The organism is Escherichia sp. WS547 (genome assembly GCF_046486065.1).
Lineage (GTDB): Bacteria > Pseudomonadota > Gammaproteobacteria > Enterobacterales > Enterobacteriaceae > Escherichia > Escherichia coli.
Map to the genome: position 1 here is coordinate 1 of NZ_JBJQMA010000022.1, position 89,477 is coordinate 89,477.

Sequence of the window (89,477 nt, forward strand, 5' to 3'; positions counted from 1 at the left end):
CGAAGTTGGATGCAAATGTCAGATCGTGTGCGCCTGTTAGGGCGCGGCTGGTAAGAGAGCCTTATAGGCGCATTTGAAAAACCTCCGGCTATGCCGGAGGATATTTATTTTCTCTAATCTGGAACTGGAAGCTGCCTCGCAGAGTTTTGAACAGTTTTCACCCTCTCGTTAAATTCTTCTGAACGTGCCTCGGGGAACGCAAAACTCCCACCAGACAACCGCTCAACAAAGTTGCACACTTTCCATAAATACGGAGGGGTGCATGAAAATAACGACAGTCGGCGTATGCATAATTTGCGGAATTTTTCCGTTGCTGGTTTTGCCCCAATTGCCTGGGACATTAACCCTTGCGTTTCTGACTGTCTTCGCCTGCGTACTGGCATTTATTCCTGTTAAAGCCGTCCGTTATATCGCGCTGACGTTGCTGTTTTTTCTTTGGGGCATATCAGCGGCAAAGCAAATTTTGTGGGCAGGAGAAACCTTAACTGGCGCGACGCAGGATGCAATAGTTGAGATCACTGCTACTGACGGCATGACCACTCATTACGGTCAAGTCACTCATCTACAAGGTCGACGTATATTCCCTGCGCCAGGCCTCGTGCTGTATGGCGAATATCTCCCGCAAGCGGTTTGTGCCGGACAACTATGGTCAATGAAACTCAAAGTTCGTGCAGTTCATGGCCAACTTAATGATGGCAGCTTTGATAGCCAGCGTTATGCCATTGCCCAGCATCAGCCGCTGACCGGCCGCTTTCTGCAGGCAAGTGTCATTGAACCGGATTGTAGCTTGCGTGCACAGTATCTGGCGTCATTACAAACAACGCTGCAACCCTATCCGTGGAATGCAGTTATTCTTGGTTTAGGTATGGGGGAACGGTTATCCGTTCCCAAAGAAATCAAAAATATCATGCGCGATACTGGAACGGCGCATTTAATGGCGATATCGGGATTGCATATCGCTTTTGCGGCGTTGCTGGCTGCCGGACTCATTCGCGGTGGGCAAGTTTTTCTGCCTGGGCGCTGGATCCACTGGCAAATGCCATTAATTGGCGGAATCTGCTGTGCTGCTTTTTATGCCTGGCTGACTGGGATGCAACCTCCTGCATTGCGTACCGTGGTGGCGCTTGCCATGTGGGGAATGCTTAAGTTAAGTGGGCGACAATGGAGTGGCTGGGATGTATGGATATGTTGTCTGGCGGCAATTTTGCTGATGGATCCTGTTGCCATTCTCTCGCAAAGTTTATGGCTCTCTGTCGCTGCTGTCGCGGCACTGATTTTTTGGTATCAGTGGTTTCCCTGTCCGGAGTGGCAACTGCCGCCGGTATTGCGCGCGGTTGTTTCCCTCATCCATCTGCAGCTGGGAATCACCCTCCTGCTTATGCCCGTGCAAATCGTCATATTTCATGGCATTAGTCTGACCTCGTTTATTGCAAATCTATTTGCAATTCCCCTGGTGACATTTATCACGGTTCCATTGATCCTCGCCGCGATGGTTGTGCATTTAAGCGGGCCGTTAATCCTGGAACAGGGGTTATGGTTTCTTGCCGACCGGTCTTTGGCTTTACTTTTCTGGGGGTTAAAGAGTTTGCCGGAAGGGTAGATCAACATTGCTGAACGTTGGCAATGGCTAACATTTTCCCCATGGTTCTTACTGGTGGTATGGCGATTAAACGCCTGGCGAACGTTGCCAGCAATGTGTGTGGCTGGAGGCTTGCTGATGTGCTGGCCGCTGTGGCAAAAACCTCGACCTGACGAGTGGCAAGTGTACATGCTTGATGTCGGGCAAGGGCTGGCAATGGTCATTGCGCGAAACGGCAAAGCGATTCTCTATGACACGGGACTGGCCTGGCCCGAAGGGGATAGTGGGCAACAACTGATTATCCCCTGGCTCCACTGGCATAATCTTGAACCGGAAGGCGTTATTCTGAGTCATGAACATCTGGATCACCGGGGAGGGCTGGACTCAATATTGCACACATGGCCGATGTTATGGATCAGAAGTCCGTTAAACTGGGAACATCATCAGCCCTGTGTGCGTGGCGAAGCGTGGCAATGGCAAGGATTGCGTTTCAGCGCGCACTGGCCTTTACAAGCTAGCAACGATAAAGGAAATAACCATTCCTGTGTGGTTAAGGTTGATGACGGGACGAATAGCATTCTTCTAACCGGTGATATTGAAGCCCCCGCTGAACAAAAGATGCTAAGCCGTTACTGGCAGCAAGTGCAGGCAACATTGCTTCAGGTACCTCACCATGGCAGTAATACCTCATCATCGTTGCCATTAATTCAGCGAGTGAATGGAAAAGTGGCACTCGCATCGGCATCGCGCTATAACGCATGGCGATTGCCCTCCAACAAAGTTAAGCATCGCTATCAACAACAAGGTTATAAGTGGCTTGATACTCCACATCAGGGTCAAGTGACGGTCAATTTTTCAGCGCAAGGCTGGCGGATTAGCAGCCTCAGAGAGCAAATTTTACCTCGTTGGTATCATCAGTGGTTTGGCGTGCCAGTGGATAACGGGTAGAATATGCGGCTATTTCAACAAATGCTGGTTTTTTGAATGCATAACGACAAAGATCTCTCTACGTGGCAGACATTCCGCCGACTGTGGCCAACCATTGCGCCTTTTAAAGCGGGTCTGATCGTGGCGGGCGTAGCGTTAATCCTCAACGCAGCCAGCGATACCTTCATGTTATCGCTCCTTAAGCCACTTCTTGATGATGGCTTTGGTAAAACAGATCGCTCCGTGCTGGTGTGGATGCCGCTGGTGGTGATCGGGCTGATGATTTTGCGTGGTATCACCAGCTATGTCTCCAGCTACTGTATCTCCTGGGTATCAGGAAAGGTGGTAATGACCATGCGTCGCCGCCTGTTTGGTCACATGATGGGAATGCCGGTTTCATTCTTTGACAAACAGTCAACGGGTACGCTGTTGTCACGTATCACCTACGATTCCGAACAGGTTGCTTCTTCCTCTTCCGGCGCACTGATTACTGTTGTGCGTGAAGGTGCGTCGATCATCGGCCTGTTCATCATGATGTTCTATTACAGTTGGCAACTGTCGATCATTTTGATTGTGCTGGCACCGATTGTTTCGATTGCGATTCGCGTTGTATCGAAGCGTTTTCGCAACATCAGTAAAAACATGCAGAACACCATGGGACAGGTGACCACCAGCGCTGAACAAATGCTGAAGGGCCACAAAGAAGTATTGATTTTCGGTGGTCAGGAAGTGGAAACGAAACGCTTCGATAAAGTCAGTAACCGAATGCGTCTTCAGGGGATGAAAATGGTTTCAGCCTCTTCCATCTCTGATCCGATCATTCAGCTGATCGCCTCTTTGGCGCTGGCGTTTGTTCTGTATGCGGCGAGCTTCCCAAGTGTCATGGATAGCCTGACTGCCGGTACGATTACCGTTGTTTTCTCTTCAATGATTGCACTGATGCGTCCGCTGAAATCGCTGACCAACGTTAACGCCCAGTTCCAGCGCGGTATGGCGGCTTGTCAGACGCTGTTTACCATTCTGGACAGTGAGCAGGAGAAAGACGAAGGTAAGCGCGTGATCGAGCGTGCGACTGGCGACGTGGAATTCCGCAATGTCACCTTTACTTATCCAGGACGTGACGTGCCCGCATTGCGTAACATCAACCTGAAAATTCCGGCAGGGAAGACGGTTGCTCTGGTTGGACGCTCTGGTTCAGGTAAATCAACCATCGCCAGCCTAATCACACGTTTTTACGATATTGATGAAGGCGAAATCCTGATGGATGGTCACGATCTGCGCGAGTATACCCTGGCGTCGTTACGTAACCAGGTTGCTCTGGTGTCGCAGAATGTCCATTTGTTTAACGATACTGTTGCTAACAACATTGCTTACGCACGGACTGAACAGTACAGCCGTGAGCAAATTGAAGAAGCGGCGCGTATGGCCTACGCCATGGACTTCATCAATAAGATGGATAACGGTCTCGATACAGTGATTGGTGAAAACGGCGTGCTGCTCTCTGGCGGTCAGCGTCAGCGTATTGCCATCGCTCGAGCCTTGTTGCGTGATAGCCCGATTCTGATTCTGGACGAAGCTACCTCGGCGTTGGATACCGAATCCGAACGTGCGATTCAGGCGGCACTGGATGAGTTGCAGAAAAACCGTACCTCTCTGGTGATTGCCCACCGCTTGTCTACCATTGAAAAGGCAGACGAAATCGTGGTCGTCGAGGATGGTGTCATTGTGGAACGCGGTACGCATAACGATTTGCTTGAGCACCGTGGCGTTTACGCGCAACTTCACAAAATGCAGTTTGGTCAATGATCGAAAAAATCTGGTCTGGTGAATCCCCTTTGTGGCGGCTATTGCTGCCACTCTCCTGGTTGTATGGCCTGGTGAGTGGCGCGATCCGTCTTTGCTATAAACTAAAACTGAAGCGCGCCTGGCGTGCCCCCGTACCGGTTGTCGTGGTTGGTAATCTCACCGCAGGCGGCAACGGAAAAACCCCGGTCGTTGTCTGGCTGGTGGAACAGTTGCAACAGCGCGGTATTCGCGTGGGGGTCGTATCGCGGGGATATGGTGGTAAGGCTGAATCTTATCCGCTGTTATTGTCGGCAGATACCACCACAGCACAGGCGGGTGATGAACCTGTGTTGATTTATCAACGCACTGATGCGCCTGTTGCGGTTTCTCCCGTGCGTTCTGATGCGATAAAAGCCATTCTGGCGCAACACCCTGATGTGCAGATCATCGTAACCGACGACGGTTTACAGCATTACCGTCTGGCGCGTGATGTGGAAATTGTCGTTATTGATGGTGTGCGTCGCTTTGGCAATGGCTGGTGGTTGCCGGCGGGGCCAATGCGTGAGCGAGCGGGGCGCTTAAAGTCGGTTGATGCGGTAATCGTCAACGGTGGTGTCCCCCGCAGCGGTGAAATCCCCATGCATCTGCTGCCGGGTCAGGCGGTGAATTTACGTACCGGTACGCGTTGTGACGTTGCTCAGCTTGAACATGTGGTGGCGATGGCAGGGATTGGTCATCCGCCGCGCTTTTTTGCCACGCTGAAGATGTGTGGCGTACAACCGGAAAAATGTGTACCGCTGGCCGATCATCAGTCTTTGAATCATGCGGATGTCAGCGTGTTGGTAAGCGCCGGGCAAACGCTGGTAATGACTGAAAAAGATGCGGTGAAATGCCGGGCCTTTGCAGAAGAAAATTGGTGGTATTTGCCTGTAGACGCACAGCTTTCAGGTGATGAACCAGCGAAACTGCTTGCGCAACTAACCTCGCTGGCTTCTGGCAACTAGTTACGCCGCGGCAGCGTTCGATTGATGGAGTCATGAATGTCGCTGCCGCACCTCTCCCTTGCTGATGCGCGTAATCTTCACCTTGCCGCGCAAGGCCTGTTAAACAAACCCCGCCGTCGAGCATCGTTGGAGGATATTCCGGCAACGATCTCCCGCATGTCCTTGCTGCAAATCGATACCATCAATATTGTTGCCCGTAGCCCATATCTGGTGCTTTTCAGTCGTCTGGGAAATTATCCTGCGCAGTGGCTGGATGATTCTCTGGCGCGTGGTGAATTAATGGAATACTGGGCGCATGAAGCCTGCTTTATGCTGCGTAGCGACTTTCGTCTTATTCGCCACCGCATGCTGGCACCTGAAAAAATGGGCTGGAAATACAAAGACGCCTGGATGCAGGAACATGCGGCGGAAATTGCACAGTTAATTCAGCATATTCATGATAAGGGGCCGGTACGTTCAGCCGATTTCGAGCATTCTCGTAAAGGTGCAAGCGGCTGGTGGGAATGGAAGCCGCATAAACGGCATCTGGAAGGTTTATTTACAGCCGGGAAAGTGATGGTGATTGAACGGCGCAACTTCCAGCGCGTTTATGATTTAACCCATCGTGTCATGCCTGACTGGGATGATGAGCGCGATCTCGTTTCGCAAACAGAAGCAGAAATCATCATGCTGGATAACAGTGCGCGTAGCCTTGGCATATTCCGCGAACAGTGGCTGGCAGATTACTATCGGCTGAAACGTCCGGCACTGGCGGTTTGGCGCGAAGCGAGGGCTGAACAGCAGCAAATCATTGCTGTGCATGTTGAAAAATTGGGCAATCTTTGGCTGCATGCTGATTTGCTGCCGCTACTCGAGCGTGCACTGGCCGGAAAGCTCACTGCAACGCACAGCGCGGTACTTTCGCCTTTTGATCCTGTTGTCTGGGATCGCAAACGCGCAGAGCAGCTTTTTGATTTTAGCTACCGGCTGGAGTGCTATACCCCAGCGCCGAAACGCCAGTATGGCTATTTTGTTCTGCCGTTATTACATCGTGGGCAATTAGTTGGGCGAATGGATGCCAAAATGCATCGCCAGACAGGCATCCTTGAAGTTATCTCTCTGTGGTTACAAGAAGGCATTAAACCAACGACAACGCTGCAAAAAGGGTTACGTCAGGCGATTACTGATTTCGCTAACTGGCAGCAGGCAACGCGGGTGACATTAGGACGCTGCCCGCAAGGCCTCTTTACTGATTGCCGCACCGGCTGGGAAATAGACCCCGTCGCATAAATGATTATGATAAGATTTATGCATTCATAACCCGATCCATCTGGAGGAACTATGGATCATCGTCTGCTTGAAATCATTGCCTGCCCGGTTTGCAACGGAAAACTTTGGTATAACCAGGAAAAACAAGAACTTATTTGCAAACTGGACAACCTGGCTTTCCCGCTGCGCGATGGCATTCCAGTGTTGCTGGAAACGGAAGCCCGCGTGCTGACTGCTGATGAGAGTAAATCATGAGTTTTGTGGTCATTATTCCCGCGCGCTACGCGTCCACGCGTCTGCCCGGTAAACCATTGGTTGATATTAACGGCAAACCCATGATTGTTCATGTTCTTGAACGCGCGCGCGAATCAGGTGCCGAGCGCATCATCGTGGCAACCGATCATGAGGATGTTGCCCGCGCTGTTGAAGCCGCTGGCGGTGAAGTATGTATGACGCGCGCCGATCATCAGTCAGGAACAGAACGTCTGGCGGAAGTTGTCGAAAAATGCGCATTCAGCGACGACACGGTGATCGTTAATGTGCAGGGGGATGAACCGATGATCCCTGCGACAATCATTCGTCAGGTTGCTGATAATCTCGCCCAGCGTCAGGTGGGTATGGCGACTCTGGCGGTGCCAATCCACAATGCGGAGGAAGCGTTTAACCCGAATGCGGTGAAAGTGGTCCTCGACGCTGAAGGGTATGCACTGTACTTCTCTCGCGCCACCATTCCTTGGGATCGTGATCGTTTTGCAAAAGGCCTTGAAACCGTTGGCGATAACTTCCTGCGTCATCTTGGTATTTATGGCTACCGTGCAGGCTTTATCCGTCGTTACGTCAACTGGCAGCCAAGTCCGTTAGAACACATCGAAATGTTAGAGCAGCTTCGTGTTCTGTGGTACGGCGAAAAAATCCATGTTGCTGTCGCCCAGGACGTTCCTGGCACAGGTGTGGATACCCCTGAAGATCTCGAGCGCGTTCGCGCTGAAATGCGCTAATTTCACTTCACGACACTCCAGCCAATTTTGGGAGGAGTGTCGTACCGTTACGATTTTCCTCAATTTTTCTTTTCAACAATTGATCTCATTCAGGTGACATCTTTTATATTGGCGCTCATTATGAAAGCAGTAGCTTTTATGAGGGTAATCTGAATGGAACAGCTGCGTGCCGAATTAAGCCATTTACTGGGCGAAAAACTCAGTCGTATTGAGTGCGTCAATGAAAAAGCGGATACGGCGTTGTGGGCTTTGTATGACAGCCAGGGAAACCCAATGCCGTTAATGGCAAGAAGCTTTAGTACGCCCGGAAAAGCCCGACAACTGGCATGGAAAACCACCATGCTGGCAAGAAGTGGGACTGTCCGTATGCCGACTATTTATGGTGTGATGACGCATGAAGAACACCCCGGCCCCGATGTCCTGCTACTGGAGCGGATGCGTGGTGTTTCGGTGGAGGCACCAGCCCGAACACCAGAACGCTGGGAACAACTCAAAGATCAAATCGTTGAAGCCTTACTGGCCTGGCACCGTCAGGACAGTCGCGGTTGCGTCGGCGCGGTCGACAATACTCAGGAAAATTTCTGGCCCTCATGGTACCGGCAACATGTTGAAGTGCTATGGACCACGCTCAATCAGTTCAATAACACCGGTCTAACGATGCAGGATAAGCGGATCCTGTTTCGTACTCGCGAATGTCTCCCGGCATTATTTGAAGGCTTTAACGACAATTGTGTGCTGATTCACGGTAACTTCTGTTTACGCAGCATGCTGAAAGATTCGCGCAGCGATCAGTTACTGGCGATGGTCGGGCCGGGACTAATGCTTTGGGCACCGCGAGAATACGAACTGTTCCGACTAATGGATAATTCTCTGGCGGAAGATTTGCTCTGGAGTTACCTGCAACGCGCGCCAGTGGCGGAGTCATTCATCTGGCGGCGTTGGTTGTATGTGTTATGGGATGAAGTTGCGCAACTGGTTAATACCGGACGATTTAGTCGGCGCAACTTCGATCTGGCATCAAAATCACTCTTGCCGTGGCTCGCCTGACGAACCTTTTAGCCACTGCCAGATGCGGCCAAGCGTTTCATAGCCAACACGATCGCTATGCATCAACCAAACCGGAGAAGGGATTGCCCGTTCCCACGGATTAAGCGGCGAGGCGATGGCCAACTGATTCGCCGGGGCTGGCAGCGGATTTAGCCCTTCCTGCTGAAAAAAGATCATCGCCCGCGGCAGATGTGATGCGGAGGTCACCAGCAGGAAAGGGGCGTCACCAATCGCCTGTTTCACTGCCGCAGCTTCTTCTTCGGTATCTTTTGGCAAATCCAGGGTGATAATTTGCTCGCGCGGCACGCCCAGCGATTGCGCAACTCTGGCACCTACTTCCGCTGTACTCACCGTATTGGTTTTTGCTACGCCTCCCGTGAAGATCAGTTTTGATCCCGGATTTTCGCGCCATAAGCGAATACCTTCATTCAGGCGGGGCAGACTGTTATTGATTAAATTCGAGCTTGGTGCCCACTGCGGGTTCCAGGTATAACCACCTCCGAGCACCACGATATAGTCCACTTTTTGCGAATTATTCCATGTCGGATAGGTGCTTTCGATGGGACGCAGCAGGCGGTCGGCTACCGGTTGCAAACTCAATAACAAGAGCGCCAGCCACCCAATGCTAATAAAAATCTTCCCGGTTTTTTGAAAACGGCTAAACCACAGCAGCGCCAGGCCAGCGCCAATAATCAACAACATCAGCGGAAGTGGCAGCAACATATTGCCAATCACTTTTTTCAGTGTAAAAAGCATCCTTTCTGGTTCCTTTTTTAACCATATAACAAGGGATCGCCAGCGATATTACACCAGACGGGTTCATTCTCGCCGTGGCTGTGACAAAATAGCGTCTTTATCAGAAAACGTCTTAGCCAACCGGTGGAGAAAGCAATGCAGGATCGCAATTTTGATGATATTGCGGAAAAGTTTTCCCGTAACATTTACGGCACCACCAAAGGGCAGCTTCGACAGGCTATTCTGTGGCAGGATCTCGATCGCGTGCTGGCGGAAATGGGCCCGCAAAAACTGCGTGTGCTGGATGCTGGCGGTGGAGAAGGGCAGACCGCAATCAAAATGGCTGAGCGCGGGCATCAGGTCATTTTATGCGATCTTTCTGCGCAGATGATCGACCGCGCAAAACAGGCGGCAGAAGCAAAAGGTGTGAGCGACAACATGCAATTTATACATTGCGCCGCTCAGGATGTTGCTTCGCATTTGGAAACGCCCGTTGATCTGATATTGTTCCATGCGGTGCTCGAGTGGGTGGCCGATCCCCGCAGCGTATTACAGACCCTGTGGTCAGTGTTGCGTCCAGGCGGTGTGTTGTCGTTAATGTTCTACAATGCGCACGGCTTGCTGATGCATAACATGGTCGCCGGGAATTTTGATTACGTGCAGGCGGGAATGCCGAAAAAGAAAAAACGGACGCTTTCGCCAGATTATCCACGCGACCCGGCGCAGGTTTATCTGTGGCTGGAAGAAGCTGGTTGGCAAATTATGGGTAAGACAGGCGTTCGCGTGTTTCATGATTATCTGCGCGAGAAGCACCAGCAGCGCGACTGCTATGAAGCATTACTTGAATTAGAAACGCGTTATTGCCGTCAGGAACCGTATATTACCCTGGGGCGTTATATTCATGTCACCGCGCGCAAACCGCAGAGCAAGGATAAAGTATGAGTGAATTTTCCCAGACAGTCCCCGAACTGGTTGCCTGGGCCAGAAAAAATGACTTCTCCATCTCGCTGCCGGTAGACCGACTCTCTTTTCTGCTGGCGGTTGCCACGCTGAACGGCGAGCGTCTGGATGGTGAGATGAGTGAAGGCGAGCTGGTGGATGCATTCCGCCATGTGAGTGATGCGTTTGAGCAAACCAGCGAAACCATCGGCGTGCGCGCCAACAACGCGATCAACGACATGGTGCGTCAACGTCTGCTGAACCGCTTTACCAGCGAGCAGGCGGAAGCGAACGCAATTTACCGTCTGACGCCGCTCGGCATCGGCATTACTGACTATTACATCCGTCAGCGCGAGTTTTCTACGCTGCGCCTTTCTATGCAGTTGTCGATTGTGGCGGGTGAGCTCAAACGCGCGGCAGATGCCGCCGAAGAGGGCGGTGATGAATTTCACTGGCACCGTAATGTTTATGCGCCACTGAAATATTCGGTAGCAGAAATTTTCGACAGTATCGACCTGACGCAACGTCTGATGGACGAACAGCAGCAGCAGGTGAAGGACGATATCGCCCAGTTGCTGAACAAAGACTGGCGGGCGGCGATCTCCAGCTGTGAATTGTTGCTTTCGGAAACTTCCGGAACGCTGCGTGAATTGCAGGATACGCTGGAAGCGGCAGGCGACAAATTGCAGGCTAATCTGTTGCGCATTCAGGATGCGACGATGACCCATGACGATCTGCATTTTGTCGATCGTCTGGTATTCGATCTGCAGAGCAAACTTGACCGTATTATCAGCTGGGGCCAGCAATCCATCGATTTGTGGATTGGCTACGACCGCCACGTACATAAATTTATCCGTACCGCTATCGATATGGATAAAAACCGTGTCTTTGCTCAGCGGTTACGTCAGTCGGTACAAACCTATTTTGATGAGCCGTGGGCGCTAACTTATGCCAATGCCGATCGTCTGCTGGATATGCGTGACGAAGAGATGGCACTGCGCGATGAAGAAGTGACTGGGGAACTTCCTGAGGATCTGGAATACGAAGAGTTTAACGAGATCCGCGAACAGCTGGCGGCGATCATCGAAGAACAACTCGCCGTGTACAAAACCAGACAAGTGCCGCTGGATCTTGGTCTGGTGGTACGCGAATATCTGTCACAGTATCCGCGTGCACGTCACTTTGACGTTGCGCGCATTGTTATTGATCAGGCGGTACGTCTTGGCGTAGCGCAAGCAGATTTCACCGGACTGCCAGCGAAATGGCAGCCGATTAATGATTACGGAGCCAAGGTACAGGCGCATGTCATCGACAAATATTGAACAAGTGATGCCGGTTAAGCTGGCGCAGGCGCTGGCGAATCCGTTATTTCCGGCGCTGGATAGCGCCTTACGTTCAGGCCGCCATATTGGCCTCGACGAACTGGATAATCATGCATTCCTGATGGATTTTCAGGAATATCTGGAAGAGTTTTACGCGCGTTATAACGTTGAGCTTATTCGTGCACCGGAAGGGTTCTTCTATTTACGCCCACGTTCCACCACGCTGATCCCTCGTTCTGTCTTGTCGGAACTGGATATGATGGTCGGGAAAATCCTCTGTTATCTCTATCTCAGCCCGGAACGGCTGGCGAATGAGGGGATTTTTACTCAACAGGAACTGTACGACGAACTGCTCACCCTGGCCGATGAAGCGAAACTGCTGAAACTGGTGAACAACCGTTCAACCGGTTCAGACGTTGACCGGCAGAAGTTGCAGGAGAAAGTACGTTCTTCGCTCAACCGTCTGCGTCGTTTGGGCATGGTGTGGTTTATGGGCCACGACAGCAGCAAGTTCCGCATTACCGAATCGGTGTTCCGCTTCGGAGCCGATGTGCGTGCTGGCGACGATCCCCGTGAAGCACAGCGTCGCCTGATTCGTGATGGCGAAGCAATGCCGATTGAAAATCATCTGCAACTCAACGATGAAACCGAAGAGAGTCAGCCAGATAGCGGAGAGGAAGAATAATGATTGAACGCGGTAAATTTCGCTCACTGACGCTGATTAACTGGAACGGCTTTTTTGCCCGAACTTTTGACCTCGATGAGCTGGTTACGACGCTCTCCGGCGGTAACGGGGCGGGTAAATCCACCACCATGGCGGCGTTCGTTACGGCGCTGATCCCCGACCTGACCCTGCTGCATTTCCGTAACACCACGGAAGCCGGGGCCACCAGCGGTTCGCGCGATAAAGGTCTGCACGGTAAGCTGAAAGCGGGTGTCTGTTATTCGATGCTCGACACCATTAACTCGCGCCACCAGCGTGTGGTGGTCGGTGTGCGTCTGCAACAGGTTGCCGGACGCGATCGTAAAGTCGATATCAAACCGTTTGCCATTCAGGGCCTGCCGATGTCGGTGCTGCCGACGCAGCTGGTGACCGAAACCCTCAACGAACGCCAGGCGCGTGTACTGCCGCTGAACGAGCTGAAAGACAAGCTCGAGGCGATGGAAGGCGTGCAGTTTAAGCAGTTCAACTCCATTACCGATTACCACTCGCTGATGTTCGATCTGGGCATCATCGCGCGTCGTCTGCGCTCAGCGTCTGACCGTAGCAAATTCTATCGTCTGATCGAAGCTTCGCTGTACGGCGGGATCTCCAGCGCCATTACGCGCTCTCTGCGCGACTACCTGTTGCCGGAAAACAGCGGCGTGCGGAAAGCGTTCCAGGACATGGAAGCGGCGCTGCGCGAAAACCGCATGACGCTGGAAGCGATTCGTGTCACCCAGTCGGACCGTGACCTGTTTAAGCATCTGATCAGCGAAGCCACCAACTACGTGGCGGCGGACTACATGCGTCACGCCAACGAGCGCCGTGTCCATCTCGACAAAGCCCTGGAGTTTCGTCGCGAGCTACACACTTCGCGTCAGCAACTGGCGGCTGAGCAGTACAAACACGTCGATATGGCGCGTGAGCTGGCAGAGCACAACGGTGCCGAAGGCGATCTGGAAGCGGATTATCAGGCGGCCAGCGATCACCTGAACCTGGTGCAAACCGCACTGCGTCAGCAGGAGAAGATCGAACGTTACGAAGCGGATCTCGATGAGCTGCAGATCCGTCTGGAAGAGCAAAACGAAGTGGTGGCAGAAGCCATCGAACGCCAGGAAGAGAACGAGGCTCGTGCGGAAGCTGCCGAACTGGAAGTGGACGAGCTGAAAAGCCAGCTTGCTGACTATCAGCAGGCGCTGGACGTCCAGCAAACGCGCGCGATCCAGTATAACCAGGCGATTGCTGCGCTTAATCGTGCCAAAGAACTGTGCCATCTGCCGGACTTAACCGCCGACAGCGCCGCCGAATGGCTGGAAACCTTCCAGGCGAAAGAGCTGGAAGCGACTGAAAAAATGCTCTCTCTTGAGCAGAAAATGAGCATGGCGCAAACCGCACACAGCCAGTTTGAGCAGGCTTATCAGCTGGTGGTGGCAATTAATGGCCCGCTGGCGCGTAACGAGGCGTGGGATGTCGCTCGCGAACTATTGCGCGAAGGGGTCGATCAGCGTCACCTGGCAGAGCAGGTTCAACCGTTGCGGATGCGCTTAAGCGAACTGGAACAGCGTCTGCGCGAGCAGCAAGAAGCCGAACGCCTGCTGGCAGATTTCTGCAAACGTCAGGGCAAGAATTTTGATATTGATGAACTGGAAGCTCTGCATCAGGAGCTGGAAGCACGCATTGCCTCTCTTTCCGATAGCGTGTCTAACGCCCGTGAAGAGCGCATGGCACTGCGCCAGGAACAGGAACAGCTGCAGTCTCGCATTCAGAGTTTGATGCAGCGTGCACCGGTTTGGCTGGCAGCGCAAAACAGCCTCAACCAGTTGAGCGAACAGTGCGGCGAAGAGTTCTCTTCCAGCCAGGATGTCACCGAATATCTGCAACAGTTGCTGGAGCGTGAGCGCGAAGCGATTGTTGAACGTGACGAAGTTGGCGCACGCAAAAACGCCGTCGATGAAGAGATCGAACGTTTAAGCCAGCCAGGCGGCTCTGAAGATCAGCGTCTGAACGCGCTGGCGGAGCGTTTTGGTGGTGTGCTGCTATCAGAAATTTATGATGACGTTAGCCTGGAAGATGCGCCGTACTTCTCAGCGCTGTATGGCCCGTCACGCCACGCCATCGTGGTGCCAGATCTGTCACAGGTAACCGAGCACCTGGAAGGCTTGACCGATTGCCCGGAAGATCTCTATCTGATCGAAGGGGATCCGCAGTCATTCGATGACAGCGTGTTCAGCGTTGATGAGCTGGAAAAAGCGGTAGTGGTGAAAATCGCCGATCGTCAGTGGCGTTATTCACGTTTCCCGGAAGTGCCGCTGTTTGGTCGTGCTGCGCGTGAAAGCCGTATTGAAAGCCTCCATGCCGAGCGTGAAGTGCTTTCCGAACGCTTCGCCACGCTCTCCTTTGATGTACAGAAAACCCAGCGTCTGCATCAGGCGTTCAGCCGCTTTATCGGTAGTCATCTGGCGGTGGCGTTTGAGTCTGATCCGGAAGCAGAAATCCGTCAACTGAACAGCCGTCGCGTCGAACTGGAGCGGGCGCTGAGTAATCATGAAAATGATAACCAGCAGCAGCGTATTCAATTTGAGCAGGCGAAAGAGGGCGTTACGGCGCTGAACCGCATTCTGCCGCGTCTCAACCTGTTGGCTGATGACAGCCTGGCAGATCGCGTCGATGAAATCCGCGAACGTCTGGATGAAGCCCAGGAAGCCGCGCGTTTTGTTCAGCAGTTCGGTAATCAACTGGCGAAACTGGAACCGATCGTTTCGGTATTGCAGAGTGACCCGGAACAGTTCGAACAGTTAAAAGAAGATTACGCGTACTCTCAGCAGATGCAGCGCGATGCCCGTCAGCAGGCGTTTGCCCTGACGGAAGTGGTGCAGCGTCGTGCGCACTTTAGCTACTCTGACTCGGCAGAAATGCTGAGCGGTAACAGCGATCTCAACGAAAAACTGCGTGAACGTCTGGAACAGGCGGAAGCGGAGCGTACCCGCGCGCGTGAAGCGTTGCGCGGACACGCAGCGCAGTTGAGTCAGTACAACCAGGTGCTGGCTTCGCTGAAAAGTTCTTACGACACCAAAAAAGAGCTACTCAATGATCTGCAACGTGAATTGCAGGATATCGGCGTGCGAGCTGATAGCGGGGCAGAAGAGCGGGCGCGTATTCGCCGTGACGAGCTGCACGTGCAACTGAGCAATAACCGTTCGCGCCGCAATCAACTGGAAAAAGCGCTCACCTTCTGCGAAGCGGAGATGGACAACCTGACCCGCAAACTGCGCAAGCTGGAGCGTGATTACTTTGAGATGCGCGAGCAGGTAGTGACCGCGAAAGCGGGCTGGTGTGCAGTCATGCGCATGGTGAAAGATAACGGCGTTGAACGCCGCTTACACCGTCGTGAGCTGGCTTATCTCTCCGCTGATGATTTGCGTTCCATGTCGGATAAGGCATTGGGTGCGCTGCGTCTGGCGGTGGCGGATAACGAACATCTGCGCGACGTGCTGCGGATGTCGGAAGATCCGAAACGTCCGGAGCGTAAAATTCAGTTCTTCGTGGCGGTTTATCAGCATCTGCGTGAACGTATTCGTCAGGATATTATTCGTACCGATGATCCGGTGGAAGCTATCGAACAGATGGAGATCGAACTTAGCCGTCTGACCGAAGAGTTAACCTCCCGTGAACAGAAACTGGCGATCAGTTCCCGCAGCGTGGCGAACATTATTCGCAAAACCATTCAGCGCGAGCAGAACCGTATCCGTATGCTCAACCAGGGCTTGCAGAGCGTATCGTTTGGCCAGGTGAACAGCGTGCGTCTCAACGTGAACGTGCGTGAAACGCACGCCATGCTGCTGGATGTGCTCTCTGAACAGCATGAGCAACATCAGGATCTGTTTAACAGCAACCGTCTGACCTTCTCAGAAGCGCTGGCGAAACTGTATCAGCGTCTTAATCCGCAGATTGATATGGGGCAGCGCACGCCGCAGACCATTGGCGAAGAACTGCTGGATTACCGCAACTATCTGGAAATGGAAGTTGAGGTTAACCGTGGTTCTGATGGCTGGCTGCGCGCAGAATCTGGCGCTCTGTCGACCGGTGAGGCGATTGGTACCGGTATGTCGATTCTGGTGATGGTGGTACAAAGCTGGGAAGATGAATCTCGCCGCCTGCGCGGTAAAGATATCTCTCCTTGCCGCCTGCTGTTCCTCGATGAAGCAGCGCGACTGGATGCTCGTTCTATCGCCACGCTGTTTGAATTGTGTGAACGTTTGCAAATGCAGCTCATCATCGCAGCGCCGGAAAATATCAGTCCGGAAAAAGGCACCACCTATAAACTGGTGCGTAAAGTCTTCCAGAATACCGAACACGTTCACGTCGTCGGCCTGCGAGGATTTGCGCCGCAACTCCCTGAAACGCTTCCAGGAAGTGACGAAGCGCCTTCCCAGGCGAGTTAAAATGAAGGCGGCAGCAATGCCGCCTTTTCTTTTTCCGAAAACTCCGTTTCTGCACTAAAAAAGTGGCACATTACGGCGCGCTTTTCTTTAAACTTCTTTACATTAGGTTATGTAAAAACGTATCGGCGTTTATATACTGAAGATAAGCCTGATGAGTAACAGGCTTGCTCGTCATACTTTCGTGAGTATTGGCGTTGTACAGGCAAGTCGTAAAATAACAGCCTGGCTATTCAGAGTATGATAAAAACAGGGGGCAAGGGATGTTGCTTAATATGATGTGTGGTCGTCGGCTGTCGGCAATCAGTTTGTGCCTGGCCGTAACATTCGCTCCACTGTTCAATGCGCAGGCCGATGAGCCTGAAGTAATCCCTGGCGACAGCCCGGTGGCTGTCAGTGAACAGGGCGAGGCACTGCCGCAGGCGCAAGCCACGGCAATAATGGCGGGGATCCAGCCATTGCCTGAAGGTGCGGCAGAAAAGGCCCGCACGCAAATCGAATCTCAATTACCCGCAGGTTATAAGCCGGTTTATCTTAACCAGCTTCAACTGTTGTATGCCGCACGCGATATGCAATCCATGTGGGAAAACCGTGATGCTGTTAAAGCCTTCCAGCAACAGCTGGCAGAGGTGGCGATTGCCGGTTTCCAGCCGCAGTTTAATAAATGGGTAGAGTTACTGACCGATCCTGGTGTTAACGGGATGGCACGCGACGTCGTGCTCTCTGATGCGATGATGGGCTATCTCCATTTCATTGCAAATATTCCGGTCAAAGGCACTCGCTGGCTATATAGCAGTAAACCTTATGCGCTTTCAACGCCGCCGCTCTCGGTGATTAACCAATGGCAACTGGCGCTGGATAAAGGTCAATTGCCGACGTTTGTTGCAGGTCTGGCACCGCAGCATCCGCAATATGCAGCGATGCATGAATCGTTACTGGCCTTACTCAGTGACACCAAACCGTGGCCCCAACTGACCGGCAAAGCAACGTTGCGCCCAGGGCAGTGGAGTAACGACGTACCGGCGTTGCGCGAAATATTGCAGCGTACAGGCATGTTGGACGGGGGGCCGAAAATTACTCTACCTGGCGATGACACGCCAACTGACACGGTAGTCAGCCCATCCGCTGTTACTGTTGAAACAGCAGAAACTAAGCCGATGGACAAGCAAACGACGTCTCGTAGTAAACCTGCGCCTGCCGTTCGTGCCGCCTACGATAATGAACTGGTGGAAGCCGTTAAACGTTTTCAGGCATGGCAAGGATTGGGAGCAGATGGCGCTATTGGCCCGGCAACGCGTGACTGGTTAAACGTAACGCCCGCCCAGCGTGCTGGCGTGTTGGCACTCAACATCCAGCGATTGCGCTTGCTGCCAACAGAGCTTTCTACCGGGATTATGGTTAACATTCCAGCCTATTCGCTGGTCTACTATCAGAACGGCAATCAGGTGCTGGATTCGCGAGTCATTGTCGGTCGCCCCGATCGCAAAACGCCGATGATGAGTAGTGCACTTAACAACGTAGTGGTAAACCCGCCGTGGAACGTACCACCAACTCTGGCACGCAAAGATATTCTGCCGAAAGTGCGCAACGATCCGGGATATCTCGAAAGCCATGGCTATACGGTGATGCGCGGCTGGAACAGCAGAGAAGCGATTGACCCATGGCAGGTTGACTGGTCTACAATCACGGCCTCAAATTTACCGTTTCGCTTCCAGCAGGCTCCAGGCCCGCGGAACTCGCTGGGGCGCTATAAATTCAATATGCCGAGTTCAGAGGCCATTTATTTGCATGACACGCCGAACCACAATCTGTTCAAGCGTGATACACGCGCATTGAGCTCAGGCTGTGTACGAGTGAATAAAGCTTCCGATCTGGCGAATATGCTGTTGCAGGATGCAGGCTGGAATGACAAACGTATTTCTGATGCGCTGAAGCAGGGTGATACGCGTTACGTCAATATTCGGCAGTCGATTCCGGTAAATCTCTACTACCTGACGGCATTTGTTGGTGCAGATGGTCGTACCCAGTATCGTACAGATATTTACAATTATGATCTGCCTGCGCGATCCAGCTCGCAAATCGTATCGAAAGCGGAACAATTAATCAGGTAAATGAAGCAGTTCGGGGAAATCAGTTGTCGTAATAATTAGCATGATCGGGGGCGATTCTCTGCAGCCCCCGTCACTGCTGGGGTTGAGTCATCTTGACGTCAGCTTTACTGACGGTTAAGGTGCCTCTTGTGCGCCAGAAGTGCATATAAACGATAACATTGACCTGTAGACTTGATTATCATGGACAAATTCGACGCTAATCGCCGCAAACTGCTGGCGCTTGGTGGCGTTGCACTCGGTGCCGCCATCCTGCCGACCCCTGCGTTTGCAACACTCTCTACCCCACGCCCGCGCATTTTGACACTCAATAATCTTCATACCGGAGAGTCAATCAAAGCGGAGTTTTTCGATGGCAGAGGCTATATTCAGGAAGAATTGGCAAAACTTAACCATTTTTTCCGCGATTATCGCGCGAACAAAATAAAGTCCATCGACCCAGGATTATTCGATCAGTTGTATCGCCTGCAAGGGTTGTTAGGCACCCGCAAACCGGTGCAACTCATTTCCGGTTATCGCTCCATTGATACCAACAATGAACTACGCGCCCGCAGCCGTGGAGTAGCGAAGAAAAGCTATCACACGAAAGGGCAGGCGATGGATTTCCATATTGAAGGTATCGCGTTAAGCAATATTCGCAAAGCCGCGTTATCTATGCGCGCAGGTGGTGTAGGATATTACCCACGTAGTAACTTTGTGCATATTGATACCGGGCCAGCACGGCACTGGTAGTAATTGCTTAACGAAACAGGGGCAGTATGAACTATCGTATTATTCCGGTCACCGCATTCTCCCAGAACTGTTCATTGATCTGGTGTGAACAAACCCGACTGGCCGCACTGGTCGATCCTGGCGGCGATGCGGAAAAAATCAAACAGGAAGTTGACGCCAGCGGCCTGACACTGATGCAGATCCTGCTGACGCATGGTCATCTGGACCACGTTGGTGCAGCGGCGGAACTGGCGCAACATTACGGCGTGCCGGTTTTTGGCCCGGAAAAAGAAGATGAGTTCTGGCTGCAAGGCTTGCCTGCGCAAAGTCGTATGTTTGGTCTGGAAGAGTGCCAGCCGCTGACGCCGGATCGTTGGCTGAACGAAGGCGATACCATCAGCATAGGGAATGTGGCTTTACAGGTGTTACATTGCCCAGGGCATACGCCGGGTCATGTCGTGTTTTTTGATGATCGGGCAAAGCTGCTGATTTCTGGCGACGTTATTTTCAAAGGCGGAGTAGGGCGCAGTGACTTCCCGCGTGGCGATCATAATCAACTGATTTCTTCAATCAAAGATAAGTTGCTGCCACTGGGGGATGACGTGACATTTATTCCGGGTCACGGACCATTATCCACACTTGGTTATGAGCGCCTGCATAATCCCTTCCTGCAAGACGAAATGCCCGTCTGGTAAAGGCGCATAAAAAAGCCCGCTTTTTAAGCGGGCTTCATTGTTTTTAACGCTTACAGCACTGCCACAATCGCTTCGCACAGCGGAGCCATGTTATCTGGTGTCATCCCGGCTACGTTCACACGACCAGAAGCAACAGCATACACGCCAAACTCTTCGCGCAGACGCAGCACTTGTTCTTTTGTCAGACCACTGAAGGAGAACATGCCGTTCTGTTTGATGATAAAGCTGAAGTCGCGGTTTGCGCCTTTTTCCTGCAGCGTATTGACGAACAACTGACGCATACGCTGAATACGCTGGCGCATATCAGTCAGCTCTTGTTCCCAAATCGCACGTAACGCATCGTTGCTCAGGATGGTGGCAACAACAGAAGCGCCGTGTGCTGGTGGGTTAGAGTAGTTAGCGCGAATCGCCGCTTTCATTTGGCTGAATGCGCGATCAACGGTTTCACTGTCAGCAGCAACCAGAGTACAAGCGCCAACACGCTCGTTGTACAGGCCAAAGTTTTTAGAGTAGGAACTGGCAACAATCAGCTCTTTATGCATAGCCGCGAAAGCGCGCAGTCCTTCAGCATCTTCTTCCAGACCACGGGCAAAACCCTGGTAAGCGAAGTCAAACAGCGGTAACCAGCCTTTCTCAACGGAAAGTTGTGCCAGTGTCTGCCACTGTTCCAGCGTAGGGTCGATACCGGTTGGGTTATGGCAGCAGCCATGGAACAGCACTACGTCGCCAGCCTGAGCTTCGTTCAGGCTGTTAATCAGTGCATCGAAGTCAAGGGTGTGATTTTCCGCATCATAATAAGCGTATTCACGAACTTCCAGACCTGCAGAGTTAAAGACGCTCTTATGGTTCGGCCAGCTTGGGTTGCTCACCCACACACGCTTAACGCTGGTATTTTTTGCCAGGAAATCGGCAGCCACGCGTAGTGCGCCAGTGCCACCCGGAGTCTGTGCCGTGCGAGCACGTTTGTCATTGATCAGGGCGCTACCTTTACCAAACAGCAGTTCCTGAGTGCAGCGACCAAATTCAGGGATGCCGTCAATGCCGAGGTAATTTTTGGTGGTTTCATTTTCGAGCAGATACTGTTCAGCCTTTTTCACGCTGGTCAGTACCGGGGTTTTGCCCGTCTCATCTTTATAGACACCAATCCCGAGGTTAATTTTGCCGGGACGTTCATCGGCACGAAACAGATCGGCCAGGCCCAGAATCGGGTCGGCAGGAGCGGCGGTAATGTTCTCAAACATGACGAGGTTCCATTATGGTTACAGAAGGGAAGTCCGCTATCAGGGTAACGGGAGATTTACAAAATTCCAACTATTACTGATGAAAACGCAGGCTGTTTTTGCAAGACGTGAGATTGCTCTGGAAGGTATAAAAAAAACAGGACCAAAGTCCTGTTTTTTCGGCATTTAACAAAGAGGTGTGCTATTAGAACTGGTAAACGATACCCACAGCAACGGTGTCGTCTGAACCTACGCCCAGTTTGTTGTCAGAATCGATCTGGTTGATGATGTAGTCAACATAGGTGGACATGTTTTTGTTGAAGTAGTAGGTTGCGCCCACTTCAAAGTAGTTCACCAGATCAACATCACCGATACCTTCTACGTCTTTCGCTTTAGATTTGGTGTAAGCGATGGACGGACGCAGACCGAAATCGAACTGGTATTGCGCAACTAACAGAACGTCTTGCGTTTTGTTGGCGAAGCCGCCTTCAATTGGCGTAGCGTTACGGGTTTCACCGTAGTTCGCTGCCAGGTAGATGTTGTTCGCGTCATACTTCAGACCAGTTGCCCACTGTTCAGCTTTTTTACCCTGACCGCGGAATTCGGCTTCCTGGGCGTCGGTACGGTCTGCTGCACCGTAAGCACCTACGATACCAAAGCCTTCGAATTCGTAGCTGATAGAGCCACCGACGCCGTCGCCGTTGGAACGCTCAGGAATACCAGCACGTTCGTTTTTGCCCAGGTACTGAACGGCAAAGTTCAGGCCGTCAACCAGACCGAAGAAGTTGGAGTTACGATAGGTAGCAACGCCGCCTACACGACCAACGAAGAAGTCATCGCTGTATGCCGTGTCACCGCCAAACTCAGGCAGCATATCGGTGTAACCCAGTGCGTCGTAAACCACACCGTAGTTACGACCGTAGTCGATAGAACCCGCATCAGCGAATTTCAGACCTGCGAATGCCAGACGAGTTTTGTTACCTTTCTGGGCATCAGCGCCTTCAGAGTTGTTACCCTGGAAGTTATATTCCCACTGACCGTAGCCGGTCAGATCGGAATTGATTTGTGTTTCCCCTTTAAAACCAAGACGGGCATAAGTTTTGTCGCCGTTTCCGCCGTAACTGTTTACACCATTGTCTTTAGAAAAATAATGCAGACCGACAGCTTTACCGTACAGATCTACTTTGTTGCCATCTTTGTTATAGATTTCTGCAGCGTTTGCAGTACCTGCTACTAACAGAGCAGGGACGATCACTGCCAGAATATTGCGCTTCATCATTATTTATTACCCTCATGGTTTTTTTTATGACACCTGCCACTGCCGTCAATAAGTTCTGTCAATAAAAATTTACGGAACTATTGATGAGAGTTTGGTGTCTTTATGTGTCTGCAGGCATCTTTCCATTCAAACTAACGTTTCGCTACCGTGAAAGTGCTACAAAGATAAAGATTTGGTTTCAAAAAGAAAAAATATGTAACAAAAAGTAAAATTTAAGGAACTTTGTGAACACCGTCATATTTCCATAGAAGCGTGATGATATTTACAGCAATATTTATCTATTTATATGATTTCCTTATATTTAAATTAACTAAACGGAAATTTTGTTTCTGATGGAAACTTTATCGACCTGGCACTAAATCCTCGTTCAGACATCCAGAACGCCAAAAAATAGTATGAAAATTGTGCTATCAGCTAAGAAAAAACTAATCCGCAATAAGAATGCGGATTATTTTTTGTGCGCAAATGTTGCAGTGTAATATTCCGTAACAGGATGATCGTTATGGTGGGGTTGCAAATAGATTGCTTGACTTAACAAACAGATAACTTGACAGAAAGGATAAAAAAAGAGCCAGCGGGCGCTGGCTCTTGAAGACGCTAAATTAGAAGCTGGCGTTACGCGGAGTACGTGGGAACGGAATCACATCACGCACGTTTTGCACGCCAGTTACGTAAGCAATCAGGCGTTCAAAACCAAGACCGAAACCGGAATGCGGAACAGTACCGTAGCGACGCAGATCGCGATACCACCAGTAATCTTCTTTGTTCAGGCCCATTTCCAGCATACGCTCGTCCAGCACGTCCAGACGCTCTTCACGCTGGGAGCCACCAATGATCTCACCGATGCCCGGAGCCAGAACGTCCATAGCCGCAACGGTTTTACCGTCTTCGTTAAGGCGCATATAGAACGCTTTAATATCTTTCGGATAGTTTTTAACCACTACCGGTGCTTTAAAGTGTTCTTCCGCCAGATAACGCTCATGCTCAGAAGAGAGATCAACGCCCCAGTAAACCGGGTTTTCAAACTTCCTGCCGCAGTTTTCGAGAATGGTCACTGCGTCGGTGTAATCCACCTGCGCAAAATCGGCTTCAATGAAGCGTTCCAGACGTGAAACGGCATCTTTATCTACGCGTTCAGCGAAGAATTTCATGTCGTCAGCGCGTTCTTCGAGAACCGCTTTGAAGACATATTTCAGCATGGCTTCAGCCAGACCCGCGATATCGTTCAGGTTAGCAAACGCCACTTCCGGCTCCAGCATCCAGAATTCCGCCAGGTGACGGCTGGTGTTGGAGTTTTCAGCACGGAAAGTCGGGCCGAAGGTATAAATTTTGGACAATGCGCAAGCGTAGGTTTCGCCGTTCAACTGGCCAGATACGGTCAGGAAAGACTCTTTACCAAAGAAGTCTTTGTCGAAATCCACTTTGCCCTGATCGTTACGCGGCAGGTTTTCCAGATCCAGCGTAGAAACGCGGAACATTTCGCCAGCCCCTTCGGTATCAGACGCAGTAATCAGTGGCGTTGAAACCCAGAAGAATCCCTGCTCGTTAAAGAAGCGATGCAGCGCCTGCGCCAGCGTATGGCGAACGCGCGCGACGGCACCAATCAGGTTTGTGCGCGGACGCAGGTGAGCGACTTCACGCAGATACTCAATGCTGTGGCGTTTTGCCGCCATCGGGTAAGTGTCTGGATCTTCAACCCAACCAGCAACTTCAACCTTGCTGGCCTGAATTTCAAATTGTTGCCCCTGGCCCGGCGATGCCACGACTTTACCCGTCACAATGACCGAGCAACCGGTGGTCAGACGCAGGACGTCTTCATTGTAATTGGGCAGAGAATTATTGATGACAGCCTGTACAGGATCAAAGCAGGAACCGTCATAAACGGCGAGGAAGGAGATGCCAGCTTTTGAATCTCGGCGGGTACGTACCCATCCGCGCACGGTGACTTCGCTGTCAACGGCTACGCGGCCCTGGAGTACGTCGGCTACAGGCACAACGCTCATAATATTCTCTCTGTTAATAGTCGGAAAAAATAAACACTTGTCCACCCGTAAATGGGGGGATACCTATGTTACCTGGCATCTGCAATCAGACAAGCAGAATTCGCAAATGCAGCGAAAGATTTCGGAATTAAAGGTAAAAAAAGGGAGCCGATTAGCTCCCTGATGATATTAACTGGCTTTTTTAATATGCGGAAGGTCGAACGCTTTGCGCAGCGCCCGAACAAACGCTTTATCGTGGCAGATAGTTTTGCCAGGGCTGTCAGAAAGTTTCGCCACTGGTTTACCGTTACACTCTACCAACTTAATGACAATATTCAGGGGTTTTACCTGGGGGATATCGCAGGTCAGGCGAGTCCCAATACCAAAACTTAATTGCACGCGGGAAGAGAAGTGGCGGTATAGCTCAACCGCTTTGCGTAAATCCAGATTGTCAGAGAAAACCAGCGTTTTACTCTGTGGATCAATTCCCAGCTTCTCATAATGTGCAATGGCTTTTTCACCCCATTCAACCGGGTCGCCGGAGTCATGACGCAGGCCCTGATAGCGACTGGCGAACTCGACACCGAAATCACGCAGGAAAGCATCCATAGTGATGCAGTCGGTTAATGCAATGCCAAGTTGGTCGGGATATTCTTCCAGCCAGGCAGCAAGTGCAGCTCGCTGGCTGTTGGCTAGATCCGGGCTGATTTGCTGATGCGCCTGGAACCATTCGTGTGCCTGTGTTCCCATCGGCGTGAGGGAAAGCCGACGCGCCAGATCGTAGTTGCTGGTGCCCACGAACCAGGATTCCTGTTGCAGACGTTTCACGATGGTTTCTTGTACTTCACGAGAAAAACGTCGGCGGGTGCCAAAATCCATCAGATGGAAGCGCGACATATCAAGACCGGCGGTTAATGCCGAGAAGTCGGCTAATTTGCTTTCCAGCGTGTCGAGGGCTTGCGCAACGTCGGCCTGCGGTGAGCGATAGCGATGTACCATTTCACTGATAACCGCCAGCAAAGGAACTTCCCAGAGGATGACTTCACGCCACGGGCCGCTTAAACGAATATCCAGCTTGCCATTATCGTTGGACACGGTGACTTGTTCCGGGTTAAAGCGGAACTCGCGTAGCCAGTTAAGATAGTCGGCCTTAAAGAAAGGCAGGGCTGAGAGCCATTGATATTCATCATCCTGCAGGCGCAGGTGCTGCATCGCCTGAACCTGTTCACGAATAGCATCGGCATAAATACCCAGCAGATCGTCACCTCGGCAACGAAACTCCGCCGCGACATGCACATCGTAATAGTGATGAAACACGGCTTGCTGCATATGCAACTTATAAGCATCTGTATCCAGCAACGAGTGCAGAACAGGAGAAGCGAATTGTGTCATAGGTGCGCAGTAGCGTCCTCGTACAGGAGCGTTTAGTACAATAAACATCTTCAGGAACTGCTGGAGTATACCTTGTTTCGCAATTTATTGAACCCCGATCACACCATATGCCACCTTTCTGGTCGATGGCATTACGCGGTGCATGTTATAAAAATGTAGCAATAAAGGCGTTTGTACCTGAAAAGATGAAGATTCTGCATAGCGCGATTTACGCAACAGGAATAGACTGAACACCAGACTCTATAAAAGATGCTAAAGGTTATTTATGACTCAACAGCCACAAGCCAAATACCGTCACGATTATCGTGCGCCGGATTACCAGATTACTGATATTGACTTGACCTTTGACCTGGACGCGCAAAAGACGGTCGTTACCGCGGTCAGCCAGGCTGTCCGTCATGGTGCATCAGATGCTCCGCTTCGTCTTGATGGCGAAGATCTTAAACTGGTTTCTGTTCATATTAATGATGAGCCTTGGACCGCCTGGAAAGAAGAAGAGGGCGCACTGGTCATCAGTAATTTGCCGGAGCGTTTTACGCTTAAGATCGTTAATGAAATTAGCCCGGCGACGAATACCGCGCTGGAAGGGCTTTATCAGTCAGGCGATGCGCTTTGCACTCAGTGTGAAGCCGAAGGTTTCCGCCATATTACGTATTATCTTGACCGCCCGGACGTACTGGCGCGTTTTACCACCAAAATTATTGCCGATAAAACCAAATATCCCTTCCTGCTTTCCAACGGTAACCGCGTTGCGCAAGGCGAACTGGAAAACGGACGTCATTGGGTACAGTGGCAGGACCCGTTCCCGAAACCGTGCTACCTGTTTGCGTTGGTGGCAGGCGACTTCGACGTGCTGCGCGACACCTTCACCACGCGTTCTGGTCGCGAAGTTGCGCTGGAGCTGTACGTCGATCGCGGCAACCTTGATCGTGCGCCGTGGGCGATGACCTCGCTGAAAAACTCCATGAAATGGGATGAAGAACGCTTCGGCCTGGAGTATGACCTCGACATCTATATGATCGTCGCGGTGGATTTCTTCAATATGGGCGCAATGGAGAATAAAGGTCTGAATATCTTTAACTCCAAATATGTGCTGGCCCGTACCGACACCGCCACCGATAAAGATTACCTCGATATTGAGCGTGTTATTGGTCACGAATATTTCCACAACTGGACCGGTAACCGTGTGACCTGCCGCGACTGGTTCCAGCTCAGCCTGAAAGAAGGTTTAACCGTGTTCCGCGATCAGGAGTTCAGCTCTGACCTTGGTTCCCGCGCGGTAAACCGTATCAACAACGTGCGCACCATGCGCGGATTGCAGTTTGCGGAAGACGCCAGCCCGATGGCGCACCCGATCCGCCCGGATATGGTCATTGAGATGAACAACTTCTACACCCTGACCGTTTACGAGAAGGGCGCGGAAGTGATTCGCATGATCCACACCCTGCTGGGCGAAGAAAACTTCCAGAAAGGGATGCAGCTTTATTTCGAGCGTCATGATGGTAGTGCAGCGACCTGTGACGACTTTGTGCAGGCGATGGAAGATGCATCGAATGTCGATCTCTCTCATTTCCGCCGTTGGTACAGCCAGTCCGGTACGCCGGTTGTGACCGTCAAAGACGACTACAATCCAGAAACCGAGCAGTACACCCTGACCATCAGCCAGCGCACGCCAGCTACGCCGGATCAGGCAGAAAAACAGCCGCTGCATATTCCGTTTGCCATCGAACTGTATGATAACGAAGGCAAAGTGATCCCGTTGCAGAAAGGCGGTCATCCGGTCAATTCGGTGCTGAACGTCACCCAGGCGGAACAGACCTTTGTCTTTGATAATGTCTACTTCCAGCCGGTGCCTGCGCTGCTGTGCGAATTCTCTGCGCCAGTGAAACTGGAATATAAGTGGAGCGATCAGCAACTGACCTTCCTGATGCGTCATGCGCGTAATGATTTCTCCCGCTGGGATGCGGCGCAAAGCCTGCTGGCAACCTACATCAAGCTGAACGTCGCGCGTCATCAGCAAGGGCAGCCGCTGTCTCTGCCGGTGCATGTGGCTGACGCTTTCCGCGCGGTGCTGCTTGATGAGAAGATTGATCCGGCACTGGCGGCAGAAATCCTGACGCTGCCTTCCGTCAATGAAATGGCAGAACTGTTCGATATCATCGACCCGATTGCTATTGCTGAAGTACGCGAAGCACTCACTCGTACTCTGGCGACTGAACTGGCGGATGAGCTACTGGCTATTTACAACGCGAATTACCAGAGCGAGTACCGTGTTGAGCATGAAGATATTGCAAAACGCACTCTGCGTAATGCCTGCCTGCGCTTCCTTGCTTTTGGTGAAACGCATCTGGCTGACGTGCTGGTGAGCAAGCAATACCATGAAGCAAACAATATGACCGATGCGCTGGCAGCGCTTTCTGCGGCGGTTGCTGCACAGCTGCCTTGCCGTGACGCGCTGATGCAGGAGTACGACGACAAGTGGCATCAGGATGGTCTGGTGATGGATAAATGGTTTATCCTGCAAGCCACCAGCCCGGCGGCGAATGTGCTGGAGACGGTGCGTGGCCTGTTGCAGCATCGCTCATTTACCATGAGCAACCCGAACCGTATTCGTTCGTTGATTGGTGCGTTTGCGGGCAGCAACCCGGCAGCGTTCCATGCCGAAGATGGCAGCGGTTACCAGTTCCTGGTGGAAATGCTAACCGATCTCAACAGCCGTAACCCGCAGGTGGCTTCACGCCTGATTGAGCCGCTGATTCGCCTGAAACGTTACGATGCCAAACGTCAGGAGAAAATGCGCGCGGCGCTGGAGCAGTTGAAAGGGCTGGAAAATCTCTCTGGCGATCTGTACGAGAAGATAACTAAAGCACTGGCTTGATAAATAACCGAATGGCGGCAATAGCGCCGCCATTCGGGAATTTACCCCTGTTTTCTCAGGCGAGTTTCAGATTCACCACGCTGCATCACCCGTTGCAACACTTCCGCTTCCAGCTCCGCTAATCGCACCGACCCTAACCGGCGCGGACGGGGGATATCCACCGTCAAATCCAGACCAATTTTTCCCTCTTCAATTAACAACACCCGGTCAGCCATTGCTACCGCTTCGCTCACATCATGCGTCACCAACAGTACGGTAAAGCCGTGCTCCTGCCAAAGTGACACAATCAAATCCTGCATATCGAGCCGAGTCAGGGCGTCCAGCGCCCCGAGCGGTTCATCAAGCAATAATAAACCCGGTCGATGAATCAACGCTCTTGCCAGCGCCACTCGCTGTTTCTGCCCGCCTGAAAGTGCGGCAGGCCATTCCCCTGCGCGATTCTCCAGTCCTACTGCAGCCAACGCCCGACGCGCGGCATCGCGCCACTGGCCTTTAAGGCCTAACCCAACGTTATCAATCACCGATTTCCACGGCAGCAGACGCGCATCCTGAAACATCATTCGCGTGTCTTCCTGAATCTCAGCCAGCGGTGTGGTGCCCGCTAACACATCGCCAGCGGTTGGCGTTTCCAGACCTGCCAGCAGGCGCAGCAGGGTACTTTTGCCACCACCGCTGCGGCCCACCACCGCCACAAACTGACCAGCCGGAATATGTAAATCCAGTTGGTTCAGGACGATATTTTCCGCGTAATGTTTGCTTACTGCATTGAGCAACAATGGTGTGCCCTGGTTCAGACGAGCAGTATTCATACCGTGGCCTCCTTCAAATGATAAGCCGGGTTCCAGCGCAACCAGAGGCGCTCTAACAGCTGCGCGCTGACGTCAGCCAGTTTGCCGAGCAGGGCGTAAAGAATAATGGCGACTACCACCACGTCCGTTTGCAAAAACTCCCGCGCATTCATCGCCAGATAACCAATGCCGGAATTGGCAGAAATGGTTTCGGCAACAATCAACGTCAGCCACATCAGGCCCAATGCAAAACGCACGCCGACCATAATTGAGGGCAGGGCACCAGGCAGGATCACATGGATAAACAGCGGTATGCCGGATAATCCATAGCTACGCGCCATTTCCACCAACCCGCGATCGATATTACGGATGCCGTGCCAGGTGTTGATATAAATGGGGAATAGCGTGCCGAGCGCCACCAGAAAGATTTTTGCGGATTCATCAATGCCAAACCACAAAATCACCAGCGGGATCAGCGCCAGATGCGGCACGTTGCGCAACATCTGAATGGAGGTATCCAGCAGCCGTTCTCCCCAGCGCGACAGCCCGCTAATCAGTCCCAGAATCAAGCCCAGCGATCCGCCAATTGAAAAGCCAATGAGCGCCCGCCAGGAGCTGATCGCCAGGTGCTGCCACAATTCGCCGCTGGCGGAGAGCGTCCAGAACGCCGTCACCACTCCTTCCGGAGAGGGCAAAATACGCGTCGACAGCCAGCCAACTGAGGAGGCCAGTTGCCACACCGCCACGATGCCCACCGGTAAAAACCAGGGGGCAACGCGCAATAACCACTTTTTCACTGGCGTTGCCATTATCGTGTTCCTTAGCTTTGCGCGACTTTACGGGGGATAAAATCATTTGCCACCGCTTCGCCTTGCGGATTCAGCGGCTGCGGCTGGGGAATTTCCGGGATGGCGACATCCAGATGCGGGAACAGCAATTCGCCAACCCGATACGCTTCTTCCAGATGCGGGTAGCCCGAAAGCACAAAACTGTCGATGCCAAGTGCAGCGTATTCGTTGATTCGCGCGGCGACCGTCGGACCATCGCCCACCAGCGCCGTCCCGGCACCGCCGCGCACTAAGCCAACGCCCGCCCATAAATTGGGGCTGATCTCCAGATTGTCGCGCTTGCCGTTATGTAACGCCGCCATCCGCTGTTGTCCTACGGAATCCGTCCGGGCGAATGCGGCTTGTGCTTTGGCGATAGTCTCATCATCAAGATGCGAGATTAACCGCTCGGCGGCCTGCCACGCTTCGTCGTTGGTTTCACGAACAATCACATGCAGACGAATACCGAAACGAATTTTGCGTCCATGCGCGGCAGCTTTCGCCCGCACTTGTTCGATTTTCTCTTTAACCAGTTCCGGCGGTTCGCCCCAGGTGAGGTAGAGATCAACTTGTTCTGCCGCCAGCTCCTGGGCGACGTCTGACGATCCGCCAAAGTAAAGCGGAGGATACGGCTGTTGAATCGGCGGGAAGAGCAGTTTTGCTCCGCGCACATGAATATGTTTGCCGTTGAAATCGACGGTTTCTCCCAGCAATAAACGCCGCCAAACCTGGGTAAATTCCGCCGAGGCTTCGTAGCGCTCGCTATGATCAAGGAACACGCCGTCGCCTGCCAGTTCTTGTGGATCGCTGCCTGTGACCAGGTTAAACAACGCACGACCATTCGAGAGACGGTCAAGCGTGGCGGCCTGGCGGGCGGCAACGGTAGGTGATGTCACACTGGGGCGCAGGGCGACAAGAAACTTCAGCCGCTGCGTCACTGGGATCATCGACGCCGCCACCAGCCACGCATCTTCGCAGGAGCGCCCCGTTGGGATCAGCACACCGGTATAGCCCAGGCGATCCGCCGCTTGCGCAATTTGTTGCAGATAACCGTGATCAACCTGGCGTGAACCTTCTTCCGTTCCCAGATAATGCCCGTCACCGTGGGTCGGTAAAAACCAGAACATATTCAGACTCATAATTGTTTTCCTTCCAGTTGAGTGGGCTGCCAGATACGCTGGCGAATATCGACTTTTTTCGGCACCAGACGGTTTTCATAAAACAGATCTGCCGTTTGCTGCTGTAAGGCGGCAACTTCGGCGTTAACCGGTTTGATGGTGGTGGGAGGGCGATGATCCAGATACGAGGCAATCACCGGGGCTGGTAAGCCCATCGTTTTTGCCAATAAGGCGATGCTTTGCTCGCGCTGGCTGCGGGTTAACGCATCGGCCTCACTAAAGGTTGCCAGTACACCCTGAATAAATGCGCCGTTTTTTTCTGCATACGGACGGGCAGCCAGATAAAACGATCCGGTCTGATTGAGATCGGTGCCGTCTTTTAGCACCCGCACGCCGCCCTGTAATAATGCAGCGGAGTAGTAGGGATCCCAGATAGCCCATGCGTCGACGTTACCTTGCTGGAACGCGGCGCGGGCATCAGCGGGTGTCAGGTAAGTGGGTTGTATATCGGTAAACTTAAGCCCGGCCTGGCGTAGTGCGCGTAGTAAAAGATTGTGCGAACTGGAACCTTTCTGAAAGGCAACTTTGTGACCTTTAAGATCGGCTACGGTTTTGATCGGGCTGTTTTCTGCCACCAGAATCACTTCGGCTTTGGGCTTCGGCGGCTCGACGCCCACGTATACCAAATCAGCCCCGGCGGCCTGAGCAAAGATTGGCGGAATATCCCCGGTACTGCCGAGATCAATACTGCCAACGTTTAACGCCTCCAGCATCTGTGGGCCAGCCGGGAACTCCACCCAGGAGATTTTTGTTTGCGGATAGCGTTTTTCCAGCATTTGGTAATTTTTCGCCAGCACCGAACTGATGTTGCTTTTCTGATAGCCAATCCGTAACGCCTCTGGCGAAGACTCCGCGGCAACAGCAAGTGTAGAGACGCTAAGTAATCCCGCCAGCGCTAGTTTAATGATCTTACGCATGGGCATTACCTCGCAGAGACAGAAGATCGGGAACCTGAACATCGCGGCGGTGCAACGCCTGCCAGAAAGTTTCCAGCGCGGTATCAAGACGGGTTTGCAGATTTGGCGTGAACTGCGGCTTGTGGTGGTAATCAATCACCTGTGAGTCATCGGCAAACACGCCGTGCAGGATCTCCTGGGCTTTCAGCGCACTTAAAACTGGCTTAAGGGCATAATCGACCGCCAGCAGATGGGCCACCGTACCGCCCGTCGCCAGCGGTAGCACCACTTTGCCTTGCAACGCACGTTCTGGCAGCAGGTCGAGCAGGGTTTTTAGCGCACCGGAATAGGCGGCTTTATACACAGGCGTGGCGACAATCAGCCCGTCAGTCTGTTGCAACTGTTCGGTGAAGGTATTGAGTGCCGGACTATCGAAACGAGCATAAAGCAGATCTTCCGGGGCGAAGTTTTGCAGATTCCAGTGATAAACCTCTACATCCAGGCCATTCAGTTTTTCCCGCGCATATTCCAGCAAGGAGCTGGAGCGAGAAGGAAAGCGAGGACTACCCGCCAGGGTGATGACACGCATACTCTCTCCTTATAACCAATTGTTCTTGTTTTGTTAACATTGATAACAATTCGGTCAGTCTGTCGGAGAGACAAGAAAATGCCAAATATAAATTTTGTGTATCTTTTTCTAAAAATGAACTAAGGATTGAGGGATATGTATCACGTGTATTTATTTATTGGATATTCAATAAATGTTGAATCAATGAATTACTCGTTCAGGTAATAAGTAAATATTCATGAAATCTATAAATTAAAAATTTGTCACTTATTGGATTAAGGATGCTTGATTTAAATGGCGGGCAATTGTTGTTATTATTAAGTCCAATGTCATTTAAAGGCATTATCATATTTACGAAGAGATCAGGATGATGACGATGAAAAAAAGTGTATTGACGGCGTTTATAACTGTGGTATGTGCAACGTCCAGCGTTATGGCTGCTGATGATAATGCTATCACGGATGGCTCAGTAACATTTAATGGTAAAGTTATTGCTCCAGCTTGTACTCTGGTCGCTGCGACGAAAGATTCCGTGGTGACTTTGCCAGATGTTAGTGCCACGAAGTTGCAAACCAATGGTCAGGTTTCTGGCGTGCAAACTGATGTGCCAATTGAATTAAAAGATTGTGATACTACCGTAACAAAAAATGCAACGTTCACCTTTAATGGCACTGCGGATACTACTCAGATTACAGCGTTTGCTAACCAGGCCTCATCTGATGCTGCTACAAACGTGGCCCTGCAAATGTATATGAATGATGGTACAACGGCCATCACGCCAGACACAGAAACCGGGAACATTTTGTTGCAAGATGGAGATCAGACGTTGACTTTTAAAGTTGATTATATCGCTACGGGGAAAGCGACTTCTGGTAATGTGAATGCGGTAACAAATTTCCATATTAACTATTATTAATAGAACTCATTAATTGTTTTATTAATTAGTACCCCTCCAGTGTTCTGGAGGGGATATTCATATTTTTTAAGAGTGACTATTTATGAAAACTTGCATAACAAAGGGAATTGTGACCGTAAGTTTAACGGCAATATTACTCAGCTGCTCATCCGCATGGGCGGCAGGTAAAGGCGGGATTGGACTTGCAGCAACACGTCTTGTTTATTCAGAAGGTGAAGAGCAAATTTCACTGGGTGTACGTAACACCAGTCCGGATGTTCCTTATCTTATTCAGTCATGGGTGATGACCCCAGATAATAAAAAATCAGCAGACTTTATTATTACACCACCGCTATTTGTGCTGAATCCGGCTAATGAGAATCTGTTACGCATTATGTACATTGGTGCGCCGTTGGCGAAAGACAGAGAAACCCTTTTCTTCACTAGCGTACGGGCAGTCCCTTCAACAACGAAGCGGGAAGAGGGAAATACCCTGAAGATTGCCACACAAAGCGTCATCAAACTTTTCTGGCGACCAAAAGGTTTAGCGTATCCCTTAGGCGAGGCTCCGGCGAAACTGCGTTGCACTTCGTCAGCTGACATGGTTACGGTCAGTAACCCAACACCTTATTTCATTACCCTGACAGACCTGAAAATAGGTGGAAAAGTAGTTAAAAATCAAATGATTTCCCCCTTTGATAAATACCAATTTCCTCTGCCAAAGGGTGCTCAAAACAGTAGCGTAACGTACCGAACCATCAATGACTACGGGGCGGAAACGCCGCAACTCAACTGTAAATCGTAAGCCGTCTTCAGTTAAGAGAGCGAGATGCCTAGAACTCACCGACAACACAGCCTGTTAACCTCTGGTGGAGTGCCATCGTTTATTGGTGGGCTGGTGGTGTTTGTGTCGGCGGCGTTCAATGCACAAGCTGAAACCTGGTTCGATCCCGCCTTTTTCAAAGATGATCCCTCAATGGTGGCCGATTTGTCCCGTTTCGAAAGAGGGCAAAAAATAACGCCAGGGGTTTATCGTGTCGATATTGTTCTGAATCAGACAATGGTAGATACGCGCAACGTTAATTTTGTTGAGATAACGCCAGAGAAGGGGATTGCCGCCTGTTTGACGACTGAAAGCCTGGATGCAATGGGCGTGAATACTGATGCATTTCCGGCTTTTAAACAACTGGACAAACAAGCGTGTGCGCCATTGGCAGAGATTATTCCGGATGCCAGCGTAACCTTTGATGTGAATAAACTCCGTCTGGAAATTTCAGTACCGCAAATTGCTATAAAAAGTAACGCCCGTGGCTATGTTCCCCCTGAACGCTGGGATGAAGGGATCAACGCATTATTACTGGGATATTCTTTTAGCGGGGCCAACAGTATTCATAGCAGTTCAGATAGTGATTCCACAGATAGCTATTTTTTGAATTTAAACAGTGGCGTGAATTTAGGTCCGTGGCGATTGCGCAATAATTCCACATGGAGTCGTAGTAGCGGGCAAACCGCAGAATGGAAGAATCTCAGCAGCTATTTGCAGCGGGCGGTTATTCCTCTGAAAGGCGAACTGACCGTTGGTGATGATTATACCGCAGGCGATTTTTTCGACAGCGTCAGCTTTCGTGGCGTACAGCTGGCGTCAGATGACAACATGCTGCCAGACAGCCTGAAAGGGTTTGCGCCTGTGGTGCGTGGTATCGCCAAAAGCAATGCCCAGATAACGATTAAGCAAAACGGCTACACCATTTACCAAACTTATGTCTCGCCAGGTGCTTTTGAGATTAGTGATCTCTACTCCACGTCGTCGAGCGGTGATTTGCTGGTTGAAATAAAAGAAGCTGACGGCAGCATCAATAGTTACAGCGTGCCCTTTTCCAGTGTGCCATTACTCCAGCGTCAGGGGAGAATCAAATACGCGGTGACGCTGGCGAAATACAGAACCAATAGTAATGATCAGCAAGAAAGTAAATTTGCTCAGGCCACGCTGCAATGGGGCGGACCGTGGGGAACGACCTGGTATGGCGGTGGACAATATGCTGAATATTACCGTGCTGCTATGTTGGGGCTGGGTTTTAACCTCGGCGATTTCGGAGCGATTTCGTTCGACGCGACCCAGGCGAAAAGTACACTGGCAGACCAAAGTGAACATAAAGGGCAGTCATATCGTTTTCTGTATGCCAAAACGCTCAACCATTTGGGCACTAACTTTCAATTGATGGGCTATCGCTATTCGACGTCGGGCTTCTACACCCTTTCCGACACCATGTATAAACACATGGATGGCTACGAATTTAATGACGGTGATGATGAAGATACGCCGATGTGGTCGCGTTATTACAATTTGTTTTACACCAAACGTGGCAAACTGCAGGTCAATATCTCCCAGCAATTAGGCGATTACGGTTCGTTTTATTTAAGTGGTAGCCAGCAAACATACTGGCATACCGATCAACAGGATCGGCTATTACAGTTTGGCTACAACACGCAAATTAAAGATCTCTCACTGGGCGTTTCCTGGAACTACAGTAAGTCCCGTGGTCAACCTGATGCTGATCAAGTATTTGCACTTAATTTTTCCCTGCCGCTCAATCTGTTGCTCCCCAGAAGTAATGATAGCTATACCAGGAAAAAAAATTACGCATGGATGACCTCTAATACCAGTATCGATAACGAAGGGCACACTACACAAAATCTTGGTTTAACGGAGACACTGCTCGATGACGGTAACCTGAGCTACAGCGTGCAACAGGGATATAACAGCGAGGGGGAAACGGCGAATGGTAGCGCCAGCATGGACTACAAAGGGGCGTTTGCGGATGCCCGAGTGGGCTACAACTACAGCGATAACGGTAGCCAACAACAACTTAACTACGCCCTTTCAGGCAGTTTAGTTGCTCATTCACGGGGCATTACCCTGGGGCAATCTCTGGGGGAAACCAACGTTCTGATTGCAGCACCAGGCGCGGAAAATACTCGTGTGGCGAATAGCACCGGGCTGAAAACTGACTGGCGCGGATATACCGTTGTTCCCTATGCCACTTCTTATCGTGAAAATCGAATCGTACTTGATGCTGCATCGTTAAAACGTAACGTGGATCTTGAAAATGCAGTAGTAAATGTAGTTCCCACCAAAGGGGCGTTGGTTCTGGCGGAGTTTAATGCCCATGCGGGGGGAAGGGTATTAATGAAAACATCAACGCAGGGTATACCGCTGCGTTTTGGCGCGATAGCGACGCTGGACGGCGTACAGACTAATAGCGGCATAATTGATGATGATGGCTCGCTCTATATGGCGGGTTTACCGGCGAAGGGAACAATAACCGTGCGCTGGGGCGAAGCACCCGATCAAATTTGTCATATCAGTTACCAGCTTACCGAACAACAAATTAACGCTGCGATTACGCGAATGGATGCCATATGCAGATAATCTTTGGAGAAAAATGCGTGTCATTACTACGACTATTTTTTGCCGCCGTCTTAATGCTATGGTGCGCTCAAACCGCTGCTTATAGCGGGCAGTGTCATACCACTCAGGGGAATCCCTATATTGGCGTCAATTTTGGCGTTAAAACCCTGGAGGAAGAAGAAAATACTGCAGGGGTAGTTAAAGACAAATTTTATCAGTGGAACGAATCGAATGATTATTATGTTTCCTGTGATTGCGATAAAGACAATGTCAGAAGTGGCCGATGGGCATTCGCCGCGGATTCACCGTTAGTCTATTTAGGCGACAACTGGTACAAAATTAATGACTATCTTGCCGCCAAAGTTTTATTGCAGGTTAAAGGCAGTTCTCCTACTGCGGTTCCTTTTGAAAACGTGGGCACAGGGGCAGATACCCGGTGGCATATTTGTGACCCCGGCGGTCAACGTTTAGGCGGCCAGGGGGCTAGCGGTAATAGCGGTAGCTTTTCCCTGAAAATATTGCAGCCGTTCGTTGGTTCGGTCGTCATTCCTCCTATGGCGCTGGCGCGATTATTTGAATGCTACAACATACCCGCAGGTGATTCCTGCACGACTACAGGTACACCGGTTTTAGTGTATTACCTGTCTGGTACGATCAATTCACTTGGCTCATGTTCCGTCAATGCCGGAGAGACAATCGAAGTCGATCTGGGCGACGTATTTGCGGCTAACTTTCGTGTTGTAGGGCATAAGCCTCTTGGGGCCAGAACGGCAGAACTTGCAGTCCCAGTCAGGTGTAACACGGGAAACGAAGGGTTAGTTAACGTCAACCTGAGTCTGACGGCAACCTCAGACCCCAGCTATCCCCAGGCGATTAAGACGTCACGTCCTGGCGTGGGCGTTGTGGTGACCGATAGCCAGAACAACATTATTTCCCCGGCGGGTGGAACACTACCGCTCTCTATTCCTGATGATGCAGACAGTATCGCGCGAATGAATGTCTATCCGGTCAGCACGACAGGCGTACCACCAGAAACCGGGCGATTTGAAGCCACGGCAACGGTGAGAATAAATTTTGATTAACGCGTGAACGTATGAAGAAAAAAACAATATTTCAGTACGTTATCTTGTTCTTTAGCTTTCTTAACACCCATGTCGGGATGGCTGGGCCTGAGCAAGTCAGTATGCATATTTATGGTAATGTGGTCGATCAGGGCTGTGATGTTGCCACCAAAAGCGCATTACAAAATATTCATATTGGCGATTTTAATATCAGTGATTTTCAGGCTGCGAATACCGTAAGCACAGCTGCTGATTTGAATATCGATATCACCGGTTGTGCCGCTGGTATTACTGGCGCGGACGTCCTTTTTAGCGGCGAGGCTGACACCCTTGCGCCGACACTACTCAAACTAACTGACACAGGCGGAAGCGGTGGTATGGCAACGGGGATTGCCGTGCAAATTCTTGATGCGCAAAGTCAGCAAGAAATCCCGCTCAATCAGGTCCAGCCTCTTACGCCCTTAAAAGCGGGGGATAACACACTCAAATATCAACTTCGCTATAAGTCCACAAAGGCGGGGGCTACGGGCGGTAATGCGACGGCGGTTCTCTATTTTGATCTGGTTTACCAGTGAAGGAGTGATGTTGAAACGGATAATCTGGATTCTGTGCTTACTGGGTTTAACGGGGAGTTGTGAGCTATTTGCCCATGATGGCACGGTCAACATCAGCGGATCGTTTCGCCGTAATACATGCGTGCTGGCACAGGATAGCAAGCAAATCAATGTGCAGTTAGGCGATGTCTCGCTGACACGTTTTTCTCATGGGAACTATGGCCCGGAGAAATCTTTCATCATTAATTTGCAGGATTGCGGAACAGATGTCAGCACGGTTGACGTTACCTTTTCAGGAACACCCGACGGAATGCAGAGCGAAATGCTGTCCATTGAAAGTGGTACGGATGCAGCCAGCGGGCTGGCAATTGCGATTCTGGATGATGCGAAAATATTGATTCCGCTTAACCAGGCAAGTAAAGACTACAGCTTACATAGCGGTAAGGTGCCATTAACTTTTTATGCGCAATTGCGACCTGTTAATAGCGATGTGCAGTCGGGTAAAGTGAATGCCAGCGCGACATTTGTACTTCATTATGACTAATACGTGGAACAGATTGACGCTCGCGATTTTTGCCGTTTTATCGCTGCTGGTGGCGGGGAAATTGCAGGCAGGAGTGGTGGTTGGCGGAACGCGATTTATCTTCCCGGCAGACAGAGAATCGATATCTATTTCACTGACTAATACCAGTCAGGAATCCTGGCTTATTAACAGTAAAATCAATCGCCCAACGCGTTGGGCCGGGGGGGAAGCGTCGACAGTGCCAGCACCATTACTGGCCGCGCCGCCACTTATTCTCCTTAAGCCCGGTACTACAGGCACATTGCGCTTGCTGAGAACGGAAAGCGACATCTTGCCTGTGGATCGCGAAACGCTATTTGAGTTAAGCATTGCCAGCGTACCATCCGGCAAAGTTGAAAATCAGAGCGTAAAAGTGGCGATGCGCTCGATATTTAAACTGTTCTGGCGACCCGAAGGTTTGCCGGGCGACCCGCTGGAAGCTTATCAACAATTACGCTGGACACGGAATTCGCAGGGTGTACAACTCACTAACCCAACGCCTTACTACATTAACCTGATTCAGGTGAGCGTAAATGGTAAAGCGTTAAGTAATGCGGGAGTTGTGCCACCTAAAAGCCAGCGTCAGACAAGCTGGTGTCAGACAATAGCACCGTGTCATGTCGCCTGGCGGACGATAAATGATTACGGCGGGTTGAGTGCAAAGAAGGAGCAAAATCTGCTCTGAAACAGGCTCGGAAAACGTTTGCGCTTTTTTTGCCACAGGTCAATTCCCTTTTGGTCCGAACTCGCACATAATACGCCCCCGGTTTGCACACCGGGAATCCAGGAGAGTTCATGTACTACCCCTTCGTTCGTAAAGCCCTTTTCCAGCTCGATCCAGAGCGCGCTCATGAGTTTACTTTTCAGCAATTACGCCGCATTACCGGAACGCCGTTTGAAGCACTGGTGCGGCAGAAAGTGCCTGCGAAACCTGTTAACTGCATGGGCCTGACGTTTAAAAATCCGCTTGGTCTGGCAGCCGGTCTTGATAAAGACGGGGAGTGCATTGACGCGTTAGGCGCGATGGGATTTGGATCGATCGAGATCGGTACCGTCACGCCACGTCCACAGCCAGGTAATGACAAGCCGCGTCTCTTTCGTCTGGTAGATGCCGAAGGTTTGATCAACCGTATGGGCTTTAATAATCTTGGCGTTGATAACCTCGTAGAGAACGTAAAAAAAGCCCATTATGATGGCGTCCTGGGTATTAACATCGGCAAAAATAAAGATACGCCGGTGGAGCAGGGTAAAGATGACTATCTGATTTGTATGGAAAAAATCTATGCTTATGCGGGATATATCGCCATCAATATTTCATCGCCGAATACCCCAGGACTACGCACACTGCAATATGGCGAAGCGCTGGATGATCTCTTAACCGCGATTAAAAATAAGCAAAATGATTTGCAAGCGATGCACCATAAATATGTGCCGATCGCAGTGAAGATCGCGCCGGATCTTTCTGAAGAAGAATTGATCCAGGTTGCCGATAGTTTAGTTCGCCATAATATTGATGGCGTTATTGCAACCAATACCACTCTCGATCGTTCTCTGGTTCAGGGAATGAAAAATTGCGATCAAACCGGTGGCTTAAGTGGTCGTCCGCTTCAGTTAAAAAGCACAGAAATTATTCGCCGCTTGTCACAGGAATTAAACGGTCGCTTACCGATCATCGGTGTTGGCGGCATTGACTCGGTTATCGCTGCGCGTGAAAAGATTGCTGCGGGGGCCTCACTGGTGCAAATTTATTCTGGTTTTATTTTTAAAGGTCCGCCGCTGATTAAAGAAATCGTTACCCATATCTAATTATTTCTTCGAATTCCTCTTTATAAGATAATCAGGGCTTTATTTTAAGCCCTGGTTGTTTTATATTCATCGCTGTTGCTTATTTAGACATTTTGTACTTTTATTGTTGAGGTTATTAAGCGAAGCGACAATGGATTGTGTTGCTGCGGTTTTATAGGGTAGGGGAGAGGCAGATGCGAATTAAACCAGACGATAACTGGCGTTGGTATTACGATGAAGAGCACGATCGAATGATGCTCGATTTAGCCAATGGTATGCTATTTCGCTCACGTTTTGAGCGCAAAATGTTGACTCCAGATGCCTTTTCTCCCGCAGGCTTTTGCGTTGACGATGCTGCGCTCTATTTCTCGTTTGAAGAAAAGTGCCGCGATTTTAATTTATCTAAAGAACAAAAAGCCGAACTGGTGCTGAATGCACTGGTAGCAATTCGTTATCTCAAACCGCAAATGCCGAAAAGCTGGCATTTTGTTTCCCATGGAGAAATGTGGGTGCCCATGCCGGGCGATGCGGCCTGCGTTTGGTTGAGCGATACTCACGAGCAAGTCAATTTGCTGGTCGTTGAATCTGGCGAAAATGCCGCGCTATGTCTGCTAGCCCAACCCTGCGTTGTTATTGCGGGTCGCGCGATGCAGTTGGGCGACGCCATTAAAATCATGAACGACAGGCTGAAACCGCAGGTGAATGTTGACAGCTTCAGCCTCGAACAGGCAGTCTAACGCGCCAACTTAAGTGCAGTCTTCGGTACACAGCTACAGCAAAGAATGGTGCCATCATCGCCCATTGCTGATTTTTTCAGCGGCGTGACTTCGCCTTCTAAAAGCTGAACACGGCAACTTCCACAAATGCCCGCGCGGCAAGAATAAGGGATACGAATTCCCTGATTTTCTAATTGCTCCAGCAACACCTGCTGGTTATTTCCACGAAATGCCTGTCCCTGCCAGTCAATATCTACATTTGCGTCCGGTTGTTGCGTGATGTTGACGGTATCATCAGCGGCGGCTGCGCCGTAAATTTTAGCCGGAGCCGTTGCCAGAATTTCCACCTCATCGCCAATGCGAATTACGCCGCTATTACGGGCAATTAAATTCTGGCCAAAATCGACATCGCCGTTATCCTGGGCAGTGCGGAAAGATTGCAATGTTTTTAATGGTTCGCCTGCCGGATGTTTTTGCCCTTTTTCTGGGCTGACGGTGGTGAAAATACAGCGGCTACAAGGTTTAACCACATCAAACACCACATCACCAATACGAATCACTTTCCAGCTATCTTCTTCCCAGGCTGACGCGCCGGAAACCACCAGATTAGGGCGGAATTGCTCCATTTTTACACTGGCCGGACAACGTTGTTGGAGATCACGTAACGAGGCTTCGTTAGCAAGAAGGTAAGGATAGCCATCAGCAAATGACAGGGGTACAGTGTTGTGGCGTTTCACGCGCCGCGTCATTTGTGGCCCCACCCAGCGCAACTGCACTTCGCGGGAGAAAAATCCACTTAGCCATTTGTTGATCGCGTCTGGCGCAATTCGCGCGGTAAAATGTGTGCCCCAAACTTCGGTTGGTGCGTCTTGTGTGGCGAAATCAGCAAAACGAACATATGCGCTACTGCCATCTGGTGCGGTGAGATGCAAGCCATCATGCACAGGTGAAGGAGTAAACCGTACCATTTGCGGAAACTGGCGAGCGGTAATAAACGTACCGTCAGGTTCCGTGATCATAAAGATGCGATCGAAGGCCAGACCACTGACATCTGCCAGAGCATGTGTAAGACCAATGCCGCGCATCGATTTAACAGGATGAATAAAAAGCCGGGTTAATGTCGCCACGGTGCGGTCCTCAAATGAAAATAAGCCCTCAACTTTATGACATGACGCGCTTATTAGCTATAATGCGCAACAATTTTCTTAGCGCCTGTCCCATTAGGCTATTTTATTTGTCAGTTTGGCCCAGGGAAGTGCTCGAAATCCTCACGTACTTGTGTACGCTCCGGTTTCTCCGCGCTGTCCATGTCCAGACTGACTGCAACAATTACGCCTACTGCGGTAGGCTCTTAGAGTAAAAGTGACGATATGAATTCTCTGTTTGCCAGTACGGCCCGTGGGCTGGAAGAGCTGTTAAAAACTGAACTGGAAAACCTGGGGGCCGTTGAATGCCAGGTGGTTCAGGGTGGGGTCCATTTCAAGGGCGACACACGGCTTGTTTACCAGAGCCTGATGTGGAGCCGCCTGGCCTCGCGTATTATGTTGCCGCTGGGCGAGTGTAAGGTTTACAGCGATTTAGACCTCTATCTCGGTGTTCAGGCGATCAACTGGACAGAGATGTTTAATCCTGGCGCGACCTTCGCTGTCCACTTCAGTGGTTTGAATGACACCATCCGCAACAGTCAGTACGGTGCGATGAAAGTGAAAGACGCGATTGTCGATGCTTTCACGCGGAAAAATCTGCCGCGTCCAAATGTTGATCGCGATGCGCCGGATATCCGCGTTAACGTCTGGCTGCATAAAGAAACCGCCAGTATCGCCCTTGATCTCAGTGGTGATGGTTTACATCTGCGTGGCTATCGCGATCGTGCTGGTATTGCGCCGATCAAAGAAACCCTGGCAGCCGCTATTGTGATGCGATCCGGCTGGCAGCCAGGAACACCGCTGCTCGATCCGATGTGTGGTTCCGGTACGTTGCTGATTGAAGCGGCGATGCTGGCGACCGATCGCGCACCAGGCTTGCACCGTGGGCGTTGGGGCTTTAGCGGCTGGGCGCAGCATGATGAAGCTATCTGGCAGGAAGTGAAAGCGGAAGCGCAAACTCGCGCCCGTAAAGGTCTGGCTGAGTACAACTCTCATTTATACGGTTCCGACAGCGACGCACGGGTGATTCAACGTGCGCGCACTAACGCCCGTCTTGCGGGGATTGGTGAACTGATCACCTTTGAGGTGAAAGATGTCGCGCAACTGACCAATCCGCTGCCGAAAGGGCCGTACGGTACAGTGTTGAGCAACCCGCCATACGGTGAACGTCTGGACAGCGAACCGGCGCTGATTGCGCTGCATAGTCTGCTGGGCCGAATCATGAAAAACCAGTTCGGTGGCTGGAATCTCTCTTTGTTTAGTGCCTCGCCGGATCTGTTAAGTTGCCTGCAGTTGCGTGCAGACAAACAGTACAAAGCGAAAAACGGTCCATTAGACTGCGTGCAGAAAAATTACCACGTTGCCGAAAGCACACCAGACAGCAAACCGGCAATGGTGGCAGAAGACTACGCCAACCGTCTGCGTAAGAACCTCAAAAAATTCGAGAAGTGGGCGCGTCAGGAAGGCATTGAATGCTACCGCCTGTACGACGCCGATCTACCGGAATACAACGTTGCAGTTGACCGTTATGCCGACTGGGTGGTGGTGCAGGAGTATGCGCCGCCAAAAACTATTGATGCGCACAAAGCGCGTCAGCGTCTGTTCGATATTATCGCTGCAACCATTTCGGTACTGGGGATTGCGCCAAACAAACTGGTGCTGAAAACCCGTGAACGCCAGAAGGGCAAAAATCAGTACCAGAAACTGGGCGAGAAGGGCGAGTTTCTCGAAGTCACCGAATATAACGCTCACTTGTGGGTGAACCTGACGGATTACCTCGATACCGGTCTGTTCCTCGATCACCGTATCGCCCGTCGTATGCTCGGTCAGATGAGCAAAGGCAAAGATTTCCTCAACCTGTTCTCTTATACCGGCAGCGCCACCGTGCACGCGGGATTAGGCGGTGCACGCAGCACCACCACCGTGGATATGTCGCGTACTTATCTGGAGTGGGCAGAACGCAACCTGCGTCTGAATGGCCTAACCGGGCGTGCGCATCGCCTGATTCAGGCCGATTGCCTGGCGTGGCTGCGTGAGGCAAATGAACAGTTCGATCTGATCTTTATCGATCCACCAACCTTCTCTAACTCAAAACGAATGGAAGATGCGTTTGATGTTCAGCGCGATCATCTGGCGCTGATGAAAGATTTGAAACGTCTGCTGCGTGCTGGTGGGACGATCATGTTCTCGAACAACAAACGTGGCTTCCGTATGGATCTTGACGGACTGGCAAAACTGGGACTGAAAGCACAAGAAATTACGCAAAAAACGCTCTCCCAGGATTTCGCCCGAAACCGCCAGATCCACAACTGCTGGCTGATTACCGCAGCCTGAAAGGAATAGTAATGTCATTAATCAGTATGCATGGCGCATGGCTGTCGTTCAGCGACGCGCCGCTTCTCGATAACGCAGAACTGCATATCGAAGATAACGAACGTGTTTGTCTGGTAGGCCGCAACGGCGCAGGCAAATCGACGTTAATGAAAATCCTCAACCGTGAACAAGGGCTGGATGACGGTCGCATTATTTACGAGCAAGATTTGATTGTAGCTCGTCTGCAACAGGATCCGCCGCGTAACGTTGAGGGGAGTGTTTATGATTTCGTTGCCGAAGGCATTGAAGAACAAGCGGAATACCTGAAACGCTATCACGATATTTCGCGCCTGGTGATGAACGACCCGAGCGAGAAAAATCTCAACGAACTGGCGAAGGTTCAGGAACAGTTGGATCACCACAACCTGTGGCAGCTGGAAAACCGCATTAACGAAGTGCTGGCGCAACTGGGGTTAGATCCTAACGTTGCGCTGTCGTCGCTTTCCGGCGGCTGGTTGCGTAAAGCGGCATTAGGACGCGCGCTGGTGAGCAATCCGCGCGTATTGCTGCTCGACGAACCGACTAACCACCTGGATATCGAAACCATCGACTGGCTGGAAGGATTCCTTAAAACCTTCAATGGGACGATAATTTTCATCTCCCACGACCGTTCGTTTATCCGCAATATGGCGACGCGCATTGTTGATCTCGATCGCGGCAAGCTTGTGACCTATCCTGGGAATTACGACCAGTACCTGCTGGAAAAAGAAGAAGCCCTGCGCGTGGAAGAACTACAAAATGCCGAGTTCGATCGCAAACTGGCGCAGGAAGAGGTGTGGATCCGCCAGGGGATCAAAGCACGCCGTACCCGTAATGAAGGCCGCGTACGCGCCCTGAAAGCAATGCGTCGCGAGCGTGGCGAACGTCGCGAAGTGATGGGTACCGCAAAAATGCAGGTGGAAGAAGCCAGTCGCTCCGGTAAGATCGTTTTCGAAATGGAAGACGTTTGCTACCAGGTTGACGGTAAGCAACTGGTGAAAGATTTTTCGGCCCAGGTTCTACGTGGCGACAAAATTGCCCTGATTGGCCCGAATGGGTGCGGCAAAACCACGCTGCTGAAACTGATGCTCGGTCAGCTTCAGGCGGACAGCGGGCGTATTCACGTTGGCACCAAACTGGAAGTGGCTTATTTCGATCAGCACCGTGCGGAACTGGATCCCGATAAAACGGTGATGGATAACCTTGCTGAAGGTAAGCAAGAGGTGATGGTTAACGGCAAGCCACGCCATGTTTTGGGCTATTTGCAGGACTTCCTGTTCCATCCGAAACGGGCAATGACGCCGGTACGTGCGCTTTCTGGCGGTGAGCGTAACCGCTTGTTGTTGGCGCGTTTGTTCCTCAAACCAAGCAACTTATTGATTCTTGACGAACCGACCAACGATCTTGATGTTGAAACGCTGGAACTGCTGGAAGAACTGATCGACAGCTACCAGGGCACGGTATTGCTGGTGAGCCACGATCGTCAGTTTGTCGATAACACCGTTACAGAATGCTGGATCTTCGAAGGCGGCGGTAAAATTGGTCGTTATGTCGGCGGTTATCATGATGCCCGTGGTCAGCAAGAACAGTATGTGGCGCTCAAACAGCCTGCGGTGAAAAAAATCGAAGAAGCCGCCGCGCCAAAAGCAGAAACTGTAAAACGCAGCAGTAGCAAACTAAGCTATAAATTGCAGCGCGAACTGGAGCAGCTACCGCAATTGCTCGAAGATCTGGAGGCGAAGCTGGAAGCCCTACAGACGCAGGTGGCGGATGCTTCCTTCTTCAGTCAGCCCCATGAGCAGACACAAAAAGTGCTCGCCGATATGGCTGCTGCAGAGCAGGAGCTGGAGCAAGCCTTTGAACGCTGGGAGTATCTTGAAGCGTTAAAAAATGGTGGCTGATCGCAAAATAGTCGATTTAAACAGAGACAGCTGACAACGGTAAAATTGCCTGATGAACTGGGTTTATCAGGCATGAAAACCAACACTTTGTTAGTCATCTGTAAAATAGCGCATCATTAAGGAGTACCAATGTGCGAACATCATCATGCCGCGAAGCACATCCTGTGCTCGCAGTGTGACATGCTGGTGGCGTTACCGCGCCTTGAGCATGGTCAGAAAGCGGCATGTCCCCGGTGTGGCACAACGTTAACCGTGGCGTGGGATGCCCCTCGGCAGCGTCCCACCGCCTATGCGTTGGCTGCACTGTTCATGCTGTTGCTGTCCAACTTGTTTCCTTTTGTGAATATGAACGTTGCAGGAGTTACCAGTGAAATTACATTACTGGAAATTCCCGGCGTGCTTTTTTCTGAGGACTACGCCAGCCTCGGCACCTTTTTCCTGTTGTTTGTGCAACTGGTTCCCGCGTTTTGTCTGATAACCATTCTGTTACTGGTGAATCGCGCGGAATTACCGGTCCGTTTAAAAGAGCAACTGGCACGGGTGCTTTTTCAACTCAAAACCTGGGGAATGGCGGAGATTTTCCTCGCGGGTGTGCTGGTCAGTTTCGTTAAACTGATGGCCTACGGCAGCATTGGTGTCGGCAGCAGCTTTCTCCCCTGGTGTTTATTTTGTGTCCTGCAACTGCGCGCCTTTCAGTGCGTTGATCGTCGCTGGTTATGGGACGATATCGCCCCGATGCCAGAACTGCGCCAGCCGCTAAAACCTGGCGTCACGGGGATACGTCAGGGGCTGCGTTCGTGCTCCTGTTGTACGGCAATCCTTCCTGCTGACGAACCTGTGTGCCCGCGTTGTAGTACCAAAGGGTACGTTCGACGTAGAAACAGCCTGCAATGGACACTCGCGCTGCTTGTTACGTCCATCATGCTGTATCTTCCGGCTAATATTTTGCCCATCATGGTGACGGATTTATTAGGCTCGAAGATGCCATCGACGATTCTCGCTGGGGTCATCCTGTTATGGAGCGAAGGCTCTTACCCCGTCGCTGCGGTTATCTTTCTGGCCAGTATTATGGTGCCAACGTTAAAGATGATCGCCATAGCGTGGTTGTGTTGGGATGCCAAAGGGCATGGCAAGCGCGACAGTGAAAGAATGCATTTGATTTATGAAGTTGTTGAGTTTGTAGGCCGCTGGTCGATGATTGACGTTTTCGTTATCGCGGTGCTCTCGGCGCTGGTGCGTATGGGAGGTTTAATGAGTATTTATCCGGCAATGGGTGCATTAATGTTTGCTTTAGTCGTCATAATGACAATGTTTTCTGCTATGACGTTTGACCCGCGTTTGTCGTGGGATCGTCAACCTGAATCAGAGCATGAGGAGTCCTGACAGTATGGAATCTAATAATGGGGAAGCCAAAATCCAGAAAGTGAAGAACTGGTCTCCCGTGTGGATATTTCCTATCGTCACGGCGCTCATTGGGGCCTGGGTTCTTTTTTATCATTACAGCCATCAGGGGCCGGAAGTGACCCTGATCACCGCGAATGCGGAAGGAATAGAAGGTGGTAAAACCACCATTAAAAGCCGTAGCGTTGACGTCGGCGTGGTTGAAAGCGCCACACTGGCTGATGATTTGACGCACGTTGAAATCAAAGCGCGGCTGAATTCCGGTATGGAAAAATTGCTGCATAAAGATACCGTCTTTTGGGTGGTTAAACCGCAGATTGGTCGAGAAGGGATTAGCGGCCTGGGAACTCTGCTGTCTGGTGTTTATATCGAACTGCAGCCAGGCGCGAAAGGCAGCAAAATGGATAAATACGATTTGCTGGACTCACCACCGTTGGCCCCGCCTGATGCGAAAGGTATCCGTGTGATTCTCGATAGCAAAAAAGCCGGGCAGCTCTCGCCAGGAGATCCCGTGCTGTTCCGTGGCTATCGGGTAGGTTCGGTTGAAACCAGCACCTTCGATACGCAAAAACGCAATATCAGCTATCAACTGTTCATCAATGCACCTTATGACCGACTGGTGACCAGCAATGTTCGCTTCTGGAAAGATAGTGGCATTGCGGTTGATCTGACGTCAGCGGGGATGCGTGTGGAGATGGGCTCATTGACAACGCTGCTTAGTGGCGGTGTTAGCTTTGATGTGCCGGAAGGTCTGGATTTAGGGCAGCCAGTGGCACCGAAAACAGCTTTCGTTTTGTATGATGATCAGAAGAGCATTCAGGATTCGTTGTACACCGATCACATTGATTATCTGATGTTCTTTAAAGATTCGGTACGCGGCCTGCAACCGGGAGCTCCGGTAGAATTCCGGGGTATTCGCCTTGGTACCGTAAGCAAAGTGCCATTCTTTGCACCGAATATGCGTCAGACATTTAACGATGATTACCGTATTCCGGTACTGATTCGTATCGAGCCAGAGCGGCTGAAAATGCAGCTTGGCGAAAATGCGGATGTTGTTGAGCACCTTGGCGAATTGTTGAAACGTGGTTTACGCGGATCGCTGAAAACCGGAAACCTGGTCACTGGCGCACTGTATGTTGATCTCGATTTCTATCCAAATACGCCTGCAATAACCGGTATTCGTGAATTTAATGGCTATCAGATTATCCCGACCGTTAGCGGCGGTCTGGCGCAAATCCAACAACGACTGATGGAAGCGTTGGATAAGATCAACAAACTGCCATTGAATCCGATGATTGAACAGGCAACCAGTACGCTTTCTGAAAGTCAGCGCACAATGAAAAACCTGCAAACGACGCTGGATAGCATGAACAAGATCCTCGCCAGCCAGTCGATGCAGCAGCTGCCGATGGATATGCAGTCAACGTTGCGTGAATTGAATCGCAGCATGCAGGGCTTCCAGCCTGGCTCCGCAGCCTACAACAAGATGGTGGCGGATATGCAGCGCCTTGATCAGGTGTTGCGAGAACTGCAACCGGTGCTGAAAACGCTCAATGAGAAGAGTAACGCGCTGGTATTTGAAGCGAAGGACAAAAAAGATCCAGAGCCGAAGAGGGCGAAACAATGAAAAAGTGGCTAGTGACGATTGCAGCACTGTGGCTGGCCGGATGCAGCTCCGGCGAAATTAATAAAAACTATTACCAGTTACCTGTGGTGCAGAGCGGTACACAAAGTACCGCCAGCCAGGGTAATCGCCTGTTATGGGTAGAGCAGGTCACTGTTCCTGACTATCTGGCGGGGAATGGTGTGGTTTATCAAACCAGTGATGTGAAGTATGTGATTGCCAACAACAACTTGTGGGCCAGCCCGTTGGATCAACAGTTGCGCAACACTCTGGTTGCCAACCTGAGCACGCAACTGCCCGGCTGGGTGGTTGCCTCCCAGCCTCTGGGAAGCGCCCAGGATACGCTCAATGTTACCGTAACGGAGTTTAACGGGCGATATGATGGCAAGGTCATTGTCAGTGGTGAGTGGCTGTTGAACCACCAGGGACAACTGATCAAACGTCCGTTCCGTCTGGAAGGGGTGCAAACTCAGGATGGTTACGATGAAATGGTTAAAGTGCTGGCCAGTGTCTGGAGTCAGGAAGCCGCTTCTATTGCGCAAGAGATAAAGCGTCTACCGTAATCATAAAGATTTGTAAATATAACCGTCTCCGGTATGTTGCCTGAGGCGGTTTTTTTGTTTCTAACTTGCGGAAAAAGTTGTTCCTCTTCACATTTTTTGTACAACTGACATGCCCGTGTAGCTCACAAATATGACAGTGGCGTGAATTTTGCGCATTGACGGCAGTTATGATTCGCGGTATTGCTTAACTGTGATTGCACATTTAGTAATCACTGTTTTCTTTTCCACCAGAAACCAGTATGAGGGAAACGAGGCATGAAGAGACAAAAACGAGATCGCCTGGAACGGGCACATCAACGTGGTTATCAGGCCGGCATCGCCGGACGCTCAAAAGAAATGTGTCCCTATCAGACGCTGAATCAAAGGTCACAATGGCTGGGAGGCTGGCGAGAAGCCATGGCGGACAGGGTAGTAATGGCCTGATTCTGTCTCTTTAAAAAGAAACCTCCGCATTGCGGAGGTTTCGCCTTTTGATACTCTGTCTGATTATAATCAGAAGGCAGACGTATCCTGGAACAGACCGACTTTCAGGTCGCTGGCGGTATAGATCAGACGACCATCAACCAGCACTTCGCCATCCGCCAGGCCCATAATCAGACGACGGTTAACAATGCGTTTAAAGTGAATACGGTAGGTCACTTTTTTCGCTGTCGGCAGTACCTGACCAGTGAATTTCACTTCGCCAACGCCCAGCGCGCGGCCTTTACCTTCGCCGCCCAGCCAGCCGAGGTAGAACCCTACCAGCTGCCACATTGCGTCCAGGCCCAGACATCCTGGCATAACCGGATCACCAATGAAGTGGCATCCGAAGAACCACAGATCCGGATTGATATCCAGTTCTGCTTCAACATACCCTTTGTCGAAGTTACCACCCGTTTCGGTCATTTTGACCACACGGTCCATCATCAGCATGTTCGGTGCTGGCAATTGCGGACCTTTAGCGCCAAACAGTTCACCGCGACCAGAGGCAAGAAGGTCTTCTTTTGTATAGGATTCGCGTTTATCTACCATGTTCTCTGTAAGCCTTATTTTATTGAAGCACGCAGGATAGCTAACACGTGTACGCTGAACAAGTCCGATCAGTTCGGAATAAACCAGTTCAGCCAACGTAATGGCCATGGAAAACGGTGACGTCCTTCCTGTTGCGATGCTTGCGCGATACGTTCCTGGATGGTTTGCATCAGCGTCGTTTGGCCTTCGCCATCCCACACCAGATTTAATAATAACGGCAGTGCGTCAGTTACATCGTCTACTGCCCAGATGGTGAATTTGCCTTCTTCTACCGCTTTCACCAGTTCACTGTGAAGACTTAAATGGCGAATGTTAGCAGTGGGGATAATGACACCTTGTTTCCCGGTTAACTCACGTTGCTGGCAAATAGCAAAGAAGCCTTCGATTTTCTCATTTAAACCACCGACCGGCTGGGCACGACCGAACTGATCGACTGAACCTGTGATAGCGATACTCTGATTCACCGGCACATCGGCGAGGGCGCTTATCAGGGCGCAGAGTTCAGCCATCGAGGCACTATCGCCATCCACTTCACTGTATGACTGCTCAAATGTCAGCGATGCTGAGAAGGGGATCTGTTGCTCAAGCTGTAGTTCCGACATCAGGAACGCCTGCATGATCATCATCCCTTTCGCATGGATATTGCCGCCAAGCTCCGCTTTGCGTTCGATGTCGGTGAATTCACCATCGCCAATATGCACAACGCAGCTAATGCGAGAAGGTTCGCCAAAAGCGCGTGGATGACCCGGAAATTCAATGACCGAAAGGGCGTTAATTTGCCCGATGCGTTCGCCTTCGGTTTCAATCAGGATTTGCTCCTGAAGAATCTCATCCTGCATGCGTTCAGCGAGGAAACCTTCGCGCCATTCACGCTGCTGTAGCATTAAGTTTAGCTGCTCGCCGGAGAAGGTGTCGCCATCGCACAGGGAGGCGACCTCTTTACACTGGCGGAGGATCCACTGCGGGCTAAGCGGAAGTGTTTCTTGTTCACCGGTGTAGCGTGCTGCTTCGCGGATAAGCACCGGCCAGGCATCCGCTCCCGGTGCAGGTAAGTGATTATGTCTGGCGGTCAATGTTACCCAGCGACACCACTGGCTTACTGACTCCGCATCGACAATCTGCAGAGTATCTTCAAATTCGCTATAAATAGCCTGCTCTGAAAGCTCTGGTTCCATCTCCTGGAAATCAGCCAATGATTCGCGTTCGCCTACCAGAATGACTTTCAGCTTCAATGGCATCGAAGGCACAGAGACGGGGAGAGGGCGCGACTCATCAAACGCAACCCAGTCAAAACGCTCGCGGTTAACGATATTTTTCAGCCGCATCCACAGCAGAGGTTGCGCCAGCAGTGTACGCAAAGAGATGATGAGAATACCGCCATTTGCCTGATGCACCAGACCTGGCTGCAGGGTAATGTCGCCATTAAACTGGCGCAGGCAGCCAAAGAGTTGTTCCGCTTCTACCCAGTCGGCAGCGACAACTTGCGTTAAAGTCGCAAAATTATCATCTGCACTCACTGCGTTACGTAAGCGGATGGTGTGCCCGGAAACCTCATAGTGACCGCCCACCAGTTGGCCTGCATCGCTTTGTAGCGCACGCGCGGCATCGGCAATAAGATTCAGATACTCAGACTCTTCCGGGGCCTTCGCCAGCATAAAAGAGGAGGATGCTCGCGTATGCAGCAACTGCTCCAGCGCAAATTGCAGTCGCGGTTGAGTATCACTGAATAAAGGATCGTTTTCGTCAATCAAATGTGGCTGAGCAAATATTTCCTGATAGCTATCGGTATCAGGAACCAGGTCACGCCATGCAAGTTTCGTAATGGTCAAAGTTGATGTTTTTTAGTCTGTTGTCAAAGCCGCGATTATACCGTAACCGGCACTGCAGCACACGTAGAAAGCACCGACAATACTCCTGGCATGGGCGTTAAAGCTCACAGGATGGAGATTCTTTTCTTCACTGGCCCAAAAAGCTGATATTCTGTAAAGAGTTACACGGTAACATTGAGATCGCTATGAAATATCAACAACTTGAAAATCTTGAAAGCGGTTGGAAATGGAAGTATCTGGTGAAGAAGCATCGCGAAGGGGAGTTAATCACCCGTTACATAGAAGCCAGTGCCGCCCAGGAAGCCGTCGATGTGTTGCTCTCGCTGGAAAATGAACCCGTGCTGGTAAATGGCTGGATTGACAAGCATATGAATCCGGAACTGGTCAATCGCATGAAGCAAACCATTCGGGCCAGACGGAAGCGCCATTTTAATGCGGAACACCAGCATACGCGCAAAAAATCGATCGATCTGGAATTTATTGTCTGGCAACGTCTGGCTGGTCTTGCGCAGCGTCGCGGTAAAACGCTTTCTGAAACGATTGTTCAGCTGATTGAAGATGCGGAAAACAAAGAGAAATACGCGAATAAAATGTCTTCTTTGAAGCAGGATCTGCAGGCATTGCTGGGTAAGGAATAACTGACGAAAGTCAGTTCAATTTTCTATAGACGAAAAAAAACCCCGCAGCAGCGGGGTTTTTACCAGACGAGAACTTAAGCCTGCGGCTGAGTTACAACGTCTTTGATGCCTTTAACTTCGATCTCTACGCGACGATCCGGAGCCAGGCAGTCGATCAGTGCAGCACGCTGTTTCACGTTGTCACAGGTGTTGCCAGTAACCGGGTTGGATTCGCCCATACCACGTGCGGAGATTTTGTCTGCCGGGATACCTTTAGAGATCAGGTAATCAACAACAGACTGAGCACGGCGCTCGGACAGACCCTGGTTGTAAGCGTCAGAACCGATGCGGTCGGTGTAACCCAGAACAACTACGGAACCGTCTTTCGGATCCAGGTTGCTCAGCTGGCTGTACAGCTGATCCAGAGCAGCCTGACCTTCCGGTTTCAGGGTTGCTTTGTTGAAGGTGAACAGAACGTCAGACTTCAGAGTGAAGTGCTTGGTCTGTACTTCCGGTGCCGGAGCTGGAGCCGGAGCAACTACTGGAGCTGCTTCGCCCTGACCGAAACGGTAGGAAACACCCAGGCTCAGCATGCCGTTGTCCGGACGAGTACCGATGGTGTGTGCGTCACCGATGTTGTTGGTCCACTGGTATTCCAGACGGGTAGCGATTTCAGGAGTGATCGCATACTCAACACCGCCAGCGAAGACCGGAGAAACGCCGGTATCGTGGTCTTTAAAAGATGCGCCACCAGGTACGTTAGCCTTGGTGTCTGCACGCCATACCATACCACCCAGACGAGTGTAGATGTCCAGATCGTCAGTGATTGGGTAACCCAGTTTAGCGGTCAGCTGAACGCCCTGAGCTTTGTATGCGCCGTTGATGTTGTCGCCTTTGTACGGCATACGACCTAACCAGTCGTAACCCATTTCAAAGCCAACATACGGGTTAACCTGGTAACCACCAAAAGCACCTGCACCCAGTTGGTTTTCGTGGGTCGGACCATTGTTAGGAATAAAACCAGTGTCATGGTACTGGGACCAGCCCAGTTTAGCACCAGTGTACCAGGTGTTATCTTTCGGAGCGGCCTGCGCTACGGTAGCGAAACCAGCCAGTGCCACTGCAATCGCGATAGCTGTCTTTTTCATTTTTTGCGCCTCGTTATCATCCAAAATACGCCATGAATATCTCCAACGAGATAACACGGTTAAATCCTTCACCGGGGGATCTGCTCAATATTAACTCTACCGATATCTTCGGCTTATGCCGAGCACCCCTGGCGATGTAAAGTCTACAACGTAGTTGAAAACTTACAAGTGTGAACTCCGTCAGGCATATGAAAAAAAAGTCTTGTATAAGGTACGTTTAATCTTTTTTGTCAGCGACAATTTACAGAAGAAAATCGCGGAAACCGCTTCAGACAAGCCTCCGCAAGGAAAATTAGTCACGACTGAAAGCATTGGCTGGGCGACAAAAAAAGTTCCAGGATTAATCCTAAATTTACTTAATGATACAAATTAGAGTGAATTTTTAGCCCGGAAAGTTGTCTCGTTGCGTGAGAGGATGCGCTTACCGGACGCATAATAAACCCCATAGCGTTACCTTCATTTGCCGCATCAACAAGTTCAGCATGCTCTTCTTCAGTCAAATCATCTGCCAACCAACCGATCACCACGCTGTAATTGCCCGTGCGTAAAGCGCGAACCATTGACTCCACGGTGTGGCAAGGGGAGAGCTGGCTAATCTGCATTACTTTCGTTAAGGGTAGCCCAGATGCCTGAACCCATTCGCGACTCAGTTTTTGTTGCGGTGTTAACCAAAGTTGCCAGCGCGATTGCTGACCGAGTTGCTGTAACAATGGCAACAGTAGAAGTTGCGTCATCATGGGCTGATCTTCGCGATAGACAACTTCACTGATAAGCCCGGCTGTAGTGTTTTCCGTAGAGACACGCGCAATTTTACTTGCTGCGGATGAGAACGACGAAGAACGATGTGCATAGCCTGAAGTGTACATAATCAATCCAGCCCCTGTGAGTTACTGTATGGATGTACAGTACATCCAGTGACAACAAAGATCAACCCTATTTTCGGAAAGAGCCTCGCAAATTTTGTCGTTGGTGACGGGAAAACATAAATTAATCTTGCCCCTTAAGAATAAGTTGCCTATTTTCGTAGTTAACGGATCCGTTAATGTGAATCATTCTTTTATGTTATGATTTTAAAAGGAATTTTATGAAAAGCCTCTCCTATAAGCGGATCTATAAATCACAAGAATACCTGGCAACGTTGGGCACAATTGAATACCGATCATTGTTTGGTAGTTACAGCCTGACCGTTGACGACACGGTGTTTGCGATGGTTTCTGATGGTGAGTTGTATCTTCGGGCTTGTGAGCAAAGTGCACAGTACTGTGTAAAACATCCGCCTGTCTGGCTGACATATAAAAAGTGTGGCCGATCCGTTACCCTCAATTACTATCGGGTTGATGAAAGTCTATGGCGAAATCAACTGAAGCTGGTGCGTCTGTCGAAATATTCTCTCGATGCAGCGCTGAAAGAGAAAAGCACGCGCAATACCCGGGAAAGACTGAAAGATTTGCCCAATATGTCTTTTCATCTGGAAGCGATTCTCGGGGAGGTGGGGATTAAGGATGTACGGGCGTTACGTATACTTGGGGCAAAAATGTGTTGGTTGCGACTGCGGCAGCAAAACAGTCTGGTGACAGAAAAGATTCTGTTTATGCTTGAAGGGGCCATTATCGGCATTCATGAAGCTGCGCTCCCGGTGGCACGCCGCCAGGAGCTTGCAGAATGGGCTGACTCTCTTACGCCGAAACAGGAGTTTCCTGCGGAACTTGAGTAATCTGGCGTTGCAGACGACCAATCTCTGGCAGTAATGCAATCAATAACCCAACTTGTTGTACGACCAGAGGTTCTTTGCTGTCTGCCCGAGGTTCAAGTTGCTGCATCCGCTGTTTCAGGCCAGCTAATGCCTGATTGACGCGTTCTTCATCAGCAGGTTGATGATGTAGCGCGTCATCAACATAGCAAACGGCGTCATCAAGAAACGCCAGAATTTCAGGATTAGTTAACTGCTCCCGGTGAGCACCGAGGGCTGAGATATAGCTGGTAAACGTATGGTTAAGGCACAGCAACCGAAACGCGGCTTCGCGAATTTGCGGGGTAACGTTCGGTTCGCTGGACATATTTGATACCACCGACGCCAGTTCAGCATCACGGTTGTGTGCATCGCGGCGGGCAATACGATACGCCAGACGGTTATCACGCCCCTGATGGTATTGTTCCAGTATGGCATCGAGATACCGACAGTTGGCCTCTGTGGCGCGTTCGAGCATTCGCGGCAGATTGCGAAACTTCCAGTCAGGCCAGATGTAGCTCACCGCCGCCCACGCAATGGCACAACCAATCAGCGTATCGATTACGCGAGGTAACGCCACTTCAAAACCTTCACCCAGCAAGTTAAAACACAGTAGCACCAAAAGTGTGATGAACATCGTTGCATGGGCGTATTGCACATTACGGAAGGCAAAAAAGAGCACGCCGGTAATAACCAGCAGCACCAGCTGCCCTTCCAGTGATGGCACAAACCACAGCACAGGAATGCCAATTGCGATACCTACCAGCGTACCAATAATCCTTAACTTCAGGCGGTGGCGCGTGGCGTTATAGTTTGGCTGGCAGACAAACAAACTTGTCAGCAAGATCCAATACCCGTGATGCATTCCGGTTATCTGAATGATGGCGTAGCCGAAGCACAACACCAGCGACATTCTTACCGCATGACGGAAGAGGGCGGATTCCGGCGTGAAGTGACGGCTAAGACGCAGCCAGATATCACTCAATCCGTGCGGGCTGTCATCAGCGAGCTCATTTTCGTCATTATTATGGGGCAGTGCCTGGGCCTGTTCTGATTCAATTGTTGCCAGTTGGGCATCAATAGCGCGTAAATTGTTCAGCAAAAATCCCAGTGTTTTGAGTAAATCGGCAGGTGCGCCGTTATCGCGCATCCGCTCCAGCGCAGCATCAATATGCGTAAAAGCGCGCTCGAAATGCGGATCATGTTGATAAGGCTGACGCAACAAAATACAGCGTGACAGTTGCTGGCACGCCTGGCCCTGCATCGACATCAGCCGCTGAAAACGGAACAGCACGTCGCTGTGGCGAAAATGTTCACGCAATGTTTGATACTGAATATGAGAAGAGCTGGCACGCTCGTGAATATCCTGCGCGACGAAGTAATAATGCAGCGTGCGACGCGTTCCCCGTTGACCACGATCGCCACGTAAGCGGGTCAGCAGCGAGAGTTTCGTCTGATTCAATGTCGCCATCAGCTGACCGTTGGCGAGAGCCAAATCGTACAGCGGTGCCTGGCTTTCATCTTCAATATCAGGATCAAACATGCGCGACTTGAGCTCAAGGTAACGCGCCAGTTGTTCATAGCAACGCGCCAGGTTGTCCTGCAGCGGGCGGACCGGGAACAGTAGATGACCAATAAGTGTCAGGACGTTGTACCAGACGGCACCGGCCAGCAGATACATCGGCTGCTGATACCAGTGCTCATACAGTGACGTCCCCAACATAGTGTAAATGGCGATCAGTAACGCACCGAAGGCAATTGTTGCATAGCGTTGACCCAGACCGCCGAGCAAAATGAAGCCGCTGGTTGAGAGCGTTAAGCCAATCGCAAATAGCCAGGGCCAGGGAAACAGCAGTTCTACTGAGGCCGAGGCGATAAAAAAGCAGAACAGCGTAATGATGAGGTTACGCAAACGTCCCGCCAGCCGGTCATCGAGATCGGTCAGCGCCGCTGCCACCATCCCCAGCGTCAGCGGAATCGTCAGTTTTACATCACCCAGCCACCACGGAAACGCTGTGGTTCCACAAAGCGCAATAAAAATACGCGCGTAATACAGCCAGGCGCTGTTCCAGGTATAGCGTTTGAGCAAAGGACTTAGCATAAAGGCCATATTAGTGGATTATTCAAAACGACGACGTGCATTGGCTTCACGCGCAGCTTGCGCTGTTTCTACCGATACCACGCGACGACCGACCGGCCATAGTGCAATAGCGGCAATTTTAAAGTTCGCAATGCCGACAGGAATGCCAATGATGGAAATACATTGTGCGATGCCCGTTGCAATGTGCATCAGGCATAACCACCAGCCAAAGAAAATCAGCCAGAAAATATTCAATACCGTACCGCCAGTATTCAGCAGCACATTTTTGCCAGCCGGGTTCAGTTCATCGACATGAATAGCCTCATTGCCATAAGGCACCAGAGACAGTTTAGTAATCTCCCAGCAGGATCGTGTCAGCGGTAAGGTAAAAATCAGCACAATACTGACCAGAGTCGCCAACAGCCAGCCCAGAGTGGTGGCAAATCCGCCAAGCACAAAGTTCAGAATGTTCAAAACGGTACGCATAAAACCTCGCTTTACTGTGGTTTTCAGTAATGGGCGGCAATTGTAACGTTTTTTTGGGCTGGAGCACGTTTTCTCTGACGGTTACACTGATAAGAAATCATTTCGTGTGGATCTACAGAGTCATGGAACTGAAAGCGACAACGCTTGGAAAACGTCTGGCACAGCACCCTTACGATCGGGCGGTGATCCTCAATGCCGGGATTAAAGTCTCCGGCGATCGCCACGAATACCTTATTCCTTTCAATCAATTACTGGCGATTCACTGTAAGCGCGGTCTGGTATGGGGCGAGCTGGAGTTTGTACTGCCGGACGAAAAAGTGGTGCGTCTGCACGGCACCGAATGGGGCGAGACGCAGCGTTTTTACCATCATCTTGATGCTCACTGGCGGCGGTGGAGTGGCGAGATGAGCGAAATTGCGTCTGGTGTTTTACGCCAGCAACTGGATTTGATTGCCACGCGTACTGGAGAAAATAAATGGCTGACGCGTGAGCAAACCTCTGGCGTGCAGCAACAAATCCGCCAGGCTTTGTCGGCGTTGCCGTTGCCGGTTAACCGACTGGAAGAATTCGATAACTGCCGTGAGGCGTGGCGTAAATGTCAGGCCTGGTTGAAAGATATTGAAAGCGCTCGGTTGCAGCATAATCAGGCGTATACCGAAGCCATGCTTACCGAGTATGCGGATTTTTTCCGCCAGGTCGAGTCTTCACCGCTGAATCCGGCGCAGGCCCGGGCAGTCGTTAATGGCGAGCATTCTTTGTTAGTGCTGGCTGGTGCAGGAAGCGGAAAAACGTCGGTGCTGGTGGCCCGTGCAGGCTGGTTGCTGGCGCGTGGTGAAGCGTCCCCTGCGCAAATTTTATTGCTGGCGTTTGGTCGCAAAGCCGCTGAAGAGATGGACGAGCGTATTCGCGAACGGCTACATACCGAAGACATTACCGCACGCACGTTTCATGCGCTGGCGCTGCATATTATTCAGCAGGGCAGCAAAAAAGTTCCGATAGTCAGCAAACTGGAAAATGATACCGCTGCCCGTCATGAACTCTTTATTGCTGAGTGGCGCAAGCAATGCAGCGAAAAGAAAGCGCAGGCGAAGGGCTGGCGGCAATGGCTGACGGAAGAAATGCAGTGGTCAGTGCCAGAAGGTAACTTCTGGGATGATGAAAAATTACAGCGTCGTCTTGCCTCACGCCTCGATCGTTGGGTAAGTCTGATGCGGATGCACGGTGGTGCACAGGCAGAAATGATTGCCAGTGCACCCGAAGAGATTCGCGATCTGTTCAGTAAACGTATCAAGTTGATGGCCCCGTTATTAAAAGCCTGGAAAGGTGCGCTGAAGGCAGAAAACGCTGTCGATTTTTCGGGCCTTATTCATCAGGCGATTGTGATTCTGGAGAAAGGTCGCTTTATCAGCCCGTGGAAGCATATTCTGGTTGATGAATTTCAGGATATCTCGCCGCAGCGGGCAGCGTTGTTAGCGGCATTACGCAAGCAAAACAGTCAGACGACGTTGTTCGCCGTTGGTGATGACTGGCAGGCGATTTACCGATTCAGCGGTGCGCAAATGTCGCTCACCACCGCTTTCCATGAAAACTTTGGTGAAGGCGATCGCTGTGACTTAGACACGACTTACCGTTTTAACAGTCGTATCGGTGAGGTGGCAAACCGGTTTATTCAGCAGAACCCAGGCCAGCTGAAAAAGCCGCTAAACAGCTTAACCAATGGAGACAAAAAAGCCGTCACGTTATTGGATGAGAGCCATCTTGACGGTTTGCTGGATAAGCTCTCTGGTTATGCCAAACCGGAAGAGCGCATTCTGATCCTGGCGCGTTACCATCACATGAGGCCTGCCAGCCTGGAAAAAGCGGCAACACGCTGGCCGAAGTTGCAAATCGACTTTATGACCATTCATGCCAGCAAAGGGCAACAGGCGGATTATGTCATTATCGTTGGCTTGCAGGAGGGAAGTGATGGTTTTCCGGCTGCGGCGCGGGAGTCGATTATGGAAGAGGCGCTACTGCTACCGGTTGAGGATTTCCCGGACGCTGAAGAACGGCGGTTAATGTACGTGGCGCTAACCCGGGCACGCCATCGGGTATGGGCACTGTTTAACAAAGAGAATCCCTCTCCCTTTGTGGAAATACTGAAAAATCTGGATGTGCCGGTGGCGAGAAAACCGTAAGGAACAGGTGGCGTTTGCCACCTGTGCAATATTACTTCAGACGGTCCGCGAGATAACGCTGATAATCGGGGATCAGAATATCGACCGCGTCGTTGAAATGCGGCGACTGGATAATGAAGTCTGCCGTTGCCACGTTGGTGGCGACCGGAATGTTCCATACCGTCGCCAGACGCAACAGGGCTTTCACGTCAGGATCGTGCGGCACGGCATTTAGTGGGTCCCAGAAGAAAATCAATACATCAATTTTCCCTTCTGAGATCAATGCGCCAACCTGCTGGTCACCCCCCATTGGGCCACTCAACATCGCGTTGACGTTCATGCCGGTTGCACGGGAAATCAAGTTACCGGTAGTGCCTGTTGCATACAGTACGTGTTGTTCCAGTAACGGTTGATGCCGTTCCACCCAGCTCATCAGCATTTGTTTGCAGTGATCGTGTGCCACCAGCGCAATATGTTTCCGCGCAGGTAAAGTGCGAGTCGTCAGTTCCATAATGTACATCCGTAGTTAACTTTCCTACAGATTACTGTAAGCACTTATCGCTGCAAGATAAAGACCGAAAAAGCCTGCGCACAGGCACAAAAATCTCAGGAAGATGGTTGTTTTTCCGCCCATTGCAGGAAAGTATTTCGCGTTTGTGGGTCAGCCAGTTTAAACCAATACTTCAACCGTTGTTCTGTGAGCACCTGAGACTGCGGTGGAATAGCATCCAGCTCGGAAACACCCGAAAGCAGCGTACTGTCATCTGCCATCATCGTGGCAAATTGCGGTAGTGAAGCGCGTTTCGCGGATTTGTTATAGCGTTCAACCTCGACCTCATAATCAATCGTTTTTGCCGTTGAGGTAATGGCGAGAATATCCAGCTTTACCGGAATCGGCGTCGCATCGCCATCCAACAATTCAAGGCGCGGCGCGGCATCAAAATGGTTAGCTTCCCGCTCATTCTCCAGGCGAGGCAGGCGAAAATTGACCTGGTTGATGAGCTGGGTGTTAAAACTGACCACCAGCGGTGGGGAGATATACAGCCGTTCTTCACTATTGGAAAGATGAATCGTCTTCTCAACGCGAAACACTAACTGATGCGGTCCGTTATCCAGTTCAATGCTGTCCGCACCGCGCAGCAGAGAGCTGGAAACCTTCTTGCCGTCGAGTACCAGAAGATCGACATCGGTTGAAAGCCGCAGCGTGGTGGCAAAAACGGATACCGGCAAACATAATGCAATCAAGGTGGTCACGATGCCGGTTTTCATAGGTAGCTCCTGTCAAAAGACCGCCCGAATAATAATGTGTCAAAATTTTTCTTTAATCATACTTACTAACATATAGACATATTTCCCGCTTTTGCTCTCATTCATTCGTATTAGCTGCATGGTTGGCATGTCGGCTTTGTCGTACACTTTGTTAAACAGTCTGGAGGAAATAATGAAAGAAACCGATATTGCAGGCATTTTAACGTCCACTCACACCATTGCGCTGGTGGGGGCAAGCGACAAACCCGATCGTCCCAGCTATCGCGTGATGAAATATCTACTCGACCAGGGGTATCACGTCATTCCGGTTTCGCCAAAAGTTGCCGGCAAAACACTGCTGGGCCAGCAGGGGTATGGCACGCTGGCAGAAGTTCCTGAAAAAGTCGATATGGTCGATGTTTTCCGGAATTCAGAAGCGGCGTGGGGCGTAGCGCAGGAAGCTATTGCCATTGGCGCGAAAACCCTCTGGATGCAACTGGGGGTGATTAATGAGCAAGCGGCAGTACTGGCACGGGATGCCGGGTTAAATGTAGTGATGGATCGCTGCCCGGCTATTGAGATCCCTCGCCTGGGCCTGGCCAAATAAAAAATCCCCGGAAGGCAAAAACCTTCCGGGGATTTGTTCAGGGATTAGTTACGCAGACGCGGGGCCTGGAGTTGTTTGCGGATGGTCTGCGCCAGCTCATCCATGGATGGCTGTTCAGGATGTTCATCCTGCAATTCGCTACTTAGCTGGGCTTCAGCCAGGTAGGTATGAACCGGTAGGCCGTTATCGTCCTCCATCACCACGTGATACCACGGAGCGGCGCGAAGCTCGTCATTCACCGCCAGCTCATCAGGCGACGGTTCAGAGAGCGAATAAACCGGGTCGATATCCACGACCACTCCGAGATAACCTAACAGGGAATGGCGGACCTGCTGGCCGATACCGAATTTGCTGGCAATCATAGTCACCTCCCGGGAAATCTTTACCTTTGATATAAGGGTAAAATTCCACATTTCAAGTTACATGACGCGACAGGCAAACCCTTTCAGATATAGCCCTTCCGGATAGGTAGCGATCACCGGATGATCGGCTGCCTGACGGAACTGCTCTATAAATTGTACATCACGACCGGCATCAATTGCGGCATCCGCGATGATTTTCTGAAATAAATCGCTGGTCATCAGACCGGAACAGGAGAAAGTCAGGAGAATACCGCCTTCATTCAGCAACTGAATCGCCAGCATGTTGATATCTTTATAGCCACGACACGCGCCCATCAACTGGCTTTTATTCTCAACAAATTTCGGCGGGTCCATCACGATAACGTCAAATTTTTCACCGCGATCGCGATAAGTACGCAGCAATTTAAAGACATCATCACGGACAAACTCAGCCTTGCTCAGATCCAGTTTGTTCAGCTCAACGTTCTGCCGTGCAATATCCAGGGCTTCCTGGGAGGTATCAACGCTGACAACCTGGCTGCAACCGCCCATCAGTGCCGATACGGCGAAACCACCGGTATAGGAGAAACAGTTCAGTACGCGTTTATTTTCAACGTAGCGGCGGGTAGCCAGGCGGCTATCACGCTGATCCAGGTAGTAACCCGTTTTGTGTCCGTGCTGAATATCCACCAGCAGCTTCATGCCGTGTTCTTCAATCGGCAGCAGGGCAGGCGGCAACTCGCCGGTGACGGGGCCCTGGGTCAGCTCCATCCCTTCTTTTTTACGTACCGCAACATCGCTGCGATCGTAAATCGCACATTCCGGGTACAGCGTTTGCAGGGCGCTAATTAATGCCGCGCGCTGATATTCTGCGCCAGCACTCAGTAGTTGCAGCACCAGAAAATTACCGAAACGATCGATAGTAATACCCGGCAGGCCATCAGATTCACCGGCGATTAAACGATAGCTGTCGAGGCCATCTTTTTGCGCCAGCCAGTCACGCCATTTTTGTGCTTGTTGCAAACGGCGGGAAAAAAAAGCAATGTCGATAGACTCAGACGGGTCAAACGTCCAGACGCGTGCCCGGATTTGCGAAGCTGGCGAATAAGCGCCGCGTGCTAACCATTTTCCCTGATGATCAACAATATCGATGGTTTCACCGAGGCTGGCTTTACCTTCCATGCGGGCAACGGCCCCGGAAAAGACCCACGGATGGCGACGAAGTAATGATTTTTCGCGCCCTTTGGCTAACACTAAACGTACACTCATAATTTACTTTTCTGTCGATGCAAAGAAATGGGCGTCATTGTCCGGAGTTTTCCATGGATTTGCAACGCGTCCATTAAGGATAAGGAGAGCAACAATGTCGAAAGTCTGCATAATTGCCTGGGTTTACGGGCGAGTTCAGGGCGTAGGATTTCGCTACACCACGCAGTACGAAGCGAAAAGACTGGGCTTAACCGGGTACGCCAAAAATCTTGACGATGGCAGCGTGGAAGTGGTTGCCTGCGGTGAAGAAGGGCAGGTAGAAAAATTAATGCAGTGGTTAAAGAGTGGCGGCCCGCGTTCTGCGCGTGTAGAACGGGTGCTCAGCGAGCCGCATCATCCCTCGGGGGAATTAACCGATTTTCGTATCCATTAAATACATTTTACCGGTTTTGGCAGGCCAGCAATTTTGGTTGCTTGCTTAGCCGGACCTTTCGGAAACAGTCGGTATAAATAGCGGCTGTTACCTTTTTCTTCGCCAAATTTATTCGCCATCGCTTTTACCAGCATACGAATCGCCGGAGACGTATTAAATTCCAGATAGAAGTCACGTACAAAACGCACCACTTCCCAGTGTTCTGGCGACAGCGAAATCCCTTCGTTCTCTGCAATCACCACTGCCAGCGGCTCACTCCACTGGCTGCTTTCTTTGAGATAGCCTTCGGTATCCGTTTCTATCTCTTTACCTTCGAAGATCAGCATAATTATTACTACCTTAATCAGACTGGCGGCAGTGTAACAAAAAACAAAGCCCCGCATAAAGCGAGGCTCGGTAAGTAACCCTGGGCGAGATTAATCGCGGCTGGCGAAGCCCAGAATGCTCAGCAGGCTGACGAAGATGTTGTACAGCGAAACATACAGGCTAACTGTGGCACGAATATAGTTCGTTTCACCGCCATGAATGATGTTGCTGGTTTCAAACAAAATAGCGCCAGAGGAGATCAGAATGAAGACCGCGCTGATCGCCAGATGCAGAGCAGGCAGTTGCAGGAAGATATTAGCAACCATACCAATCAGCACCACCACAATACCCGCCATCAGCATACCGCCAAGGAATGACATATCTTTGCGGGTGGTCAGCACATATGCAGAACAGCAGAAGAACACTAACGCCGTTCCGCCCAGTGCCATAGCGATTACGTCACCCATTCCGGCAGACAGATAGGTGTTCAGAATTGGTCCGAGGATATAACCCAGAAAACCGGTAAAGGCGAATGCGGAGATAATCCCGGTCGGCTTATTCGCCGTTTTATAGGTCAGGAACATCAAACCATACATACCCACCAGCGTCAGAATCAGACCCGGAGATGGCAGCATCAGCACCGTACTGGCAGTTGCGGTAATCGCAGAAAAGGCCAGCGTCAGGCTCAGCAGAAAATAGGTATTACGCAGCACCTTATGGGTGCTAAGCAGCGATGTACGGTCATGTGAAGAACTAACAATACGATCCATTGAGTCACTCTCTATGACAGATGTAATTAATTAAGCAGCATAATGATAATGCGTAAGGGCACCCAGAAGTTTTACCCATCTTTACGCATTTGATCTGGAACAGGTTTAACAGCGGATTATCAGGTCATTAAGCAAATATAACGCCCTGAGAATTTCGACAGGCAAAAGAAAAAGGGGTTAGCATTTAGCTAACCCCTTATCTTATTTGGCGGAAGCGCAGAGATTCGAACTCTGGAACCCTTTCGGGTCGCCGGTTTTCAAGACCGGTGCCTTCAACCGCTCGGCCACACTTCCGGAATGACGCGCACTATAAACATCCCGATGCGGCGTGTAAACCCCTAATTTGTTTGTTTGCCTGAAAAACAGCCAAAAGTGCATTGATAGCGTGAAATAACAGCAGATTGATCATTTCATCACCATGAATTCCTTCTCTTTTACTCGTTTAGCAACCGGCTAAACATCCCCACTGCCCGGCAAAAAGAAAAATAGGTCCATTTTTATCGCTAAAAGATAAATCCATACAGTTTGTATTGTTTTGTGCAAAAGTTTCACTACGCTTTATTAACAATACTTTCTGGCGACGTGCGCCAGTGCAGAAGGATGAGCTTTCGTTTTCAGCATCTCACGTGAAGCGATGGTTTGCCTTGCTACAGGGACGTCGCTTGCCGACCATAAGCGCCCGGTGTCCTGCCGGTGTCGCAAGGAGAAGAGACGTGCGATATGAATAACGAGGAAACATTTTACCAGGCCATGCGGCGTCAGGGCGTTACCCGGCGCAGCTTTCTCAAATATTGTAGTCTGGCTGCCACGTCGCTGGGATTAGGCGCGGGAATGGCACCAAAGATTGCCTGGGCGCTGGAGAACAAACCGCGCATTCCGGTGGTATGGATCCACGGTCTGGAATGCACCTGCTGTACCGAATCTTTTATCCGCTCCGCTCACCCGCTGGCAAAGGACGTCATCCTTTCCCTGATTTCCCTCGATTACGACGATACTTTGATGGCTGCCGCCGGAACCCAGGCGGAAGAAGTCTTTGAAGACATCATCACGCAATACAATGGCAAATATATCCTCGCAGTAGAAGGTAATCCGCCGCTGGGCGAGCAGGGGATGTTCTGTATCAGCAGCGGTCGACCGTTTATTGAGAAACTCAAACGTGCCGCTGCCGGAGCCAGCGCGATTATCGCCTGGGGAACCTGCGCGTCCTGGGGCTGCGTGCAGGCCGCGCGACCCAATCCGACGCAGGCAACGCCTATCGACAAAGTCATCACCGACAAACCTATTATCAAAGTACCTGGCTGCCCGCCGATCCCGGATGTGATGAGCGCCATCATTACTTACATGGTGACCTTTGATCGCTTGCCAGATGTCGACAGAATGGGCCGTCCACTGATGTTTTATGGTCAGCGTATCCACGATAAATGTTATCGCCGCGCTCACTTCGACGCCGGAGAGTTCGTCCAGAGTTGGGATGATGACGCTGCCCGCAAAGGTTACTGCCTGTACAAAATGGGCTGCAAAGGGCCTACCACCTATAACGCCTGTTCCTCCACACGCTGGAACGATGGCGTTTCCTTCCCGATCCAGTCAGGTCACGGCTGCCTGGGTTGTGCGGAAAATGGTTTCTGGGATCGCGGTTCGTTCTACAGCCGCGTGGTCGATATTCCACAAATGGGTACTCATTCCACCGCCGACACCGTCGGTTTAACCGCGCTTGGCGTGGTGGCAGCGGCTGTTGGTGTGCACGCAGTCGCCAGCGCCGTTGACCAGCGCAGACGTCATAACCAGCAACCTACAGAAACCGAACATCAGCCAGGCAATGAGGATAAACAGGCATGAGCACTCAGTACGAAACTCAGGGATACACCATCAATAATGCCGGACGCCGCCTGGTGGTCGACCCGATTACGCGCATTGAAGGCCACATGCGCTGCGAAGTGAATATTAACGATCAGAATGTGATCACCAATGCCGTCTCCTGCGGCACCATGTTTCGCGGGCTGGAGATCATCCTGCAAGGGCGTGACCCGCGCGATGCGTGGGCGTTCGTTGAACGTATCTGCGGCGTCTGTACCGGCGTACACGCTCTGGCTTCGGTCTATGCCATCGAAGATGCTATCGGCATTAAAGTGCCGGACAACGCTAATATCATCCGCAACATTATGCTGGCGACGCTCTGGTGCCATGACCATCTGGTGCACTTTTATCAGCTTGCCGGGATGGACTGGATCGATGTGTTAGATGCGCTGAAAGCCGATCCGCGGAAAACCTCCGAACTGGCGCAAAGCCTCTCCTCATGGCCGAAATCATCCCCTGGCTATTTCTTCGACGTACAAAATCGCCTGAAGAAATTCGTTGAAGGCGGGCAGTTGGGGATCTTCCGCAATGGCTACTGGGGGCACCCGCAGTACAAACTGCCGCCAGAAGCCAACCTGATGGGCTTTGCCCACTATCTCGAAGCTCTCGATTTCCAGCGTGAAATTGTCAAAATCCACGCGGTCTTTGGCGGTAAAAACCCGCATCCAAACTGGATTGTCGGCGGGATGCCTTGCGCCATTAACATTGACGAAAGCGGCGCGGTCGGGGCGGTCAATATGGAACGCCTGAACCTGGTGCAGTCGATTATCACCCGCACGGCGGATTTCATTAACAACGTGATGATCCCTGACGCCTTAGCCATTGGTCAGTTCAACAAACCGTGGAGCGAAATCGGCACGGGTCTTTCTGATAAATGTGTCCTCAGCTACGGCGCATTCCCGGATATTGCCAACGACTTTGGCGAGAAAAGTCTGCTGATGCCTGGCGGCGCGGTGATTAACGGCGACTTCAACAATGTGCTGCCAGTGGATTTGGTTGATCCGCAGCAGGTGCAGGAGTTTGTCGACCACGCCTGGTATCGATATCCCAACGATCAGGTCGGGCGTCATCCGTTCGATGGCATCACCGACCCGTGGTACAACCCCGGCGATGTCAAAGGCAGCGATACCAACATTCAGCAGCTGAATGAACAGGAACGCTACTCGTGGATCAAAGCGCCACGCTGGCGCGGTAATGCGATGGAAGTGGGGCCGCTGGCACGCACGTTAATCGCTTATCACAAAGGCGATGCGGCGACCGTTGAGTCGGTCGATCGCATGATGTCGGCGTTGAACCTGCCGCTTTCCGGCATCCAGTCAACGTTAGGCCGCATTTTGTGTCGCGCGCACGAAGCGCAGTGGGCCGCAGGCAAGTTGCAATATTTCTTCGACAAGCTGATGACCAATCTCAAAAACGGCAATCTCGCCACCGCCTCTACTGAAAAATGGGAACCAGCAACCTGGCCGACAGAGTGCCGTGGTGTCGGTTTTACCGAAGCGCCGCGCGGGGCGTTAGGCCACTGGGCCGCCATTCGCGATGGCAAGATTGATCTCTACCAGTGCGTGGTACCGACCACCTGGAACGCCAGCCCGCGCGATCCCAAAGGGCAAATTGGCGCTTATGAAGCAGCGTTAATGAACACCAAAATGGCGATCCCCGAGCAACCGCTGGAGATCCTGCGTACTCTGCACAGCTTTGACCCGTGCCTCGCATGTTCAACACACGTGCTGGGCGACGACGGTAGCGAGCTGATCTCCGTGCAGGTGCGTTAACAGCGAAGGAGAATCATCATGCAACAGAAAAGCGACAACGTTGTCAGCCATTATGTCTTTGAAGCGCCAGTGCGTATCTGGCACTGGCTGACGGTGTTATGCATGGCGGTGTTGATGGTCACCGGATACTTTATCGGCAAGCCGCTACCTTCCGTCAGCGGCGAGGCGACGTATCTGTTTTACATGGGCTACATCAGGTTAATTCACTTCAGCGCCGGGATGATTTTTACCGTGGTCTTGCTGATGCGGATCTACTGGGCTTTTGTTGGCAATCGTTACTCCCGCGAGCTGTTTATCGTGCCGGTATGGCGTAAAAGCTGGTGGCAGGGCGTGTGGTATGAAATCCGCTGGTATCTGTTTCTGGCAAAACGTCCGAGTGCCGATATAGGCCATAACCCCATCGCCCAGGCGGCGATGTTCGGCTATTTCCTGATGTCAGTTTTTATGATCATCACCGGCTTTGCGCTGTACAGCGAACACAGCCAGTACGCTATTTTTGCGCCGTTCCGTTATGTGGTGGAATTTTTCTACTGGACGGGCGGCAACTCAATGGACATTCACAGCTGGCATCGGCTGGGGATGTGGCTGATTGGCGCGTTTGTGATCGGTCATGTCTACATGGCGCTGCGTGAAGACATCATGTCCGACGACACGGTGATCTCCACCATGGTCAACGGCTACCGTAGCCACAAATTTGGCAAAATAAGTAACAAGGAGCGTTCATGAGCGAGCAACGCGTGGTGGTAATGGGGCTGGGCAACCTGCTGTGGGCCGATGAAGGCTTCGGCGTGCGGGTGGCGGAACGGCTGTATGCCCATTACCACTGGCCCGATGAAGTCGAGATTGTTGATGGCGGCACTCAGGGACTGAACTTGCTGGGGTATGTCGAAAGCGCCAGCCACTTGCTGATTCTCGACGCCATTGATTACGGGTTGGAACCCGGAACGCTGCGAACATATGCCGGAGAACGCATTCCGGCTTATCTCAGCGCGAAGAAAATGAGCCTGCACCAGAACAGCTTCTCCGAAGTGCTGGCGCTGGCGGATATACGTGGTCATCTGCCAGCACATATTGCCCTCGTCGGTCTGCAACCCGCGATGCTCGACGACTACGGCGGCAGCCTGAGCGAACTGGCACGAGAGCAACTGCCCGCTGCTGAACAATCGGCGCTGGCGCAGTTGGCTGCGTGGGGAATTGTGCCGCAACCGGCTAATGAATCGCGTTGTCTCAATTATGACTGTCTGTCGATGGAAAATTACGAAGGCGTTCGCTTGCGCCAGTACCGGATGACACAGGAGGAGCAGGGATGAGCAACGACACGCCATTTGATGCGTTGTGGCAACGAATGCTGGCGCGCGGCTGGACGCCGGTCAGTGAATTCCGTCTTGACGACTGGCTTACGCAAGCGCCAGACGGCGTGGTGTTATTAAGCAGTGACCCGAAACGCACGCCAGAGGTCAGCGATAATCCGGTAATGATTGGCGAATTACTGCGCGAGTTTCCCGACTACACATGGCAGGTGGCGATTGCTGACCTTGAGCAGAGCGAAGCCATCGGCGATCGCTTTGGCGTCTTTCGCTTTCCCGCCACATTAGTGTTTACCGGCGGAAACTATCGCGGCGTGCTGAATGGTATTCACCCGTGGGCGGAACTGATAAACCTGATGCGTGGGCTTGTCGAACCACAACAGGAGCGTGCCTCATGAGCGAAACTTTTTTCCATCTGCTGGGGCCAGGAACGCAACCGAACGATGACAGTTTCAGCATGAAGCCACTGCCGATCACCTGTCGGGTGAATGGTGAACCGAGTATGGCGGCCCTGGAGCAATGTGCTCACAGCCCGCAGGTGATTGCGCTGTTAAACGAGTTACAACATCAACTAAGCGAACGCCAGCCGGCGCTGGGTGAGGTACTGGCAGTCGATCTGTTAAATCTCAACGCCGACGATCGTCACTTTATCAATACGCTTCTCGGGGAAGGGGAAGTGTCAGTGCGCATTCAGCAGGCTGATGGTAGTGAAAGTGAAATTCAGGAGGCGATCTTCTGCGGATTATGGCGGGTGCGCAGACGTCGCGGCGACAAGTTGCTGGAGGACAAACTGGAGGCTGGCTGCGCTCCGCTGGCATTGTGGCAGGCGGCAACGCAAAACGTCTTGCCGACAGATTCGCTGTTACCGCCGCCCATTGATGGCCTGATGAATGGCCTACCGTTGGCGCATGAGTTACTGGCGCATGTACGTAACCCCGACGCGCAGCCGCACAGCATTAATCTGACGCAATTACCCATCAGCGAGGCTGATCGGCTTTTTCTCTCACGTCTCTGTGGGCCGGGAAATATTCAGATTCGCACCATTGGCTACGGCGAGAGCTATATCAACGCCACGGGGTTACGCCATGTCTGGCATTTACGCTGCACGGACACCTTAAAAGGCCCGTTACTTGAGAGTTATGAAATCTGCCCGATACCGGAAGTGGTTCTGGCAGCGCCAGAAGATTTGGTCGACTCAGCGCAGCGGCTTAGCGAGGTATGTCAGTGGCTGGCGGAAGGGGCACCTTCGTAAAAAGACGGTAAGTATCGCTTTCAGGCTTATGAATATCGCAATCGGCGAATACCTCTGGTCGTAGAGTTTCAGGATAAAGAGGGAGATCTACCATTAACGGGTTATTTTTCTCTCTTCGCCTACAGGAGTGCGCATGTGGGATGTCATTGATTTATCGCGCTGGCAGTTTGCTCTGACCGCGCTGTATCACTTTTTATTTGTACCCCTTACCCTGGGGCTGATTTTTTTGCTGGCTATCATGGAAACCATTTACGTGGTCACCGGCAAAACAATCTACCGCGATATGACGCGCTTCTGGGGTAAGCTCTTCGGTATCAACTTTGCTCTTGGCGTGGCTACCGGCCTGACCATGGAGTTTCAGTTTGGTACTAACTGGTCATTCTATTCCAACTATGTGGGCGATATTTTTGGCGCACCGCTGGCGATGGAAGCATTAATGGCCTTCTTCCTCGAATCCACCTTTGTCGGGCTGTTCTTCTTCGGCTGGCAGCGGCTGAATAAATACCAGCACCTGCTGGTGACGTGGCTGGTGGCGTTCGGTTCAAATCTCTCTGCATTGTGGATATTGAATGCCAACGGTTGGATGCAATACCCGACCGGTGCGCATTTTGATATCGACACCCTTCGTATGGAAATGACCAGCTTCAGCGAGCTGGTCTTTAACCCGGTCAGCCAGGTGAAATTTGTGCACACCGTAATGGCGGGCTACGTGACTGGGGCCATGTTTATTATGGCGATCAGCGCCTGGTATTTACTGCGCGGACGGGAGCGCGATGTCGCATTACGCTCGTTTGCCATCGGTTCCGTCTTCGGTACTCTGGCGATTATCGGCACGCTGCAACTCGGAGACAGTTCTGCGTATGAAGTCGCGCAAGTACAACCGGTAAAACTGGCGGCGATGGAAGGGGAATGGCAAACGGAACCTGCACCTGCACCGTTCCATGTGGTTGCCTGGCCGGAACAGGATCAAGAGCGTAACGCCTTTGCTATCAAAATTCCCGCGCTGCTAGGGATCCTCGCCACTCACTCATTAGATAAACCCGTGCCGGGTCTGAAGAATTTGATGGCTGAAACCTACCCACGCTTGCAACGCGGACGTATGGCCTGGCTGTTAATGCAGGAAATATCGCAAGGCAATCGTGAGCCGCATGTGTTGCAGGCATTTCGGGAGCTGGAAGGCGACCTTGGTTACGGCATGTTGCTCTCCCGCTATGCGCCGGATATGAATCATGTCACAGCCGCACAGTACCAGGCGGCGATGCGTGGCGCGATACCTCAGGTTGCGCCGGTATTCTGGAGTTTCCGCATCATGGTGGGCTGTGGTTCCCTGCTGCTACTGGTGATGCTTATTGCGCTTGTCCAGACGCTGCGTGGCAAAATCGACCAGCATCGCTGGGTGCTGAAAATGGCGCTCTGGAGTTTGCCGCTGCCGTGGATTGCGATTGAAGCCGGGTGGTTTATGACCGAGTTTGGTCGTCAGCCGTGGGCGATACAGGACATCTTACCGACATACTCCGCGCACTCCGCCTTAACCACAGGACAACTGGCTTTCTCACTGATCATGATCGTAGGGCTTTACACCCTGTTCTTAATCGCCGAAGTCTACCTGATGCAGAAATATGCCCGTCTGGGGCCGAGCGCGATGCAGAGTGAACAACCGACGCAGCAACAGGGGTAAAGGAGAAAATCATGTTTGATTATGAAACATTGCGCTTCATCTGGTGGCTGCTGATTGGCGTGATCCTGGTAGTCTTTATGATCTCCGACGGATTTGACATGGGGATCGGCTGTCTGCTGCCGCTGGTGGCGCGTGATGATGATGAACGCCGGATAGTGATTAATAGCGTTGGTGCGCACTGGGAAGGCAATCAGGTCTGGTTGATCCTCGCAGGTGGGGCATTATTTGCCGCCTGGCCCAGAGTGTATGCAGCGGCGTTTTCCGGCTTTTATGTGGCGATGATCCTGGTGCTGTGCTCGCTGTTCTTCCGCCCGCTGGCCTTTGATTATCGCGGAAAAATTGCCGATGCACGCTGGCGTAAAATGTGGGATGCCGGTCTGGTTATCGGCAGTCTGGTGCCGCCGGTAGTCTTCGGTATCGCCTTCGGCAACTTGTTGCTAGGCGTGCCGTTTGCCTTTACACCGCAATTACGCGTGGAGTATCTCGGCAGCTTCTGGCAACTGCTGACGCCATTCCCTTTATTGTGCGGATTGCTCAGCCTTGGGATGGTGATTTTGCAAGGTGGCGTCTGGTTACAACTGAAAACTGTTGGTGTGATTCATCTGCGTTCACAGCTGGCGACCAAACGCGCCGCACTGCTGGTGATGCTGTGCTTTTTGCTGGCGGGTTACTGGCTGTGGGTCGGTATTGATGGCTTTGTACTGCTCGCCCAGGATGCTAACGGTCCTTCCAATCCGTTAATGAAACTGGTGGCAGTGCTACCTGGTGCCTGGATGAATAATTTTGTCGAGTCGCCCGTTTTGTGGATCTTCCCGCTGCTGGGGTTCTTCTGCCCATTGCTGACGGTGATGGCGATTTATCGTGGTCGCCCGGGTTGGGGATTTTTGATGGCGTCATTGATGCAATTTGGCGTGATTTTCACGGCAGGCATCACGCTGTTCCCCTTTGTCATGCCGTCAAGCGTGAGTCCGATCTCCAGCCTGACGTTGTGGGACAGTACTTCCAGCCAGCTGACGCTGAGCATTATGTTGGTAATCGTGCTGATATTTTTGCCCATTGTGTTGCTCTACACTCTCTGGAGCTACTACAAAATGTGGGGGCGCATGACGACAGAAACTCTCCGCCGTAACGAAAACAAGTTGTACTAAGGAGTAGGAACAATGTGGTATTTACTTTGGTTCGTCGGCATTTTGTTGATGTGTTCGCTCTCCACCCTTGTGTTGGTATGGTTGGACCCGCGTCTGAAAAGTTAACGAACGTAAGCCTGATGAGGCGCATTAGCGTCGCATCAGGCAATCAATAATGTCGGATATGAAAAGCGGAAACATATCGATGAAAGCGATCTTGATCCCATTTTTATCTCTTCTGATTCCGTTAACCCCGCAATCTGCATTCGCTCATAGTGAGCCGGAGCTGAAGCTGGAAAGTGTGGTGATTGTCAGTCGTCATGGTGTGCGTGCACCAACCAAGGCCACGCAACTGATGCAGGATGTCACCCCAGACGCATGGCCAACCTGGCCGGTAAAACTGGGTTGGCTGACACCGCGCGGTGGTGAGCTGATCGCCTATCTCGGACATTACCAACGCCAGCGTCTGGTAGCCGACGGATTGCTGACGAAAAAGGGCTGCCCGCAGCCTGGTCAGGTCGCGATTATTGCTGATGTCGACGAGCGTACCCGTAAAACAGGCGAAGCCTTCGCCGCCGGGCTGGCACCTGACTGTGCAATAACCGTACATACCCAGGCAGATACGTCCAGTCCCGATCCGTTATTTAATCCTCTAAAAACTGGCGTTTGCCAACTGGATAACGCGAATGTGACTGACGCGATCCTCAGCAGGGCAGGAGGGTCAATTGCTGACTTTACCGGGCATCGGCAAACGGCGTTTCGTGAACTGGAACGGGTGCTTAATTTCCCGCAATCAAACTTGTGCCTTAACCGTGAGAAACAGGACGAAAGCTGTTCATTAACGCAGGCATTACCATCGGAACTCAAGGTGAGCGCCGACAATGTCTCATTAACCGGTGCGGTAAGCCTCGCATCAATGCTGACGGAGATATTTCTCCTGCAACAGGCACAAGGAATGCCGGAGCCGGGGTGGGGAAGGATCACTGATTCACACCAGTGGAACACCTTGCTAAGTTTGCATAACGCGCAATTTTATTTACTACAACGCACGCCAGAGGTTGCCCGCAGTCGCGCCACCCCGTTATTGGATTTGATCATGGCAGCGTTGACGCCCCATCCACCGCAAAAACAGGCGTATGGTGTGACATTACCCACTTCAGTGCTGTTTATTGCCGGACACGATACTAATCTGGCAAATCTCGGCGGCGCACTGGAGCTCAACTGGACACTTCCAGGTCAGCCGGATAACACGCCGCCAGGGGGTGAACTGGTGTTTGAACGCTGGCGTCGGCTCAGCGATAACAGCCAGTGGATTCAGGTTTCGCTGGTCTTCCAGACTTTACAGCAGATGCGTGATAAAACGCCGCTGTCATTAAATACGCCGCCCGGAGAGGTGAAACTGACCCTGGCAGGATGTGAAGAGCGAAATGCGCAGGGCATGTGTTCGTTGGCCGGTTTTACGCAAATCGTGAATGAAGCACGCATACCGGCGTGCGCTCTCCATCAAGACAAATAAACATTTGCCGCTGTTGGTCCTCGCAGGCCATTTACGCGGCAAAATTCCACGCGTAATCCTGGTATAAGCACTTCTGCGTCGCGGGGAGTGAATGCGGAAATATGGACCTGGACTTCTTTACGACCGTCGGAGGGGATAATGAATCCTTTGCCGCTTTTGCGATCAAAGGTTTTGACAATTCCTGTCATTTTACGGGACAAACAAATTCCTTACTGAAAATACTGCGCTGCACTATACGGGGTTAATAAAATAAAGCCAGCGATATTTAAGACCGCCGGACGGCTAAAATAAAATTTGCTTAATCTCAATTATCATGCGTTAATAGCTGCGTCGGTTTGAAAGACAGACAGCATACAAAGTAGTTTACTAAAGCAGTTCTCATTATCAGGCATTATCCCCTTCTTTTGAGTCTCTCTCCTGAACACTAAGTAGTTTCTGTATTAAAGCCCTGTTTGCCGAAAGGCCCAAAATGAAGGAAGTAAAATATGTCTAATAAAATGACTGGTTTAGTAAAATGGTTTAACGCAGATAAAGGTTTTGGCTTTATCACTCCTGATGATGGCAGCAAAGACGTTTTCGTCCATTTCACCGCCATTCAGAGCAATGAATTCCGCACGCTGAACGAAAATCAGAAAGTTGAATTTTCTATTGAGCAGGGGCAACGTGGTCCCGCGGCAGCGAACGTTGTTACGCTCTAAGGTTGCCGTTATTACTCAACATCTCCATTTCCGCTGTCCATGTTGTCATGGTTCACAGTACCGCACATCGGCATTCGATGTGACGGAGCGAAATCCTTTAGGAGCAAAGTGTATTTTTTGTAAATCGACGATGATCACCTTTGATAACGTCGCGCTGCAAATACGCACTGACCATGCGCCGCTGGATTTCACAAAATAATATCAGGCTCCCTTGTGGAGCCTTTTTTATATCTGCCTTATTTTTCTTCAACGCTGTATGTATAGTAAGCGATAACCTGTTGATTATTGAATCTTTCGGGGAGATGGCTTATAACATTTCTTACCTGACCAGGGTACCGGGAACCAACACCTTACTGGCGTGTTGCTGTCTTTTAAGACCAGAAGAGGTTAACAGTGAATATTGAAGAGTTAAAAAAACAAGCCGAAACGGAAATCGCCGACTTTATCGCACAAAAAATCGCCGAGCTGAACAAAAATACAGGGAAAGAAGTCTCTGAAATTCGCTTCACCGCACGAGAAAAAATGACCGGGCTTGAAAGTTATGATGTCAAAATCAAAATAATGTGATTTTGTGAACATCACCCGTGCGAGGTGATGTTCCGCTTGTTGCTAATTTAGTGACCAATCATTGGCGCTTGTGGAATTAAGCGTCGGTACAATTCCTCCGGTACCGGGCTTTGCCATACTCCCGCATACATTGCGTAACCAATCACCGCAAACATAATCCCCAGAATCAGTAGCGTCATTAACCAGCCAGACAACGCAAAGGCTTTTTTATTTGCCGCAGGTTTTTGCAGTGAAAAGGTCAATGTTGAGGCTACCGGACATGACTCTACGCAAGTCATACAGCCGGTACATTCCACTGTTCGTACCTGAATTAATTTATCGACCGGGATCCGTGATGGGCAATTTTTTGCGCATTTGCCACAGTCGATACAACTTTCGGCATTGCGACGAATCTTAAACGGCGATAATAGCGAAACCACGCCCATCAGCGCGCCATATGGGCAAAGATAACGACACCAGGCATGGCGAATAAACAGGCTGGCAATCAGCAAAACGGTCACGCTGATTAATATCGCGGTCCCCATATGACGAAAGAAATCGAGCATTTTAACGTCCATCACCACGCTGTAGGGCGACAACATAAAATAGTGAATCGCCTGAGCGGGCATCAATAACGCAATATAGAGAAAAAAACTCAACAGCAAATACTTCACGCCGCGCAGAGGAATATCCAGCCAGCGGGGAAGGACACATTGCCGACCAAACAGTTTGTTACCGAGATCGCCGATTAATTCAGAAAGCGTACCAACCGGGCATAACCATGAACAAAAGGCCTTTTTGAGTAATAGACTGATGACGATAAAAGCGACCAATAACAGCATTGCGGCGGCGTGGACGGACGGTAACTGACCTGTTGCAAGGCTATATTTCAGATTCATCAGACCGGCAATCGGTAGCCAGCCTTCGATACCTCCCGGTCTGGCGACAAATGTCGTACTACCTGCCGTTTCGTAATAGCGCACCCAATACCAGAACGTGATGGCAATATAAATATTCATTGCCAACAGCAATAATTGCGTCGCTTTACGCCAGGTCGTGGCATTGCGCCAGTTATTCCACGGTAATTTGCCGCCCGTCGTGCCTGGCCGCCGCTGCCAGCGGGTTCTTTTTTTCTCTGCCATGATTTTGCCAGTCCGTTAAGTTGCATACCAAATGCCACTATTCTAGTTATTCTTAACTGGCTGATATTGATTCAAATCGCGTTCAGGTCTTTCTTATGCAACCATGCTTCCAGAGCGGCAACACTGCGTGTAATTTCTTCGTGTGGAAGGGGGGCAGATAATGGCTGCTGCTCCAGTTGTGCGCATAGCTGGCTGGCGCTACGCATTCCCAGGCTCGAGCAACTGCTTTTTAGCTGATGTGCGGCACGCTTTATTTTCTCGCTATCCTGACTGGCGCGGGCAATGTCGATTTCATCGAGAAGCGGCAGGGCATGTTGTGTAAATAATACCAGCCATTCGTGGATCTTCTCCGTCCCCATTAACTGAGCATCTTCATTGAGTTGCGATACATCCAGCGGTTGATCGTTATTGACTTGCAGTTGGAGATAGTGCGCCAGTAACTGACCGAGCACTTCACGCGGCACCGGTTTAGGGATAATTCCGCGAAATAATGAACTGGTACGCTGGCGCAACGTTTCGTCGATGACATGAGCGCTAAAGCCAATCAAAACCAGCGACGGATATTGCTGTGCCAGTTGCCGGGCAAGGGTAATACCGTCGATATCCGGCAGATCAAAATCCACCAGTGCGGCAGCAAACGGTTCGCTATTTTGCAACGTCTCTATCGCGTGCGCGGCATTGCCAACAGCAACGACCTGCGCCCCACTGCTGTTCAACATTTCGACGGTAATTCGTTGGGTTAGCGGGTTATCTTCAATCAACAGTAATCGTAAACCGTCCAGACGCACCGCCTGATTGACTGTTTTTGGCACGGGAGCAGTGGCAACACGTAACGGCAAGCGTAAACAAAAACAGCTTCCAACTTCCGGCGTGCTGGTGGCGCTCAGTTCGCCGCCCATCGCCTGGGCCAGACGGCTACTGATGGTCAGCCCCAGCCCGGTGCCGCCGCGTTTGCCGCTAACCTGAACAAATGGCTGGAAGATTTCAGCCAGTTTCGTGGGATCAATACCGCAGCCGCTGTCTTCCACTTCGACCAGCCATTGTTCGCCATCAGTGCGACTACGCAGGATAATGTGCCCTTCGTCGGTGAAACGCAGGGCGTTGCTCAACAGGTTGGTGATGACCTGACGAATACGCCGCGGATCGCCCATTAACGCAGTCGGTACATCGTCGGCAATTTCTGTTGCCAGGCGAATCGGGCGACCTTTCACCCTTCCGCTCATTAATTGCAGGGTACTTTCCAGCAGCGGGCGCGGTTCAAAGGGTTCATCGCTGACCGAAACATTCTTGCCGCCTGCTTCGATAGCCGAATAATCGAGAATATCGTTGAGGATGGTCAGCAACGATTCACCAGAGTCAGTAATTGCGCGCAAATCATCGCGCTGGGCGTTAAGTGCGGGGTTATCTGCCAGCAGCTGTGCGGTGCCGAGAATACCGTACAGCGGTGTGCGGATCTCATGACTCATCGCCGCCAGAAACGCCGATTTTGCCTGGCTGGCTTTTTCTGCTTCCGCCCGTGCCTGCCGGTGTTCTATCACCATTTCCTGCAATTCAGCTGTACGCGCTTTGACCTGCGCCGCCAGCTGTTCGCGGTGGCGATTCAGTGCATGAACACTGCTGCGAAACGCATCCATCAGCCGCCCGATGGTATCCAGCTCCCGCACGCCAGCGGTTTCCGGGAAAGGGGAGTCAATATCACCGTCCAGCAGCCGTTGCAGCGCCTGCGTTTGTTCGGCAAGTGGACGCGTGACTGAGCGATAAACCACGCGCCAGAGGATCAGAATCAGTGCGCAAAGTGAAACCATCCCCAGCAATAACAGGCTGTATTGCCCGCGTGCACTGGCTTTTTCCAGATGCGCCAGTCCGTGCTGATTACGCAGCTCAATGGTGTCGACCAGCTGACTGACTTCGCTACTAAACTGCGCGAACTGGGCGATGTTATTTTGGGCGAGAGTTTGCAGGTGATTGCTGATTTCACTGTCCTGCTGATACAGCGCCAGCAAATCGCTATATTGGCTAACGGAAGTTAACGTTGTTGCGACCTGAGCACGAACTCCCGGATCTTCAATGCGTATTTGCCGACGTTGCAGAATTTTCACCGCATTATTGAGCTGCTTTTCCAGCGTTGGCGCATTTTTCTGGATCTGTTCCAACCCCAGATTCATCACCATTTGCTGCACCCGCAGGGCGCTAAGGCGCAGTTCATTCATCTGGTTAACATACTCAAGATCGATATCAATCAGCCGATCGAGTGCACTTTCTGCGGCCTGACGCTGATGTTGTTCGATCAAATCGTAAATCCCGGCCTGGGTCGCTCCGGCGGAGGTTGCCGCATTATTCGCCTGACCTTGCGCCAGGCGTGCGATTTCATCGGCGGCGGCGACTATCTGCTGACTGAGTTGCTGTTGTTGCTGGCGCAGTTGCAAACGCTGTCCCACCAGTTCCCCTTGCTGACGTAACGAACGGGAGATCTCCTGCTCCTGTAGTTCAATAGCGGTGGTGTCAAAATCTTGTTCCCGTAACGCTTGCAGCAACGCATTAATCTTCAGGCTTTGTGCGGTGAGCATTCGCCCCTGCGCCTGCCACATCTTTTCGTTATCGGCACTGGTCAGGTTCTGCGCGGCGAAAAGTTCCCAGGCGCTGGCTTCGCTCAACTGGCGCGCCATATTCATGGTAGGAATCAATGCCTGAGTGTTGTCTTTTTCCACCTGGCTGATAAAGCGCAGGTTGTACCATCCCACCAGGGTACTGGTCAGGGTTAACAGCGCCATCAGGGCAAAGCCCATCCAGAGTCTTCGGGTCAGGGTTAAATTCACGGTCGGTGCACTTAAGGTGAAAAAGGTTGAGTCGCAAAGCGGAATGCATCTAGCATAAAGCCTTATTATTGATGAGGCTATCATGCGCGTACTGCTATTTTTACTTCTTTCCCTTTTCATGTTATCGGCATTTTCGGCTGATAACCTGTTGCGCTGGCATGATGCGCAGCATTTCACGGTGCAAGCCTCTACGCCGCTTAAAGCCAAACGCGCATGGAAACTGTGCGCGCTTTATCCCAGCCTGAAAGATTCATACTGGTTATCGTTGAACTATGGTATGCAGGAGGCTGCTCGCCGCTACGGTGTGGATTTAAAAGTGCTGGAGGCAGGCGGCTACAGCCAGTTGGCTACCCAGCAAGCACAAATCGACCAGTGTAAACAGTGGGGCGCAGAGGCCATTTTGCTCGGTAGTAGCACGACGTCATTTCCCGATCTGCAAAAGCAGGTAGCAAATCTGCCGGTGATCGAACTGGTAAATGCTATTGATGCTCCCCACGTGAAAAGCCGCGTTGGTGTGCCCTGGTTTCAGATGGGCTATCAACCAGGGCGATATCTGGTGCAATGGGCGCACGGTAAACCACTGAACGTGCTGTTGATGCCCGGACCCGATAACGCCGGGGGCAGTAAGGAGATGGTCGAGGGTTTTCGCGCAGCCATTGCCGGAAGCCCGGTGCGTATTGTTGATATTGCGCTTGGTGATAACGATATTGAAATCCAGCGTAACCTGTTGCAGGAGATGCTGGAGCGCCATCCAGAAATCGACGTCGTTGCCGGAACGGCCATTGCGGCAGAGGCGGCAATGGGGGAAGGGCGTAACCTGAAAACGCCGCTTACCGTGGTATCGTTTTATCTGTCGCATCAGGTATACCGAGGCCTGAAGCGAGGGAGAGTCATTATGGCAGCCAGCGATCAAATGGTCTGGCAGGGGGAACTGGCGGTTGAGCAGGCCATCAGGCAATTACAGGGGCAATCGGTGTCTGATAATGTCAGCCCACCGATTTTAGTTCTGACGCCGAAAAATGCCGACCGTGAACATATCCGCCGCTCGCTGTCACCAGGGGGATTTCGTCCGGTCTATTTTTATCAGCACACATCAGCGGCTAAGAAATAACCTTCGCCATGTTGCGTCACCAGTAAATCCGCGCTGAGTTTATGGCGTAAACGACGAATTAACACATCGACGGTGCGCAGGTCAGGGTTTTCCACCCGACGCGCAGAAAGCATACGCAGCAGACGTTCACGGCTAAGAATTTCGCCCGGATTCGTCACAAATGCCACCAACATTTCATACTCTGCGCGGGTCAGTTTAATTGGCTCGCCATCTCGCTCCAGCGTATGGCGCGACACATTCAGGCAATAACCGGCAAAGCGATAGCAGTTGTCCTGAGTGTGCGGTTGAGCTTGTCGCGCGAGGTCGATTCGCCAGAGCAGATTTTTCACCCGTACTACCAGTTCGCGCAGTTCCAGCGGTTTGGTGACATAATCGTCTGCACCCATTTCCAGCCCAACAATACGGTCAATCCGATCGCTGCGTCCGGTAACCAGAATAATCCCCACCGTTGAGCGTTCTCGCAGGGCGCGGGTTAACATCAGGCCATTTTCATCGGGCAAGTTGATATCCAGCAGAATTAAATCCACCGGCTGATTCTGCATAATTTCCCGCAGCCCGGCACCGCTCGCCGTAACGGAAACGGTATACCCCTCCTGAGTGAAGTAAGATTGTAATCGCGCCTGGGTAACCGGTTCATCTTCAACAATAACAATGTGATGTGGCATCAGAGGATTTTACTCATTCTGTTCATATCTGTTCATATTCTGCCGTAAGCCGTTCATCCTGACCAGTGCCGCTGTTCATATTTACTCATTAAGATCGCTTCACTAAACCATAATTTTACAGGGGCTATTATGCGGAAATTCTGGAACGCGCTACGCCGACCCAGTGCTCGTTGGTCGGTACTGGCGCTGGTCGCTATTGGGATTGTGATTGGCATTGCGCTGATTGTATTGCCACACGTTGGGATCAAAGTCACCAGCACAACCGAATTTTGTGTCAGTTGCCACAGTATGCAACCGGTGTATGAAGAATATAAACAGTCGGTGCATTTCCAGAACGCCTCCGGCGTGCGAGCTGAATGCCATGACTGTCATATCCCGCCGGATATTCCAGGCATGGTGAAGCGCAAACTGGAAGCGAGCAACGATATTTACCAGACCTTTATTGCCCACTCCATTGATACACCTGAGAAATTTGAAGCCAAACGCGCGGAACTTGCCGAGCGTGAATGGGCGCGAATGAAAGAAAACAACTCGGCAACCTGCCGCTCCTGCCATAACTACGATGCGATGGATCATGCCAAGCAGCATCCTGAAGCGGCACGTCAGATGAAGGTGGCAGCGAAAGATAATCAATCCTGCATCGACTGTCATAAAGGTATTGCCCACCAGTTGCCGGATATGAGTAGTGGCTTCCGTAAGCAGTTCGATGAGCTGCGCGCCAGTGCTAATGACAGTGGTGACACGCTGTACTCCATTGATATTAAGCCGATTTATGCGGCGAAAGGCGATAAAGAAGCCTCTGGTTCTCTGCTGCCTGCTTCGGAAGTGAAAGTCCTTAAACGTGACGGTGACTGGCTGCAAATTGAAATTACCGGCTGGACGGAAAGCGCCGGACGTCAGCGTGTACTCACCCAGTTCCCTGGCAAACGCATCTTTGTTGCCTCGATTCGTGGTGATGTGCAGCAGCAGGTGAAAACGCTGGAGAAAACCACCGTTGCCGACACTGATACCGAGTGGAGCAAGTTGCAGGCCACTGCGTGGATGAAGAAAGGTGACATGGTGAACGATATCAAACCGATCTGGGCTTATGCTGATTCGTTGTACAACGGCACCTGTAACCAGTGCCACGGCGCACCGGAAATCTCTCACTTTGACGCTAACGGTTGGATCGGCACGCTCAACGGCATGATTGGCTTTACCAGCCTCGATAAACGTGAAGAACGCACCTTGTTGAAATATCTGCAAATGAATGCGTCTGACACCGCAGGTAAGGCTCACGGCGATAAGAAGGAAGAAAAATAATGAACAATAACGATCTCTTTCAGGCATCACGTCGGCGTTTTCTGGCACAACTCGGCGGCTTAACCGTCGCCGGGATGCTGGGGCCGTCATTGTTAACGCCGCGCAGTGCGACTGCGGCGCAAGCGGCGACTGAGGCTGTCACCTCGAAAGAGGGCATTCTTACCGGGTCGCACTGGGGGGCTATCCGCGCGACGGTGAAGGAGGGTCGCTTTGTGACGGCAAAACCGTTCGAACTGGATAAATATCCGTCGAAAATGATCGCCGGATTGCCGGACCACGTACACAACGCGGCGCGTATTCGTTACCCGATGGTACGTGTGGACTGGCTGCGTAAGCGCCATCTGAGCGACACCTCCCAGCGCGGTGATAACCGTTTTGTGCGCGTGAGCTGGGATGAAGCCCTCGACATGTTCTATGAAGAACTGGAACGTGTGCAGAAAACGCACGGGCCGAGTGCCTTGCTGACCGCCAGTGGTTGGCAATCGACGGGGATGTTCCATAACGCTTCGGGGATGCTGGCGAAAGCGATTGCCTTGCATGGTAATAGCGTGGGTACAGGCGGAGATTACTCTACCGGTGCTGCGCAGGTGATCCTGCCGCGCGTGGTTGGCTCAATGGAAGTGTATGAACAGCAAACCTCCTGGCCGCTGGTATTGCAGAACAGCAAAACCATTGTGCTGTGGGGCTCCGATTTGCTGAAAAACCAGCAAGCGAACTGGTGGTGCCCGGATCACGATGTTTATGAATATTACGAGCAGCTAAAAGCGAAAGTCGCCGCCGGTGAAATTGAGGTCATCAGCATCGATCCGGTTGTCACATCCACCCATGAGTATCTGGGGCGCGAGCATGTGAAGCACATTGCGGTTAACCCGCAAACTGACGTGCCGCTGCAACTGGCGCTGGCGCATACGCTGTACAGTGAAAACCTGTACGACAAAAACTTCCTCGCTAACTACTGTGTAGGTTTTGAGCAGTTCCTGCCGTATCTGCTGGGTGAGAAAGACGGTCAGCCGAAAGATGCCGCATGGGCTGAAAAACTGACCGGCATTGATGCCGAAACCATTCGTGGGCTGGCGCGGCAGATGGCGGCGAACAGAACGCAGATTATTGCTGGCTGGTGCGTTCAGCGTATGCAGCACGGTGAACAGTGGGCGTGGATGATTGTCGTTCTGGCGGCGATGCTGGGGCAAATTGGCCTGCCAGGTGGTGGCTTTGGTTTTGGCTGGCACTATAACGGCGCAGGCACGCCGGGGCGTAAAGGCGTTATTCTGAGTGGTTTCTCCGGCTCTACGTCGATTCCGCCTGTTCACGACAACAGTGACTACAAAGGTTACAGCAGCACCATTCCGATTGCCCGTTTTATCGATGCGATCCTCGAACCGGGGAAAGTGATCAACTGGAACGGTAAATCGGTAAAACTGCCGCCGCTGAAAATGTGTATTTTTGCCGGAACTAACCCGTTCCATCGCCATCAGCAGATCAACCGCATTATTGAAGGCTGGCGCAAGCTGGAAACGGTTATCGCCATAGATAACCAGTGGACCTCAACCTGCCGCTTTGCCGATATCGTACTGCCTGCGACCACGCAGTTTGAGCGTAACGATCTCGACCAGTACGGCAACCACTCCAACCGTGGCATTATCGCCATGAAACAGGTCGTGCCGCCGCAGTTCGAGGCGCGCAACGACTTCGATATTTTCCGCGAGCTGTGCCGTCGCTTTAATCGCGAAGAAGCCTTTACCGAAGGGCTGGACGAAATGGGCTGGCTGAAACGCATCTGGCAGGAAGGTGTACAACAGGGCAAAGGACGCGGCGTTCATCTGCCAGCGTTTGATGACTTCTGGAATAACAAAGAGTATGTCGAGTTTGACCATCCGCAGATGTTTGTTCGTCACCAGGCATTCCGCGAAGATCCGGATCTCGAACCGCTGGGTACGCCGAGTGGCCTGATTGAGATCTACTCGAAAACCATCGCCGATATGAACTACGACGATTGTCAGGGGCATCCGATGTGGTTTGAGAAAATCGAACGCTCCCACGGCGGGCCCGGCTCGCAGAAGTATCCGTTGCATCTGCAATCTGTGCATCCGGATTTCCGACTTCACTCGCAGTTATGTGAGTCGGAAACGCTGCGTCAGCAATATACGGTAGCGGGCAAAGAGCCAGTGTTCATTAACCCGCAGGATGCCAGCGCGCGTGGTATTCGTAACGGTGATGTGGTACGCGTCTTTAACGCTCGTGGCCAGGTGTTGGCTGGAGCAGTGGTTTCTGACCGCTATGCACCCGGCGTGGCACGAATTCATGAAGGGGCATGGTACGATCCAGATAAAGGCGGCGAGCCTGGTGCGCTGTGCAAATACGGTAACCCCAACGTGCTGACCATCGACATCGGTACATCGCAGCTGGCGCAGGCGACCAGTGCGCACACTACGCTGGTGGAAATTGAGAAGTACAACGGAACAGTGGAGCAAGTGACGGCGTTTAACGGCCCCGTGGAGATGGTGGCGCAGTGCGAATATGTTCCCGCGTCGCAGGTGAAATCATGACCACGCTGACAGCACAACAGATTGCCTGTGTTTACGCCTGGCTGGCGCAGTTGTTCTCCCGTGAACTGGACGATGAACAACTGACGCAAATCGCCAGTGCGCAGATGGCTGAATGGTTTTCGTTGCTGAAAAGTGAACCGCCGCTCACTGCGGCGGTGAATGAGCTGGAAAACCGTATTGCCGTTCTGACAGTACGTGACGACGCCCGTCTGGAACTGGCCGCTGACTTTTGCGGCCTGTTTCTGATGACCGACAAACAAGCGGCGCTGCCTTATGCATCGGCCTACAAACAGGACGAGCAAGAGATTAAACGCTTGTTAGTTGAGGCAGGGATGGAAACCTGCGGCAATTTCAACGAACCGGCAGATCATCTGGCGATCTATCTCGAGTTGTTGAGTCATCTGCATTTTTCGCTGGGAGAGGGGACCGTTCCTGCGCGAAGAATCGACAATTTGCGGCAAAAAACACTGACGGCGCTGTGGCAATGGTTATCAGAGTTTGCTGTGCGTTGTCGTCAGTATGACAGCTTTGGTTTTTACGCGGCACTAAGCCAGTTATTGCTGGTGTTAGTGGAGTGCGACCACCAAAACAGATAACGTCGTTTGTTGGCCTGATAAGACGCGTTTATGAACTGCACCCCAAATGTTGGACATAATCTGACATCTGAAGGTGCAGTTTATGAAACATTCATTTGAAGTAAAAATTGCCGCTGTAAATCATTACCTGGCCGGTCATGCAGGCATCATTTCTACGGCAAAACTCTTTCAACTTTCTCACACCAGCCTCTCACACTGGATTAATCTTTTTCTTCTTCACGGTCCTCAGGCACTGGATTGCAGACACAAGCGTAGCTATTCTCCTGAAGATAAACTTTGCGTGGTTCTTTATGCTCTCGGGCATTCTGAGTCTCTACCCCGGGTAGCTGCCCGGTTTAACATTCCCAGCCACAACACGGT

At 51.4% G+C, this 89,477-nt stretch carries 80 protein-coding genes, 1 tRNA gene and 1 pseudogene; 54 read left to right on the top strand and 28 right to left on the bottom strand.

Going from position 1 to position 89,477, the window contains the following annotated elements; translation table 11 throughout:
- Positions 1 to 262 precede the first annotated feature (262 nt).
- From ACJHWK_RS17990 to ACJHWK_RS18020, 7 genes and pseudogenes are all read left to right on the top strand, one after another.
- Positions 263 to 2,527, top strand: a pseudogene (locus ACJHWK_RS17990) (ComEC family protein).
- A gap of 36 nt (positions 2,528 to 2,563) precedes the next feature.
- The gene (gene msbA / locus ACJHWK_RS17995) at positions 2,564 to 4,312 is read left to right on the top strand and encodes a lipid A ABC transporter ATP-binding protein/permease MsbA (RefSeq protein ID WP_000551270.1); all 1,749 of its coding nucleotides are present in this window, start codon (positions 2,564 to 2,566) and stop codon (positions 4,310 to 4,312) included.
- On the top strand, positions 4,309 to 5,295 hold the full coding sequence (gene lpxK, locus ACJHWK_RS18000) for a tetraacyldisaccharide 4'-kinase (RefSeq protein WP_170886177.1): 987 nt from the start codon (positions 4,309 to 4,311) through the stop codon (positions 5,293 to 5,295). The genes msbA and lpxK overlap by 4 nt, the downstream gene beginning before the upstream one ends.
- A gap of 36 nt (positions 5,296 to 5,331) precedes the next feature.
- Positions 5,332 to 6,564 (top strand): crosslink repair DNA glycosylase YcaQ, encoded by a 1,233-nt coding sequence (gene ycaQ, locus ACJHWK_RS18005; RefSeq protein WP_001522765.1) that lies wholly within the window; start codon positions 5,332 to 5,334, stop codon positions 6,562 to 6,564.
- 51 nt (positions 6,565 to 6,615) lie between these two features.
- Positions 6,616 to 6,798: a protein YcaR gene (ycaR, locus tag ACJHWK_RS18010; protein WP_000350058.1), complete on the top strand. Its 183-nt coding sequence runs from the start codon at positions 6,616 to 6,618 to the stop codon at positions 6,796 to 6,798.
- Complete coding sequence (kdsB, locus tag ACJHWK_RS18015; protein ID WP_001522766.1) at positions 6,795 to 7,541, top strand: 3-deoxy-manno-octulosonate cytidylyltransferase; 747 nt, start codon at positions 6,795 to 6,797, stop codon at positions 7,539 to 7,541. The genes ycaR and kdsB overlap by 4 nt, the downstream gene beginning before the upstream one ends.
- A gap of 153 nt (positions 7,542 to 7,694) precedes the next feature.
- The gene (locus ACJHWK_RS18020; RefSeq protein ID WP_000436922.1) at positions 7,695 to 8,588 is read left to right on the top strand and encodes a YcbJ family phosphotransferase; all 894 of its coding nucleotides are present in this window, start codon (positions 7,695 to 7,697) and stop codon (positions 8,586 to 8,588) included.
- On the opposite strand, the gene elyC is transcribed toward ACJHWK_RS18020, so the two are convergent.
- On the bottom strand, positions 8,565 to 9,344 hold the full coding sequence (gene elyC / locus ACJHWK_RS18025; RefSeq protein WP_001522767.1) for an envelope biogenesis factor ElyC: 780 nt from the start codon (positions 9,342 to 9,344) through the stop codon (positions 8,565 to 8,567). The genes ACJHWK_RS18020 and elyC overlap by 24 nt on opposite strands.
- A gap of 135 nt (positions 9,345 to 9,479) precedes the next feature.
- Here elyC and cmoM point away from each other — a divergent pair, with 135 nt between their 5' ends.
- The 7 genes from cmoM (at position 9,480) to gloC (ending at position 20,240) form a co-directional block, all read left to right on the top strand.
- Positions 9,480 to 10,265, top strand: a complete 786-nt coding sequence (cmoM, locus tag ACJHWK_RS18030; RefSeq protein ID WP_001298300.1) for a tRNA uridine 5-oxyacetic acid(34) methyltransferase CmoM — start codon at positions 9,480 to 9,482, stop codon at positions 10,263 to 10,265.
- Complete coding sequence (mukF, locus tag ACJHWK_RS18035; protein ID WP_410234884.1) at positions 10,262 to 11,584, top strand: chromosome partition protein MukF; 1,323 nt, start codon at positions 10,262 to 10,264, stop codon at positions 11,582 to 11,584. The genes cmoM and mukF overlap by 4 nt, the downstream gene beginning before the upstream one ends.
- On the top strand, positions 11,565 to 12,269 hold the full coding sequence (gene mukE / locus ACJHWK_RS18040) for a chromosome partition protein MukE (RefSeq protein WP_001295931.1): 705 nt from the start codon (positions 11,565 to 11,567) through the stop codon (positions 12,267 to 12,269). The genes mukF and mukE overlap by 20 nt, the downstream gene beginning before the upstream one ends.
- Entirely contained in the window at positions 12,269 to 16,729 is a 4,461-nt protein-coding gene (mukB, locus tag ACJHWK_RS18045; RefSeq protein ID WP_248422699.1) for a chromosome partition protein MukB, read from the top strand. Before mukE ends, mukB begins: the two co-directional genes overlap by 1 nt.
- 260 nt (positions 16,730 to 16,989) lie before the next feature.
- Entirely contained in the window at positions 16,990 to 18,837 is a 1,848-nt protein-coding gene (ldtD, locus tag ACJHWK_RS18050) for a L,D-transpeptidase (protein ID WP_170886175.1), read from the top strand.
- A 180-nt stretch (positions 18,838 to 19,017) separates the two neighbouring features.
- A complete protein-coding gene (locus ACJHWK_RS18055; RefSeq protein WP_001295932.1) occupies positions 19,018 to 19,566 on the top strand; it encodes a YcbK family protein in 549 nt (182 codons plus the stop codon).
- Positions 19,567 to 19,592: 26 nt separating this feature from the next.
- Positions 19,593 to 20,240, top strand: a complete 648-nt coding sequence (gene gloC, locus ACJHWK_RS18060; protein WP_001109449.1) for a hydroxyacylglutathione hydrolase GloC — start codon at positions 19,593 to 19,595, stop codon at positions 20,238 to 20,240.
- A gap of 50 nt (positions 20,241 to 20,290) precedes the next feature.
- Here the strand turns inward: gloC and aspC are convergent, their stop codons facing one another.
- From aspC to pncB, 4 genes are all read right to left on the bottom strand, one after another.
- Entirely contained in the window at positions 20,291 to 21,481 is a 1,191-nt protein-coding gene (aspC, locus tag ACJHWK_RS18065) for an aspartate transaminase (RefSeq protein ID WP_000462687.1), read from the bottom strand.
- Between the two features lie 184 nt (positions 21,482 to 21,665).
- The gene (gene ompF / locus ACJHWK_RS18070) at positions 21,666 to 22,739 is read right to left on the bottom strand and encodes a porin OmpF (protein ID WP_000977905.1); all 1,074 of its coding nucleotides are present in this window, start codon (positions 22,737 to 22,739) and stop codon (positions 21,666 to 21,668) included.
- 602 nt (positions 22,740 to 23,341) lie between these two features.
- Positions 23,342 to 24,742, bottom strand: a complete 1,401-nt coding sequence (gene asnS / locus ACJHWK_RS18075) for an asparagine--tRNA ligase (RefSeq protein WP_000117881.1) — start codon at positions 24,740 to 24,742, stop codon at positions 23,342 to 23,344.
- A 168-nt stretch (positions 24,743 to 24,910) separates the two neighbouring features.
- Positions 24,911 to 26,113 carry a nicotinate phosphoribosyltransferase gene (gene pncB / locus ACJHWK_RS18080; protein ID WP_001305916.1) on the bottom strand — a complete coding sequence of 401 codons (1,203 nt, stop codon included), beginning with the start codon at positions 26,111 to 26,113 and terminating at the stop codon, positions 24,911 to 24,913.
- A 265-nt stretch (positions 26,114 to 26,378) separates the two neighbouring features.
- Here pncB and pepN point away from each other — a divergent pair, with 265 nt between their 5' ends.
- Positions 26,379 to 28,991, top strand: coding sequence for an aminopeptidase N (gene pepN, locus ACJHWK_RS18085; protein WP_000193813.1), 2,613 nt, complete (start codon positions 26,379 to 26,381; stop codon positions 28,989 to 28,991).
- A 41-nt stretch (positions 28,992 to 29,032) separates the two neighbouring features.
- On the opposite strand, the gene ssuB is transcribed toward pepN, so the two are convergent.
- The 5 genes from ssuB to ssuE are packed head-to-tail and all read right to left on the bottom strand — an operon-like array spanning position 29,033 to position 33,269.
- Positions 29,033 to 29,800, bottom strand: a complete 768-nt coding sequence (gene ssuB, locus ACJHWK_RS18090; protein WP_170886174.1) for an aliphatic sulfonates ABC transporter ATP-binding protein — start codon at positions 29,798 to 29,800, stop codon at positions 29,033 to 29,035.
- Positions 29,797 to 30,588, bottom strand: a complete 792-nt coding sequence (ssuC, locus tag ACJHWK_RS18095) for an aliphatic sulfonate ABC transporter permease SsuC (protein ID WP_000235203.1) — start codon at positions 30,586 to 30,588, stop codon at positions 29,797 to 29,799. The genes ssuB and ssuC overlap by 4 nt, the downstream gene beginning before the upstream one ends.
- Positions 30,589 to 30,599: 11 nt before the next feature.
- Positions 30,600 to 31,745 (bottom strand): FMNH2-dependent alkanesulfonate monooxygenase, encoded by a 1,146-nt coding sequence (gene ssuD / locus ACJHWK_RS18100; RefSeq protein WP_001522775.1) that lies wholly within the window; start codon positions 31,743 to 31,745, stop codon positions 30,600 to 30,602.
- Entirely contained in the window at positions 31,742 to 32,701 is a 960-nt protein-coding gene (ssuA, locus tag ACJHWK_RS18105) for an aliphatic sulfonate ABC transporter substrate-binding protein SsuA (RefSeq protein WP_001522776.1), read from the bottom strand. Before ssuA ends, ssuD begins: the two co-directional genes overlap by 4 nt.
- Complete coding sequence (gene ssuE / locus ACJHWK_RS18110) at positions 32,694 to 33,269, bottom strand: NADPH-dependent FMN reductase (RefSeq protein ID WP_410234886.1); 576 nt, start codon at positions 33,267 to 33,269, stop codon at positions 32,694 to 32,696. Before ssuE ends, ssuA begins: the two co-directional genes overlap by 8 nt.
- A 355-nt stretch (positions 33,270 to 33,624) precedes the next feature.
- On the opposite strand from ssuE, the gene ACJHWK_RS18115 reads away from it, so the two are divergent.
- The 9 genes from ACJHWK_RS18115 to zapC all read left to right on the top strand — a co-directional run bounded on the left by ACJHWK_RS18115 (position 33,625) and on the right by zapC (position 42,251).
- Entirely contained in the window at positions 33,625 to 34,164 is a 540-nt protein-coding gene (locus ACJHWK_RS18115; RefSeq protein WP_000750296.1) for a fimbrial protein, read from the top strand.
- An 82-nt stretch (positions 34,165 to 34,246) separates the two neighbouring features.
- Complete coding sequence (locus tag ACJHWK_RS18120; RefSeq protein WP_001522784.1) at positions 34,247 to 34,948, top strand: molecular chaperone; 702 nt, start codon at positions 34,247 to 34,249, stop codon at positions 34,946 to 34,948.
- A 24-nt stretch (positions 34,949 to 34,972) separates the two neighbouring features.
- The gene (locus tag ACJHWK_RS18125) at positions 34,973 to 37,573 is read left to right on the top strand and encodes a fimbrial biogenesis usher protein (protein ID WP_001522785.1); all 2,601 of its coding nucleotides are present in this window, start codon (positions 34,973 to 34,975) and stop codon (positions 37,571 to 37,573) included.
- Complete coding sequence (locus tag ACJHWK_RS18130) at positions 37,564 to 38,634, top strand: fimbrial protein (protein WP_001522786.1); 1,071 nt, start codon at positions 37,564 to 37,566, stop codon at positions 38,632 to 38,634. Before ACJHWK_RS18125 ends, ACJHWK_RS18130 begins: the two co-directional genes overlap by 10 nt.
- Before the next feature lie 11 nt (positions 38,635 to 38,645).
- Complete coding sequence (locus tag ACJHWK_RS18135; RefSeq protein ID WP_000730623.1) at positions 38,646 to 39,188, top strand: fimbrial protein; 543 nt, start codon at positions 38,646 to 38,648, stop codon at positions 39,186 to 39,188.
- A gap of 7 nt (positions 39,189 to 39,195) precedes the next feature.
- A complete protein-coding gene (locus tag ACJHWK_RS18140; RefSeq protein WP_000919478.1) occupies positions 39,196 to 39,711 on the top strand; it encodes a fimbrial protein in 516 nt (171 codons plus the stop codon).
- Positions 39,677 to 40,414 (top strand): fimbrial chaperone, encoded by a 738-nt coding sequence (locus ACJHWK_RS18145; protein WP_162535656.1) that lies wholly within the window; start codon positions 39,677 to 39,679, stop codon positions 40,412 to 40,414. The genes ACJHWK_RS18140 and ACJHWK_RS18145 overlap by 35 nt, the downstream gene beginning before the upstream one ends.
- 110 nt (positions 40,415 to 40,524) lie before the next feature.
- Entirely contained in the window at positions 40,525 to 41,535 is a 1,011-nt protein-coding gene (gene pyrD / locus ACJHWK_RS18150) for a quinone-dependent dihydroorotate dehydrogenase (protein WP_001305914.1), read from the top strand.
- A 173-nt stretch (positions 41,536 to 41,708) separates the two neighbouring features.
- Positions 41,709 to 42,251 (top strand): cell division protein ZapC, encoded by a 543-nt coding sequence (zapC, locus tag ACJHWK_RS18155; RefSeq protein ID WP_001522798.1) that lies wholly within the window; start codon positions 41,709 to 41,711, stop codon positions 42,249 to 42,251.
- Here zapC and ycbX read toward each other — a convergent pair.
- A complete protein-coding gene (ycbX, locus tag ACJHWK_RS18160; protein ID WP_001522800.1) occupies positions 42,248 to 43,357 on the bottom strand; it encodes a 6-N-hydroxylaminopurine resistance protein YcbX in 1,110 nt (369 codons plus the stop codon). The two genes, zapC and ycbX, sit on opposite strands and share 4 nt — an antisense overlap.
- Before the next feature lie 243 nt (positions 43,358 to 43,600).
- Here ycbX and rlmKL point away from each other — a divergent pair, with 243 nt between their 5' ends.
- The 6 genes from rlmKL (at position 43,601) to rmf (ending at position 51,639) form a co-directional block, all read left to right on the top strand.
- Positions 43,601 to 45,709, top strand: a complete 2,109-nt coding sequence (gene rlmKL, locus ACJHWK_RS18165; protein ID WP_021523056.1) for a bifunctional 23S rRNA (guanine(2069)-N(7))-methyltransferase RlmK/23S rRNA (guanine(2445)-N(2))-methyltransferase RlmL — start codon at positions 43,601 to 43,603, stop codon at positions 45,707 to 45,709.
- Between the two features lie 11 nt (positions 45,710 to 45,720).
- On the top strand, positions 45,721 to 47,628 hold the full coding sequence (locus ACJHWK_RS18170) for an ABC transporter ATP-binding protein (protein WP_000053080.1): 1,908 nt from the start codon (positions 45,721 to 45,723) through the stop codon (positions 47,626 to 47,628).
- A 129-nt stretch (positions 47,629 to 47,757) separates the two neighbouring features.
- A complete protein-coding gene (pqiA, locus tag ACJHWK_RS18175) occupies positions 47,758 to 49,011 on the top strand; it encodes a membrane integrity-associated transporter subunit PqiA (protein ID WP_000333176.1) in 1,254 nt (417 codons plus the stop codon).
- Positions 49,012 to 49,015: 4 nt separating this feature from the next.
- Positions 49,016 to 50,656, top strand: coding sequence for an intermembrane transport protein PqiB (gene pqiB / locus ACJHWK_RS18180; RefSeq protein WP_000445540.1), 1,641 nt, complete (start codon positions 49,016 to 49,018; stop codon positions 50,654 to 50,656).
- Positions 50,653 to 51,216 carry a membrane integrity-associated transporter subunit PqiC gene (gene pqiC / locus ACJHWK_RS18185; RefSeq protein ID WP_000759123.1) on the top strand — a complete coding sequence of 188 codons (564 nt, stop codon included), beginning with the start codon at positions 50,653 to 50,655 and terminating at the stop codon, positions 51,214 to 51,216. Before pqiB ends, pqiC begins: the two co-directional genes overlap by 4 nt.
- A gap of 255 nt (positions 51,217 to 51,471) precedes the next feature.
- A complete protein-coding gene (gene rmf, locus ACJHWK_RS18190; protein ID WP_000828648.1) occupies positions 51,472 to 51,639 on the top strand; it encodes a ribosome modulation factor in 168 nt (55 codons plus the stop codon).
- Between the two features lie 69 nt (positions 51,640 to 51,708).
- On the opposite strand, the gene fabA is transcribed toward rmf, so the two are convergent.
- Together fabA and ACJHWK_RS18200 are read right to left on the bottom strand one after the other, a co-directional pair.
- On the bottom strand, positions 51,709 to 52,227 hold the full coding sequence (fabA, locus tag ACJHWK_RS18195; protein WP_000227927.1) for a bifunctional 3-hydroxydecanoyl-ACP dehydratase/trans-2-decenoyl-ACP isomerase: 519 nt from the start codon (positions 52,225 to 52,227) through the stop codon (positions 51,709 to 51,711).
- 68 nt (positions 52,228 to 52,295) lie between these two features.
- Positions 52,296 to 54,056 (bottom strand): Lon protease family protein, encoded by a 1,761-nt coding sequence (locus tag ACJHWK_RS18200; RefSeq protein WP_000156476.1) that lies wholly within the window; start codon positions 54,054 to 54,056, stop codon positions 52,296 to 52,298.
- Positions 54,057 to 54,241: 185 nt separating this feature from the next.
- Here ACJHWK_RS18200 and matP point away from each other — a divergent pair, with 185 nt between their 5' ends.
- Entirely contained in the window at positions 54,242 to 54,694 is a 453-nt protein-coding gene (gene matP, locus ACJHWK_RS18205) for a macrodomain Ter protein MatP (RefSeq protein ID WP_000877161.1), read from the top strand.
- Positions 54,695 to 54,768: 74 nt separating this feature from the next.
- On the opposite strand, the gene ompA is transcribed toward matP, so the two are convergent.
- Both ompA and sulA read right to left on the bottom strand, forming a co-directional pair.
- Entirely contained in the window at positions 54,769 to 55,821 is a 1,053-nt protein-coding gene (gene ompA, locus ACJHWK_RS18210) for a porin OmpA (protein WP_000750418.1), read from the bottom strand.
- A 356-nt stretch (positions 55,822 to 56,177) separates the two neighbouring features.
- Positions 56,178 to 56,687 carry an SOS-induced cell division inhibitor SulA gene (gene sulA, locus ACJHWK_RS18215; protein WP_000288710.1) on the bottom strand — a complete coding sequence of 170 codons (510 nt, stop codon included), beginning with the start codon at positions 56,685 to 56,687 and terminating at the stop codon, positions 56,178 to 56,180.
- Positions 56,688 to 56,905: 218 nt separating this feature from the next.
- On the opposite strand from sulA, the gene sxy reads away from it, so the two are divergent.
- Positions 56,906 to 57,535 carry a CRP-S regulon transcriptional coactivator Sxy gene (sxy, locus tag ACJHWK_RS18220; RefSeq protein ID WP_000839153.1) on the top strand — a complete coding sequence of 210 codons (630 nt, stop codon included), beginning with the start codon at positions 56,906 to 56,908 and terminating at the stop codon, positions 57,533 to 57,535.
- Here sxy and yccS read toward each other — a convergent pair.
- Together yccS and ACJHWK_RS18230 are read right to left on the bottom strand one after the other, a co-directional pair.
- Entirely contained in the window at positions 57,498 to 59,660 is a 2,163-nt protein-coding gene (gene yccS / locus ACJHWK_RS18225) for a YccS family putative transporter (protein ID WP_000875041.1), read from the bottom strand. The two genes, sxy and yccS, sit on opposite strands and share 38 nt — an antisense overlap.
- A 9-nt stretch (positions 59,661 to 59,669) precedes the next feature.
- A complete protein-coding gene (locus ACJHWK_RS18230) occupies positions 59,670 to 60,116 on the bottom strand; it encodes a YccF domain-containing protein (RefSeq protein WP_001261235.1) in 447 nt (148 codons plus the stop codon).
- A 122-nt stretch (positions 60,117 to 60,238) separates the two neighbouring features.
- Between ACJHWK_RS18230 and helD the strand changes: the two genes are divergently transcribed.
- Entirely contained in the window at positions 60,239 to 62,293 is a 2,055-nt protein-coding gene (gene helD, locus ACJHWK_RS18235) for a DNA helicase IV (RefSeq protein WP_170886178.1), read from the top strand.
- A 31-nt stretch (positions 62,294 to 62,324) separates the two neighbouring features.
- On the opposite strand, the gene mgsA is transcribed toward helD, so the two are convergent.
- Positions 62,325 to 62,783 (bottom strand): methylglyoxal synthase, encoded by a 459-nt coding sequence (gene mgsA / locus ACJHWK_RS18240; RefSeq protein WP_000424181.1) that lies wholly within the window; start codon positions 62,781 to 62,783, stop codon positions 62,325 to 62,327.
- Between the two features lie 95 nt (positions 62,784 to 62,878).
- The gene (locus ACJHWK_RS18245) at positions 62,879 to 63,541 is read right to left on the bottom strand and encodes a DUF2057 family protein (RefSeq protein WP_000847791.1); all 663 of its coding nucleotides are present in this window, start codon (positions 63,539 to 63,541) and stop codon (positions 62,879 to 62,881) included.
- Positions 63,542 to 63,713: 172 nt separating this feature from the next.
- On the opposite strand from ACJHWK_RS18245, the gene ACJHWK_RS18250 reads away from it, so the two are divergent.
- Complete coding sequence (locus tag ACJHWK_RS18250; protein WP_000665218.1) at positions 63,714 to 64,127, top strand: CoA-binding protein; 414 nt, start codon at positions 63,714 to 63,716, stop codon at positions 64,125 to 64,127.
- A 44-nt stretch (positions 64,128 to 64,171) separates the two neighbouring features.
- On the opposite strand, the gene hspQ is transcribed toward ACJHWK_RS18250, so the two are convergent.
- A complete protein-coding gene (hspQ, locus tag ACJHWK_RS18255; protein ID WP_001295356.1) occupies positions 64,172 to 64,489 on the bottom strand; it encodes a heat shock protein HspQ in 318 nt (105 codons plus the stop codon).
- 57 nt (positions 64,490 to 64,546) lie between these two features.
- Positions 64,547 to 65,737, bottom strand: coding sequence for a 23S rRNA (cytosine(1962)-C(5))-methyltransferase RlmI (gene rlmI / locus ACJHWK_RS18260; RefSeq protein WP_000116293.1), 1,191 nt, complete (start codon positions 65,735 to 65,737; stop codon positions 64,547 to 64,549).
- A 94-nt stretch (positions 65,738 to 65,831) separates the two neighbouring features.
- On the opposite strand from rlmI, the gene yccX reads away from it, so the two are divergent.
- On the top strand, positions 65,832 to 66,110 hold the full coding sequence (gene yccX / locus ACJHWK_RS18265; protein WP_001522806.1) for an acylphosphatase: 279 nt from the start codon (positions 65,832 to 65,834) through the stop codon (positions 66,108 to 66,110).
- Here yccX and tusE read toward each other — a convergent pair.
- The 3 genes from tusE to ACJHWK_RS18280 form a co-directional block, all read right to left on the bottom strand.
- A complete protein-coding gene (gene tusE, locus ACJHWK_RS18270; RefSeq protein ID WP_000904442.1) occupies positions 66,107 to 66,436 on the bottom strand; it encodes a sulfurtransferase TusE in 330 nt (109 codons plus the stop codon). The genes yccX and tusE overlap by 4 nt on opposite strands.
- Before the next feature lie 90 nt (positions 66,437 to 66,526).
- Positions 66,527 to 67,186 carry an FtsH protease modulator YccA gene (yccA, locus tag ACJHWK_RS18275; protein ID WP_000375136.1) on the bottom strand — a complete coding sequence of 220 codons (660 nt, stop codon included), beginning with the start codon at positions 67,184 to 67,186 and terminating at the stop codon, positions 66,527 to 66,529.
- Between the two features lie 206 nt (positions 67,187 to 67,392).
- Positions 67,393 to 67,480 (bottom strand) — tRNA-Ser (locus tag ACJHWK_RS18280).
- A 426-nt stretch (positions 67,481 to 67,906) separates the two neighbouring features.
- On the opposite strand from ACJHWK_RS18280, the gene hyaA reads away from it, so the two are divergent.
- The 10 genes from hyaA to appA all read left to right on the top strand — a co-directional run bounded on the left by hyaA (position 67,907) and on the right by appA (position 77,695).
- The gene (gene hyaA, locus ACJHWK_RS18285; protein WP_001058323.1) at positions 67,907 to 69,025 is read left to right on the top strand and encodes a hydrogenase 1 small subunit; all 1,119 of its coding nucleotides are present in this window, start codon (positions 67,907 to 67,909) and stop codon (positions 69,023 to 69,025) included.
- A complete protein-coding gene (hyaB, locus tag ACJHWK_RS18290) occupies positions 69,022 to 70,815 on the top strand; it encodes a Ni/Fe-hydrogenase large subunit (RefSeq protein WP_000107384.1) in 1,794 nt (597 codons plus the stop codon). The genes hyaA and hyaB overlap by 4 nt, the downstream gene beginning before the upstream one ends.
- Before the next feature lie 18 nt (positions 70,816 to 70,833).
- The gene (hyaC, locus tag ACJHWK_RS18295; RefSeq protein WP_001186413.1) at positions 70,834 to 71,541 is read left to right on the top strand and encodes a Ni/Fe-hydrogenase b-type cytochrome subunit; all 708 of its coding nucleotides are present in this window, start codon (positions 70,834 to 70,836) and stop codon (positions 71,539 to 71,541) included.
- Positions 71,538 to 72,125: a hydrogenase 1 maturation protease gene (hyaD, locus tag ACJHWK_RS18300; RefSeq protein WP_021523058.1), complete on the top strand. Its 588-nt coding sequence runs from the start codon at positions 71,538 to 71,540 to the stop codon at positions 72,123 to 72,125. Before hyaC ends, hyaD begins: the two co-directional genes overlap by 4 nt.
- A complete protein-coding gene (gene hyaE / locus ACJHWK_RS18305) occupies positions 72,122 to 72,520 on the top strand; it encodes a hydrogenase-1 operon protein HyaE (protein ID WP_000063969.1) in 399 nt (132 codons plus the stop codon). Before hyaD ends, hyaE begins: the two co-directional genes overlap by 4 nt.
- Positions 72,517 to 73,374: a hydrogenase expression/formation protein gene (locus ACJHWK_RS18310; protein ID WP_410234888.1), complete on the top strand. Its 858-nt coding sequence runs from the start codon at positions 72,517 to 72,519 to the stop codon at positions 73,372 to 73,374. Before hyaE ends, ACJHWK_RS18310 begins: the two co-directional genes overlap by 4 nt.
- 133 nt (positions 73,375 to 73,507) lie before the next feature.
- Positions 73,508 to 75,052 carry a cytochrome bd-II oxidase subunit 1 gene (gene appC, locus ACJHWK_RS18315; RefSeq protein WP_000263563.1) on the top strand — a complete coding sequence of 515 codons (1,545 nt, stop codon included), beginning with the start codon at positions 73,508 to 73,510 and terminating at the stop codon, positions 75,050 to 75,052.
- Positions 75,053 to 75,063: 11 nt separating this feature from the next.
- On the top strand, positions 75,064 to 76,200 hold the full coding sequence (appB, locus tag ACJHWK_RS18320) for a cytochrome d ubiquinol oxidase subunit II (RefSeq protein ID WP_001522814.1): 1,137 nt from the start codon (positions 75,064 to 75,066) through the stop codon (positions 76,198 to 76,200).
- 12 nt (positions 76,201 to 76,212) lie between these two features.
- The gene (gene cbdX / locus ACJHWK_RS18325; RefSeq protein ID WP_000270305.1) at positions 76,213 to 76,305 is read left to right on the top strand and encodes a cytochrome bd-II oxidase subunit CbdX; all 93 of its coding nucleotides are present in this window, start codon (positions 76,213 to 76,215) and stop codon (positions 76,303 to 76,305) included.
- Positions 76,306 to 76,384: 79 nt separating this feature from the next.
- Positions 76,385 to 77,695: a bifunctional acid phosphatase/4-phytase gene (gene appA / locus ACJHWK_RS18330; RefSeq protein ID WP_001522815.1), complete on the top strand. Its 1,311-nt coding sequence runs from the start codon at positions 76,385 to 76,387 to the stop codon at positions 77,693 to 77,695.
- On the opposite strand, the gene cspH is transcribed toward appA, so the two are convergent.
- The gene (gene cspH, locus ACJHWK_RS18335; RefSeq protein WP_000087763.1) at positions 77,683 to 77,895 is read right to left on the bottom strand and encodes a cold shock-like protein CspH; all 213 of its coding nucleotides are present in this window, start codon (positions 77,893 to 77,895) and stop codon (positions 77,683 to 77,685) included. The genes appA and cspH overlap by 13 nt on opposite strands.
- A 285-nt stretch (positions 77,896 to 78,180) precedes the next feature.
- Between cspH and cspG the strand changes: the two genes are divergently transcribed.
- From cspG to ACJHWK_RS18355, 4 genes are read left to right on the top strand one after another with little or no spacing between them, the layout of a single operon-like run.
- A complete protein-coding gene (gene cspG, locus ACJHWK_RS18340; protein WP_000066490.1) occupies positions 78,181 to 78,393 on the top strand; it encodes a cold shock protein CspG in 213 nt (70 codons plus the stop codon).
- Between the two features lie 10 nt (positions 78,394 to 78,403).
- Entirely contained in the window at positions 78,404 to 78,592 is a 189-nt protein-coding gene (locus ACJHWK_RS18345; RefSeq protein ID WP_071524879.1) for a cold-shock protein, read from the top strand.
- Positions 78,567 to 78,797, top strand: coding sequence for a protein YmcE (gene ymcE / locus ACJHWK_RS18350; protein WP_020232998.1), 231 nt, complete (start codon positions 78,567 to 78,569; stop codon positions 78,795 to 78,797). The genes ACJHWK_RS18345 and ymcE overlap by 26 nt, the downstream gene beginning before the upstream one ends.
- Positions 78,787 to 78,960, top strand: a complete 174-nt coding sequence (locus ACJHWK_RS18355; RefSeq protein ID WP_001019197.1) for a GnsA/GnsB family addiction module toxin — start codon at positions 78,787 to 78,789, stop codon at positions 78,958 to 78,960. Before ymcE ends, ACJHWK_RS18355 begins: the two co-directional genes overlap by 11 nt.
- Before the next feature lie 47 nt (positions 78,961 to 79,007).
- Here the strand turns inward: ACJHWK_RS18355 and ACJHWK_RS18360 are convergent, their stop codons facing one another.
- Positions 79,008 to 80,081, bottom strand: a complete 1,074-nt coding sequence (locus ACJHWK_RS18360) for a 4Fe-4S binding protein (RefSeq protein ID WP_001522816.1) — start codon at positions 80,079 to 80,081, stop codon at positions 79,008 to 79,010.
- 71 nt (positions 80,082 to 80,152) lie between these two features.
- Positions 80,153 to 82,897, bottom strand: a complete 2,745-nt coding sequence (gene torS / locus ACJHWK_RS18365; protein WP_071593694.1) for a TMAO reductase system sensor histidine kinase/response regulator TorS — start codon at positions 82,895 to 82,897, stop codon at positions 80,153 to 80,155.
- A gap of 82 nt (positions 82,898 to 82,979) precedes the next feature.
- Between torS and torT the strand changes: the two genes are divergently transcribed.
- Positions 82,980 to 84,008 carry a TMAO reductase system periplasmic protein TorT gene (torT, locus tag ACJHWK_RS18370; RefSeq protein ID WP_001522818.1) on the top strand — a complete coding sequence of 343 codons (1,029 nt, stop codon included), beginning with the start codon at positions 82,980 to 82,982 and terminating at the stop codon, positions 84,006 to 84,008.
- On the opposite strand, the gene torR is transcribed toward torT, so the two are convergent.
- Positions 83,981 to 84,673, bottom strand: coding sequence for a two-component system response regulator TorR (gene torR, locus ACJHWK_RS18375; RefSeq protein WP_001120112.1), 693 nt, complete (start codon positions 84,671 to 84,673; stop codon positions 83,981 to 83,983). The genes torT and torR overlap by 28 nt on opposite strands.
- 129 nt (positions 84,674 to 84,802) lie before the next feature.
- Between torR and torC the strand changes: the two genes are divergently transcribed.
- The 4 genes from torC to ACJHWK_RS18395 all read left to right on the top strand — a co-directional run.
- Positions 84,803 to 85,975 carry a pentaheme c-type cytochrome TorC gene (gene torC, locus ACJHWK_RS18380; protein WP_001522819.1) on the top strand — a complete coding sequence of 391 codons (1,173 nt, stop codon included), beginning with the start codon at positions 84,803 to 84,805 and terminating at the stop codon, positions 85,973 to 85,975.
- A complete protein-coding gene (torA, locus tag ACJHWK_RS18385; RefSeq protein ID WP_001522820.1) occupies positions 85,975 to 88,521 on the top strand; it encodes a trimethylamine-N-oxide reductase TorA in 2,547 nt (848 codons plus the stop codon). The genes torC and torA overlap by 1 nt, the downstream gene beginning before the upstream one ends.
- Positions 88,518 to 89,117, top strand: a complete 600-nt coding sequence (gene torD / locus ACJHWK_RS18390; protein ID WP_001522821.1) for a molecular chaperone TorD — start codon at positions 88,518 to 88,520, stop codon at positions 89,115 to 89,117. Before torA ends, torD begins: the two co-directional genes overlap by 4 nt.
- An 82-nt stretch (positions 89,118 to 89,199) precedes the next feature.
- A partial coding sequence (locus ACJHWK_RS18395) for a helix-turn-helix domain-containing protein (RefSeq protein WP_210170569.1) occupies positions 89,200 to 89,477 on the top strand: 278 nt, incomplete at its 3' end.

Coding starts and splice junctions, on each gene's coding strand:
- msbA (WP_000551270.1), top strand. CDS start 2,564: ATGCATAACGACAAAGATCTCTCTACGTGGCAGACATTCCGCCGACTG.
- lpxK (WP_170886177.1), top strand. CDS start 4,309: ATGATCGAAAAAATCTGGTCTGGTGAATCCCCTTTGTGGCGGCTATTG.
- ycaQ (WP_001522765.1), top strand. CDS start 5,332: ATGTCGCTGCCGCACCTCTCCCTTGCTGATGCGCGTAATCTTCACCTT.
- ycaR (WP_000350058.1), top strand. CDS start 6,616: ATGGATCATCGTCTGCTTGAAATCATTGCCTGCCCGGTTTGCAACGGA.
- kdsB (WP_001522766.1), top strand. CDS start 6,795: ATGAGTTTTGTGGTCATTATTCCCGCGCGCTACGCGTCCACGCGTCTG.
- ACJHWK_RS18020 (WP_000436922.1), top strand. CDS start 7,695: ATGGAACAGCTGCGTGCCGAATTAAGCCATTTACTGGGCGAAAAACTC.
- elyC (WP_001522767.1), bottom strand. CDS start 9,344: ATGCTTTTTACACTGAAAAAAGTGATTGGCAATATGTTGCTGCCACTT.
- cmoM (WP_001298300.1), top strand. CDS start 9,480: ATGCAGGATCGCAATTTTGATGATATTGCGGAAAAGTTTTCCCGTAAC.
- mukF (WP_410234884.1), top strand. CDS start 10,262: ATGAGTGAATTTTCCCAGACAGTCCCCGAACTGGTTGCCTGGGCCAGA.
- mukE (WP_001295931.1), top strand. CDS start 11,565: ATGTCATCGACAAATATTGAACAAGTGATGCCGGTTAAGCTGGCGCAG.
- mukB (WP_248422699.1), top strand. CDS start 12,269: ATGATTGAACGCGGTAAATTTCGCTCACTGACGCTGATTAACTGGAAC.
- ldtD (WP_170886175.1), top strand. CDS start 16,990: ATGTTGCTTAATATGATGTGTGGTCGTCGGCTGTCGGCAATCAGTTTG.
- ACJHWK_RS18055 (WP_001295932.1), top strand. CDS start 19,018: ATGGACAAATTCGACGCTAATCGCCGCAAACTGCTGGCGCTTGGTGGC.
- gloC (WP_001109449.1), top strand. CDS start 19,593: ATGAACTATCGTATTATTCCGGTCACCGCATTCTCCCAGAACTGTTCA.
- aspC (WP_000462687.1), bottom strand. CDS start 21,481: ATGTTTGAGAACATTACCGCCGCTCCTGCCGACCCGATTCTGGGCCTG.
- ompF (WP_000977905.1), bottom strand. CDS start 22,739: ATGATGAAGCGCAATATTCTGGCAGTGATCGTCCCTGCTCTGTTAGTA.
- asnS (WP_000117881.1), bottom strand. CDS start 24,742: ATGAGCGTTGTGCCTGTAGCCGACGTACTCCAGGGCCGCGTAGCCGTT.
- pncB (WP_001305916.1), bottom strand. CDS start 26,113: ATGACACAATTCGCTTCTCCTGTTCTGCACTCGTTGCTGGATACAGAT.
- pepN (WP_000193813.1), top strand. CDS start 26,379: ATGACTCAACAGCCACAAGCCAAATACCGTCACGATTATCGTGCGCCG.
- ssuB (WP_170886174.1), bottom strand. CDS start 29,800: ATGAATACTGCTCGTCTGAACCAGGGCACACCATTGTTGCTCAATGCA.
- ssuC (WP_000235203.1), bottom strand. CDS start 30,588: ATGGCAACGCCAGTGAAAAAGTGGTTATTGCGCGTTGCCCCCTGGTTT.
- ssuD (WP_001522775.1), bottom strand. CDS start 31,745: ATGAGTCTGAATATGTTCTGGTTTTTACCGACCCACGGTGACGGGCAT.
- ssuA (WP_001522776.1), bottom strand. CDS start 32,701: ATGCGTAAGATCATTAAACTAGCGCTGGCGGGATTACTTAGCGTCTCT.
- ssuE (WP_410234886.1), bottom strand. CDS start 33,269: ATGCGTGTCATCACCCTGGCGGGTAGTCCTCGCTTTCCTTCTCGCTCC.
- ACJHWK_RS18115 (WP_000750296.1), top strand. CDS start 33,625: ATGAAAAAAAGTGTATTGACGGCGTTTATAACTGTGGTATGTGCAACG.
- ACJHWK_RS18120 (WP_001522784.1), top strand. CDS start 34,247: ATGAAAACTTGCATAACAAAGGGAATTGTGACCGTAAGTTTAACGGCA.
- ACJHWK_RS18125 (WP_001522785.1), top strand. CDS start 34,973: ATGCCTAGAACTCACCGACAACACAGCCTGTTAACCTCTGGTGGAGTG.
- ACJHWK_RS18130 (WP_001522786.1), top strand. CDS start 37,564: ATGCAGATAATCTTTGGAGAAAAATGCGTGTCATTACTACGACTATTT.
- ACJHWK_RS18135 (WP_000730623.1), top strand. CDS start 38,646: ATGAAGAAAAAAACAATATTTCAGTACGTTATCTTGTTCTTTAGCTTT.
- ACJHWK_RS18140 (WP_000919478.1), top strand. CDS start 39,196: ATGTTGAAACGGATAATCTGGATTCTGTGCTTACTGGGTTTAACGGGG.
- ACJHWK_RS18145 (WP_162535656.1), top strand. CDS start 39,677: ATGCCAGCGCGACATTTGTACTTCATTATGACTAATACGTGGAACAGA.
- pyrD (WP_001305914.1), top strand. CDS start 40,525: ATGTACTACCCCTTCGTTCGTAAAGCCCTTTTCCAGCTCGATCCAGAG.
- zapC (WP_001522798.1), top strand. CDS start 41,709: ATGCGAATTAAACCAGACGATAACTGGCGTTGGTATTACGATGAAGAG.
- rlmKL (WP_021523056.1), top strand. CDS start 43,601: ATGAATTCTCTGTTTGCCAGTACGGCCCGTGGGCTGGAAGAGCTGTTA.
- ACJHWK_RS18170 (WP_000053080.1), top strand. CDS start 45,721: ATGTCATTAATCAGTATGCATGGCGCATGGCTGTCGTTCAGCGACGCG.
- pqiA (WP_000333176.1), top strand. CDS start 47,758: ATGTGCGAACATCATCATGCCGCGAAGCACATCCTGTGCTCGCAGTGT.
- pqiB (WP_000445540.1), top strand. CDS start 49,016: ATGGAATCTAATAATGGGGAAGCCAAAATCCAGAAAGTGAAGAACTGG.
- pqiC (WP_000759123.1), top strand. CDS start 50,653: ATGAAAAAGTGGCTAGTGACGATTGCAGCACTGTGGCTGGCCGGATGC.
- rmf (WP_000828648.1), top strand. CDS start 51,472: ATGAAGAGACAAAAACGAGATCGCCTGGAACGGGCACATCAACGTGGT.
- fabA (WP_000227927.1), bottom strand. CDS start 52,227: ATGGTAGATAAACGCGAATCCTATACAAAAGAAGACCTTCTTGCCTCT.
- matP (WP_000877161.1), top strand. CDS start 54,242: ATGAAATATCAACAACTTGAAAATCTTGAAAGCGGTTGGAAATGGAAG.
- ompA (WP_000750418.1), bottom strand. CDS start 55,821: ATGAAAAAGACAGCTATCGCGATTGCAGTGGCACTGGCTGGTTTCGCT.
- sulA (WP_000288710.1), bottom strand. CDS start 56,687: ATGTACACTTCAGGCTATGCACATCGTTCTTCGTCGTTCTCATCCGCA.
- sxy (WP_000839153.1), top strand. CDS start 56,906: ATGAAAAGCCTCTCCTATAAGCGGATCTATAAATCACAAGAATACCTG.
- yccS (WP_000875041.1), bottom strand. CDS start 59,660: ATGGCCTTTATGCTAAGTCCTTTGCTCAAACGCTATACCTGGAACAGC.
- ACJHWK_RS18230 (WP_001261235.1), bottom strand. CDS start 60,116: ATGCGTACCGTTTTGAACATTCTGAACTTTGTGCTTGGCGGATTTGCC.
- helD (WP_170886178.1), top strand. CDS start 60,239: ATGGAACTGAAAGCGACAACGCTTGGAAAACGTCTGGCACAGCACCCT.
- mgsA (WP_000424181.1), bottom strand. CDS start 62,783: ATGGAACTGACGACTCGCACTTTACCTGCGCGGAAACATATTGCGCTG.
- ACJHWK_RS18245 (WP_000847791.1), bottom strand. CDS start 63,541: ATGAAAACCGGCATCGTGACCACCTTGATTGCATTATGTTTGCCGGTA.
- ACJHWK_RS18250 (WP_000665218.1), top strand. CDS start 63,714: ATGAAAGAAACCGATATTGCAGGCATTTTAACGTCCACTCACACCATT.
- hspQ (WP_001295356.1), bottom strand. CDS start 64,489: ATGATTGCCAGCAAATTCGGTATCGGCCAGCAGGTCCGCCATTCCCTG.
- rlmI (WP_000116293.1), bottom strand. CDS start 65,737: ATGAGTGTACGTTTAGTGTTAGCCAAAGGGCGCGAAAAATCATTACTT.
- yccX (WP_001522806.1), top strand. CDS start 65,832: ATGTCGAAAGTCTGCATAATTGCCTGGGTTTACGGGCGAGTTCAGGGC.
- tusE (WP_000904442.1), bottom strand. CDS start 66,436: ATGCTGATCTTCGAAGGTAAAGAGATAGAAACGGATACCGAAGGCTAT.
- yccA (WP_000375136.1), bottom strand. CDS start 67,186: ATGGATCGTATTGTTAGTTCTTCACATGACCGTACATCGCTGCTTAGC.
- hyaA (WP_001058323.1), top strand. CDS start 67,907: ATGAATAACGAGGAAACATTTTACCAGGCCATGCGGCGTCAGGGCGTT.
- hyaB (WP_000107384.1), top strand. CDS start 69,022: ATGAGCACTCAGTACGAAACTCAGGGATACACCATCAATAATGCCGGA.
- hyaC (WP_001186413.1), top strand. CDS start 70,834: ATGCAACAGAAAAGCGACAACGTTGTCAGCCATTATGTCTTTGAAGCG.
- hyaD (WP_021523058.1), top strand. CDS start 71,538: ATGAGCGAGCAACGCGTGGTGGTAATGGGGCTGGGCAACCTGCTGTGG.
- hyaE (WP_000063969.1), top strand. CDS start 72,122: ATGAGCAACGACACGCCATTTGATGCGTTGTGGCAACGAATGCTGGCG.
- ACJHWK_RS18310 (WP_410234888.1), top strand. CDS start 72,517: ATGAGCGAAACTTTTTTCCATCTGCTGGGGCCAGGAACGCAACCGAAC.
- appC (WP_000263563.1), top strand. CDS start 73,508: ATGTGGGATGTCATTGATTTATCGCGCTGGCAGTTTGCTCTGACCGCG.
- appB (WP_001522814.1), top strand. CDS start 75,064: ATGTTTGATTATGAAACATTGCGCTTCATCTGGTGGCTGCTGATTGGC.
- cbdX (WP_000270305.1), top strand. CDS start 76,213: ATGTGGTATTTACTTTGGTTCGTCGGCATTTTGTTGATGTGTTCGCTC.
- appA (WP_001522815.1), top strand. CDS start 76,385: ATGAAAGCGATCTTGATCCCATTTTTATCTCTTCTGATTCCGTTAACC.
- cspG (WP_000066490.1), top strand. CDS start 78,181: ATGTCTAATAAAATGACTGGTTTAGTAAAATGGTTTAACGCAGATAAA.
- ymcE (WP_020232998.1), top strand. CDS start 78,567: ATGCGCCGCTGGATTTCACAAAATAATATCAGGCTCCCTTGTGGAGCC.
- ACJHWK_RS18360 (WP_001522816.1), bottom strand. CDS start 80,081: ATGGCAGAGAAAAAAAGAACCCGCTGGCAGCGGCGGCCAGGCACGACG.
- torT (WP_001522818.1), top strand. CDS start 82,980: ATGCGCGTACTGCTATTTTTACTTCTTTCCCTTTTCATGTTATCGGCA.
- torR (WP_001120112.1), bottom strand. CDS start 84,673: ATGCCACATCACATTGTTATTGTTGAAGATGAACCGGTTACCCAGGCG.
- torC (WP_001522819.1), top strand. CDS start 84,803: ATGCGGAAATTCTGGAACGCGCTACGCCGACCCAGTGCTCGTTGGTCG.
- torA (WP_001522820.1), top strand. CDS start 85,975: ATGAACAATAACGATCTCTTTCAGGCATCACGTCGGCGTTTTCTGGCA.
- torD (WP_001522821.1), top strand. CDS start 88,518: ATGACCACGCTGACAGCACAACAGATTGCCTGTGTTTACGCCTGGCTG.